The following is a 111,742-nucleotide window of genomic DNA, read 5'->3' on the forward strand; positions in this document are numbered from 1 at the left end:
GCTCAACCCGACAATGCGGGTTGCCGATCAGATCGCCGAGGGTCTGCGCGTCCACCGGGGAATGCCGAAGGCCGCCGCGCGCGAACGCGCCATCGATCTGATGAAGCGCACCGGTATCCCGGACGCGGAGCGGCGGGCGGCGGCGTTCCCCCACGAGTTGTCGGGCGGACTGCGTCAGCGGGTGATGATCGCCCTTGCCGTGTCGTGCTCACCGAAGGTGCTGCTGTGCGACGAGCCGACGACGGCGCTCGATGTGACCGTCCAGCACCAGGTGCTGAAACTGCTCGAGGACCTGTGCGATGAGTTCGGCACCTCGCTCGTGTTCGTCACGCACGATCTCGCTGTCGTCAACCAGACGTGCCAGCGCCTGGCCGTCATGTACGCAGGCCGCATCGTCGAGTCCGGCCTGGTCGGTGACGTCTTCCCGGCTCCCCGCCACCCGTACACGATCGGGTTGCTCAATTCGGCTCCCGACTTCGACAAGCCCGATCGGGAGCTCGTGCCGATTCCCGGCTTCCCGCCCAACCTCGCGGCCCGTGAGCCCGGCTGCGCCTTCCGGCCTCGGTGTCCGTTCGCCATCGAGGCGTGCGCGACCACGAACCCGCCGCTGGAGTGGGTCGAGGAGGGTCGCGCGGCGGCGTGCCTGCGAGCGGGAGACATCGCGAAGAGGGAGGTCTTGGCATGATGGAGGAGAACATCCTCTCGGCTGCCGGCGTGCGCCAGGAGTATCGCGTCGGCGGCAGGAAGAAGCTGCTGAAGGCCCTCGACGGCATCGACCTCGAGCTGCGCAAGGGCGAGACGCTCGCGCTGGTGGGTGAGAGCGGATCCGGCAAGTCCACGCTCGCGAAGATCCTCGTCGGCAGTCTCGCTCCGACCGCCGGCGAGGTGCAGATCGACGGCGCGCCCGTCGTCGGTCGCCGTTCGAAGCTCAACGCGCAGCGCATCCAGATGGTGTTCCAGGACCCGTACTCCTCGCTGAACCCGCGAATCACGATCGGCGGCATGCTCGCCGAGGTCCTGAGATTCCACAGGATCGTGCCGCCGAACGAGATCCGTGCGGAGAGCATCCGCCTGCTGAATCTCGTGGGCATGGAGGAGGACGTCCTCGACGCGTATCCGAGCCAGTTCTCCGGTGGACAGCGCCAGCGTCTGGCCATCGCTCGCGCGCTCGCCCCGCGCCCCGAGGTGCTCGTCGCCGACGAGCCGGTGTCCGCGCTGGACGTCTCGGTCCAGGCGACCATCCTCGACCTCTTCGCCTCGCTTCAGCGCGAACTGGGCCTGTCGATTCTGTTCATCGCGCACAACCTGGCGGTTGTCCAGCACCTCAGCCAGCGCGTGGCGGTGATGTATCTCGGGCGCATCGTCGAGGTCAGCACGACCCGCGAGCTGTTCGAGAACCCGAAGCATCCGTACACGCGTGCGCTGGTTGATTCGATCCCGCGCATGTCGGCGGGAAGCGTCAACGACCTGTTCGAGGTGCAGGGCGACCCGCCCAGCCCGATCGACCTGCCGCAGGGGTGCCGATTCGCCCCGCGGTGTCCCCTGGCGACCGACGAGTGCCGTTCTGTGGACCCCGCGCTTCTCGAAGTGGCCCCGGGCCGGTTCAGCGCGTGCATCCACACCGATCGACTCGCACCGTACGCGTTCGCCCCGAAGGCTGAGGAGGCCGCCCTGTGAAGATCTGGATCTCGTGCGATATGGAGGGCGTCGCGGGCGTCGTCAGCTGGGATCAGTGCCGCCCCACCACCCCCGTCGCCTACGCGCTCGGCTGCAAGCTGATGCTCGATGAGGTCAACGCGGCGATCGAGGGAGCGATCGAAGGAGGGGCGACCGAGATCATCGTTAACGACTCGCACGGAAAGATGGCCAACCTCGATCCGTCCGCGCTCGTCGGCGAGGCGAAGTACCTCGCGGGCAGCCACAAGCCGATGTACATGATGCAGGGGCTGGATGACTCCGTCGACGCGGCATTCTTCATCGGCTACCACGGCTCGATCTCGGGAGAGCCGTCCGCCATGTCGCACACGTACAACCCCGAGGTCTTCCAGGGGGCGCGCCTCAATGGCACCTGGGTCGGAGAGAGCGGAATCAATGCGCTCGTGACGGGCCACTATGGTGTGCCGATCGCGCTCGTCAGCGGCGACCAGGTGACGCAGGCCGAGACGAGCCTGATCGCGCCCGAGGCGGAGTACGTGCTCACGAAGGAATCGATCAGCCGGTTCTCGGCGCTCAACCTGCACCCCACGACCTCGCAGCGACTCATCCGCGAGGCAGCGAAGCGGGCCGTCGAGAAGGTGGCGGCGGGGCAGATCGCGGACCGCCCGATCGAGACGCCCGCCGCGCTCGAGCTGGACGTGCAGACGGCCGACATGGCCGACGTCGCGACATGGGTCGGCGGCGTGGAGCTGACCGGCTCGCGGCGCACCGTCAAGATCGAGGGCGACGATCTGCTCGACGTGTTCCGTCGCTTCGTCGCGGTGAACTACATCACGCGTCAGGCGGGCGGTCGGTGAGCCGCGAACTGCGCCTCACGTCCCACCGGACGCGAACCGAGCGCCCGTACGCGCTCGTCCTGCACGCCGGTGCCGGTGGACGCGTCGAGGAGCTCTCGCTCGAGGACCAGGCGAACTACGGTGCCGGCCTGCGCAGGGCGTACGAGGCAGGTGAGCGGGTGCTCGAATCCGGTGGAACGGCGGAGGAGGCGGTGTGCGCCACCGTGGCCGTGCTCGAAGACACGCCTCTGTTCAACGCCGGGCGCGGAGCGGCGCTGACGGCGAGTGGCCGGGCCGAGCTCGACGCGTCCGTCATGACGGGAGACGGCCGCGCGGGCGCCGTCGCCGTGACGACGCGGATCAAGAACCCCGTCTACGCGGCGCAGAAGGTCATGAGCGAGAGCGACCACGTGCTCCTCGTGGCACCTCCCGAGGAACTCGCCGTGTCGTGGGGTCTCGAGCTCGTCGAGCCCGAGTACTTCGTCACCGAAGCACGGCTGAAGCAGCTTGAGAACGTCCAGGCGCGACAGCTCGAGGCATCGCGCCACGGTACCGTCGGCGCGGTCGCACTGGACCGGGCCGGCAGGATCGCGGCCGCGACATCGACCGGCGGGATGGTGAACCAGGCGGACGGCCGGGTTGGCGACACGCCGATCATCGGGGCAGGCACGTATGCGCGCGACGGGATCGGCGGCGTGTCGTGCACGGGCGAGGGAGAGGCATTCATCAGAGGTGTGGTGGCCCACGACATCGTCAGCCGGATGAGGTACCTCGGGCAGTCGCTCGAGGGCGCCGTGTCCGCAACGTTCGACCACGAGCTGACGTCGCGCGACGCGTCGGGCGGGATCATAGCGATCGACCACGAGCGGAATGTGATCATCGCGCACAACTCGCCCGCGATGTTCGCCGCATATCGTGACGGCAACGACATCGTCACGCTGACATAGGGGGAACGGATGGAGACGATCCGGGAGCGCGTGTTCTCGAGCATCGAGCAGCTGAGTCCGGCCGAGAAGCGCGTCGCGCGCGCCATCCTTGCCGATTATCCGGGAGCGGGGCTCGGCAGTGCCTCGCGCCTGGCTCGGGATGCGGGGACGAGCACGCCGACCGTGCTGCGGCTGGTCGCGCGGCTCGGGCTGGAGTCCTGGGCAGAGCTGCAGGGCCTGTTGCGGCGCGAGGTCTCGCAGCGGGCGGGAAGCCCGGTGAGCCGCGCCGAGCGGACGATCGCGGACGACGGCTCCACGCCGTTCGACCGCGCGGTCGCCCTGCGGGCCGAGGCCGCGCGCTCGGTCGCCGAGACGGTTCCGCCGTCCGAGTTCGATGCGGCGATCGAGGCGATCGTGCGTGCGAACCGGGTGGTCATCACGGGCGGCTACTTCTCCCTGCACGTCGCCGAGATCATGCGTCTGCAGCTCGATCAGCTTCGAGGCGGCGTTCACGTGACCGGCGAGCCAACCGGGCGAGGGGCCGGCCGCTACTTCGATCTCGACCGCCACTCGCTCGCCATCATCATCGACATGCGCCGACATGAGGAGACCGCCCGACGAGCCGTCGACCTCGCGCGGGGTCGCGGTGCGCGCACCGTCGTGATCACCGACGTCGAGATGTCGCCCGCCGCAGAGCGCGCCGACATCGTGCTGCCCGTGCACGTCGATCACGCCCCGTTCGACACCTTCGTGGCGCTCATGTCACTCGTGGAATGTCTCGTCGACGGCGTCTTCGGACGCCTCGGCGGCGCCGCGCTCGAGCGCATGCGCCTGTGGGAGCAGTCGGTGCAGATCCCCCGATCCGACAATGAGGAGACTGTATGACCAGCGGCGCGCAGCGTCTGACCGAACTGGGTGACGCTTACTTCGAGACCCGTCACCGCTATGACCCCTTCAACGCGACCCTGTTGGGGCTCAGCGAGTACGACGGCCTCGTCGGCGATCCGTCTGCCGAGGCCTCGGCAACGGCCGCGGATGCGTTCGCTGCGATACGCGCGGAGCTGGCTGAGCTCGACACCGCGGGGTTCACCGAAGCGCAGCTCGTGGACGCCGAGGTGCTCGAGGCTCTGCTCCGCAACGCGGAGGACGACGCGCGCGACAGCATCTGGGCACGTGCGGCCTCCTCGGCCGGCTATGCGTCGCGCCAGGGAACGCTCTTCCAGGCGATCGCGGCGGTCAGTGTCGACGACGACCTGTCCGCGGAGCGCTACCTGCAGCGACTGGGCGGACTGGGTGACTACTTCCGCGGTCTCGCGGCGCGCTATCGTCACGAGCTGGCGGCGGGCTTCACGCCGACGCGGCTGGCCGTGACCAAGGCGCTCGGCCAGTTGCGCACCGAGCTCGGCGATCCGTCGCACGCCGTGCTGCTGCGGCCCGCCGCCGCTGCGACCGATCCGTCCGTGCGGCAGCGCGCCGAGCGATTCCTCGAGGACAGCGTTCGTCCGGGCATCGCGGCCCTGATCGAGGCCTTCGAGAACGACCTCCTGCCGGTGGCGCGCAACGACGACCACGTGGGCATCCGGGAGGTGCCGGGGGGCGACGAGATGTACGCGCGTGCCCTGCGGAACCACACGACCACCGATCTCACGCCCGAGCAGATCCACCAGCTCGGTCTCGACGTGCTTGCGCAGCTCGAGGCGCGCTGGGCCGACGTGGGACAGGCGGCATTCGGGGTGACCGACCGGAAGCACATCGTCGAGCGGCTGCGTACCGATCCCGACTTGCGCTTCCAGACCACGGACGAGATCGTCGAGGTCGCCACCGCTGCGCTGAAGCGCGCGGAAGAGGCACTGCCGCGCTACTTCCCTGCGGACTGGAGCGTCGGCCCGTGTGACACCGTCGAGCTGACCGCCGAGGAATCGGCGAACAGCGCGATGGCGTACTACCGTCCTCCGGCCGACGACGGCAGCCGCAACGGCGCCCAGTGCCTGGCGACGGCCGACCCCACGAGCAGGCACCGCTGGGAGTATGAGTCGCTCACCTTCCACGAATCGGTGCCGGGCCACCATCTGCAGCTGGCGACATCACAGCAGCTGGACATCCCGCGCTACCGTCGCCACCTGGATGTGGAGGTGTGCGGGTTCAATGAGGGCTGGGGCCTGTACTCCGAGGAGTTCGCCGACGAGCTGGGGCTCTACAGCAGCGACGTCGCGCGGTTCGGGATGCTGTCGTTCATGGCGCTGCGCGCCTGTCGTCTCGTCGTGGACACCGGGATCCACTATTACGGCTGGAGCCGCCAGCAGGCCGTCGACTTCATGTTCGAGAACACGGCGACCACCCTCGATCACGTCGAGCACGAGGTCGACCGCTATGTCTCGTGGCCCGGACAGGCCTGTGCCTACATGGTGGGCAAGACGGAGATCCAGCGCATGCGCCGGCGCGCCGAGGAGGCGCTGGGAGACGCCTTCGATCTGCCGTCGTTCCATGGGGCGATCATCGGCAACGGCGCGGTGCCGCTGTCCGTCGCCGACGCCGCCACCCGACGGTGGCAGGAGACCCGCACCGCTGCCTGACGCCGCGGCACACCGATTCGAGCCCGCCTCTTCGAAGGGAAGTCCATGAAGGCCGCCATCTACCAAGGCCCCGGTGCCGTCGAGATCCACGACGTTCCCGACGCCACACTCTCCCGACCGACCGACGCGGTGGTGCGGGTGGTTCGCGCCTGCGTGTGTGGATCGGATCTGTGGGGTTATCGCGGCGTGCTGCCGAACAAGCCATCCGGGTCGCGCCTCGGCCACGAGTTCATCGGCGTTGTCGAAGAGGTCGGCGCCGAGGTGCGCGAGGTGAAGGTGGGTGACCTTGTCGTCGCCCCGTTCCAGTGGTGCGACAACACCTGCGAGACCTGCCGCGATGGAATCCAGACCTCGTGCCCGAACACGGGTACCTTCGGCGCGGCGGGTGCCGACGGCGGCCAGGGCGAGGCGGTGCGCGTCCCGTTCGCCGACGGCACCTGCGTGGTGGTGCCCGGAGGGATGGCCGCGTGCGACGAGGCGACGCTTGCATCGCTGCTGGCGCTCACCGACGTCGCGGCGACCGGCCTGCACGGTGCGGTCCTCTCGGGTGTGGAGCGTGGCGACGAGGTGGTCGTGATCGGCGACGGCGCCGTCGGGCTGAACGCGGTGCTGGGCGCGAGCGCGGTGCTGGGCGCCGAGCGTGTCGTGCTCGTGAGCACCCACGACGACCGCGCCGCACTGGGGCGCGAGTTCGGCGCGACCGACATCGTGCCCGCGCGCGGGGATGAGGGTGTCGAGGCCGTGGCGGCGCTGCTGGGGCGCAAGCCGAAGCACGTGGTCGAGGCCGTGGGCAATCCGGATGCGTGGGACATGGCGATCGCCATGCTGCGCCCCGGTGGCACCGTGGGGTCGGTGGGCGTGCCGCACGTTCGCCCCGAGCTTCCCCTGTTCCCTGTCCTGCGGGGGAACCTCACCGTGCGGGCGGGACTGGCCCCTGCACGGCACTATCTGCCCGATCTCCTCCAGCGCGTGCTCGCGGGTGGCTACGACCCCGGCCGGGTGTTCGATCTGACGCTGCCGTTCGGCGAGGTTGCGGAGGCGTACCGCGCCATGGATGAGCGCCGTTCGATCAAGACCATGCTGGCGTTCTGACCGAGGGGATCGTCATGAAGTTCACTGTCATCGGATCGGGCGCGATCGGCGGGATGATCGGCGCTCACCTCGCGCGCAAGGGCAACGATGTCACCTTCGTCGACGTCGACGCCGCCCACGTGGCGGCGATCAACGAGAGCGGCCTGCGGATCACGGGGCCCGTCGAGGAGTTCACGGTACGGGCTCCGGCGATCCTGCCTGAGCAGCTTCCCGAGGTCATCGACGGCGTGGTGATCGTGGCGGTGAAGTCGCATCACACCTACGGGGTCGCGGATCAGCTCCGGGGCCGTCTTGCAGGCGACGCCTTCGTGCTGTCGATCCAGAACGGCCTCACCGCCGACATCCTCATCCCGGCGGTCGGCGCGGACCGACTCGTGGTCTGCTTCATCAACATCGGCGCGGACTACATGGCACCGGGTGAGGTGATGCAGGGCAACGTCGGCACGTTTCGCATCGGCGAGCTCGACGGCACGATCTCCGAGCGGGTCATCGCCCTCGCGGCGGAGCTTCCGTACGTGGAGATCACCGACAACATCGTCGGCTACCTCTGGGGCAAGGAGGCGTATGGATCGATGCTCTTCGCCGGTGCCGTCTCGGACCTCTCCATCGCCGACACGCTCGACCTGGCGGAGTACCGGCCGCTCATGCTCGCCATCGCGCGCGAGGTCCTCGCGCAATCGCCGGTCACGCCGATGGGCTTCGACGGTTTCGATCCGGATGATCTCGAGGGCTCCCTCGATCGTCTGGCCGCGTTCAATCGCGGGAGCGCCAAGTCCCACAGCGGCATCTACCGGGACCTCGCGGTGCGCAAGCGCCCGACGGAGGTCGCGGTGCAGATCGACCCGTTGGCGGGCCCTCTCACGAAGTATGTCGCCGATCTGATCCGGGCGATCGAGCGCGGAGAACGGGTCAATGAGGTCGCGAACCTCGATCTGCTCGCGGCATACGAGCGACTCGAGCGTCTCGGCCGACCGCTGAACGCGGTCGTCGCCCCGCTGTCGGCGCCGAAACGCGGGCTGAAGGGGCCGCTGGTCGGCACCGCTGTCGCCGTAAAGGACATCATCGATGTCGCCGGTTCTCCCCGCGGAAACGGCAACCCCATCGACATGCGGGGGGAGCCGGCGGTGACGGACGCTCCGGTGATCGCCGCGCTGCGCCAGGCGGGCGCGGATGTGTTCGCCCTCGCCAGCCTGCTTGAGTACGCCGCGGGGGCCCCGCACCCCGATCTGCCCGAGGCGCGCAACCCTCTGGACCCCGCCACGACTGCCGGGGGATCGTCGGGCGGATCGGCGGCGCTGGTGGCTGCCGGCGTGTGCTCCGTCGCGCTCGGCACCGATACCGGTGGGTCCATCCGCATCCCCGCCGCGTATGTGGGTGTCGTGGGCTTCAAGCCCAGCTGGGGACTCCTGAGCGTCGAGGGCGTGACGCCGTTGGCACCGAGCCTCGACCACGTCGGAGTGCTTGCTGCTGACGTGCACGAAGCCGAGCGGGTGATGGCGGCGATCTCGGATCTGCGACCCGTGGCCGCCCGCGAGCAACTGCGACTGGGAGTGCTGCGCGGTCAGCTGGACGACCCGCGGCTCGACCCCGAGATCGCGCGACTCACGCAGAAGGCCCTCGATTGTCTCGCCGCTGCGGGCGTTGTGCTCGAGGAGCGGGACTCGACACCGCTTTCCGCAACGGACGAGGTCTTCGGGCCGATCATCCACGCCGAAGCGGCAACCGTGCACGCGGAGCGACTGGCTGCCGATCCCGAGCACTATGGCGAGGCCACGCGTCGGCTGCTCACCGCCGCCGTGGCCCAGCCCCGAGAGGTCGGCGAGGGTGCGGCTGCTGCTCGCACCGCCATCGTGGCGGAGGCGCTCTCGCTCGCAGAGGGTGTCGACGCGCTCGTCGGGCCGGTCGTTCCGTACGCGGCACCGGCCCTCACGCCGCCGATGGACACCCCTGAGGGCGAGATCGAGGGCATCTTCACGGCGCCGTACAACGTCACGGGGCAGCCGTCCATCACGATCCCGTGCGGCGTCACGGCCGCGGGATTGCCGATCGCCATCCAGCTGGCCGCGCCTCTCGGTGCCGATGCCGAGCTGCTGGCTGTGGCGGCACGCATCGAAGCGCTGCTGGCTTGAGGAAGCGGAAGGGCGGGGCCGGATTCTTCCGGCCCCGCCCTTCCGCGTCATGGCGCGATCAGAACATCGATGACCCGCCGTCGATCGACAGCACCTGTCCGCTGACCCAGTCGGCGAGCTCCGAGGTGAAGAACCGCACGCCATTGGCGATGTCCCGGGAGGTTCCCGTACGGCGCAGGGCGATCTTCTGCACGAGCGCGCGCTGACCTTCCTCGCCATACGATGCCCACTGCTTCTCGGTGGTCGGGTTCGAGCGGACGAAACCGGGTGCCACGCAATTGACCGTGATGCCGAACTGTCCTAACTCGTGCGCCATCTGGCGCGTGAAGCCGATCTGTGCGGCCTTCGCGGACGTATACGCCTGGATGCCGGTGAGACTCACCGAGCGCCCCGCGCCGGAGGAGATGTTCACGATCCGGCCCCAGCCCGCCGCCTTCATTGCCGGTGTGACGGCGCGGGTCATGACGAATGTCGTCTGCAGATTGGCCTGCAGCACGCGCGCCCACTCCTCGTCGGTGACGTCCTCGATCGGCTTGTGCACCTGACCGGTCACACCACCGGCGCAGTTCACCAGCACGTCCACTCGGCCCCCGATCTGCTCGAGGTACGAGGCGACGGCGCGCGAGTCGCTGGCGTCCACCTGATCCCGATCGATGCCGTACACCGTGGCGCCTTCCTCCCTGAGCACCTCGGCGATGTCGGCGCCGATCCCCTGTGCGGTGCCCGTGACGAGCGCAACCTTTCCTTCGAGTCCTCTGCCGATCATCAGAATGCCCATCCCCTCGTCATCATGTCCCGCGTCTCTTCGACGCCGGTCTGCCAGATGTGCAGCATCTCGGCGTCGTCTCGTGCGTAGCTTCCCCCGAAGCTGCCGTCGACAGTTGCGGTGCGAAGGTCCGCCGGCCCCATCTGCAGGATGGAGTTCTTGTCGACGACGGGCTTTCCCTCGGCCGGCATCTCGACGCCGGCCAGGCGGTTCCAGGGGAAGTTCTCGAACCAGCCTCCGTGCGACGGGTTGGCCTCGTAGGAGTGCGCAACCGCCTGCACGCGTGGTCCCGCGTACCAGCTCGTGAACTGGACCTGCACGCGCTCGGGGCGCGGTCTCGACACCCACTCGCGGGCAGCCTCATGAACGGGCGTGTTGCCGCCGTGGCCGTTGACCACCAGGAGCCGGCGGAAGCCCTGATCCTCGAGACTGTCCAGGATGTCGCGCACCGCCGCGAGCATGGTGTCGAGCTTGAGCGTGATCGTGCCCGGAAAGGCCGTGTGGTAGGGCGTGATCCCGAAGGGCAGGACGGGCAGCACGGGGATGCCGAGCGGTTCCGCAGCCTCCACGGCGACCCGCTCGGCGAGCATCGCATCGGTGCCCAGGGAAAGGAATCCATGCTGTTCGGTGGATCCGATCGGGATCACAACGCGGTCGTCGTGGTGCAGATAGTCCTCGACCATCTGCCAGTTCATCTCCCAGAGTCGCATCGTCTACACCAGAGCCAATCCGAGCAGCAGGCCGTCTGCCTTCACGGCGGGGCTGCTCGTGACGAAGAGGGGAACGCCGGCCTTCGGCGCGCGGATCTCGTGGGCCTCGCCGCCGATGAGGGGCGAGACGCGGCCGAGCAGATCGCCCTCGGCGACGGTTTCGCCCGTGTCCACCGCTGCTTCCCACCAGCCCGGTGCCGGCGTGGTGAGCCAGAGCCACGAGTCGTGTTCGACCGGGGCATCGAACTGCTCCACATCGCCGGTGACCGAGCCGATGTGCCGCAGCGCATTGACCAGCCCGCGGAAGTGCAGATCTACCGCCTGCGGGTCGAGGATGCCGCACTCGCCGGACTCGGCAGTGATGCCAGGGATGCCCATGTCGGCAGCCTGCGCCGAGGTGCTGCCGCCCACGGTGCGGCCCGACCGGGCCTGACGCACGACATGCCGGAAGCCGTAGGCGAGCGCCATCTCCCGGGCGATGTCGGCCACGGGGGAGTCGTCGTACATCGCGAACGGCTCGAGCGCCTCGGGAAGGTCGCCGCAGTGCAGGTCGAAGAAGAAGTCGGACCCGCTGAGCAGATGCGTCACGACGGCCGCGGCGATGCGCTCGGCGGCGGTGCCGGCGGGATCTCCGGGAAAGCTGCGGTTGAGATTCTTGCCGTCGTGGGGCACGACGAAGGGAGTGCGCGCATAGAAGGCGGGCAGATTGATCACTGGAGCCACCCGGATCGTGCCGCGCACCTGCGCCGGGTCGGCCTCGGCGATGAGCCGGCGCGCCGTGGCGATCGACGAGTACTCGGTGCCATGGATGCCTGCGATCACGGTGACGATCGGGCCGGGGACGGCGCCGGTGATCTCGACGTAGGGAATGGTCAGTTCGCCGTGGTCGGCGAGGTCGACGGTGAAGGAACGCTCTGCCACGTCGGCTCCTCGATGCTCGGGCGGGTGTCTTTCCATTCCTACGCGGCGCAATCGCCGGAGACGTTCGCCGCGTGTGAAATGTACGTTACATATGTGCTCGCGATGACGGGCAATGTAAAGAATGGCTCGTCGCTTGTGCTCCCATGGAGTCATGCCGCTCACTCCCGCAGATGTCGAGTTCTCGGTCGATCAGTCGCGCATCGACCAGCTCTGGGTGCACGAGACCCTGCAGACGCACGCGTACTGGGTAGAGGGGCGCACGGCGGAGATGCAGCTGCGGGCGAACCAGCACTCCATCTGCTACGGCCTGTACCGCCGGAGGGATGGTCAGCAGGTGGCGTTCGCGCGGGTGCTGAGTGATCACGCGGGGCTGGGATGGCTGTGCGACGTGATCGTCGAGCCGTCCGAGCGCGGCGGCGGGCTCGGGAAGCTGCTGGTCGAGGGAATCGTGGCGGATCTGGACGGGCGCGGCATCAAGCGCACCATTCTCACCACCGTCGATGCGCACGGTCTTTACGCGAGGCACGGCTGGGCACCGCTGCGTAAACCGGAGTACATGATGGAGCGTCGCACCGGCCCGGTCCCCGCGCATTATGAGGTCGCGGAATCGCCCCTCGCCGACGAGCGCGACGGCACCTGAGCGCGCCCGACGAGGGCATCCCGGCTGCCGAGGAGGATCGGGCCGGGTTCGCCCTCGGGAACCGGGAACTCCTCGCGAACCGGCGCGCCAAAACCGGCGCGCCAAGACCGGCACGGCGAACCGGCGCGGCGACCCGGCGCGCGCCCCGCGAACCCTACGGCCGGAGCGAGAGCTCGCCGCGCAGGCCCGCGATCTCGGCCTGCGGCACGAACATGCGGGCGAAGGCGCGCGCGGACGGCGACGGGTCGGCGCGGGTGGCGAGGTGCACGTCCCACTCCGGCGCGTCCGCGAGGGGCGTGCGCACGAGGTGCTGCGCGGCCTGCTTTGCCGCGATCGACTCGGGCACCACGGCGACGCCGAAGCCCCGCGTGACGAGGTCGACGAGCATGTGCACGTCGCCCGCCTCGACCATGGTGCGCCGCGTCACCCCCGCCGCGGCGAACGCCGCATCGAGCACGCGGCGCGCCTCCCACGCCTCGCCGAAGTCCACGGTGCGCACGCCCTCGATGTCCGCCAGCGAGGCGTAGGGCACGTCGGCGTGCGAGAGCACCACGAACGGCTCCCGGCGCAGCAGCAGGCTGTGCGCCCGGGGAACGGAGCCCGCGGGGGCCGCGATGAGGGCGACGTCGAGGCGCCCCTCGTCGAGCAGCGGCACGAGCCGAGAGGTGACGTCCTGCACGAACTCCAGGTCGGCGGCGGGGTGCGCGCCCGCGAACGCCGTGAGCAGATCCACGATGTCGACCGAGCCGCCCAGGCACTGCTCCGCGCCGATGCGCAGCTCGGCGTGCTCCGGCTGCGCGCCGAGGACCGCCCGCTGCGCCTCGCGGACCTGCTCGAGGATGCGCTCGGCCCGGGGCCGGAAGGTCGCCCCGGCCGCCGTCAGCGCCGCGCCGTGGCGGCCGCGCGTGAACAGGGCGGTTCCGAGCTCGCGCTCGAGCGAGCGGATCGACGCCGACAGGCCGGGCTGCGAGACGAACGAGCGCTCGGCCGCGCGCGTGAAGCTGGCCTCCTCGACGACGGCCATGAAGAACTCCAGCTGGCGAACATCCATACCGGAACGTTAGCCGGGCGGGATCAGTACGGCTGGGTCTCCAGCTCGGTCGCGAACACCCGCAGTTGCGTGCGCTCGGTGTGCATCCGCCACAGCGTGTCGGCGATGACCGTGGGATCCTTGCGCTCGTCGCCCGGGATGATCGCGCCGGGGATGATGATCTGGCCGACGTAGATCGGCTCGTCCTTCAGCGCCTGGTTCAGCGCCTCGATGTACGCCGTCTCGCCGGCGAAGGCGATCGACGTGCCCGCGAAGTGCTGCACCGGCTGCACGGCGCTGCCGCCGTTGACGAACAGCAGCGAGCCGGTCTTCAGCACCCGCATGCCCTGCAGCACCTGGTGCACGGCGGCGACGGGGCCGTAGATCGAGAACTCCACGGCGGCGCGGATGTCGCCGACGGTCGACTCGAGCAGCGGGCGCAGGAACTCCTTCTGCGGCAGCGGGTTGTACGACATCACCTCGATGAGCCCGAGGTCCTGGCTGGCCTGATCGAGCGCGGCGACGAGGCTGTCGACGTTGCGCACGTTCGCGGCGTAGCCCTTGGCCGTGAACCCATCGGCCACGAGGTCGGCGGCCAGCTCGTCGACCCGCTCCTGGTTGCGGGCGATGAGGGCGAGGCTGTAGCCCTCCTTGCCGAAGCGGCGGGCGAGCGCCTCACCGAGGTTGCGTCCGGCTCCGATGATCGCGAAAGTCGTCATGTCACCACGCTAGGTCGGATCGCGCGAGGGCCGCGCCGCGATAGCGATCTTCTATGGAAGCGGCGAAATACCCCGCCGGTGTACGACGCTGAGGACTCGTGGCCGCGGGATCCCGTGGCCGACGCAGACGAAGGAGAAGTGCATGACGACCGTTCCGCAGATCCGCATCGCCGACGGCGTGACGATCCCGCAGCTGGGCTTCGGCGTGTACCAGGTGCCGCCGGAGGAGACCCGCGACGCGGTCTCGATGGCGCTCGAGGTCGGCTACCGCCACATCGACACCGCGCAGATGTACGGCAACGAGCAGGGTGTCGGCGACGCGCTGAAGGACTCCGGCCTGAGCCGCGACGAGGTGTTCGTCACGAGCAAGCTCAACAACGGCTTCCACCGTCGCGACGACGCGCTGCGCGCCGCCGAGGCCAGCGTGGAGCGCCTGGGTGGCCCGATGGACCTGTTCCTCATCCACTGGCCGCTGCCGACCATCGACGTCGACTACCTCGAGACGTGGCAGGCGATGATCGAGATCCGCGACGCGGGCCTGACCCGCGCGATCGGCGTCTCGAACTTCCAGGTGCCGCACCTGGAGCGCATCATCGCCGAGACGGGCGTGAAGCCGGCCGTGAACCAGATCGAGGTGCACCCGTACCTCACCAACGAGACGGTGCGGGCCTACAACGCGGCACAGGGCATCGCGACCGAGGCGTGGTCGCCGATCGCGCAGGGTCAGGTGCTCGGCGACCCGACGATCTCGGCCATCGCCGAGCGCGTCGGCCGCACCACCGCCCAGGTGACGCTGCGCTGGCACATCCAGCGCGGCGACATCGTGTTCCCGAAGTCGGTCACCCGCTCGCGCGTCGAGGAGAACTTCCGCCTGTTCGACTTCGAGCTGACCGACGACGACATCCAGGCCATCGCGGCGCTGAACAAGGATCACCGCACGGGCCCCGACCCCGACACGTTCGCCTACATCCCCGCCTGAACCCGGGGCCGGGATCGCCGTTTGCCCGCGTGCTCTAGAGTGTGAGCCCGATCGGAGGGGCGGATGGCGATGCTGGGGGCACCGGAGCTGAGCGTCGTGGCGCGCGTGCGCGCCGCCGCCGCGGCGCTCGGCCCCAGCGAGGGACGCGTGGCGGCCGTGGTGATCGCCCGGCCGCACGAGGTGGTCTCGTGGTCGACGGCCGACCTGGCGCAGGCCGCCGAGACCTCCACCGCCACCGTCATCCGCGCGTGCCAGAGCCTGGGCTTCCGCGGGTTCCAGCATCTGCGTCTCGAGCTCGCCCGCTCGGCGCCGCTGGCCCCGCGGGAGGGCGACGACATCGTCGCGAGCACGTTCCACGACGCCGCGGCGGCGCTGCGGCTCGCGCAGGAGCGAGTGGACCCCGGGCTCATCGAGCGGGCGGCCGACGCGATCCGCGGTGCGCGGCGCGTCGTGCTCGTCGGCAACGGCTTCTCCGGCCCGCCGCTGCAGGACTTCGCGATGCGGCTGAGCACCCTCGGGCGGCCGGTCGAGGCGCCGATCGACGCCCAGGCGCAGCAGTTCGTCGTACACGGCATGGGGGAGGGCGACCTCTGCGTGGCGCTGAGCTACTCGGGCGCCAACGTGCAGACGCTGCGCGCGTGCACCGCAGCCACCGATCGTCGCGTGCCCGTCGTGGCGATCACGAGCTTCGCGCGCTCGCCGCTGGGCCGCGTGGCGGACCTGCTCATCGCCACGGGCCCCGCGGGCGAGGCGCACGACGTCGATCCGTTCCTCGCGCGGCTCGGGCACACCGTCGTGCTGCACGCGCTGCACTCGGCCCTCTCGCGCTCGGCGCGGCCGGCGGAGGTCGCCGACATGCGGCATGTCGTGGCCGACGCGCTCGCCGACGACTGATCCGCCCGACCGTCGCGACAGCCGAACCGAACGTTCACCTCGCCGCCACCGGCGATCAACCGGTCCTCCACCGTGCCGTCGCCGCGCCTCGCTGAAATCTCGTTACGTACCCGGTGAAACGCACGTAACGGAGGTGGCGCGATGATCGAGCTCGACGTCGACGGCCTCTTCAACGTCCGCGCCGACGCCGACGCGCGCCCCTGGATCGTCCGCTCGGGCGCCCCAGATGCCGTCACCCCGCGCGGTGCCGAGCAGCTGCGCGCCCTCGGCGTGACGGCGATCGTCGATCTGCGCGAGCCGTCGGAGCGCCGGCCCGCCCGGCACGGCTTCCCGGTGGTCGCGGTGCCGCTGTACGGCGAGGCGCCGCCGATCGAGGGGCGGCTCGAGCACATCTACGAGGCGCTGCTGCGCGACCGGGGCGAGGCGCTCGCGAGCGCGGTCGCCGCCATCGCCGACGCCGAGGGGGCCGCCCTCGTGCACTGCACGGCGGGCAAGGATCGCACCGGCCTGGTCGTCGCCCTCGCCCAGCGCGCGGTGGGCCGCGGCGAGGACGAGGTCGTGGCCGACTACGCGCTGTCGGGCGCGCACGTGCGGCCGGTGCGCGAGGAGATCGCGCTCGCGCACGCCGCCGAGGGCGCCGAGGCCGACCGCGCCGAGACGCTGCGGCTGCACCTCGACAGCCCGCCCGAGGCGATCCGCCACGCCCTCGCCGTGATCGATGAGCTCGGCGGCGCCGCCGCGTACCTGCGCGCCCACGGGCTGGGCGAGGAGCAGCTCGAGGCGCTGCGGGCCAAGGCCTCGACCGTGGGGGCGATGCGCCGATGAGCAGGGCGACCGGGCGCCTCACGGTGCTCCACCTCAGCGACGTGCACATCACGCGCGACGGCCGTCTCTACGATCGCGTCGACGGCGTGGCACGCCTGCGCTCGGTGGCGGACTACGTGACCCGCACCGGCATCACCCCCGAGGCGATCGTCGTCACGGGCGACCTCATCGAGCGCGGCCACGGCGACGCCTACGAGCGGGTGCGCGCGGCGTTCGACGACCTCGAGCTCACGGCGGGCACGCCCGTGCTCAGCGTGCTGGGCAACCACGACGAGCCGGCCCGCGCGCACGTGCTGCGCGGCCACGAGCACGGCCATCATCGCGTGGCCCTCGTGGAGGATCTGCGCTTCCTGCTGCTGGACTCCTCGCGCGGCGAGCTCGGCGCCGAGCAGATCGCGTGGATCCGCGCGGTGCTGCGCGAGCCGCACGGCGTCGGCACCGTGGTCGCGCTGCACCACCCGCCGCTGGGCTCGCCCATGCCGGTCCTGGCCCGCGCGGGCCTGCGTGACGCCGAGGCCTTCCTCGACGCCATCGCCGGCACCGACGTGCGCACGGTGCTCGCCGGGCACTTCCATCACCCCATGTCGGCGACGCTGCGCGACATCCCCATCTCCGTCGGGCCCGCGCTGTCGTACCACCAGGTGATGGACGCCGGTCCCGATCACGTCAGCGGGCACGATCGCGCGATGTTCTCGCTCGTGCACCTCATGCCCGGGGGAGTGTCGGCCACCAGCATCGGCCTCGAGCACCCCGATCCGCTCTTCACCTCTCCGATCACCCGATGAACACCCGACCCGATAGAGGAATGACACCCATGTCCCACCTGCGCACGGCGACCCCCTTCGTCGCCCTCGGCCTCGCGGCCCTGACCCTCGCCGGCTGCACGTCGGCGCCCGCCCCCGCCGACACCCCCGAGGCCGCGGCCTCGGACGCGGCGGCCGAGCCGGCCACCATCACGCTGTACACCTCGGAGCCCGACGAGAAGGCGGCCGAGCTCGTCGCCGCCTTCAACGAGGTCCACCCGGAGATCACCGTCGAGGTGTTCCGCGCCGGCACCGGTGACCTCACCACGCGCGTGGCCGCCGAGCAGGAGGCGGGCGACATCCAGGCCGACGTCTTCCTCGCCGCCGACGCGCCCACGTTCGAGGGCTACGCCGCCGACGACCTGCTCCTGGAGTACACGCCGGCCCACATCGACGCAATCAACCCCGACGTGGTCGACCCCGAGGGCTTCTACGTGGGCACCCGCATCATCCCGACGATCATCGCCTACAACACGAGCATCATCAGCGAGGCGCCCGAGTCGTGGCAGTCGCTCACCGACCCGACCTACGCCGACCAGATCGTCATGCCCAACCCCGACGTGTCGGGCGCGGCCGCGTTCAACGCCTCGGTGTGGCTGAACACCCCCGAGCTGGGCGAGCAGTGGCTCGAGGACCTCGCCGCCAACAACCCGGTGATCGCCGACAGCAACGGCCCCGTGTCGCAGGCGGTCGCCACGGGCGCGCAGCCGGTCGGCATCGTCGTGGACTACCTGATCCGCGAGCTCGCCGAGCAGGGATCGCCGGTCGCGGTGGCCTACCCGAGCGAGGGCGTGCCCTACGTCTCCCAGCCCGTCGGCATCTTCGCCGACACCGACGAGCCCGAGGCGTCGAAGCTCTTCGTCGACTTCCTCGTGAGCGAGGAGGGCCAGAAGCTGGCCGTCGAGCAGTCGTACCTGCCCGTCCGCAACGACGTGGGCACCCCCGAGGGCGCCCCGTCGATGGACGACATCGCGATCCTGCCGCAGGACCTCGAGCAGATCGGCAGCACGCAGGACGCCGCCGTCGAGCTGTTCCGCAGCCTCTTCCTCTGAGTTGAGCGCTGCTCCCCGCGTCGCCGCGGGCTCGGTCACGCACCGGGCCCGCGGCCTCGCCGTGCGCCGCTTCGACGGCGTCGACGCCCTGACGATCGCGCTGTGGGCGGCGTGCGGCGCGTTCGTGCTCCTGCCGATCGCCGCGATCCTGCGCCTCGCGGGCGACGGCCGTCAGCTGGCCGTGCTGCTGCAGGGCGACGTGCTCGAGGCCGCCGGCAACAGCTTCGTCTCCGCGACCGTCTCGGCGCTGCTGTCGGTCGCCGTCGGCACGGTATTCTCGCTGCTGCTGGACCGCACCGATCTGCCCGGTCGCACGGCGCTGCGCTTGCTCGCGCTCAGCCCGATGCTCATGCCGCCGTTCGTCGGCGCCATCGCGTGGCTCGGGATCCTCGGCCCGACCAGCCCGATCAACCTCTGGTGGCGCGAGCGCTTCGGCACCCCGCTGTGGTCGCTCTACGGCGGCGATGGCGTGATCATGCTGCTCACGGTGCACAGCTACCCGATCGCGATGCTCATCGTCTCGGCGGCGCTGCGGCGCATCCCGTCCGACCTCGAGCAGGCCGCGCGGATCGGCGGCGCCGGACCGCTGCGGGCGGTCGGCGCCATCACGCTGCCGCTGCTGCGCCCGGCGCTGCTGTCGTCGTTCATCCTCGTCGCGGTGGGCAACCTCGCCGACTTCGGGATCCCGTCGATCATCGGGCTGCCGGAGCGCTACGTCACCGTGGCCACCCTCGTGTACCGCTACCTGCAGTCGGGCACGGTCGACGATCCGCTCGCGGTCGTGGCGACGATCGGCGTGGTGCTCCTCGTGATCGCGGTGCTCGCCCTCGTCGCCGACGCGCTGCTGGGACGCCGCGGCTGGGAGCTGGACGCCTCGGCCGCGGTGATCGAGCGGGTGCCGCTCGGCCCGGCCCGCGTGCCGGCGGCGGTCGTGATGTGGATCGTCGTGCTCGGGATCACGATGCTGCCGCTGGCGGCGCTGCTCGTGCAGACCCTGCTCAAGGCCCCCGGCGTGCCGCTCGTGTGGGAGAACCTCACGCTCGACAACCTCACCAGGGCGCTCACCTCGCAGACGGCGCTCACGGGCGCGGCCAACTCGGTTCTGCTCGCGGGCCTCGCCGCCCTCATCTGCGGCGTGCTCGGCCTGGGCATCGGCGTCGTCCTGGCGCGCACGCGCAGCCGGGCGGCGCGCGGCCTGGGCGCGGTGGCGACGGCGCCCACGGCGATCCCCGGCATCGTCATCGCGGTGGCGTGGCTCGTGCTGGCGCCGTCGCTCGGGCTGTTCAACACCCCGTGGCTGATCCTCGTGGCGTACGTCACGTCGTTCACGGCGCTCGTCGTGCAGGCGGTGGCGGCGCCGCTGTCGGCCACGCCCGCCGTCGCGGAGGAGGCCGCGCGCATCGCCGGCGCGGGTCGGCTGCGGGCGCTCATCGACATCTCGTGCCGGATGGCGCTGCCGGCCGCCGTGTCGGGCGCGGTGATCGTGGCCGTGACGGCGGTCCGCGAGCTCACGCTCTCGGTGCTCCTGCTCTCGCCCGGCTCGCAGACGCTGGGCGTGGCGATCTTCAACTTCCAGCAGGCGGGCGCCTTCAACACCGCCTCGGCGTGGTCCCTGATCGTCGCGGTGTTCGGCATCGCGTTCATCGGCCTGGCCACCCGCCGTACCCCCTGAAAGCGAGTCCCCGTGGCATCGGTCACCCTCGAATCCACCTCGGTCCAGTTCCGCGGCGGCGCGTACGGTCTGCGCGACGTCGACCTGCGCGTCGAGGACGGCGAGTTCCTGGCGCTCGTCGGCCCCTCCGGCTCGGGCAAGACGACGCTGCTGCGCAGCATCGCCGGCTTTCTCGCGCCCAGCGCCGGCCGCGTGCTGATCGGCGATCGCGTCGTCGCCGAGGGCCGGCGCATCCTGCCGCCCGAGCAGCGCGAGCTGGGGATGGTCTTCCAGCAGCACGCCGTGTGGCCGCACTGGAACGTCGGCGGCAACGTGGAGTACCCCCTGCGCCGGGCGCGCGTGGAGCGGGCGGAGCGGCGCCGGCGCGTGGCCGAGGCGCTCGAGCTCGTCGGGCTCGACGGGTACGCGCGCCGGGACCCCGCGACCCTGTCGGGCGGGCAGCGGCAGCGCGTGGCCCTGGCCCGCGCCCTCGTCTCGCGCCCGCGCGTGCTGCTGCTCGACGAGGCGCTGTCGGCCCTCGACGAGCCGCTGCGCGACCGCCTGCGTCTCGAGCTGCACGCCCTCACGCGCGAGCTGGGGCTCACGGTCATCCACGTCACGCACGACCGGGCCGAGGCGCTCGCGCTGGCCGACCGCGTCGCCGTGCTCGACGCCGGGCGCATCCAGCAGGTGGCGCGGCCCGAGGAGCTGCTGACCCGGCCCCGCACCCCGTTCGTGGCGCGGTTCCTCTCGGATGCCGCGATCGTCGGCGGCCGGGTGGAGGGCGGGGTCTTCCGCGCCACGCGCCACCCGCTGCAGGTCGCGGCGGCGCAGCCCGACGGCGACGCCGAGGCCGCGCTGCTGCCCGCGGCGGTCGAGATCCGCGCCGACGAGGCGGGGGACGGCATCGTGTGCTCGTCGCTCTTCACGCCCGACGGCAGCGATCTCGTCGTCGACTGGAGCGGGCTGACCCTGCGGGCGCGGACGATCGGCCCGCGCTTCCGTGACGGCGATCGCGTGCGGATCCACGTCGCGGGCGCCTGCGTCTTCCCGCGGGCGGACGCGGCGGTCGCCGCGTGACGCTGGCGCTGGTGCGGCACGGCCGGACGGAGTGGAACCGGCAGCGCCGCATGCAGGGCCGCGCCGACATCCCGCTCGACGACCACGGCCGCGCCCAGGCCGATGCCGCCGGGCGGCTGCTCGCGTCGGCCGTGTGGGAGCGGATCGTCACCTCGCCGCTGGAACGCGCGGCCGAGACCGCGCGCATCATCCGCTCACACCTCGGCGAGGCCGAGTGGCTGATCGACGAGGACCTCGTCGAGCGCGACTACGGCCGGGCCGAGGGCATGGCGGTGGCCGAGGCGGCCGAACGCTGGCCCGATCAGGACTATCCCGGCGCCGAGTCGCTCGCGCACGTGGCCCTGCGGGGAGCCGCCGCGCTCTCGGAGCTGCTCGACGCCGGGCGCGATGCCGTGGTCGTGGCGCACGGCACGCTGCTGCGGGTGTCGGTCGACGCGCTCACGGGACAGGTGTGCCCCCGCATCCTCAACGGCGAGGTCATCCTGCTCGACCGCGACACCACGGGCTGCCACGCGCGCCGCCTCACCGGGTGAGCGGACGCGGGGCGGGGAGCCGATCGAGAGGTCATCCCGACTCGCGAGGATGACGGCGAGGACGTCGGTCCTCGCGATCCGGGATCTCCTCGCGAGTGGGGTCCGCGCGCGAGCCGATCGGGCGGTCAGCTGGCCAGCGCGTAGCCGAAGGCGCTCGCGACGCCGGCGTTGGTGATCTGGCCGGCGCGCACGTTCAGGCCCTTCGCGAGCGCGGGGTCGGCGGCGGCGGCCGCGTCCCAGCCGCGATCGGCGATCGCCGTGATGTACGGCAGCGTGGCGTTGGTGAGCGCGCGCGTGGACGTCTCGGGCACCGCGCCCGGCATGTTCGCAACGCAGTAGTACAGGGTGTCGTGCACGGCGAAGGTCGGGGCGTCGTGGGTGGTCGCGTGCGAGCCCTCGAAGCAGCCGCCCTGATCGATCGCGATGTCCACGAGCACGGCGCCGGCCTTCATGCCGCGCACCATCTCGTCGGTGACGAGCTTGGGGGCCGCCGCGCCGGGGATGAGCACCGAGCCGATCACGAGATCGGCGTCGGCGAGGGCCCCGGCGATCGCGTAGCGCGTGGAGTAGGCGGTCTGCAGGCCGTTGCCGTAGCGGGCCTCGAGCTCGCGCAGCCGGGGCAGGCTCACATCGAGCACGGTGACCTGCGCGCCGAGCCCGAGCGCGTTGGCCGCCGCGTGCTCGCCGGCCACGCCGCCGCCGATCACGACGACCTTGCCGCGCGGCGTGCCGGCGACCCCGCCCAGCAGGGTGCCGCGCCCGCCCTGGGCGCGCATGAGGTGGTAGGAGCCGACGGCGATGGAGAGCCGGCCCGCGACCTCGCTCATCGGCGTGAGCAGGGGCAGCGATCGGTCGGGCAGCTGCACGGTCTCGTAGGCGACCGCGGTGGCGCCCGAGGCGACGAGCGCGTCGGTGAGCGGGCGAGCCGCGGCCAGGTGCAGGTAGGTGAACAGCGTGAGGTCGGGGCGGAGGTGGCCGTACTCGGCGGCGATCGGCTCCTTGACCTTCACGAGCAGCTCGGTCTCGCCCCACACATCGTCGGCGGCGGGCACGATGCGCGCCCCGGCCGCGGCGTAGTCCTCGTCGGCGATGCGGGACCCCAGGCCGGCGCCGGCCTGCACGAGCACCTCGTGGCCGCGGTGGACGAGAGCGTCGACCCCCGCGGGCGTGATGGCGACGCGATTCTCGTTGTTCTTGATCTCGGTGGGGATGCCGACGCGCATCGGGGACTCCTCGTCAGGGGGATGGTGCTGCGTTCGCGACGAGAATCGCAGATCGTTCGTTTCCGGCAGGTGACGGCCGAAGAAACTTCGTCTCATGCTCGCGAAACCCTACGATGGGCGTCATGAGCGATGCCAAGGCCGCGGCCGGCCCGAAGGATCTTCGCCCGATCGAGCTCGACGAGATCGATCAGCGGATCGTGGCGATCCTGCAGCGCGAGGGCCGCATCACGAACGCGGACCTGGCCGTCGCGCTCGACATCGCGCCGTCGACCGCCCACGCGCGCACCCGCTCGCTCGTCGAGCGCGGCGTCATCACCGGATTCCACGCGAGCGTCGACCACCGCCGCCTCGGCCGGGGCCTGCAGGCGATCATCGGGGTGACCCTGCGAGGCGGCACGCGCCACGACAGCATCGTGCGCTTCGCCGACGAGGTGCGGGTGCTGCCGCAGGTGGTGCAGCTGTTCTTCCTCGGCGGCACCGACGACTTCATGGTGCACATCGCCGTCGCCGACTCCAGCGAGGTGCGCCAGTTCGTCGTCGACAATCTCTCGACCCAGCCGTTCGTCGCCTCCACGCGCACGAGCCTCATCTTCGAGTACCACCGCAACGCGGTGGCAGCGGGCTTCAGCTGAGCACGCCTACACTGAGCCCATGGCTGACGAATCGAAGAACTCCCCGAGCGACGACGCGAAGGCGAAGTTCCGCGAGGCGCTCGAGCGGAAGAACGCCCAGAACGCCGCCAAGCACGGGGCCGCGGGCACGGCGGGCCGCCAGGCCGGCGCCATTCACGGCGTGCACGGTCCCGCGGGCGGCAAGCGGGAGTTCCGCCGCAAGTCGGGCTGACCTCGCGCCCGCCGACACCGCGCCGCCGATCACCCGGCGCCGCGCCTACGATGTCGGGATGGGCAAGAAGAAGCAGAAGGGCCCGAAGAAGACCTGCTGCAGGTCGAAGCCCCGCTGCAAGCGGTGCCCGATCCGCATGCTCGCCGAGGGTCGGCTCGACCCGGATCAGGCGCGAGAGCTCTTCGCGAAGAGCCGCAATCGCAAGCAGGCCAAGAAGGCGCACCTCGACCTGAGCGGGCTCTGAGCGATCAGCCCCGGTCGCGGTCGAGCCAGGTGCGCAGCCGCTCGAGCGGCCACGTCGTGACGATGCGATCGGCGGGCACCCCGGCGCGCTCGGCCCGCTCGGCGCCGTAGTCCAGCAGCGACAGCTGCCCCGGCGCGTGGGCGTCGCTGTCGATCGAGAACAGGCAGCCCTCCGCGAGGGCGATCGCGATGAGCTCGTCGGGCGGGTCCTGGCGCTCGGGGCGCGAGTTGATCTCGACGGCGACGCAGTGTTCGGCGCACGCGGCGAAGACGGCGCGGGCGTCGAACTCCGACGGCGGTCGCGTGCCGCGGGAGCCCTCCACGAGCCGCCCCGTGCAGTGGCCGAGCACGTCGGTGCGCGGGTTGCGCACGGCGGCGAGCATCCGCCGCGTCATGCCCGCCGCATCCATGCGCAGCTGCGAGTGCACGCTCGCGACCACGACGTCGAGCCGCGCCAGCAGCGCATCGTCCTGGTCCAGGCCGCCGTCTGCGAGGATGTCGACCTCGATCCCGGTGAGCAGCGTGAATCCCTCGCCCGCGAACCCGGGCACGATCTCGAGCTGCCGTTCCAGCCGCTCGGCGGACAGGCCGTTCGCGACCGTCAGCCGGGGGGAGTGGTCGGTGAGCGCGAGGTACTCGTGCCCGAGGCGCCGGGCGGCGGCCGCCATGGCGTCGATCGGCGTGAGGCCATCGGACCAGTCGGAGTGCGCGTGCAGATCGCCGCGCAGCCGCTCGCGCAGCGCGCTGCGGCCCGCCACGCCGGTCCGCTCGCGCAGGTCGGCGAGGTACGACGGCACGTCGCCCGCGAGCGCCTCCTGGATCACCCGGAACGTCGACTCGCCGATCCCGGGGCGCCGCCGCAGCGCCGCCGCATCGCGCAGCTCGTCGGCGCTGAGCCCGGCGACGACGTCGGCCGCCGCCCGGAACGCCTTCGACTTGTAGCGCGACGACCGCTCGCGCTCGAGGAGATACGCGATCTCGGTGAGCGCGTCCAACGGATCCATGTGCGCCAGTCTGCCGCGAGAGCGGGGTGCGCGTCAGCCCACGGGTTTCGCGCCTTGGTCTCGACTCCGCGCTTCGCGCTCCGCTCGACGAGCCGTAACCACGCACGGCTCGTCGAGCGACCGAAGGGAGCCGAGACGGCTCGAGCGGAGCGAAGCGGAGTCGAGAGCTCCGGGGCTGTGGCCTTGGTCTCGACTCCGCGCTTCGCGCTGCGCTCGACCCGTCTCCGCTTCGCGGCTGCGCCGCTCCGGTCGACGAGCCGTGGTGCTTGCGGCTCATCACGAGGGATAACCACCAGGGCCGGAGCGCAGCGGAGTCGAGAGCTCCGGGCCTGTGGCCTTGGTCTCGACTCCGCGCTTCGCGTTGCGCTCGACCCGTCTCCGCTCCGCGGCCGCGCCGCTCCGGTCGACGAGCCGTAACTCTCACGGCTCATCACGAGCGATAACCACCCGGGCTCGTCGAGCGAAGTGAGCGCAGCGAACGCAGCCGAGACGGCTCGAGCGAGCGGAGCGAGTCGAGAGCTCCGGGGCGAGTTACTCCGCGGAGCCGCCCTCGAGCATCCAGACGATGCCGAAGCGGTCGGTCAGCTGGCCGAACCAGCTGCCCCACGGCGCGGGCTCGAACGGCAGCGCCACCGTGCCGCCCTCGCCGAGCTTCTGGAACAGGCCCTCGAGCTCGGCCTGGTCGTCGCCGTAGAGGCAGATCTCGACGTTGCCGCTCGTGCGCGATTCGGGCCCGTCGGCCGCCATGAGCGTGATGCCGTTGTCGAGCTCGAGCTGCCCGTGCATCACCCAGTCGGGCTCGCCCGGGGCCTCCTCCATCGGCATCTCGCTGTAGCGCGTGATGTCGAGCTTGCCGCCGAAGACGCCCTGGTAGAACGCCAGCGCATCGGCCGCCTGGCCGTTGAACCCCATGTACGGTGCCGCCTTGAACCCCATCGTCCCGATCCTCTCGTCGCCTGGTGTGCGGGCCGGATCCCGCTCACGCGTGGATCATGGCACGGGCCGCCGACATCCGATAGACCGTGCGGTGAACGGTCGGAGGTGGAAGGATCGGTCGCATGTCGCTCCTGCGGAACAACGTCCTGATCTTCCAGCAGACGCGGAACTTTTCGAAGAACGACTTCGCGATCCTGGACGGTCAGGGGCAGCAGGTCGGGCACGTCGAGACCGGGGGCAGCACGATGGGCCGGATGTTCCTCGGCGCCCGCGAGCTCACCGTCTTCGACGGGCCCGCCAACCCGGTCATCCAGGTGAAGGACACCATGACGCTCGGGCGCGATCGCATGGAGATCCTCGACGGCCAGGGCAATCCGCTCGCCGGCCTCGTCAAGCGGATCACGCTGTTCAAGACCCGCGTCTCGGTCGACCTGATGGGCGAGGAGATCGAGCTCGAGGGCGACCTCTGGGGCTTCGACTTCCGGGTGGTCGGCCCGCTCGGCGTCATGGCCACCGTCTCGCGGCAGTGGTCGGGCATGGGCAACGCCCTGCTCGGCAAGTCGACCTACGTGGTGCAGCTGGCCGACGGCATGAGCGACGCGCAGCGCGCCGCCGTCATCGGATCCGTCATCGCGCTCGACCTCATCCGCGAGAAGCAGAGCCGCAACAGCTGACTCAGTCGGTGCCGGTGTCGAAGGCGGCCGACTCGCTCGCCTCGTCGACGGCCTCGGCCAGCTGCTCGCCCTCCGCGGTGAGCGGGACGGCGTGCTCGGTGATCTCGTCGGACTCGCCGCGCTCGAGCGCGCCGATCAGCTCGCCGGTGGTGCCGCCGATGAGGCCGCGGGCCACGTAGCCCTCCAGCCGCGCGCGCGAGTCGGCGATGTCGAGGTTGCGCATGGTCAGCTGGCCGATGCGGTCGGTCGGCCCGAAGGCGGCGTCGCCGACGCGCTCCATCGAGAGCTTCTCGGGCGCGTACGACAGTGAGGCGCCCTGGGTGTCGAGGATCGTGTAGTCCTCGCCGCGGCGCAGGCGGAGGGCGACGGTGCCGGAGATCGTGGACCCGACCCACTTCTGGATCGACTCGCGCAGCATGAGAGACTGCGGCTCGAGCCAGCGCCCCTCGTACATGAGCCGGCCGAGGCGGCGGCCCTGCTCGTGGTAGGTCGCGAGGGTATCCTCGTTGACGATCGCGTTGACGAGGCGCTCGTACGCGATGAAGAGCAGCGCCATGCCGGGGGCCTCGTAGATGCCGCGCGACTTGGCCTCGATGATGCGGTTCTCGATCTGGTCGCTCATGCCGAGACCGTGGCGGCCGCCGATTCGATTCGCCTCGAAGACGAGCGCGACGGGGTCGGTGTACTCCTGGCCGTTGAGGGCCACCGGGCGGCCGGCCTCGAACGTCACGGTGACGTCCTCGGTCTCGATCTCGACCGACGGGTCCCAGAACCGCACGCCCATGATCGGCTCGACGGTCTCGAGCGAGACGTCGAGCTCCTCGAGCGTCTTGGCCTCGTGGGTGGCGCCCCAGATGTTGGCGTCGGTGGAGTAGGCCTTCTCGGCGGAGTCGCGGTATGGGTAGCCGTGCGCGACGAGCCACTCGCTCATCTCGGTGCGGCCGCCGAGCTGCGAGACGAAGTCGGCGTCGAGCCACGGCTTGTAGATGCGCAGGCGGGGGTTGGCCAGCAGGCCGTAGCGATAGAACCGCTCGATGTCGTTGCCCTTGTAGGTGGAGCCGTCGCCCCAGATGTCGACGCCGTCCTCCTTCATGGCCCGCACGAGCAGGGTGCCGGTCACGGCCCGGCCGATCGGCGTGGTGTTGAAGTACGTCCGCCCCGCGGAGCGGATGTGGAACGCGCCGCAGGCCAGGGCCGACAGGCCCTCCTCGACGAGCAGCGGCTTGCAGTCGATGAGGCGCGACTGCTCCGCGCCGTACTGCAGCGCGCGGTCGGGGATCGACGCGATGTCGTCCTCGTCGGGCTGGCCCAGGTCGCCGGTGTAGGTGAACGGGATCGCGCCCGCGTCCTTCATCCACGCCACGGCGCAGGAGGTGTCGAGCCCCCCGGAGAAGGCGATGCCGACGCGCTCGCCGACGGGCAGGGACTGAAGGACCTTCGACATGGCGTCCAGCCTATCGTTCGGCGGCCACCCGCCCCGCGCCCCGGGCGGCGGCCGGATCGGGGATCAGCCGACCTCGTCGGGCAGCGCCAGGCGGGCGCCCGTCGGATCGTCCGGCAGCAGCGAGAGCCGGCGCGCGGTCACGATCGCCGCGGCCCGCGACGAGACGCCGAGCTTGCGATAGATGTTCTTCAGGTGCGTCTTGACGGTGTTGGGCGACAGGCGCAGGATCTCGGCGAGATCGCGCGTCGAGGCGGTGGCCACCAGCGCCGTCAGCACGCGCCGCTCCCGCTCGCTCAGGGTGAGCCGGGCCGCGCCCGCGCGGCGCAGCTCGTCGCGCACGGCGGCCAGCTGCTCGACGAAGTGCCGCGTCGACACGTCCAGCGGCAGGTCGGCGGCGCCGTCGATCGCCGCCGCGAGCGCGTCGACCCCCTGCAGCGCGAAGGGGAGCATCGCCCGCGATCGGGCCGCCGAGACGAAGCCGGCGGCGAGCGTGCGCGAGAACGCCTCCGGCTCGCCGCGTCGCCGGTGCACCTCCGCGCGGATCGCGTGCTCCCACACGCGCAGCACCCCCGAGGCGTGGCGCGGCTCGGGCCCGAGGGCCTCGGCCGCGCGGTCGGCGTCGCCGAGGGCGAGCAGGGCACGCGCCCGCAGCAGCGCGACGGGGATCGGCCCGTCGAAGGCGGCGGGCAGCGCGGCGAGCATTTCGTGCGCGTCGGCCGCGCGCCCGGTGTGGATGAGGCCCTCCGACCGGGCCCAGGCCAGCATGGCCTGGTGCAGGCCCGTCAGCCGGAAGCCCTGCATCTCGCTCTCGGTGTACTCCACCTCGCCGAGCGCGACGCCGCCGTGCTGCAGGACGCCGTGCGCGGCCGCGCGGGTGGCCAGCAGCACCATGCGGATCGACAGCGGATCGTCCACGAGCGCGCTCGGTTCGCCGAGCTCGCCCTGCATCGCGCCGATGTCGAGCGCGTACATCGCCGTCCACAGTCGCTGCAGCTCGTCGATCGGCCCGTTCACGGCCGATCCGCCGACGAGGTTGTCGACGAGCGTCTGGTACGAGGTGGCGTGCGGCTCGGCCTTCGCCGTGACCACGCGCAGCAGCTCGTGCGCGTACACCGCCAGGTGGGGGACCCCGGCCTGGTGGGCCACGCTGGCGGCGGCGGTGAGGTGCTGGGCGGCGACGTCGGGGGCCGAGGCGTCGAGCGCGCTGATGCCCGCGTGCACCTGGGCGACGCACGCGATCCGCCGCTCGGCCGGCGTGGTGGGGGCCGGCGGGATCGCCGTGCACACGCGCTCGTGATGGGCCATCGCCTCCTCGAACCGGCCGGCCAGCCGCAGCAGCACGCCGCGCAGCACGTCGATCGCGACCGTGGCCACGGCGTCGAGCTCGCCGCGCGCCGCCTCGTCCAGCAGCAGGGTCGCGTGGGCCCGATCGGCCGGCGGGATGCGGCCGTCGTGGTCGACGCTCGTGACGTCGACGAGCGCGCGGGCGAGCGCCAGGCGCGGGCGCGGATCGGCGCCGGTGCGGGTGGCGTGCTCGAGCCATTCCCGCGTCTCGCCGACCGGCAGGCCGTCGAGCAGCCACCAGCGCTCGGTCAGCACCCGGGTGCGCACGTGCAGCAGATCGCTCACGAGCGACCAGGCGTCGTCGGCGCGCCCCTGGTCGAGCAGCTGCAGCGCGAGCGCGCCGATCCGCTCGTCGACCTCGCCCATCGCCGCGTTGCCGGCGAGCATGCGCACGATGCTGTCGCGCAGGCCGGGAGGGGCGCCGACGAGGCCGAGCTCCGGCTTCTCGACGATGAGCCCGTTGGCCACGAGCCCCTCGGTCACCAGCGCGGTCAGCTCGCTGTGGCTCGAGAGGGCGTGCAGGGCCGACGGCGTGACGTCGCCGACGCGGCCGATCGCGGCGCACAGCTCCCAGGTGTCGGGCCCGATCACGCCGGAGGCCGCGGCCTCGGCGAAGAACGCCAGCGCGGCGTCGCAGCCCTCGCGCACGGCGACCTCGTCGAGCACGCCGCGGGCCGCCGCGGCCTGGATCACCGCGTCCGCGAAGCCCACCTGGCTGCTGGCCCGATCGATCAGCCACTGCGCCTCGTCGGTGTCGAGCGCCAGGCCGAGCTGGCCGGCGCGGTCGACGATCTCGGCGGGGGTGAAGCCGAACACGCGCCCGTGCAGCACGCTCTGCGGCTTCAGTCCCGCCTCGACCAGCTGCGGCGGCCAGCGCACGCCGGACTCGACGAGGAACGTCGCGTCGGGCCAGCGTCGCCGGCAGGCGATCACCGCGTCGGCGTCCTCGCACGTGACGTCGGCGAGGCGGACGACGACCACGTCCGCGTCGGGGGAGCCGGGGCCGGGCACGTCGTCGCGCGTCGAGCTCCACCACACCACGCTCAGCCCGCGGAGGTCGGCCCAGTGCCGCACCGCCGTCGCGATGCCGCCGCGGTGCTGGGTGCGCAGGAAGATGATCGACCCCTGCGGGATCCGGTCCAGCAGCGCCGTGATCCGCGGTCGTTCGATGCGGCCCGTCGCCTCACCCATGAAGTACCCCCGGGCACAGCCTAGGACGTGGCCGGCCCCGGGCCCGGTAGCGCGGTTCCGGAAGCGGTCCGGGTGAACCGTGTCCAGAACCGCGCCGCCCGGGTAGGGTGTCCCCTCCCCCGAGGGACACAGGGCCGAGCGTGGGGGCCGCGTCCTCCTCCCCCGAGGTGACGACTGGCCGCTCGACCTGTCTGAACGGTATGCCGCCGGATCGGCGCACGGCAACCGTCGGTGCCCGGGTGGATGATTCCGGGTGAAGCCGGGGTGAGCGGCGGGTGAGCGTCAGTCGATCGGGCTGTCGGCGATCGCCTGCTCGAACGCCTCGCGGTCGGCCTCGCTCAGCAGCTGGCGGCCGAGGAAGAACAGCTGCAGGCCCTCGAGCGGCGTGCCGTCGCTGGCGTTCTCGGCCTCCTGGCGCTGCCGGAAGACACCGGTGTCGTCGTGGGTGAGGTCGGTGATCGTGGCGTAGAAGAGGCTCGGGTCGGGCGCGCCGGACTCGTACATCAGGTCGGTCCCGCCGACCTCGGTGTACCACTCCCACACCACCTGGGTGGCGGGATCGGCGCTGCCGTAGAGCTTGTCGAGGCTGTCGTCGGTGATGCCGCTGTCCTCGTTGAGCGGGTAGAGCGGCCAGTACACGCCCTCGCGCAGCAGCACGTCGTCGATCGCGGCCATGACCTCGCGCTTCTGCGCCTCGGTGCGGATGGGCTGCTCGGTCGCCCACACCGGCGCGCTGTACTCGACGAGCATCGACTCGCCGCCGTAGCCGTTGCGCTCGGGGCGGGTGGAGCCCTCGCCGATCCGCACCCAGGTGAAGCCGAAGCGATCGGTCAGCTCGGTGCGGATCGCCTCGGAGAGCGAGTCGAACCGCGCCTGCATCTGCTCGAGCGACTCCGCCTGCAGCACGAGGTCGGGATCGACATCGCGGATGCCGGGGTACTCCTGCTCGGTCTTGTCGCGCACGGTCTCGCCGTCGTACGTGCCGGCCGCCGAGGACTGCAGCGCGCTGGCGGCGCCGATCGTGCCGACGTTGAGGATCACCGCGACGGTGAGCGCGATCGCCCCGAGGAAGCGCGCGTTCGGCACGAAGAGGGCGGCGATCACCACGGCCGCCACCACGAGCTGGAGCGCGATCATCGTGGTGCCGTAGATGGTGTCGGTGGCGCCCATCGCGAGCTGGATGAGCAGCACGAGCGCGAGGCCCGCCGCCGCTCCGAGCGCCGCCCAGCCGAACCAGTGCCGTCGCCGGGCCGGCTTCGGCTCCGGCTCGCGCGGGGCGAACGGCATCGTCAGTTCGGGCGCGAACGGCGACGAGGGGAACTGCCGGGCGCGCTGGTAGCCGCCCGGGGGAGGGGTCGGCGGGGCGCCGTCGTGCTTGGCGACGAATCGCGATCGGGTCACCATGGCTTGTCCGTTCCGCCGCCGGAGCTGTCGTCCTCGCCCTGCTCGCGCTCCTGGGCGCCGTTCTCGAGCTTGTCCTCGATCTGGCCGAGCTTGTCCTCCTGCTCCTGCTGCTCCTGCTCGGTGGGCTGGTCCTGCTCGTCCTCGCCGGTGTCCGGCTGCTGCTGCTCGTTCTGCTGCTGCTTCTGCTGCAGCCGATCCTGCTGGTCGTCCTGCGTCTCGGCGTTGTCGCGCTCGGGGTCGGGCGACTGCTCGTTCGCCTCGTCGCTGCGGCACTCCTCCGGCAGGGCCAGGTTGACCTCGAGCGCCTCGGCGTAGAACGCGCCGGCCTCCGCGGGGCTCTCGGCCGCGTCGCCCTGGCGCTCGATCACGAGCGCCAGGTTCAGCTGCACGGGGCACCGCTCGAGCCCCTCGGTCAGCGGCAGCGCGGCCTCGAACTGCGCGCGGGCCTCGGGCAGCCGCTCGAGGCCCGCCAGGCCCACGCCGAGGTTGTAGGGCGCCTTGTAGGGCTCGAACCAGTTCAGCGGGTGCTGCGCCTCGGCCGCGGTGACGGTTCCCTGGGGGTTGCCCTGCACGTGCGCCGTGATCGCCTGGTGCGCGAAGGCGTACATCCCGAGGATCTTCACGACGATCACGAGGCCCGCCAGCGCAATCGGGGCGAAGCCGATGAGCAGCCACATCCGCAGCCGTTTGCGGGTCATCGCCGGGCCTCCTTCGGCGATCGGGCCAGCCGCAGGGTGCGGCCGATGCGGGTGGCCGCGACGGCGACCTCGGCCAGCAGGAGACCGGCGACGACGATGCCGATGGCCCACGACAGCTCGGTGCGGGCGCCCGGGGTCTCCTGATCGGCGACGGCCGTCGTCTCGGCGGGCGCCTCGGGCAGCTCGGGCTCCGCATCCGCCGTGCGGTGCACGTAGGGCACGCCCAGCTGCTCGGCGATCGTGCCGAGCGCCTCCTCGTCGATGATCGACACGGCCCGCTCGCCCGTCGCCGGGTCCTCCAGGTAGTCGCCCGAGCCGTCCACGCCCGCGCCGACGCGCCTCATCGGGCCGCCCTCGGCGGTGCCGTAGCCCAGCACGGCGCCGCCGTCGACGAGCTCCGCGCTGCCGGCGAACGACTCGGGCTCCTCCGGCGCGGTCTGCTCGCCGTCGCCGAGGTAGAAGACCATGCGGGCGCGCCCCTGCTGCGACTCCTGCGCGCCGCGCAGCGTCTGCTCGAGCACGGGGGCGGCGATGCCGATCGAGCTGCCGGAGGAGCGATCGGTCGGCGGCGGCGCCATCACCTCGATCGAGGCCATGAGGGCGCTCGTGTCGGTCGTGAGGGGCAGGCGCAGCTGCGCGCTGTTGTCGAAGGCGATGAGCGCGTACCGCGCGCCCGGATAGGTCTCGATGATCGCGCGGATGTCGTCGGCGACGCCGTCGATCCGGCGCGCGCCGTCCTCGCCCTCCCAGTCCTCGGCGAGCATGCTCGTGGTGTTGTCGAGCACGATCACGATGTCGACGTTCGTGGCGACCGATCGCGCCGCGCCGTCGGGGATGCCCGGGCGGAACGCGAGGACCGTGCACGCCAGCACGAGCGCGACGCGCAGCGCCCAGCGTGCGCGCGCGCCGGGCTCGGCGGCCCGGATCAGCGTCCACACCGCCAGCGCGAGCACGGGCAGGCACAGCGCCAGGAGCAGCAGCGGGTGGAGCACGGGCAGGAAGGTCACAGCCGCACCCTCCATCCGATCACGACGAGCACGAGCGCGAGCATGAGCACCACCACGATCCACACGGTCGGCTCGTCGGTCCAGACCACCTCGATCTCGCCGCGCAGGGCCGTGGCCTCCTGCTCCTGCACGCGGTCGACGATGTCGCCCACCGTGGTCGTGCCCCGCAGGCCGTAGGCCGCGCCGCCCGTGGCCTCGGCGGCCGCGACCAGCTCCTGCGCCACCGCGCCGTCGTCCTGGATCGGGTTCAGCGCGAACACCCGCACGCCCACCGACGCGGAGTAGTCCGCGGCCTCCTGCAGCGTGAGCACGGAGGCGCCGGCGACCTCGTTGTCGGTGGCGAGGATGATCGATCGCGACCGCTCCTCGTCGGAGTGGTCGAAGCGCAGCGCGCAGGCGGCGAGGCCGTCGCCGATGAGCGAGGCGCCGGGGCCGTCGAGCGTGCCCTGCCAGTGCTCGGGCGTGACGTCGCCGTACTCGAAGCTCTCGCGCATCGAGCGCAGGTGCTCGCGCACGAACGCGTAGTCGTCGGTGAGCGGGAAGACCTGCACGGGCGAGGCGTTGAAGATCGTCAGCCCGATCCGCTCGCCCTCGAAGCCGTCGACGAGCTCGAGGAAGACGTCGAGCACCTCCTTGTCGACCTCGGTCATCGATCCCGACACGTCCAGGCACAGCATGATGTCGCGGCTGGTGTTCTCGGGCACGATCGTCTGCGACGCCATGGGCCGGGCGATCACGACGCTGCCGGCGAGGGCGGAGGCGCCCGCGAGCAGGGCGATGGCCCCCAGCCCCACCGCGCGGCGCCGCGTGGCGGCGCGCACGGCGGGCAGCTCGCGCAGCCGCTCGGCGCGCGCGACGAGGACGCCGTCGCCGCCCCGGTCGCGGCCGGAGCGGCGCAGGCCCCACGCGAGCCCCGCCGCGGCCGCGACGACGATGAGCGCCGCCACCGCGACGATCGGCCAGATGCTCGTCAGTGCCATGCATTCACCACCTCGCGTGCGGCGCTCGCGCCGGCGGCCGGGTCGATCACGGGGCCGCCGCGGAACAGGCTCGGGTAGTAGTGGCGCCTGAGCGCGTCGACGAGCGCCGGGTGCACGTCGTGCGCCTCGAGCTCGTCGAGCGACATCACGGGCGTCGCCAGGCCGGTGTAGTCGTTCACGAAGGCGCGGGTGAGGCGGCTGAGCTCCGCGTTGGCGCGGCGGGCGGTGATGTGCCCCTCGCCGTAGGCGCGCTCGACCGCGTCGATCCGCTGCAGGTAGTCGGAGCGCAGCCTCTGCAGCCGCTCGGCGGTGGGGCGCTCGGGCTCGGTGCGCTCGGCGCGCGGCTTCGGCGGCCGCGTGAGCAGCACGATCAGCGCGATCACGCCGACGATGACGATCAGGATGCCGGCCGCGAGCAGCAGCCACAGCCCGCCGTACTGGACGGGCGGGTACAGCTCATCGGTGGGCGTCAGGCCCATCCGCACCACCTCAGCGGGCGCCGACATTGACGGCCCTCCGATGCAGCATCGTGATGAGCGCGGGGACGACGTCGTCGTGCGTCGACACGGTCGCGTGGCTGATCTCCAGCCCGTTCAGCAGCTCGTCGCGCCGGCGGTCCTCGGCCGCGCGCGTGGCCGCAAGCTCCGCCACGACCGATGCGTCGCCGTGCAGGAACGCCGGCACGCCCCAACCGCTGTCCACGTCGCGCCGCTCCGCCCGCGAGCGGCGGTCGAGCACGGGATCGGCGTCGCGCACCGTGATCCACAGCACGTCGTGCTGCACGCGCAGGCGGCGCAGGGCGGCCTCGTGCTCCTCGGTGATCGGCTCCTCGTCGGTGATCACCACGACGATCATCCGCCGCTGCACGGTGCGGGCGATCGTGCGCAGCAGCTCGTTGCGGTCGCTCGCCGCGCTCGCCGGGGTGCAGGCCGCGTCGATCGCCCGCAGCGCGTGCTCGAGCGCGCCCTCGGAGCGGCGCGGCGGGGTGCGGCGCACATCGGCGGCGTCGCCGTAGAGCACGGTCACGTCGTCGCCGTGGCGCAGGCTCAGCAGGCCCAGCGCGCCGACGGCCATGATCGCGATCTCCTTCTTGGCCGTCTCGTCGGGCGCGAGCGCCGCCATGCGCCGGCCCGTGTCGACGGCGAAGAGGATCGTGTGCATGCGCGTGGCGCGCGAGCGCTTCACGAGCAGCGTGGACAGCCGCGCGGTGGCGCGCCAGTCGATGTCGCGGATGTCGTCGCCGTGCTCGTAGCGGCGCAGATCCTCGAAGTCGAGGCTCCGCCCGTGCAGCAGCGAGGCGTACGCGCCGTCGAGCGCGTGCACCGACTTGCGCCGCGAGGGGATGAAGAGCTTGCCCTTCACCCGCGTGAGCAGGGTGGCCATGGGAGTTACGGGGTGGGGACCGACTGGAAGATCGCGTCGATGAGGTCCTCGCTGCGGATGCCGTCGGCCTCGCCCTCGAACGTGAGCAGCACGCGATGGCGCAGCACGAGGTGGCGCAGCGTCCGGACGTCCTCGGGGAGCACGTGGGTGCGGCCGTTGATGAGCGCGAGCGCGCGCGAGCACTGCAGGAACGCGATGCTCGCCCGGGGGCTGGCGCCGTACTTGATGTACCGCGCCTTCTCCTCGCCGATGTAGGGAGCCGGATTGCGGGTGACGTAGCTCAGCCCGACGATGTAGTTGCGCACGGCGGGCGAGACGTGGATGCGGCTCGCGACGTCCTGCATCATCAGCACGTCCTGCACGGTGGCCGTGCTCTCGAGGTGGCGCTCCGGATCGAGCACGCCGGTGTCGATGCGCTGCAGCACCTCGAACTCCTCGGCGGGGCTCGGGTACTCCACGATCTCCTTCATGAGAAAGCGGTCCAGCTGGGCCTCGGGCAGCTCGTAGGTGCCCTCCTGCTCGATGGGGTTCTGCGTGGCGATGACGAGGAACGGCTTGGGCAGGTGGTGCACCTCGCCGCCGATCGTCGTCTGGCGCTCCTGCATCGCCTCGAGCATGGCGCTCTGGGTCTTGGCGCTGGACCGGTTGATCTCGTCGAGCAGCACGAAGTTGGCGTGCACGGGGCCGAGCACCGTCCGGAAGGACCCCGTGGAGGCGTCGTAGACCTGGTTGCCGGTGATGTCGCTGGGCAGCAGGTCGGGGGTGCACTGGATGCGCTTGAAGTCGGCCGCGATCGTGTCGGCCAGGGTGCTCGCCGCCGTCGTCTTGGCCAGGCCGGGCACCGACTCGAGCAGGATGTGCCCGTTGGCGATCAGCGCGATCAGCAGGCTCGTGCGCAGCCGCTCCTGGCCGACCACCTTGCGCGAATACGACGTCGCGATGTGGTCGAGCACCTCGCGTGCGCGGGCCAGCTCCTGATCGGTCGGTGCAGTGCTCATCGGTTCCCCTCCGTGTGCCTCCGGCCAGCCTACGGTGGCCGCGCGACGGGGGCGGCGGGGAGTTGTGCCCTGTGGAGCGGAGCTACCGTGCGGTCACGTGCGAGAAGCCGCGCGAGCCGTGCCGCTCAGCGAGCGTTCTCCCGCCTTCAGGACTCGGTCAGCGGGTCCCGGCGGCGGCCGACCGCGACGATGCCCCAGGCCACGAGGGCGAAGGCGGCCGCGATCCCCACGATGTAGAGCGCGACGCCGCCGTAGCCGCCCTGCACGTGAGGGTTGAGGAACGGGTACGGGTACCACCACGGATCGCCGGTGGTCTGGTTCGTGATCAGGTTCGCGCGGACGAGCGTGTAGACCGCCCAGACGATCGGATACATCACGACGATCCCGATCGTGGCCCACGGCAGCCCGCGCCGCCGCGGGGCGAAGAGCACGTCGAGCAGCAGGAACAGCGGCCCCACCACGTGCAGCACCTCGTTCGACCACGCCACCGTCTGGCCCTGGGGCAGTTCGATGCCGCGCAGCAGCAGGTTGTAGACGATGCCGGTGATGATCATGAACGTGCTCACGGCCGCCAGGGCGATCGAGAGCCACGCCGGGTCGCGGTCCTCGCGGCGGGTCCAGCCGCGCACGGCGGCGATGACGAGCACGATCGCGGCGAAGAGGTTCGACTCGATCGTGAAGAAGCTGAAGAAGTTCGCGATCGAGGTGGGCAGGTGGAAGTCGTTGTCCACGGCGTTGCGCAGGGTGCGCGCCAGCTGCGCGAACGCCGCGGCGAGGATGAGCGCCGCCGCGGCGATCCGCAGCACGCTCCACGTCGTCGTCCGCACCGGGGTCCTCGTCGTGCTCGTCAGCGTCGCCACGCGGTCAGCGTAGCGGCGCGGGGCGCCTCCACGCGCGGTTTCCCCGGGGCGGACCGCGGCGGCGCGTCGTGCCCGGGCCCGGCCGCTGTCGGAAGCCGCACGTAAGCTCGATCCGTGATCACGGGTGAACTCAAGAGCAGGATCGATCGGGTCTGGGACGCGTTCTGGTCGGGCGGCATCTCGAACCCGCTCGAGGTGATCGAGCAGATCACCTATCTGCTGTTCCTCCGCCGTCTCGACGATCAGCAGACGGACGCCGAACGCGAGCTGCGGCTGACCGGCTCGACGTCGCGCCCGATGCCGTTCGGCGAGGGTCAGGACCACCTGCGCTGGTCGCGGCTGCGGGCGAATGGCGACAGCGCCGCGGTGTACGAGGTCATGTCGGAGCAGGTGTTTCCGTTCCTGCGTGGTCTCGGATCGGAGATCGCGGGCGTCGAGACCACCTACGGTGGCCACATGCGCGACGCGCGCTTCACGATCCCGAGCGCGGCGCTGCTCGGCAAGGTCATGGATCAGCTCGACGAGATCCCGATGAAGGATCGCGACACGAACGGCGACCTCTACGAATACCTGCTGTCGAAGATCGCCTCGGCCGGCGTCAACGGGCAGTTCCGCACCCCGCGGCACATCATTCAGCTGATGGTCGACATGATGGCGCCGACGCCCGGCATGGAGATCGTCGATCCCGCCTGCGGCACGGCGGGTTTCCTGATGGCCGCTGCGGAGTACATCCGCGCGGAGCACCCCGATGCGCTCGTCGACCAGGTGCAATCGAAGCACTTCCACCACTCGGCGTTCCACGGCTTCGACTTCGACTCCACGATGCTGCGGATCGGCTCGATGAACATGCTCATGCACGGTGTGAACGCACCCGACATCCGCTACCGCGACTCGCTCGCGGAGGGATCGGCGGATGACGCCGAGTCGTACGACATGGTGCTCGCCAACCCCCCGTTCGCCGGTTCTCTGGACTACGAGGCGACGAGCAAGGAGCTGCAGCGCGTCGTCAAGACCAAGAAGACCGAGCTGCTGTTCCTCGCGCTCTTCCTGCGTCTGCTGAGGACAGGCGGTCGCGCCGCGGTGATTGTGCCCGACGGTGTGCTGTTCGGATCGAGCAAGGCCCACAAGGACCTGCGCCGCATGCTCGTCGACGAGCACAAGCTCGACGCCGTCGTGAAGCTGCCGTCGGGCGTCTTCAAGCCCTACGCCGGGGTGTCGACGGCGATCCTGTTCTTCACGAAGACCGGCGCTGGCGGCACCGATGACGTCTGGTTCTACGACGTGCGCAGCGACGGCTTCTCGCTCGATGACAAGCGCACGAAGCTCGAGACGTCGGACCTTCCCGATGTGCTGACCCGCTGGCGGAACCGCCCTGGGGAGAAGGAGCGCGCCCGCACGGATCAGTCGTTCCTCGTACCCGCCGACGAGATCCGCGAGCAGGGGTACGACCTCTCCATCAACCGCTACAAGGAGGTCGAGTACGAGGAGGTCGAGCACCGCCCGGTGGCCGACATCCTCGCCGACGTCGAGCGTCTGAACGCGGAGATCGCTGACGGAGTGAAGGAACTGCGGGGGCTGCTGGCGTGAGGCGCCTCGGTGACGTCATCGCGCCGGCCTCCGGCCGCGCGGGGTCGGGCCATTCACTGCCGGTCTACTCCGTGACCAAGCATGCTGGATTCGTCCCGCAGCGCGACTACTTCAAGAAGCAGGTCGCGTCGGTCGACACGTCGTCGTACAAGGTCGTGCGCGCGGGGCAATTTGCCTATGCGACGATCCACCTCGATGAGGGTGCAATTGGTTTCGCGCCGGAGGATTGCATCGTGAGTCCGATGTACACGGTATTCTCCGTGGACAGCGAGAAAGTCGACATCACATACCTGTTGAGACTGCTGCGCTCGCCTCAGGCGATTGCGCGCTACGGTTCGCTCGGGCGCGGTTCGGCGGAACGTCGCAAGTCAATCTCGCTCAAGGCGCTCGGGAGCCTTCTGGTTCCGATTCCGGACCTCCAGAAGCAGCGGCGGATCGCGGCGATCCTCGACGCGGCCGACGCGATCCGCGCGAAGCGCCGCGCCCAGCTCACCCACCTCGACGAGCTCCCCCAGGCCCTCTTCCGTGAGATGTTCGGGGGCGGCTTCGACACGGTGAGGCTGGGAGACGTGGCTTCCTTTGTGCGCGGTGTCACGTACAAGCCAGCCGAGGTGTCGGCAAGAGGTGTCGGGGTGATGCGCACGAAGAATGTGCAGAAGCGCCTATATCTCGGCGATGTCGTGCGGATCACGCCAAGCGAGCCCATCAAGGATGAGAAGTTCCTCCGCCAAGGTGACACCCTCATCTCCAGCGCCAATAGCTGGAACCTTGTCGGGAGGTGCTGCTTCGTGGACGACCTCCCGGAAAGGTTCGTCATCGGAGGTTTCGTTGTAGCTCTGCGACCGAGCAGTCGCATCGATCCGCTGTTCCTACATCAGTGGTTCAGCGGCCCCGAGGTCCAGGCGACAGTTCGTAGCTTCGGTAATCGGACCACGAACATCTCGAACCTCGACATTAGCCGCACCAAATCATTGCTTCTCCCTCTCCCGCCACTTCGCCTGCAGCAGGAGTTCGCCGACAAGGTCGAGGCGATTCATGCCGAGCGCGCCCGCGTCGCTCGTGCGCTCGAAGCCGACGACGAGCTCTTCGCTGCCCTCCAGCACCGAGCCTTCCGCGGGGAGCTGTGATGGCAGAGTCGTCGGCGCGGCCGACTGCGGCCCTATACGTCGACGGCTTCAACCTGTACCGGCGTCTTCTGGAGGGCCAGCCGCAGGACAAGTGGCTCGACCTCGAAGCGCTCGCCGAGCGGTTGCTTCCCGAGTTCGAGGTCGTGGCCGTTCGGTACTTCACGGCGGTGATCAAGCCGCTGCCCGGCAAGGATCGAAACGCTCCCCAGCGTCAGCAGGCGTACTTGCGAGCACTGCGCACTCTGCCGCGCACGAGCATCTTCGAGGGCAAGTTCCGCGTGGACACACGTGTGATGCCGGTGCACCCGGTCGAGCTGCTCGCAGATGGTTCGGCGAAGACCGTGCGGGTCAAGAAGACGGAGGAGAAGGGGTCCGACGTCGCGCTCGCCAGCATGCTCCTCGTCGATGCCATGCGCGGGCTTGCCGACTGCTTCGTGGTGCTGAGCAACGACTCCGATCTCGTGATGCCGATCCGCATGGTGAAGGAGGAACTGGGGCGGCAGGTCGGGATCCTGTCACCGGTCGACGAGAAGCGCTCGAGCAACGAACTGCGCCAGCTCGATCTCGACCTCTTCCGGCGAGTGCCGGTCTCGGCGCTCGCCGAGTGCCAGCTCCCTGACGAGCTCAGCGATGAGCACGGCACGGTGAGGCGCCCCGAGAAGTGGAGCATAAATTCCGAAGGCCCCGCCGAAGCGAGGCCTTCTAACCAGTAGCCGAAGCATCTGGGGGTGTACGTATCAGCGTAGCCGATACCGGCAGGTGCGGTAACCGGTTATCCGCGAGGAACGCATCCCTGGGCGTCTTTCCCGGTCACCCGCGTTGAACAACCTCTCACCCGCCACCGACATTCCCGTCACGGGCCGGATCTGCCGACCACACGCGATGTCGCACGGCGCCGATACGCTGATCCTGACTTCTGTGTGATCGGGGGATCGGTGAGCAACTTCGGGTTCATCCGCGACGAGTGGCCGGAGCTGTATGAGGCGTGTCAGCGGGCGGAGTCGTACGTTCTCTCCGACGCGCAGGCGGCGGGCAAGTACGCGCGCAGCGCGGTGGAGGCGGTCGTCGAGTACCTGTTCGTCGAGGTCTTCGGTCTGCCCGAGCCGTACCGGAGCGATCTCAACGCGCGGATGAACGACAACCAGTTCAAGCTGCGCACGTCCGTCGTGAACGCGAAGATGAACATCATCCGCCGAGTCGGCAATGACGCCGTCCACGAGAAGCGCAAGCTCTCGTCGCGGGAGGCGCTCGAGCTGCTGCGGCACCTCTTCGACGTCGTGGTCTGGACCGTCAAGCACTACTCGACGTTCCCCGAGGCGGCGCCGCTCGGATCGCGGTTCGATGTCGAGATCGTGAAGCGCCGCGCGCCCCTCACGGCCGAGCAGCAGATCGCGCTCGCAAAGCGGATCAAGGCGGATCAGGAGGCCGCGGAACGGGCGCTCGCGGAGCGCGATGCGACTCTCGCCGAGCGCGACGCCGAGATCGCGCGGCTGCGGCAGCAGATCGCGGCGGCGCAGGCGGCGGACACGACTGCGGACAGTCACGACTATCGCGAGGACGACACTCGTCGTCAGCTCATCGACCTCCTCCTCCACGAGGCCGGATGGCCGCTCGATCAGCCCCGCGACCGCGAGTACAGGGTCGAGGGCATGCCGGTCATCCCCGGCGTGAACGAGTCGGGCGTCGGGTACGTCGACTACGTGCTGTGGGGCGCCGACGGGCTTCCGCTCGCGCTCGTCGAGGCGAAGCGCACGATCAAAGATCCGGCTGCCGGCGGCCCGCAGGCGAAGCTCTACGCGGACCGGCTGGAGGCGGTCACGGGGCGGCGACCCGTCATCTTCCTGTCCAACGGTGATCGGCACCAGATCTGGGACGACGCCGCCGGCTATCCGCCGCGCGCCGTCGCCGGTTTCTACACGCGCGACGAGCTGGAGCTGATGGTCCGGCGCCGCGCGCTCCGGCGGCCGCTCACGGCCGCGCCCGTCGACACGGCCATCGCTGGGCGTCCGTACCAGCTCCGCGCGATCGCGAAGGTCGGGGAGCATTTCGATGCGCTCCAGCGCAGGGCGCTGCTGGTCATGGCGACCGGCACCGGGAAGACGCGCACCACTGTCGCGCTCGTCAAGCAGCTCATGGCGCAGGGCTGGGTCAAGCGCGTGCTGTTCCTCGCCGACCGGACCGCGCTCGTCAGTCAGGCCGGGCGGGCGTTCTCCGAGCACCTTCCCGACGTCGCCACCGCGAATCTCACGTCTGACAGGGTCACCAAGGGCCGCGTCTACCTCTCCACCTATCCGACGATGATGAATCTCGTCGAGGGCGACCGGGGCCCGCGCGGCGAACGGCGGTTCGGGCCGGGGTTCTTCGATCTCATCGTCATCGACGAGGCGCATCGCTCGGTGTACCAGAAGTACGGCGCGCTGTTCGACTGGTTCGACGGGCTGCTGCTCGGTCTGACCGCCACGCCCGTGGACGACATCGCGCGGAGCACGTACCGGCTGTTCGGCCTCGAGCCCGGCGTGCCCACAGACTCGTACCCGCTCGATGAGGCGATCGCGGACGGTTACCTCGTCGGGCCGGAGGGCTACTCATATGACCTCGGCTTCCACCGCCGTGGCGTGCGCTACGACGACCTCTCTGAGGAGGAGCGGGAGGAGTGGGACACCCTGGATTGGGACGAGGAGAGCGACCACGACGACCCGCCGATCGAGGTCGAGGCGGCCCGGGTCTTCCGCACGCTCTTCAACGCCGACACGGTCGACAAGGCGCTTGCCGAGCTCATGACCCATGGCCACCGGGTGGCGGGAGGTGACCGACTCGGCAAGACGATCGTCTTCGCGAAGAATCAGCGCCACGCGGATTTCATCAAGGAGCGGTTCGATGCGCAGTACCCCCACCTCGGTGGGGACTTCGCGCAGGTGATCACACACGCGTCCTCGTACGCGCAGCGCCTCATCGACGACTTCTCACAGCCGGCAAAGGCCCCGCACATCGCGATCAGCGTCGACATGCTCGACACCGGCATCGACGTGCCCGAGGTGCTCAATCTCGTGCTGTTCAAGGAGGTGCACTCGAAGACCAAATTCTGGCAGATGATCGGGCGCGGAACGCGGCTGGCACCGGGGGTGTTCGGCGACACGGGCGACCCATCGACGGACGACAAGTCGGGCTTCCGGGTCTTCGACTTCTGCGGCAACCTCGACTTCTTCCGGATGGAGCCCGCCGATCGCGCTGCTTCGGTGCCGGCATCACTGGGCAGCCGACTCTTCGCGACGCGCGCGGCGCTCGTCAGCAGGATCGCCCCGGGTACGGACGACGCGGAGGCCCGCGCCTCTGCCGCCGCGTGGCTGAGCGAGTTCGTCGCCGGGATTCCCGCGGAGTCGTTCGTTGCGCGCCCGCACCGGGAGCTCATCGAGCGATACCGGGACATCGCGGCGTGGCAGGCGCCGATCGGCGCGGTCGAGGCGGGAGACGTCGCCGCCGCGCTGGGCGGCATGCCGACGGCGGTTGCCGACGACGACGAGCAGGCGAAGAGGTTCGACCTGCTCCTGCTGCGCCGTGAGCTAGGTGTGATGTCCAGGTAGGTTGTTTTCGATCCTGCTGATAGGCGGGCCTCCGATCGCGGAGTGGTGCCTGTGATGATTGTAGAAGTGCAACCAACCCGGAAGCGCCGCGCGGCGCTCGGCTTCTGATCCGTAGAACCGGGCATATGCCCAACCATCGGCGAGGGTGCGGTGGAACCGCTCGATCTTCCCATTCGTCTGCGGCCGGTAGGGGCGGGTCTTCTTCGCCGTGATTCCGAGCTGGGTGCAGGTATCGCGCCAGGCATATGACTTGTAGGCGGAGCCGTTGTCCGAGAGGACACGCTTGACGCGGACGCCACGGTCGGCGAACCAGGCGACGGCGCGGCGCAGGACACCGATCGCGGTGTCCGCTTTCTCGTCCGAGCAGATCTCGGCGTAGGCGACGCGGGAGTGGTCGTCGATGACGGTGTGAACGAACGCGGTGCCCAGGCGCGGCTCATAGCGGTGGTTCCGGCTCTGCAGACGGGTAGCGGTGGCCTCGCGGTTGCGCTCGCCCTGGACTCGGCCGACGTAACGGTGCCCGCCGCCATCGGGGATGTTGCCGAACTTGGTGACGTCGACGTGGAGCAGCGAGCCGGGATGATCATGCTCGTACCGGCGGATCGGCTCACCGCTGACCCGGTCGATATGGCTGAGTCTGTTGATCCGGCATCGCACCAGGACTGCGTGGACGGTCGAGGCGGGCAGACCGAGCTCGCCAGCGATCTGGACCGGGCCGAGACGGCGTCGCCACCTCGCTTTCACGATCTTCTTGACCACGGGCAGCGGTGTCCTCGCCGGCATCGACCGTGGGCGGCTCGATCGGTCCGTCATCCCGGTCGGCCCCTCGGCTCGGAACCGGGCAGCCCACTTCCTGGCTGTGACGGGCGAGACCATGAACATCTTCGCCGCCAGGGACGGCGGCCAGCCGTCCTCGACGATCAGGCGCGCCAGCCGAAGACGAGCGCGTGGTGTCAGGGCAGCGTTAGCGTGGGACATGAGGGCCTCCTGGTTCGTGAAGCGGTTGAACTCAACAGCTCCACTTCATAACCGGAGGCCCTCGCCCATCAGCTCCTCACAGCCGTGTCGCCGAAACAACGTCCCTGGACATCACAGCTAGGGCGTGTTGATCAAGAAGGTGCGGGGTGGCCAGCCGCCGTGAGTTGCGCGGGAGAATGGGCGTGTGAAGATCCAGGTGCTGCATATCGAGGATTGCCCGAATTGGCAGGAGGCGGGCGATCGAGTACGGCTGGTGCTCGACTCGATCGGACGGGGCGATGTTCCGGTGGAGTTCGTGTTGATCCGCACCGAGGCTGAGGCGGTGAGCTCTGGTTTCGCGGGCTCGCCCACGATTCTTCTGGACGGTCAGGACTTGTTCCCGTCCCAGGGGAACACTGCCGACTTGGCGTGCAGGGTCTATCTGACCGAGCGCGGCTTTGCGGGTGCGCCGACGGTGGGACAGCTTGAGCGCACGCTGCAGGAGCGCGAAGCGCTCAGCGGAGATCGGTCTTGATCCAGATCAGCGCCGCGGCGAGGCTGACGGCGGCTCGGTAGTTGCGGGCGAGTTTGTCCGAGCGCATCGCGATGCCGCGCCACTGCTTGAGACGGTTGAAGCAGCGTTCTACGACGTTGCGTCCCTTGTAGCGTTCCTTCTGCTTGTCGCCGAAAGCGATCGGCCGGCCCGGCTTCTTGCGGCGGTGCGCGATCTGGTCGTCCCGCTCGGGGATGGTCGCCGCGATCCTCCGGTCGCGGAGCCAGGCGCGGTTCGCCCTTGAGGGGTACCCCTTGTCGGCGAGCACCCGGTCGGGGCGGGTGCGGGGGCGGCCCTTCCCGTCGCGGGGAACGCGGATGTTCTCCAGCACCGCGCTCATCATCGTGGTGTCGTTGATGTTCCCGGCGGTGATCATCATGCTCAGCGGCCGGCCGCGCCCGTCGCAGACCAGGTGCAGTTTGGTCGTCAGCCCGCCGCGGGAGCGTCCGATCCCGTGATCAGGCGGCTCGGACCACGGATTCTTGTGATTCGGCACAGCCCCCTGTGTCCCGGGCGAGGGTCGCGCCGTGCTGATGCACGCGCGCGATCGTGGAGTCGATCGAGACGACCCAGTCGATTTCCCCAGCGGCGTCGGCCTGCTTCTGCACCTCGGTGAGCAGCTTCTGCCAGGTGCCGTCCCCGGCCCACCGGTTGAACCGCTTGTAGATCGAGTTCCACTTCCCGAACCGTTCCGGAACGTCACGCCACGGCGCACCGGTCCGGTACTTCCACGCCATCCCCTCGATAGCGAGCCGGTGATCCGTCCACGGCCGCGACCGACCGGTCACCGTCGGCATCAACGGCTCCATCACGGCCCACACCTCGTCAGAGATCTCCTGTCGCGTCACCGTTCAAGACTCACCCACCGAGGAGCGGAACCTCTTGATCAACACGCCCTAGCTGTGATGTCCAGGTAGGTTGTTTTCGATCCTGCTGATAGGCGGGCCTCCGATCGCGGAGTGGTGCCTGTGATGATTGTAGAAGTGCAACCAACCCGGAAGCGCCGCGCGGCGCTCGGCTTCTGATCCGTAGAACCGGGCATATGCCCAACCATCGGCGAGGGTGCGGTGGAACCGCTCGATCTTCCCATTCGTCTGCGGCCGGTAGGGGCGGGTCTTCTTCGCCGTGATTCCGAGCTGGGTGCAGGTATCGCGCCAGGCATATGACTTGTAGGCGGAGCCGTTGTCCGAGAGGACACGCTTGACGCGGACGCCACGGTCGGCGAACCAGGCGACGGCGCGGCGCAGGACACCGATCGCGGTGTCCGCTTTCTCGTCCGAGCAGATCTCGGCGTAGGCGACGCGGGAGTGGTCGTCGATGACGGTGTGAACGAACGCGGTGCCCAGGCGCGGCTCATAGCGGTGGTTCCGGCTCTGCAGACGGGTAGCGGTGGCCTCGCGGTTGCGCTCGCCCTGGACTCGGCCGACGTAACGGTGCCCGCCGCCATCGGGGATGTTGCCGAACTTGGTGACGTCGACGTGGAGCAGCGAGCCGGGATGATCATGCTCGTACCGGCGGATCGGCTCACCGCTGACCCGGTCGATATGGCTGAGTCTGTTGATCCGGCATCGCACCAGGACTGCGTGGACGGTCGAGGCGGGCAGACCGAGCTCGCCAGCGATCTGGACCGGGCCGAGACGGCGTCGCCACCTCGCTTTCACGATCTTCTTGACCACGGGCAGCGGTGTCCTCGCCGGCATCGACCGTGGGCGGCTCGATCGGTCCGTCATCCCGGTCGGCCCCTCGGCTCGGAACCGGGCAGCCCACTTCCTGGCTGTGACGGGCGAGACCATGAACATCTTCGCCGCCAGGGACGGCGGCCAGCCGTCCTCGACGATCAGGCGCGCCAGCCGAAGACGAGCGCGTGGTGTCAGGGCAGCGTTAGCGTGGGACATGAGGGCCTCCTGGTTCGTGAAGCGGTTGAACTCAACAGCTCCACTTCATAACCGGAGGCCCTCGCCCATCAGCTCCTCACAGCCGTGTCGCCGAAACAACGTCCCTGGACATCACACCTAGCGCAACTCGAGGGGGACGAGGCGACCGCGCGTCGCATGCGCGACAACGTGCAGCAGGTGGCGAGGCTGCTGCTCGAGAAGCTCGCGGTCCCCCAGGTCGCGGACCAGGCAGAGCTTCTCGAGGCGCTCACGAGCGACGAATGGTGGGAGGGCGTCACGCTGGCGATGCTCGAGCACGCGCGACGCGCGATCCGAGGCCTCGTGCAGTTCCTCGACAGGAAGAAGCGCAAGGTCGTGGTCGTGGACTGGGCAGACGATCTGGGCGAGCGGCGCGGCGTCGACCTCCCGATCGTCGCCGTCGGGGTCGACCAGGCTCGCTTCCGCGAGAAGGTCACGGCATACATCCGCGCGCACCGCGATCACCTCGCTATCCAGAGACTGCGCCGCAATCTGCCGCTGACCGAGACGGACCTCGGCGAACTCGAGCGCATCCTCATCGAGCAGGGGGAGGGCACGCCGGAGGCTCTCGCCAGGGTGACGGGCGATCGAGGACTCGGCATCTTCGTCCGCTCGCTGGTCGGTCTCGACCGCTCGGCGGCCGAAGCCGCGTTCTCCGCCCGACTGGCATTCGGCGGCCTGACCTCGGGTCAGATGGAGTTCCTGCGCATGGTGGTGGACGAGCTCACCAGCAGAGGCGAGATGGACCCGAGGCGCCTCTTCGACAGCCCCTACACGGATCGCGAGTCCACGCGCATCGACGTCGTCTTCCCTGACGAGGAACACCAGCGGATTGTCGTGGACGTTCTCCGCGAGATCGAGGCGTCCGCCACGCCCGCCGCCTGACGCGGGCGGGCGCGTCAGGGGCGCTCGGTAGGATCGACGGGTAACGCACCCGATCAGAGGGGGAACCGTGCCGGGCATCGTCATCGTGGGCGTCCAGTGGGGAGACGAGGGCAAGGGCAAGGCGACCGACCTGCTCGGCGATCGCACCGACTGGGTCGTCAAGTTCAACGGCGGCAACAACGCCGGCCACACCGTCGTCATCGGCGACGAGAAGTACGCCCTGCACCTGCTGCCCTCAGGCATCCTCTCGCCGGGCGTGAACGCGGTCATCGGCAACGGCGTGGTCATCGACCTCGAGGTGCTCTTCGCGGAGCTCGACGCGCTGTCGGCCCGCGGCGTCGACATCTCGAAGCTCAAGGTGAGCGCCAGCGCGCACCTCATCACGCACTACCACCGCACGCTCGACAAGGTCACCGAGCGCTTCCTCGGCAAGAAGCAGATCGGCACGACCGGCCGCGGCATCGGGCCCGCGTACGCCGACAAGATCAGCCGCGTCGGCATCCGGGTGCAGGACCTCTTCGACGAGTCGATCCTGCGCCAGAAGGTGGAGGGCGCGCTCGACCAGAAGAACCACCTGCTCGTGAAGGTCTTCAACCGCCGCGCGATCACGGTCGACGAGATCGTCGACGACCTGCTGTCGTACGCCGAGCGGCTGCGCCCCATGGTGGCCGACACGGGCTACCTGCTCGACGAGGCCCTCAAGCGCGGCGAGGTCGTGGTGTTCGAGGGCGGCCAGGCCACCATGCTCGACGTCGACCATGGCACGTACCCGTACGTGACGTCGTCGTCGGCCACGGCCGGCGGCGCCGCGACGGGATCGGGGGTGGGCCCGAACCGGCTCGACCGGATCGTCGGCATCGTCAAGGCCTACACGACGCGCGTGGGCGCCGGTCCCTTCCCGACCGAGCTGTTCGACGAGCAGGGCGACTGGCTGCGCGCGAAGGGCTTCGAGTTCGGCACCACGACGGGCCGCCCGCGCCGCGTGGGCTGGTACGACGCGCCCATCACGCGCTACGCGACCCGGATCAACGGCATCACCGACCTGGTGATGACCAAGCTCGACGTGCTCACCGGGCTCGAGCAGATCCCCGTCTGCGTGGCGTACGACGTGGACGGCGAGATCTTCGACGAGGTGCCGGTCAACCAGTCCGACTTCCACCACGCCAAGCCCGTGCTGCAGCACTTCCCGGGCTGGAGCGAGGACATCTCGGGCTGCCGCACCTTCGAGGAGCTGCCGCAGACGGCCCAGGACTACGTGCTCGCGCTCGAGGCGATGAGCGGCACGCGCATCTCGGTGATCGGCGTCGGCCCCTCGCGCGACGCCGTCATCGTGCGCCACGACCTCGTGGACTGAGCAGCCGCCGGGTCGAGACCACGCCCGCGGCGGGGCAGGATGGGCGCATGAGGTTCTTCATCGGCGGGCGCGGATCGGACATGGGCGGCGAGGGCGTCGGGATCGGCGTGGTGACCGCGGGCGAGGCCGACTCGCCGCTCGCGTCGGGCGCGCTGGCGCACCGCGGCGACGCCGTCGAGGCCCTCTCGCCCACGTGGCTCACCCGCCACCCCTCGGCGCCGGTGGTGTACGCGGCGCTCGAGGGCGAGCAGCGGGTAGCGGCCTTCCGGCGCACGGGCGAGGCGACGCTGGAGCCGATCGGATCGGTGGAGGCCGGCGAGGCGGTCTGCCACGTCGCCGTTGCGCCCGACGGCTCGCGGCTCGTCGCCTCGTGCTGGGGCGACGGCCGCGTGGTGCACGTGCCTCTCGCGCGCGACGGCCGCCTCGGCGAGCCCGCCCTCGCCCCCGCGGCGCGCGATCCGTACCGCCCCGCCGATCCGGTCTCGTCGGTCCCGGGGGACGACGCCGCCGATCCCGTCGCGGCGGGCGAGGACCCGGCGGACATCGCCGCGCGGCTGCTGCGGCAGGCCTCGGGCGAGGACGAGCCCTCGCTGCCCGACTGGTCGGGCGCCGTCGACCTGGGCGCGCTCGTGTCGGGCGGCGGCGATCCGTCGCGCATCGCGGCGATGCTGGCCGGCACCGACGACGGCTCCGACCCGGCGGCCGAGCTGCGGGCGCTGCTCGGCGGCAGGACCGGCCCCTTCGATGATCCGGCCGTGCGGGGGCTCCTCGCCGCGCGCGCCGGCACGGCGCCCGACGCCCCGGACCCGTCCGAGCCGCGCCCCTCGCGCGCCCACGCGGCGCTGTTCCTGCCGGACGGGCGCATCGCGACCACCGACCTCGGATACGACCTCGTGCGCTTCTGGCGGGTCGGGCCGCGCGGCCTCGTACCCGACCACGAGGTCGTGCTGCCCTTCGGCTCCGGGCCGCGTCACATGGTGCTGCACCCGAGCGGCTTCCTGCACGTGGTCACCGAGCTCTCGTGCGAGGTGTTCGTGCTCGCGCAGGGCCCCGACGGGCGCTGGAGCCTGCGCGCCGGAGCGCAGACCGGCGCCGCCGAGGGCGACGCGGCCGCGGAGCTCGCCGCCTCGCGCGACGGCCGGTACCTGTACGCGGGCCTGCGCGGCAGCGACACGATCTCGGTGCTGCGCGTGGGCGGTGACGGCGATCGGCTCGAGCGGGTCGCGCTCGCCGAGTCGGGGATCGTCAAGCCGCGGCACCACGTGCTCGTGCGCGACACCCTGCTGGTCGCGGGACAGGGATCGGACGAGATCGTGTCGCTTCCCGTCGACGAGCGCACCGGCTTCCCGGGCCGGGTCCGCCAGCGCCTGGCCTACCCCGCGCCGACCTGCCTCCTGCCCGTCGCCTGATCCGAGGCCGGAGACCGGCCCGACGTCGGTACGCTCGGAGCATGACGGCTGCCGGTGAGGACCCCCGCGAGACCCTGCTGCGCCTGCGCGCCAGCATCGACAACATCGACGCGGCGCTGATCTATCTGCTGGCCGAGCGGTTCCGCGCCACGCAGCAGGTGGGCCACCTCAAGGCCGCGCACAACATGCCCGCGTCCGACCCGGGCCGCGAGGAGCGCCAGGTCGCGCGCCTGCGCGAGCTCGCCGAGGCCGCGCACCTCGACCCGGAGTTCGCGGAGAAGTGGTTCAAGTTCGTGGTGGCCGAGGTCATCCGCCACCACGTCGCCGCGGGCGCCGAGGAGAACGAGCGGCCGTAGGCTCGACGCCGTACCGAGCAAGGGAGCAGCATGACGGACGACATCAAGAAGGGGCTCGCGGGGGTCGTCGTCGACCACACCGCGATCTCGAAGGTCAACCCCGAGACGAACAGCCTGCTGTACCGCGGCTACCCGGTGCAGGAGCTGGCGGCGACGCAGCCGTTCGAGGCCGTGGCGCACCTGCTGTGGCACGGCGAGCTGCCGACCGACGAGGAGCTGGCCGCCTTCCGCGCCGCCGAGCGGCAGCACCGCGCGCTGACCCCCGAGGTCCGTGCGGTGATCGATCTGCTGCCGCTCGAGGCGCACCCGATGGACGAGGTGCGCACGGCCGTCAGCGTGATCGGCGCCGGCGACACCGCCGGGGCGTCCGCCCTGAAGGCCGTGGGCACGCCGGAGGAGAACCTCGAGCGCAGCAAGCGCCTGTTCGCGATGCAGCCGGCGATCGTCGCCTACGGGCAGCGCCGGCGCCGCGGCCAGGAGCTGATCGAGCCCCGCGACGACCTCGACTATGCCGCGAACTTCCTCTGGATGACGTTCGGCGAGGAGGCCCACCCGACCGTCGTCGACGCGTTCAACCGCTCGATGATCCTGTACGGCGAGCACTCGTTCAACGCCTCGACCTTCACCGCCCGCGTCATCACCTCGACGCTGAGCGATCTGTACTCCGCCGTCGTCGGCGCGATCGGCGCCCTCAAGGGCCCGCTCCACGGCGGCGCCAACGAGGCCGTGCTCGACATCTTCGACGAGATCGGCGAGGCGTCGAACGTGGTCCCGTGGCTCGAGAGGGCGCTCGCCGAGAAGCGCAAAATCATGGGCTTCGGCCACCGCGTGTACAAGCGCGGCGACTCGCGCGTTCCCACGATGCAGGCCGCGCTCGAGAGCCTCGCGGAGCACTACGACCGGCCCGACGTGCTCGAGCTGTATCGCACCCTCGAGCGCGAATTCGTCGAGCGCAAGGGCATCTACCCCAACCTCGACTACCCGTCGGGCCCGGCCTACAGCCTGATGGGCTTCGACACGCTCACGTTCACGCCGCTGTTCATCGCCGCCCGCATCACGGGCTGGACCGCGCACGTCATGGAGCAGCAGGCGTCCAATGCGCTGATCCGCCCCCTCGCCGCCTATAACGGCCCCGACGAGCGGCACATCGAGGGCTACGTGCCCACCGAGGCCGAGCTCGAGGCGCTGCAGCGCGAGGCCGAGTCGGCCTGAGCCGCGCGCACACGCACAGATCTCGCGACATCTCCCAGGATCCGGTCGGATTCCTGTGACGAAGCGCGAGATCTGTGCGTGAAGGCGCGCCCGCCGGCGCAACGCGCTAGACCGTGGCCTTGCGCAGTGTGAGGTAGGCGCCGACGGCGATCACGGCGGTGAGCGCCAGCCCGTAGAGCGTGAACGCGAGCGGGCCGAGGCCGGCGAAGAACTCGATGATCGGCGGCCACGATCCGGTGCGCGTGATGATGAAGATGGCGATCACCAGCGCCAGCGCGAGGGCCGTCATCACGATGCTCAGCACGAGGGTGCCGAACCGCTTGTAGAGCGTCGCGATCCAGAACCCGATCACGAACAGGAACAGCGTGATCGTGAAGTACGACAGCCACGCCGACGCCCATCCGGGCTCGAACAGCCACGGCAGGTAGGCGAACATGCCGTTCATCCCGTAGCCTCCGGTCGCCTGTTCGATGAGCGCGAGCACGAGGAACAGCGACGCCATCAGGGCAGAGCCGATCGCACCGAACATCACCGTGCCGACGAAGAACTCCCGGCGCGTGACGCTCATCGCCTGCGAGAACGGGAACGACAGGGTCATCGCCTGGATCCCCAGCGCGGCGAAGTACCACAGCGGCGCGTTCGCGGCGCCCGTCGGCTTCACCCCGTCCCCGGGGATCATCGCGAAGATGAACAGGCAGATCACGAGCGTCCCGGCCAGGATCAGCAGGGGCACCCAGATCAGCGACTGGGAGTTGATCAGCTGCAGGCGCACGACGTTGAGCGTGCGGCTTCGGGTCCCGCTGCGGGCGGGCGCGGCGACGGCGGTCATCGCAGGGCTCCTTCGGTCTCGGTGGGGATCTCGTTCAGGTCGCCGGAGGGGGATGCCGATCCGGATCCCCGCTGCGTCATCCGGACGATTAGCTGCTGCAGCGGCACGGGGGCGAGGTCGAGGCCCGCCTCGCGGACCTCCTGCTTCTCGGTCGGCGAGAGCTGCCCGAGGAAGGTGACCGAGGCGACGCGTCCGAGCGCGTCGCGGTGCAGCACCTCGCGACCGCGGATGAAGCCCTCGACGAGCGACGCCTCGCCGACGATGTTCGTCGCCTGATCGCGCGCGTCGTCGACCGACTGATCCATCAGGATCCGCCCGTCGTCGATCACGAGCACCCGCTCGATGAGGTTGGAGATCTCGTCGATGAGGTGGCTGGAGAGGATGACCGTGCGCGGGTGCTCCGCGTAGTCCTGCAGCAGGCGGTCGTAGAAGATCTGCCGGGCGACGGCGTCCAGGCCGAGGTACGGCTCGTCGAAGAAGGTGATCTCGGCGCGCGAGGCGAGCCCGATGATCACGCCGACGGCGGAGAGCTGGCCGCGCGAGAGCTTCTTCACGACGGTCTTCATCGGAAGCTGGAACTCGTCGACGAGCTCGTCCGCGAGGGCCTGATCCCAGTTGGGGAAGAACAGCCGGGCCGAGGCCAGCGCGGTCTTCGCGTTCGCCTCGTCCGGATACTTCTGGCTCTCGCGCACGAAGCACATCCGGCTCAGCACGCGGGCGTTCTCGTAGGGGTTCTCTCCGAACACCGCCACCGAGCCGCTCGTGGGGAAGTTCTGTGCCGTGAGGATCGACATCGCCGTCGTCTTCCCGGCGCCGTTGCGGCCGAGGAAGCCGTAGATCGTGTTGCGCTCGATCCGGAAGCTCACGTTGTCGAGCGCGAGCTTGTCCTTGTACCGCTTGGTGAGGTTGTGCACCTCGATGACGGGATCCATCATGGTCCTTCCGTGTCAGGGGGTGGTCTGGGCTGCGTGCTCGCGGATGAGCGCGCGGACGTCGTCGGGGGAGAGGCCGATGCGGTGGGCCTCGGTGAGCAGGGGGCGGACGAATCCGTCCGCGAACGCGGCGCGGCGCTCGGCCAGGAGCAGGTCGCGGGCGCCGGGCGCGACGAACATGCCGATGCCGCGGCGCTTGTAGAGCACGCCCTTCTCGACGAGCATGTTCATTCCCTTCGCGGCCGTGGCCGGGTTGATGCGGTGGAAGGCGGCGAGCTCGTTGGTCGACGGGGCCTGGGACTCCTCGGCGAGGGTGCCGTCCACGATCTCGTCCTCCACCCGCTCGGCGATCTGGAGGAAGAGGGGCTTGCCGTCATCGATCAACGCGACTCCCGGTGGTCTATCGGTTACTTACTCGACTAACTAACCATCGAACCGGGCGGGTGTCAACCGCCTCCGTGATGAATCGATCCGTCACGACGGGAGTAACCTCGGGAACGTGTCCAGAATCCCGTCGATCTCCGATGTCGCCGGCGAGGCCAGCAGATTCACGGACTACAGCGTTCCCGATGCGGGGATCCGAGCGATCTACACGCAGGAGAGCATCTGGCAGGCCTGGCTCGACGTCGAGGTCGCGCTCGCGCAGGCCGAGGCGGAGCTCGGCATCGTGCCGGCCGACGCGGCGCGGCGCATCACCGAGGTCGCCAGGCTCGAGAATCTCGACCTCGACCGCGTCGTCGCCGACATGCGCATCCAGGGCCACCCCCTCATGCCGCTCATCGAGGAGCTCGTGCGGGTGGCGGGCGATCACGCCGGCGGCTGGGTGCACTGGGGCGCCACGACCCAGAACATCACCCAGTCCGGCAACGCGATCCTCATCAAGCGGGCCCACCGGATCATCAACCAGCTCGTGCTCGACTGCCTCGGGGCGATGGCCGACCTCGCCGAGCGCTCCGCGACGATGATCATGCCGGGCCGCACCCACGGCCAGCACGCCGTGCCGATCACCTTCGGCGTGAAGGTGGCCACGTGGATCGACGACTTCCTGCGCGGCCACGATCGCATCCGCCGCGGCGTGCAGCCGTGCCTGCGCGTGATGACGGCCGGCGCCGTCGGCACCTACGCCTCGCTCGGCGCGCTGGGCCCCAAGGTGCAGCAGCGCGTGGCCGAGAAGCTGCGCCTCGAGCCGATGCCCGTGCCCTCGCGCGCGCTACTGTCGCCGCAGTCGGCCTACATCACCGATCTCGCGCTGCTCGCCTCGTGCGCCGGGCGCATCGCGATCGAGATCGAGACGGGCATGCAGACGGAGTTCGGCGAGGTGTCGGAGCCGGTGCCCGAGGGATCGGTCGGCAGCTCGACCATGCCGCACAAGCGCAACCCCAAGCTGTGCGCCGATGTGCTCGACCTCTCCGCGCAGGTGCGGGGCCTCGCGCCCGAGGCCATGGGCGCGATCGTGCACCCGCACGAGGCCGACGGCGGCGCCACCGCGAAGCTCGAGGCGATCATGGCGGCCGCCCTCATCGCGATGGGCGACATGCTCATGCGCCTGAAGATCGTGCTCGAGGGCCTGGAGCTCTTCCCCGACCGCATGAAGCGCAACCTCGAGCTCAGCGGCAACATGATCGGCTCCGAGGCCGTGATGCTGGCCCTCGGCGAGGAGATCGGGCGCGACGAGGCGCACCGCATCGTCTACGAGATCGCGATGCAGGCGATCAAGACCGAGGAGGACGACTTCGAGGAGCTCCTCATCGACGACGAGCGCGTCGCCGGCGCGCTCTCGGCGCCGCAGATCCGCGAGTTGCTCGATCCCACCAAGCACGTCGGCCTCTCGCCGGAGATCGCCCGGCAGGCCGCGTGGCGGGCCCGCGAGGCCGTCGCCGGTCGCTGACCCGGGGCGTGCGAGCGCAGCGCCCGCATGCGCCGAGACAGCACGCCTGCGCCGAAACAGCAGGTGGTGCACGCTGTCTCGGCGCGAACATGCAGTCTCGGCGAGAAGGGACCACCGCAGACCGATCCGAACATGCGAGCGCGCCGCGACCGCCTACGCTGAGCGCGTGGGCAAGAAGCGAGTGACGCTGCGCGACGTGGCGCAGGCGGCGGGGGTGTCGCGCACGACGGCGTCCAACGTGATCGCCGAGACCGGCCGCGTCTCGGACGAGACGCGCGAGCGGGTGCGGGCGGTCATGGCCGAGCTCGGCTACGTGTACCACCAGGCGGCCGGGTCGCTGCGGCGCCAGTCATCGCGCAGCGTGGGCGTGGTGGTCACGAACATCCATCGCCCCCACTACGGCGAGATGCTCGTCGGGCTGGAGTCCACCTTCACCGACGCCGGCTACACGCTGCTGATGGTCTCGACCATGGACCGCGTCGACCGGCAGCGCCGGGCGCTCGAGACGCTGCGCGAACACGACGTCGCGGGCGTGGCGATCATCCCGGCCACGGGGAGCGATGCGGGGCTCATCGACGAGCTGCGGGCGTGGGGCGTGCCGAGCGCGTTCGTGAGCCGCCACGTGCTCGGCGCCGAGCACCCGTACATCGGCGTCGACAACGCGCGCGGCGCGTACCTCGCGGCCCGGCACCTGCTCGACCACGGCTGCCGGCGGATCGCCTACATCGGCAGCGTCGACGGCGTCTCGTCGCGCGTGGAGCGGATCGAGGGCGCCCGACGCGCGATCGCCGACAGCGGGCTGGACGTCGCGTTCGCCGAGGTCGAGGGCGAGCCGACGGCCGAGGGCGGTCAGGTGGCGGCACTGCGGCTGCTGGCCGAGGACGAGCTGCCCGACGGCGTGATCTGCCACGGCGATCTCGTGGCGCTGGGCTTCGGGCGCGCGCTGCAGGACGCCGGCCTCGACGGCCGCGTGCGCGTGATCGGCTACGACGGCCTCGGGCAGACGGCGTTCTGGGCGCCGGCGCTGACGACCGTCGACCAGCACGCCGGCGAGCTCGGCGCCCAGGCGGCGCGCGCGCTCATCGAGGCGATCGAGCGCGGCGGCCCCGTGGCGTCGCACCTGCTCGAGCCGCGCCTGATCGTGCGGGAGTCGTGCGGCGCGCACCCCGTGTCCGGATCGTGACTGGTGGATCGATCCAGCAGCCGGTAGGGTCACGTGGTGGATCGATCCATCATGGGGTCGACGACACCGCAGGACCCAGGATCGACGACCGATCCGCACTCACCTCGCGCCAAAGGGGGCACCAGGACATGAACCGCAAGATCCTTGCTGCGACGGCAACGACCGTCGCCCTCGGGCTCGCTCTCACCGGCTGCGGGCTGCAGCCCGCCGGCGGCGGCGACGCCCCGAGCGGCGACAGCTCGGCCGAGCCGAAGGGCACCGTCACCATCTACTCGCCGCGCCCGGCGGCGATCACCGACGAGATCATCCCGATGTTCGAGGAGGCCTCCGGCTACGACGTGCAGCTGGTCACGCTCGGTGCCGCCGAGGTCGCCGACCGCGTGCGCGCCGAGGCGAGCAACCCGCAGGCCGACGTGTGGTGGGGCGGCACGCCCTCGCTGTTCACCCCGGCCGCCAACGAGGACCTCATCGAGCCGTGGGGCGAGCCCGTGCTCGAGGCCGTGAAGGACGAGTACCAGTTCGACGACGACAAGTGGGTGGCCGAGATGCTGCAGCTGCAGCTGATCGCCTACAACACCGAGATGATGGACGAGGCCGACGCGCCCCACGACTGGGACGACCTGATCGACCCGACGTACAAGGATCAGATCATCATCCGCGACGTCGCCGCTTCGGGCACGATGCGCGCCATCTACGCGGCCATGATCGCCCGGTTCTACGAGGAGGACGGCTCGCCCGACCGCGGCTACGAGTGGCTCAAGGCGCTCGATGCCAACACCAAGGCGTACGCGGCCAACCCCGAGGACCTGTACCTGCGCCTGGAGCGCCAGGAGGCTCCGATCACCCTCTGGAACCACCAGGACATCATGGCCCAGGCCGCCCAGGGTGCCGCGTTCGACATCATCGAGCCGGAATCGGGATCGCCGATCAACACCGACGGCATCGCGAAGATCGCCGGCGGCCCGAACCCGGAGGGCGCCGAGGCGTTCGCGGAGTTCATCTTCAGCCAGGAGACGCAGGAGTGGCTGATCAACAACGCGTTCCAGATCCCCACGGTCGACGTCGAGTCGGAGCCCGAGTGGCTCTCGGAGCTCACCCGCAACGAGCTCGAGTACGACAAGGCGCTCGTGGCCGAGCACGAGACCGAGTGGATCGAGTACTGGGCCGAGAACATCAAGGACCAGGGCTGATCCGATGATCCCCGCCCCGGCCGGAGCGATCCGGCCGGGGCACCCTTTCCCGAGCATCCAGAGACGAGGCAGCACGTGATCCCGATCCACCTCGACGGCGTCAGCAAGACCTACGGCGAGCAGGCCGGGGCGCGCCCGACCGTCACCGTCGACATCACCGTGGAGGCGGGCGAGTTCTTCACGCTCCTGGGCCCGTCGGGCTGCGGCAAGTCGACGCTGCTGCGCATGATCGCGGGGTTCGTGGCACCCACCGCCGGGGCGATCCGCTTCGGCGACAAGGACGTCACCCGCACGCCCGCCCACAAGCGCGGCATCGGCATGGTGTTCCAGAACTACGCGCTGTTCCCGCACATGACCGTCGCCGACAACGTGGCGTACGGCCTGCGGCTGCGCAACGTGGCCAAGGCCGAGCGCACCGCCAAGGTCGACAAGGCGCTCGAGCGCGTGGGGCTGGCCGGCTACGGCAAGCGGCGCATCGACCAGCTCTCCGGCGGCCAGCAGCAGCGGGTCGCGCTCGCCCGCGCCATCGTGATCGAGCCCGAGGTGCTGCTGCTCGACGAGCCGCTGTCGAACCTCGACGCCAAGCTGCGCGAAGAGACGCGCATGCAGATCCGCGAGGTGCAGAAGGCCGCCGCCACCACGGCCATCTACGTCACGCACGACCAGTCCGAGGCGATGGCCATGAGCGACCGGATCGCCGTGCTCGCCGACGGCCGCGCGCACCAGGTCGACACGCCCCGCAAGATCTACGCCGAGCCCGCCACGGCGTTCGTGGCCCGCTTCATCGGCCGCAGCAACGTGGTGCCGGCCACCGTCGTCTCCGCCGAGGCCGACACCGCCACGGTGCGGATCGCCGACAGCGACGTGATCGTGCGCCGCCACCCCGACGTGCCCGTCGGGCCGGGGCAGGCGGTGGAGATCTCGCTGCGGCCCGAGGCGCTGCGCGTGGTGGGCGAGGCCGAGGCCACGCTGCACGGCGTCGTGTCGACGCTGGAGTTCCTCGGTTCCACGGCGATGCTCGACGTCGACCTGGCCGGCTCCACCGTGGCCGTCTCGACGCCCGACATCGACGTGGCGCAGGGCTCGCGCATCGGGCTCGCCGTCGATCCGCGGGCCGGCTGGCTCATCCCCGAATCGGCGGACGTCTGATGAGCGGCACCGTGCAGACCGAGACCGAGGTCGTCGCGCTCGAGCACGTCGGCCCGGCCCGCCGCGGCCGCAAGCGCCTGACCCCGGGCGAGCGCTTTATCGTGTTCCTCGCGCTGCCGATCTTCGCCGTCGTGCTGTTCTTCGTCGTGCTGCCCATGCTGCAGACGGCCGTCAACAGCACCGGCGGCGCGGGCTTCCTCGACAACTACGCGTCGTTCCTGTCTGGCTCGACCAGCCGATCGCTGTGGACCTCGGTGTGGATCTCGCTGGCCACCGTCGCGATCTGCGCCGTCGTGGGCACGGCACTGGCCGTGCTGCTGACGCGCTTCGACTTCCCCGGGCGCCGCCTGCTCGACGTCATCTCGGTGCTGCCGCTCGCGCTGCCGTCGCTGATCGGCGCGCTGGCCTTCACGCTGCTTTACAACGAGACGGGCATCTTCCCGCGGGCGCTCGAGCAGCTCACGGGCATCGACGCCGGCGTCGTGTCGGTCACGGGCGTGAGCGGCGTGCTGCTCGTGCACGTGCTCACGATGTACCCGTACTTCTACCTCTCGGTCTCGGCCGGCCTGGCGGGCATGGACACCTCGCTCGAGGAGGCCGCCGCGGGGCTCGGGGCGCCGAAGTGGAAGGTGTGGCTCACGGTCGTGCTGCCGATGCTGACTCCGGCGATGGTGGCCGGCGCGCTGCTGACGTTCATGACGTCGATGGCCTCGTTCACCGCGCCGCAGCTGTACGGCGTCTCCATGCTCACCAACCGGATCGTCGAGACCCGCGTGAGCGGCAACTACGAGCTGGCGTCGGCGCAGGCCACGGTGCTCGCCGTCGTCTCGATCGTCTTCCTCTTCCTGATGCGCTGGTACCAGGGCCGCCAGACCTACCGCAGCCTGTCGAAGGGCATCCAGCGGGGCCGCACCAAGACCAGGGGCTGGCGATCCGTGCTGGCGGGGCTCGTGAGCCTCGTGCTCGCGGCCGTGCTCGTCGCGCCCGTGGCGGTGATCATCCTCGTGTCGTTCTCGAAGAACCGCACGTGGACCACGCAGGTGCTGCCGCCCGAGTACACGCTCGAGAACTACCTGTCGATCTTCACCGACCCGGATGCCTTCCTGCCGATCAACGTGTCGCTGCAGATGGCGTTCTTCGCGACGATCGCGGCGGTGGTCATCGGCGGGGCCGCGGCGTGGATCATCTCGCGCTGGCCGCTGCGGCGCGGCAAGGGCGTGCTCGACGCCATGGTGATGCTGCCGTGGGCCCTGCCCGGCACGGTCATCGGCGTGAACATCGCCACGGCGTTCGCCTCGCCGACGCCCACGAACTTCGGGCTCGTGCTCATCGGCACGCTGTTCATCCTCCCGGTGGCGTACTTCGTGCGGTACATCCCGCTCGTCTTCCGCGAGACGACCGCATCGATCGACACGATCGATCCGTCGGTCGACGAGGCGGCGCAGTCGCTCGGCGCCTCGCCGCTGCGCTCGATCGTGACGGTCATCATGCCGCTCGTGTGGAAGGGCCTGCTGGCGGGTGCGCTGCTGGCGTTCATCGACGGCGTCGGGGAGTACGTGGCCTCGGCGGTGGTGTACCCCGCCGGGTTCCCGCCGATGTCGATCGAGATCTACAACCGCATCTACTCGAGCGACTTCGGCTCGGCGGCGGCGTACGGCTCGCTGCAGATCGCGATCATCTTCGTCGTGCTGCTCGTCATGAACCTGCTCGAGCGCGGGCCGAAGGGCGACGACTCGACGCCGGTCGTCGCCGCGGCCGCCGGGGTGCGATGAGCGCGCTGGAGGCGCCGCTCGACCGCACGATCGCCGAGATCGTCGGGGAGACCGCGCGGTTCACCGATCACCGCGTGCCCGACGCCGGCATCCGCGCGCTGTTCTCGGAGCGCAGCGTGTGGCAGGCGCGGCTCGATGTCGAGGCCGCGCTCGCGCGCGCGGAGGCGCGCCTCGGGATCATCCCGGAGGCCGCCGCCGCGCGGATCGCGGCGTGCGCGCGGGTCGAGGCGCTCGACGCCGATCGCATCGCCGCCGCCACCCGCGTGCAGGCGCACGCCCTCGTGCCGCTCGTGGAGGAGCTCACCCGCGTGGTGGGCGGGGACGCCGCCGGCTGGGTGCACTGGGGCGCGACGACGCAGAACATCATGCAGACGGGCATGGCGCTGCTCATCCGCGACGCGCACGCGATCGTCGTCGCGCTGATACGCGACTGCCTGCGTGCCCTGGCCGATCTCGCCGATCGCTCGGCCGAGATGATCATGCCCGGCCGCACCCACGGCCAGCACGCCGTGCCGATCACGTTCGGCCTCAAGGCCGCCACCTGGATCGACGACCTGCTGCGCGCGCTGGACCGGCTGGACCGCGGCGTCGAGCCCTGCCTGCGCGTGATGATGGGCGGCGCCGTGGGCAGCTTCGCCTCGCTCGGCGATCGCGGCCCCGAGGTGCAGGCCCTCGTGGCCGAGGACCTCGGGCTGGGCGCGATGCCGATCCCGTCGCGCGCCGTGCTCTCGCCGCAGTCCGGGTACGTGGTCGACCTGGCGCTGCTCGCGGCCGTCTGCGCGCGCGTGGCGGTGGAGGTCGAGACCCTCATGGGCACGGAGTTCGGCGAGGTGTCGGAGCCCGTGCCGCCGGGCTCGGTGGGCAGCTCCACCATGCCGCACAAGCGCAACCCCAAGCTCGCGCCCGACATGATCGAGCTCTCCGCGCAGATCCGCGCCCTCGCGCCCGAGGCGGTGCAGGCCCTCATCCACCCGCACGAGGCCGACAGCGGCGCCACGGCCGCGCTCGACGGCGCGATCGAGGAGGCGCTCGTGAAGACGGGCGACCTGCTCGTGCGGCTGCGCATCGTGGTCACGGGCCTGGAGCTCTTCCCGGCCCGCATGCGCCGCAACCTGCAGCTGAGCGGATCAATGCTGGGCTCCGAGTCGGTGATGCTGGCCCTGGGCGAGCGGATCGGACGCGAGGAGGCGCACCGCATCGTCTACGAGCACGCCATGCGCGCCGCGACCGAGGGCCTGCCGTTCCAGGAGCTGCTCGTGGCCGATCCGCGCGTGACCGGGCACCTCGGCGCCGAGCGGGTGGCGGCGCTGCTGGATCCCTCGGCCCACATCGGCCTCTCGCCGCGGCTGGCGCGCGAGGCGGCCGAGCGGGCCCGGGCCGCCGCGGGCTGAACGTCCATCGGCTTGCGCGACCACCGCAACCCCCTTCGCGTCACGCGGCGTCATCCCCGCGCCGCACCCAGCCGCGGGCTTGAGAGGATGGACGGCATGAACGCGATCCGACCCGATGCCGCCGCCGCGCGCGCCGTCTACGTGCTGCACGACAACCCGGAGTGGATCCCGCCGCTGCGCGAGGCCTTCGACGAGCTGGGCGTGCCGCTGGTGGAGTGGGTGCTGGAGGACGGATCGATCGATCTGACGGGCGTTCCGCCGCAGGGCGTGTTCTGGTCGCGGCTGTCGGCCTCGAGCCACACGCGCGAGCGGGCCCACGCCAAGGAGTACGCGCGCGCGGTGCTGCGCTGGCTCGAGGCGCACGGACGCCGCACGGTGAACGGCTCGTCGGTCGTGGAGATCGAGGTGTCGAAGGTGGTGCAGTACGCGCTGCTGCGCGCGGCCGGGTTCACGGTGCCGCAGACGATCGCGGTGTTCGGCCGCGCCGACCTCAAGGCCCGCGCGCGCGAGCTCGCCGTGCCGTTCATCACGAAGCACAACCAGGGCGGCAAGGGCCTCGGCGTGCGCAAGTTCGCCGACTACGACGAGTTCGACCGCTACGTCGACTCGGCGGAGTTCGAGGAGGCCTCGGACGGCATCACCCTGCTGCAGGAGTTCGTCGAATCGGCGGATCAGTCGATCACCCGCGCCGAGTTCGCGGGCGGGAAGTTCGTCTACGCGGTGCGGGTCGACACGTCGGCCGGGTCGTTCGAGCTGTGCCCGGCAGACGCCTGCCAGGTGGACTTCTCGGCGCTCGCCGTGTGCGCGGTGCCCGGAGCCGAGACCACCGAGGACGCCCAGGCCGCCGCCGACGCGGGGACCGCGCCGTTCCGCGAGCGCTTCGACATCGACGCCGACGATCCGCTCATCGTGCAGCTGGAGGCCTTCCTCGCGGCCCACCGGATCGAGATCGCCGGGGTCGAGTTCATCGAGAAGGCCGACGGCACCCGCGTGGTCTACGACGTCAACACGAACACGAACTACAACAGCGACGTCGAGGCGCTCACGAAGCGCTCCGCCCGCCTCGCGCTCGCCCGCTTCCTGGGCGCCGAGCTGGAGAAGGTGGCCGAGCCCGCGCTCGCCTGACCCGCGCGGGCGGCGGTCGCGGCGCCGTACCGCCGCCGTCCGGCGGAGGATCCGCGCCGTGCGGAGGAGATCCGCGCTGCGGCGGTGGGAATCCTCCCGGCTTGGCCGCCGGAGCGCGGATGTCCGCTCGGGCGCGCGAAGGCTCCGACCGGCCGCTGGGCGCAGCGGGCCAGGCGTGGATCTCCCCGCAGGGCCTAGGCGGGGTAGATGAGGCGGAAGCGCTCGCAGACCACGGGCATCCGCGCGTCGAAGCCGCGATCGTGGCTCGCGTGCTCGGTGAAGAAGCGCTCGTGGATGGCGCGCCACGAGGCCAGGCTGCGATCGTCCTCGCCCTCGGCGAAGGCGTGCTCGGCGGTCACCTCGTCGAACGGCACGGTCTCGACGGCGACGGTCTGGATCACGGCACGCGGGGCGCCCGACCCGTCCAGGATCACGTCGTACTCGCCGACGCGCGTCACCTCCTCGCCCTCGGCCTCGTAGTCCCACAGCGAGCCGGACGTGCCGGTCTTCACGCCGGCGAGCACGAGCGCGAGCAGGCCGTCGGCGTGCTCGGGCGTGGCGCCGAAGCCCCACACGCGATCGGCGGCGGGCGGATCGGCGGGCAGCTCGGGCGCGGCGGCGCGCGCCTCGCGCCAGAAGCGGTCGACGGTCTCGGCGGAGGGGGTGGGGATCACCCGATCGAGTCTGTCACGACCGGGCGATCCGCCCCCGCGCCTCAGCCGACGACGGCGACGCCGCGCGGCGGCAGGTCGGGGCCGCCCACGAGGTACTCGCCCTCGATGCCGTCCAGGCGCACCGCGTCGTCGGTGCGGTTGATGAGGAAGCGGATGCGGCGATCGCCCGCCCGCCGCACGGCGAGCTCGACGGTGCCGCGCAGCGGCTCGGGCAGCTCCGACGCCACGCCGGCCCGCTCGAGCAGCGTCGGCAGCACCGCGCCGAGGCCGTCGGCACCGAGCCGCGTCGAGACGTAGGCGGCCGCGCCGGCGCCGACCGGGCGCCACGTGACCGCCGGACCGCCGGCCAGGTCGTCGTCGGTGTAGGCGGCCAGCACCTCCACGTCGTCGGCCACGAGATCGACCGGCTCGCTCCACAGGTCGCCGCGCACGCCGATCGACAGGCCGATCGTCTCGCCGTCCCACAGCGGCCGGAACTCCTCCACGCGGATGCCGAGCAGCTCGCGGAACGCGCCGGGGTAGCCGCCGAGCCAGACGCGGTCGTCCTCGTCGACGATGCCCGAGAAGTACGTCGCGACGAGGTGGCCGCCGCCGCGCACGTAGTCCTCGAGGCGGGCGCGCAGCCCCTGCGGCACCGCGTAGAGCACGGGCGCGATCACGAGGCGGTAGCCCGACAGGTCCGCGTCGGTGGGCAGCACGTCGGCGCGGACCCCGGCGTTCAGCAGCGCCGTCCACCAGTCCAGGGCCTCGCGGCGGTAGCGCAGCCGGTCGGTGGGGTGCGAGTCCAGCTCGCTGGCCCACCACGAGTCCCAGTCGAACAGGATCGCGACGGGCGAGCGATCGCGGTCCGATCCCGCCACCGGGTCGAGCCGCCGCAGCAGGCCGCCGAGGCGCTCGACCTCGCGGTAGACCCGGGTGTCCTCGCCGCCGTGGGGGACCATCGACGAGTGGTACTTCTCGGCGCCGGCCGCGGACTGGCGCCACTGGAAGTAGCAGACGGCGTCGGCGCCGTGGGCGACGTGGGTGAGCGAGTCGCGCACGAGCTCGTTCGTGCGCTTGGGCCGGTTGATGGGCTGCCAGTTCACCGCGCTCGTGGAGTGCTCCATGAGGAACCACGGGCGGTGGCGGGCCACGCCGCTGGTGAGCGCCGCCGAGAACGCCAGCTCATCGCGCCCCTCGGTGACGTAGTGGTCGTTCGAGACGAAATCGATCTCGTGGGCCCAGTCGGCGTAGTCCGCGTGGCGGGTCTCGCCCATGATCATGAAGTTCGTCGTCACGGGGATGTCGGGGGTGATCCGGTTCAGGATCTCGCGCTCGGCGATCAGGTGGTCCTTGAGCGCGTCGGACGAGAACCGCGCGAAGTCCAGCTGCTGCGTCGGGTTGGGGAACGCGTAGGAGCGGCGCGGGGGCCGGATCTCGTCGAAGGATCCGTACCGCTGCGACCAGAACGCCGTGCCCCACGCGTGGTTGAGCCGGTCGATGGTGCCGTAGCGCGCCTGGAGCCAGGCGCGGAAGGCGCGCGCGGCGTCGTCGGAGTAGTCGTAGGCGTTGTGGCAGCCGAGCTCGTTGCTCACGTGCCACGCCACGATGCCGGGGTGATCGGCGTAGCGCTCCGCGAGCTTCTCGACGAGCGCGAGCGCGTGGCGGCGGAACACCGGCGAGGTGGGGCGCCAGTGCTGGCGGCCGCCCGGCCAGACGGTGGCCCCGTCGGCCGTCTGCGGCAGCACCTCGGGGTGCGCGGTGGTCAGCCACGGCGGGGGAGAGGCGGTGGCGGTGGCGAGATCCACGCCGATGCCGTTGGCGTGCAGCAGGTCGATGACCTCGTCGAGCCAGGCGAAGTCCCACCGATCCTCGGCCGGCTGCAGCGCGGCCCACGAGAAGATCGCCACCGAGACGACGTCGACCCCGGCCTGCTTCATGAGGCGGATGTCCTCGTCCCACACCTCCCGCGGCCACTGCTCCGGGTTGTAGTCGGCGCCGTAGGAGATGCGTCGGGGGGTGCCGTGCGGGGTGCGCAGCCAGCGGTGGTTCTGCATGCGGGAGGGACGTCCTTCGAGTCGTGAGGGGGAAGCGGGGGCGGGATCGGTCGACCCCGCCCCCACGGGGATCATTCGACGGTGAAGCCCTGCTCGGTGCCGTAGTCCTCGAGCGTGGACTGCCAGGCGGCCAGGCCGTCGGCGATCGTCGTCCCGCCCAGGAACGCCTGGCCGACCGAGTCGCCGAACACCGTGTTGGCGTAGACCTGGAACGGCAGGTACTGCCAGCCCTCGACCACCGCGGCCGACGACTCCGAGAACACCTGGTTGGCCTGCTGGCCGCCGAAGTACTCGAACTCCTCGCTCAGGAACTCCTCCGACTCGAGGTCGGCGACGGTGGCCGGGAAGGCGCCGCCGTCGAGGCGGGTCTGCACGCCGTCGCCGGCGTTGGCGTACTCGATGAACTCGTAGGCAAGCTCCTTGTTCTCGGCGTCGGCGGGGATCGCCAGCGAGCTGCCGCCGTTCTCCGACGAGGTCACCTCGCCCTCCTCCCACTGCGGCATGGGGGCCACGCGCCAGGCGCCGGCGCCGTCGGGGGCGCTGCCCTCGAGGTTGGCGGGCATCCACGCACCGATCGGCAGGGTCGCGATCGTGCCGTCGGACAGGCCGGCGAACCACTCGTCCGACCAGCCGGCGATCGGCGAGACGAGGCCCTCGTCGAGCATCGTCTGCCACACCTCGGCGTAGCGCTGGGCGCCCTCGTCGCCCGTGAGGTCGAAGCCGACCGTGGTCTCGTCGACCGTCCACGGGGTGCCGCCGGCCTGCCACATGATCGACGCGGCCAGGCCGGCGTCGCCCGAGTCGTTGGTGATGTAGACGTCCGGGTTGGCGGCGTGCAGGTCGCGCGCGGCCTGCAGGTACTCGTCCCAGGTGGTCGGCACCTCGATGCCGTACTGGTCGAACACCTCCTTGTTGTAGAACAGCGCCATGGGGCCGGAGTCCATCGGCAGGCCGATGATCTGGTCGCCCGAGGTCACCGACGACCACGGGCCGGGGGCGTAGGTGCCCTCGTACTCGTCGGCGCCGTACTCGGTGAGGTCCTGCAGCGCGCCCTGCAGCGCGTACTGCGGCAGCGCGTAGTACTCGACCTGGGCGACGTCGGGCAGGCCGGTGCCGGCCGTGATCGCGTTGGACAGTGCCGTGTACGAGTCGATGCCGGTGCCGACGTTGACGAGGTCGACGGTGACCCCGGGGTTCTCGGCCTCGAAGTCGGCGACGACCTGCTCGAGCGTGGGCTCCCACGCCCAGACCGTGATCGTGCCGCCCTCCTCCAGGGCGTCGTCGGTGTCGGTGGCGCCGGCCGAGCAGGCGGCGAGGGAGAGCGAGGCCACGCCGGCGACGGCGGTGCCGATGAGGACGCGGCGCGTCCGTGGGGTGATCCGGGTCATGCGATTCTCACTTCTTTGTGTGGGTGGTGGGGGTCATTCCTTGACGGATCCGGCCGCGAGGCCGGACTGCCAGTACCGCTGCAGGAAGAGGAAGGCGATGATCAGCGGCACGATCGTGAGCAGCGATCCGGTCAGCACGAGATCGAAGATCGCGGTGCCGCCGGCCGTCGCCGCCTGCGCGTTCCACTGGTTCAGGCCGATGATGAGCGGGTACCAGTCGGGGTCGCGCAGCATGATGAGGGGCAGGAAGTAGTTGTTCCATGTGGCGACCATCGTGAACAGCAGCACGGTGACCATGCCGGGCGCGAGCAGCCGCAGCGCCACCTGCCAGAAGATGCGGAACTCGCCGGCGCCGTCGATCCGCGCCGCCTCCATCAGCTCGGTCGGCACGGCCTCGCTCGCGAACGTCCACATCAGGTAGAGGCCGAAGGGCGAGATGAGCGAGGGGATGATCACCGACCAGGGCGTGTTGGTGAGGCCCATCGAGCTGAACATGAGGAACGTCGGCACCGCCAGCGCCGTGCCGGGCACCGCGACGGCGCCGATGACGACGGCGAACACCGCGCGCTTGCCCGCGAACTCGTACTTGGCCAGTGCGTAGCCGCCGAGCACGGCCAGCAGCGTGGCCCCGCCCGCGCCCACCACGACGTAGAGCAGCGTGTTGCCGAACCAGCGCAGGAAGATGCCGTCGTCGTAGGTCAGGGCGCGCGCGATGTTGTCGAACAGCGCGAACTCGTCGCCGAACCAGAGGCCGAAGGTCGAGAACAGATCGCTCTGGGTCTTGGAGGCGTTGATGAACAGCCAGATCAGCGGGATCAGCGAGTACACCAGCACGATCGCGGTGAGCACGGTGAGCGTGACGCTGCGGCGCGGGCGGTCGGTGGTGCCCAGGCGACGGCGGCGCGTGACCGACGGGGCGACGGTGAGCAGGCGGGTGGTCGTCATGATCAGTCGGCCCTCCGCATGCCGCGCAGCTGCACGACGTAGGCGATGACCATCGTGATCACGCCCATGATGATCGCCACGGTCGCCGAGTAGTTGAGCTGCTGGCCGGCGAACGCGAGGTTGTAGGCGTACAGGTTGGGCGTGAACGACGTCGTGATCGCGTTGGGCGCGAGCGACTGCATGATGCTCGGCTCGTTGAACAGCTGGAAGCTGCCGATGATCGAGAAGATCGTGGCGACGACGAGGGATCCGCGGATGGCCGGCAGCTTGATGGCCCGGATGATGCGGAACTGGCTGGCCCCGTCGATCGCGGCGGCCTCGTACAGCGAGGTGGGGATCACGCGCAGCGCCGAGTAGAAGATGAGCATGTTGTAGCCCAGGAACTCCCAGGTCACGATGTTGCCGATCGAGGCGAGCACCAGGCTCGGCGACAGCAGATCGGGCAGCTGGATGCCGAGCAGGTCGTTGAGGTTGCCGACGAGGCCGAAGCGGGTGCCGTACATGAACCCCCACATGAGGGCCGCGACCACGGCGGGCACCGCGTAGGGCAGGAAGATCGACAGGCGGAAGAACCCGGTGCCGTACAGGCGGCCGCTGTCGAGCGCGAGGGCCACGAGCAGCGACAGGAACAGCATGATCGGCACCTGGATGAGCAGGAACAGGGCCACCCGCACCACGCCGGCCCAGAACGCGCCGTCGCCGAAGGCCGCGACGTAGTTCTCGAGGCCCACGAAGGCGTTGCCGCCCACGAGCTGGTTGCGGAACAGGCTCAGCCAGAGCGCGTAGACGATCGGCGCGATGAACACGAGGGCGAACACGACCGCGAAGGGCGCCAGGAAGGCCCAGCCGGTCCAGCGGCCGCCCGCGGCCCGCGCGCTCGAGGCGCGCCGCCCGGGCCGTGCCGGCCGGGGGATCGCGATCGGTGGTGACGTCGTCGTCATCGCTGCAGCTCGCCTCCTTGCGTGGATGCCGCGGATGTTTACGCAAACATCACCACATTTCCGGAGCCGCCGCAACCTCCCGCGACGCGGTACGGTGATGCCACCATGACTGAGAACCGCCCGGCGTCGCGCGAGAGCCGCCGCGTCTCGATGGCCGACGTCGCCGCGCGCGCGGGGGTCTCGATGCAGACCGTCTCGCGCGTCGCCAACGGCACGGCGGCCGTCGTCCCCGCGACGCGGCAGCGCGTGATCCGGGCGATGAACGAGCTGGGCTACCGGCCCAACAGTGCGGCGCGCGCGCTCAAGCTGGGCTCGTTCCGCACGCTCGGCGTGCTCTCGCACACCCTGTCTACGCTCGGCGACGTCCGCACGATCGAGGCGATCGCGCTGTCGGCCGCCGCCGAGGGCTACGCGACGACGCTCATTCCCGTGCACGCCACGAGCCAGGCCGGCGTGGACCGGGTGTTCTCGCGGCTGCAGGAGCTCACGGTCGACGCGCTCATCCTCAACATGGAGGCGCCGATGCTCGCGCACGCGGCCGAAATGCTGCCGCCCGGGGTGCCCGTCGTGTACATGGATCCCGACGTGGCCGAGGCGCAGGTGATCGTCGACACGGATCAGGCCGGCGGCGGCCGCCTGGCGACCGAGCACCTGCTCGGGCTCGGGCACCGCACCGTGCACCACCTCGCCGGCCCCGAGACCTCCCGCCCGGCCGCGCGCCGCATCGAGGGGTGGCGCGCCGCGCTGCGCGACGCCGGCCGCGAGATCCCGCCGCTCGTGCGGGGCGACTGGAGCGTGGAGTCGGGCTATCTCGCCGGGCGGGAGCTGGCCCGCGACCCCGGGTGCACGGCCGTGTTCTGCGCGAACGACCAGATGGCCCTGGGCCTATACCGCGCCCTCGCCGAGGCGGGACGCCGCGTGCCGCACGACGTGAGCGTGGTCGGCTTCGACGACACCGCCGACGGCCGCGGCTACGCCCCGCCGCTGACCTCGGTGCACCAGGACTTCGCCGACGTCGGCCACCGGTGCGTGGCCTCCGCGCTCGAGCTGGTGCGATCGGGGCCGCCGCCGGAGCCGCGCATCACGATCGTGCCCACGCAGCTCGTCGTGCGCGAGAGCACCGGCCCCGCTCCCGCCGAGACCTCGCGCCCCGCGCCGGCCTGAGGGCCGGCGGCCCGCCACGCGGGCGCGCTCGGTCGGACGTCCTGCCGCAGGGGCGCGCTCGGTCGGACGTGCTGCGCGCTGCGGAGGAGATCCGCGCCGCGGCGGCCGGATTCCGCGCGAGTCGGCCGCCGGAGCGCGGATCTCCTCCCCGAGGCGCGAAAGCTCCGACCGGGGGCCGCGCCACGTCGGACGAACCGCGGGGGTCCGGGCCTCCGGCGGGAGCGGGTCAGAGGTCGCGGCCCGCGCCGGCCGACGGGGTGACGGGGAAGATCCGCGGCTCGGCGAACCCGGCGGCGGCGAACGCCTCGGTCACCGCCGCGGTGACGCGATCCTGCGCGGCGGACTCGACGAGCGCGATCGCCGCGCCGCCGAAGCCGCCGCCGGTCATCCGCGCGCCGATCGCCCCCGCCGACATCGCGGCGTCCACCGCGGTGTCGAGCTCGGGGACCGAGATCTCGAAGTCGTCGCGCATCGAGGCGTGCGAGGCCAACAGCAGCTCGCCGATCGCGCGCGGGCCGCGCTCGCGCAGCGTGCGCACGGTGTCGAGCACCCGCTGGTTCTCGGTCACAATGTGCCGCACGCGGCGGAAGGTGACCTCGTCCATCACGGTGCGGGCGCGGTCGAGGTCGGCCACGGCGACGTCGCGCAGGGCGGGCACGCCGAGCAGGGCCGCGCCGCGCTCGCAGGCCTCGCGCCGGTCGCGGTATCCGCCCGTGGAGTGGGCGTGCTGCACCTGGGTGTCGATGACGAGCAGGGCCAGGTCCTCGGCGGCGAGCCCGAGCTCCACGGTCTCGTGCTCGAGCGATCGGCAGTCGAGGAACGTGGCCGCGTCGGCCCGGCCGAGCATCGACGAGACCTGGTCCATGATGCCGGTCGGGGCGCCGACCGCCTCGTTCTCGGCCGTGCGCCCGATCCGGGCGAGCTGGATGCCCTCGAGGCCCAGCTGCCACAGCTCGTCGAGCGCGAACGCCGTGGCGCCCTCGATCGCCGCCGACGACGACAGCCCTGCCCCGACGGGCACGTCGGAGGCGAAGGCGATGTCGAGGCCGAGCACCGTGTGCGGGGCGCGGCCCGAGGCCTCGAGCGCCGCCCACGCGACGCCGAGCGGGTACGCGGCCCACTCGGGCACGTCGCCGCGGCGCACGGCCGCGCCGGGCTCGCCCGCGAAGGTGTCGGCCAGGCGCGCGATCGGCAGCTCGACCGGGTCGGGGTCGAAGGTCGACGCCACACGGATCGCGTCGTCGGCCCGCGGCGACACGGCCGCGTAGGTGCGCCGATCGATCGCGAAGGGCAGCACGTAGCCCTCGTTGTAGTCGGTGTGCTCGCCGATGAGGTTGGCGCGGCCCGCCGACGACCACACCCCGGCGAGGGGCGCGTCGGTCAGCGACGCGAGCAGGCCGCGGGCGTCGTCCAGCGCGGTCACGCGATCTCCCCCACCTCGGCCACGGCGGCGCGCAGCCGCTCGGCGGCCTGCTCGGGCGGCACGTCGCCGATCCACGCGCCCATGGCGGCCTCGGAGCCGGCCAGGTACTTGAGCTTGTCGGCCGCGCGGCGCGGCGAGGTCAGCTGCAGGTGCAGGCGGGCGCCGTCGCGCCCGACGTGCACGGGGGCCTGGTGCCAGGCGGCGATGTACGGGGTCGGGCTGGGGTAGAGCCGGTCGACGCCCCGCAGCAGCCGCAGGTACACTCGCGCGAGCTCGTCGCGCTCGGCCGCGGTCAGCTCGGCGAAGTCGGCGGCGTGGCGGCGCGGCGCGAGGTGGACCTCGATTGGCCACCGCGCGGCGAACGGCACGTAGGCGAGCCAGTGCTCGGCCTCGAGCACCACGCGCGGACCGGCCTGCTCGAAGTCGAGGATGCGCGCGAACAGGTCGGTGCCCTCGCGCTCGAGCGCCTGCAGGAGCAGCCGCGTGCGCGGGGTCACGTACGGGTAGGCGTAGATCTGGCCGTGCGGGTGGTGCAGCGTGACGCCGATCGCCTCGCCACGGTTCTCGAACGGGAACACCTGCTGCACGCCCGGCAGCGCCGACAGCACGCTGGTGCGATCGGCCCACGCCTCGATCACCGTGCGGGCGCGGGCCACGGTCTGCGTGCCGAAGGACCCCTCCCGTTCGGGGCTGAAGCACACGACCTCGCAGCGGCCCACCGAGGTGAAGGTGCGGCCCAGGCCCGGTGCGTCGAGGTCGCCGGGTGGGTTCTCGCCCGCGGGGGCGTCGCCGATCGCCTCGGCCAGCGCGGGGCCGAACGAGGGCGAGCGGTTCTCGAACACCACGACGTCGTACCGGTCGGGGACCTCCGAGGGGTTGGTCGGGGTCTGCGGCGCCAGCGGATCCAGGTCGGCCGGGGGCAGGTGCGCGCGGTTCTGGCGCGCGGCGGCGACCGAGATCCAGTCGCCCGTCAGCACGTCGCGCCGCATCGTCGCGGTCGCCGGCCGGGGATCGAGGGTGCGCTCGTCGACGCGGCGCTCGTCGGAGAGCGTGGTGCCCGCGTCGTCGTAGTAGATCAGCTCGCGGCCGTCGGGCATCCGCGTGGGGCGCTTGACGACGCCGGCGCCGAGCGGGATGGGGGCGGGGATCACGACGCTGGGAGTCACGCGGCGATCCTATCGAGGCGCCGCGCCCCGGTCGCGCGTCACCCCTCGATCTCGGGCGCGACCTTCTTCTCGAGCACCTCGATCGCGCCGTCGGAGAGCGCGATCAGCCCGTCGAGCTCCTCGCGCACCCGCTTGTACGCCACCTGCCGCTCGGCCGCCGTGGCGGAGGTGTCGACGGCGGTGCGCAGCAGCTGCTGTGCCCGCTCGAGCCGGCGGCGCTCCGCATCGGTGAAGCCGGTGTCGCGCACGCGGCGGGCGTTCTGCTCGGCGATGTCGAACGCGACCTCGAAGTCGTGCACGGCGTCGCGGTACTCGGCGAGCGTCTCGGCATCGATCCGCTCCTCGGCCGACGCCGGGCGCAGCCCGTCGGCGACCTTCTTGGCGCGCAGGAAGGCCGCCGTCAGCTCCTCGCGGCCGTCGCTCATGGTGGGGAAGGCGATGAGCTTGGCCACGTCGAGCTCGTAGTCGAGCCAGCGGCGGGTGACCTCGTCGTGGGTCTCCATGAGGCGCTCCAGGCGCTGGGTCCGGCCGGCGCTGTCGGAGCGCTCGATGGCCTCGGGCGAGACGTCGGAGCCCGCCGCGATCGCCTTCGCGCGCGCCTTGGCTTCGATCGTCTCGAGCTTGCGGCGATGCTCCTGCTCGGCCTGCCGCTCGAACAGGCCGGTGACCGTGCCGATCACGCCGAAGGCCGCCCCGCCGACGGGGAACACGAGCCACCAGTAATCGCCGAGCCACGCCAGGATCTCGCCCATTCGCTCAGGCTAGTGGGCGGGCGCCGCGCGGCGCAGGCTCCGGAGCGCGGAAGCCGGGCGGCCGGGATCAGCCGAACAGCAGGGCGAAGGCGCTCGCGCCGCCTCCGGTCACGAGCAGGGCGACGATCACGACCCACGCGACCGTGCGCACGCGACGGTTGCGGCGGTCGAGCGAGACCGAGGGCTCGTCGTCGTCGGGCTCGAGCTCGGAGTGGTTGATGAGCGTCACACGGGCTCCGCGACCGTCTCGCCGAAGTAGCGGGGCAGGGTCGAGGTCGACAGCTCGCGCAGCTCGGCGGCCGAGAACGTGAAGTAGTCCTGGATCTCCAGGTCGGGGACCGTGTCGGTCACGCCGATCCGCAGCACCGGGTAGTCGCGGCCGGCGCACAGGCCGCGGAACTTCACGTCGTCCTCGCGCGGCACCGACACGAGCACGCGGCCCGTCGACTCCGAGAACAGCGCGGCCGCGGCGTCGACGCCGTCGCGCTCCATGAGCTCGGACAGCCACACCCGGGCGCCCACGCCGAAGCGCGTCACGCACTCCGCGAGCGCCTGGGCGAGGCCGCCCTCGGACAGGTCGTGGGCGCTCGAGATGAGCCACTCGTCGTTCGCGGCGCGCAGCAGCCCGGCCAGGCGCTTCTCGGCGTCGAGGTCGACGGCCGGCGGGCGCCCGCCGAGGTGACCGTGGATCACGTCGGCCCAGGCCGATCCGCTCAGCTCGGTGGCGGTCACGCCCAGCAGGTAGATGTTCTGGCCCGGGTCCTGCCAGCCGCTCGGCACGCGGCGCGAGACGTCGTCGATCACGCCGAGCACGCCGACGACGGGCGTCGGGTGGATCGGGGTGTCGCCGGTCTGGTTGTAGAACGACACGTTGCCGCCCGTGACGGGCACGCCGAGGGTGAGGCAGGCGTCGGAGAGGCCCTCGACGGCCTGCGAGAACTGCCACATGACCTCGGGGTTCTCGGGCGAGCCGAAGTTGAGGCAGTCGGTCACCGCGGCGGGGGTCGCGCCGGTGACGGCGACGTTGCGGTAGGCCTCGGCGAGGGCCAGCTGCGCGCCCTGGTACGGGTCGAGCTGACAGTAGCGGCCGTTGGCGTCGGTGGCGATCGCGAAGCCCAGGCCGGACTCCTCGTCGACGCGGATCATGCCGGCGTCGTCGGGGAAGGACAGGGCCGTGTTGCCGAGCACGTAGTAGTCGTACTGGTTGGTGATCCAGCTCGTGTCGGCCAGGTTCGGCGAGGCGACGAGCTTCGCGAACTGGTCCTTGAGGTCGGCGGGGTCGGTCGAGCGGGGCAGGGCCGAGGCGCTGTCCTCGCGCAGGGCGTCGATCCACGTCGGGTACGCGACGGGCCGCTCGTAGACGGGGCCGTCGACGGCGACGGTGGAGGGGTCGACGTCGACGATCGTCTCGCCGTTCCACGTGATCACGAGGCGGCCGTCGCCGGTGACCTCGCCGAGCACGCTCGTCTCGACGTCCCACTTGCGCACGACCGCGAGGAACGCGTCGAGCTTCTCGGGCGCGACGATCGCCATCATGCGCTCCTGCGACTCGCTCATGAGGATCTCCTCGGCGGTGAGCGAGGGGTCGCGCAGCAGCACGTTGGTGAGCTCGACGTTCATGCCCGATCCGCCGTTGGCGGCCAGCTCGCTTGTGGCGCACGAGATGCCGGCGGCGCCGAGGTCCTGGATCGCCTCGACGAGGTCGTTCTGGTACAGCTCCATGCAGCACTCGATGAGCACCTTCTCGGCGAACGGATCGCCCACCTGCACCGCGGGGCGCTTGGTGGGGCCGCCGTCGCTGAACGAGTCGGAGGCCAGGATCGACGCGCCGCCGATGCCGTCGCCGCCCGTGCGGGCGCCGAAGAGCACGACCTTGTTGCCGGCGCCGGTGGCGTTGGCGAGGCGGATGTCCTCGTGGCGCATGACGCCCACCGCGAGCGCGTTGACGAGCGGGTTGGCCTGGTAGGTGGCGTCGAACACCGTCTCGCCGCCGATGTTGGGCAGGCCCAGGCAGTTGCCGTAGCTCGAGATCCCCGAGACCACGCCGTGGACCACGCGCGCGGTGTCGGGGTGATCGATCGCGCCGAAGCGCAGCTGGTCCATGACCGCCACGGGCCGGGCGCCCATCGAGATGATGTCGCGGACGATGCCGCCCACGCCGGTCGCGGCGCCCTGGAACGGCTCGATGTAGCTGGGGTGGTTGTGCGACTCGACCTTGAAGGTCACCGCCCAGCCCTCGCCCACGTCGACCACGCCGGCGTTCTGGCCCATGCCGACCATGAGCTTCTCGGTCATCTCGGGCGAGACCTTCTTGCCGAACTGGCGCAGGTAGATCTTGCTCGACTTGTAGGAGCAGTGCTCCGACCACATCACCGAGTACATCGCCAGCTCGCCGCTGGTGGGGCGGCGGCCGAGGATCTCGCGGATTTTCGCGTACTCGTCCGGCTTGAGTCCGAGCGCCTCGAACGGCTGCTCCTTCTCCGGGGTGGCTGCGGCGTTGGCCACGGTGTCGACGACGTGTTCGGTGCTCACGCGGAGGCGCTCCAGACTCGCGGAATGGCGGGATCACTCGATTCTAGTTCGGCGGGCTGACGGGCCGGACGCATCGGTGCGTCAGCGAATCTGGCGGATGCCCCGGCCGTCACCCCAGGCGCGGTCGGCGGTGAGGGCGTCGACTCCCAGCCGGTGAGACAGGGCGATGCACAGTCGATCGGCCAAGGAGAGTCCGCGCCCGGGCGCCCAGAGTCCGGCGGCGTGCTCGGCGTCGACGAGGGTGACCGGCTCGACCTTCAGGTCGTAGCTGAGCAGCAGGGCGCGGGCCGTGCCCCAGTCGCCGCCGCGAGCCCGTACCTTCTGCGCGACCTCGGACCAGTTCACGGCGCTGATCGCGCTGCCCGCCAGCGCGGCCTCGACGGTGTCCGCGCCCTCTTCACCCTGCAGGAATGCCAGGATCGCGGAGGCGTCGACGACGGTCACGCGGCGTCTTCCGCGGCCGCGGCGCGGCGTCGCTCGGCGAGCAGCTCGTCCGCAAGGCTTCCGCCCGCGAGCTGCCGGCGGACGGCGGCTTTCGCCTGCTCGCGCGAGAGCAGGACGACGCCCGTGGGCGTCTCGATCGCCACGAGCGGGGTGCCCTGATCCCACTGCTGACGGGCGCGCAGCTCAGCGGGGATGACGAGGCGCCCGCGATCCCCCAGCACGATGCTGTATGTCCCATCCATGGTGGGAATGTACCACCACAGGGTCTTGAGTGGGATGCGATCGCGGACGCGGCGGCGCCGCGATATCTATTCAGGCGTATGGTTCTGAACGGAGGGAATTCGCCGCCCGCCCACGATGCGACGGGGAGACGTTTCCGCAGATCGATACATCAGGAGGATGGGATGAACGTCAAGGCAGCTGTCTACGAGAAGACGGGGGAGCCGCTCCAGATCCGGTCGCTCGAGCTCGATGAGCCGCGGGCGAACGAGGTGCAGGTGCGCATCACGGCGACGGGCGTGTGCCACACGGACGCGGTGGTGCGCGACGGCTGGATGCCCACGGAGCCGCCGATGGTGCTCGGGCACGAGGGTGCCGGCGTGGTGGAGAAGGTCGGCCCGGGCGTGAGCCATCTGGCGCCCGGCGATCACGTCGTGCTGAGCGTGAACAGCTGCGGCACGTGTGAGCAGTGCCTCAACGGGCACCCCGCCTACTGCCTGAACATCTTCGTCCACAACTTCGCGGGCGGCCGTCCCGACGGCAGCACGGCATTCACCGACGCCGACGGCGCACCGGTCAAGTCGCACTTCTTCGGGCAGTCGTCGTTCGCCGAGGTCGTCAACGCGTCGGTGCGCAGCGTCGTCAAGATCCCCGACGACTTCCCGCTCGAGCTGGCGGGCCCGCTCGGCTGCGGCATCCAGACGGGCGCCGGCGCCGTGCTGAACGTGCTGCGTCCCGTCGCCGGCGGCAGCTTCGTCGTGTTCGGCGCGGGAGCGGTCGGCCTGTCCGCCCTCATGGGTGCCGTGGCCAACCGCGTGGGAACGATCATCGCGGTCGACATGGTCGACAGCCGGCTCGAGCTCGCGAAGGAGCTGGGTGCGACCCACGTCATCAACGGCGGGACGGAGGACGCCGTCGAGCGCATCCTCGAGATCACCGGCGGCGGAGTGCAGACCGCCCTCGACACCACGGGCAACGCGCGCGTCTTCCAGCAGATGATCAACTCGCTCGCCGTGGCCGGCCACGCCGGCGCACTCGGCGCAGCGAAGGCGGGCAGCGAGGGTGTCATCGACCTCCCTGCCGCCCTCGCGCGGGGGATTCGCGTCACCTGGATCGTCGAGGGCGATGCCGTGCCGCAGCTGTTCATCCCGGAGCTGATCGCGCTGCACCGGGCCGGTCACTTCCCCTTCGACAAGCTCATCCGCACCTACGCGTTCGACGAGATCAACACCGCCTTCGCCGACTCCGAATCGGGCGAGGTGCTCAAGCCCATCGTCGTGTTCTGACCGCGGGCTTGGGGGGCGGCGCCCGTGCGCGCCGCCCCCGGCACGGCCGTCAAGGCCCGCCCGGAGCGGGCCGGGATGCGCTATCCAGGAGGGATGAGCGAGCACGCGACCGCGATCGTCGTCATGGGCGTATCGGGCGTCGGCAAGACCACCGTCGCCCGCGCGCTGGCCGAGCGGCTGGGCGGCGTGTTCGTCGAGGCCGACGATCTGCATTCGCCGCAGGCGCGGGCGAGCATGGCCGCGGGCACCCCGCTCAGCGACGCCGATCGCCTGCCGTGGCTGCGCCGCGTGGGCCGGCGGATCGCGCAGGTGCAGGCGGCGGGGGACCTGCCCGTCGTGGCCTGCTCGGCCCTGCGCCGGCGCTACCGCGAGGCGCTCGCGGCGCACGGCGGCGAGGTCGCGTTCGTGCACCTCTCGGCCGGTCCGGAGCTGCTCGGCGCGCGCCTCGCGACGCGCACCGGTCACTTCATGCCGGCCTCGCTGCTCGGGACGCAGCTGGCGACCCTCGAGCCGTTGGGTGCGGACGAGCGGGGCGCGGTCGTGCCCGCCACCGGCTCCGTCGCCGAGGTGACCGACGCCGCCGAGGCCGCCGCCCGCTCCCTGCTGGCGCCGCAGCGCTGAGCCCTCAGGCCCGCATCCTCTCCTTCGCGGCGGCCGATCCCATGCCGCGCGAGATCGCGCGGGCCGTCATCGACAGGGCGGGCAGCACGGACTGCGGGGGACAGCTGCCGCGCTTGATCGTGACGCCCACCGCCGCCACCACGCGCTCGCCGGCGGCGCGCACGGGCACGGCGATGGCGATCGCGCCCGCGGTGATCGACTCGTCGACGACCGCGTAGCCGCGCGTGCGGACGTCGGCGAGCGTGCGGCGCATCTCGTCGGGGTCGGTCACCGTCTTCGGCGTGAAGCGCTTGAGCGGGCGCGACAGCACCCGGTCCTGCACCTCCGGCGCCGCGTGCGCGAGCAGCACCTGCCCCGTGCCGGTGGCGTGCAGCGGCCAGCGCCCGCCGAGGCGGGTGAGGACGGGCGCGCCGCGGCGCGAGCGCAGCGACTCGACGTAGACGACGTCGTCGCCGTCGCGCACCGAGAGGTTGACGTCGGCGGCGATGGCGCCGTGCAGGTCGCTCAGGTAGGGCAGCGCCACGGCGCGCAGCCGCAGCCCCTGCGGCTCGAGCGAGCCGAGCTCGAGCACGCGCATGCCGATCGCATAGCGGCCGTCGTCGCTGCGCTCGAGGGCGCCCCACGCGCGCAGCTCGCCGACCAGGCGGTGGGTGGTGGACAGGCTCAGGCCGGAGCGGCGGGAGATCTCGCTGAGCGTGAGCAGGATGTGGTCGTGGTCGAAGGTCTCGAGGATGGCGAGGACGCGCTGAGCGGCGGTCAGGCGCGCCTCGGGGCGCGGCCCCGGCGCGGGCTCGGAGGCGAGCAGCGCGGGGATCGTGTCGGCAGCGGGGAACGTGTCGGTGATGGTCATCGTCGACCAACCTCCTGGGGGTCAGAGGCACAGCGTCGTGCGCTCGGGGGACAGGATCGGTGCGCCAAGGCGCGGGGACACGGGGCCGCCCTCAGGCGGCGGCGGGCATCACCGCCTCTCCGCGCATCGCGCCGGCGATGATCTCGCCGATCAGCACCGCGCTTGCGGCGGGCCCCCGGGTGGGGGCGACGGGCAGGATCGAGGTGTCGGCCACGCGCAGGCCGGTGACGCCGTGCACGCGGCCGGCGCCGTCGGTCACGGCGCCGGGATCGTCGGCCCGGCCCATGCGGGCGCTGCCGCACAGGTGGATCGCCGTGCCGAGGTGCGCGAGCGCCCACGCGTCGAGCGCGCGGTCGGAGCGCAGGGTGTCGTCGTCGAGCTCGGCCAGGCCGGCGAAGACGCCGGCGAACTCCGGGCGCCGCAGCAGATCGGCGCCGACGCGCAGGCCCTCGCGGGCCAGGGCGCGATCGTGCGCCGTGGACAGGTAGTGGTGCGCGATGACCGGCGCCGCGGCGGGGTCGGCCGAGGCGAGCGCGAGGCGGCCGCGGGCGTGCTCGGACTGCAGCCCGAGGATCACGGGCATGTGCCGCGGCATGCCGAGGCCGGGCAGCAGCTCGTCGAGCGGGCGCAGCCCGACGAGCAGCTCCAGGTCGCCCGACACGCCCTGATCGGCCGACAGGTTCAGCGCGACCGCGAACGCGCCGCCGTCGAGCGGCGCGCCGGGCAGGGCCTCCTCGCGCGCGTGCCAGGCGATCGTGAGGTCGGGGTGATCGGTGAAGTCCCGGCCGACGCCCGGCAGATCGGCGACGGGCCGGATGCCGTGGCGGGCCAGCTCGTCGGCCGGACCGATGCCGGAGAGGAGGAGCAGGTGCGGGCTCGCGATCGACCCCGCGCACAGCACGATCTCGTCGCCCCAGGCGACCTCTCCGCCGGCCAGCTCCACCCCGATCGCACGCGTGCCGGCGAAGCGGATGCGCTGCGCCACGGCCCCGCCGCGGATCTCGAGGTTCGGGCGATCGAGCACCGGCAGCAGGTACTGCATGGCGGCGTTGCGGCGCACGCCGGCGATGACGTTCTGCGGAACGGGGCCGACGCCGGCGGGGCCGGGGGCGTTCTTGTCGGGCTCGGCCGGATACCCCGTGCCGAGCGCCGCCGCCGTGAACGCCCGCGCGACGGGGTGATCGCCGCCCGCGCGGCGCACCGGCATCGGGCCGGAGCCGCCGTGGATCGCCGTGGCGCCGTGGTCGAGGTCGGTCTCCAGCGCGCGCAGGGCGGGCAGCGCCCGCTCGTACGACCAGGCGTCCCCGCCCGCCTCGGCCCAGCGCGCGAGGTCGGTGGGTCGGGGGCGCACGAAGTAGCCGCCGTTGACGGCGCTCGAGCCGCCGAGGATCCGGCCCCGCACGAGGTCGTAGTCGCGGCCGGGCGCGAGCTCGGTGCGGAACGTCCAGCTCGCCTCGTGTCCGGGCACGGACCCCGCCACGGTCGCGCCGTCGCGGGTGACGGCGGGGAAGTCGGCCACGCGCCGGGGCGCGGCGCCGGCCTCGAGCAGGAGCACCCGGCGGTCGGGCTGCTCGCTCAGGCGCGCGGCGAGGACCGAGCCGGCGGATCCGCCGCCGACGATCACCACGTCCCACGCGCCGCCGGGCCTCATCTCTCGGCGCCCCCATACTCCGGGGCGCCGAACACGCGCGCCAGCTCGACGAACCCCTCGCGGATGAGGTCGGTGAGCACCGCGTCCTCGTCGCGCAGCCAGTGCTCGTAGGCCGCCAGGGTGATCGCCAGGCACGCGCGGCCGGTGGCGTTGGCGACGAGCGACGTGGGCGCGATGCCCAGCCGATCGGCCGCGAACTCGGCCACCACGCGCCGCCACTCCTCGTAGCGCAGCGCGGAGTGGGCCACGAGCGTGGGCGTCTCGAGCAGCACCGCCATGCGCTTGCGGTGCTGCGGCATCTCGTCGTCGGGGAAGCGGTTGAACTCGACGACGGCGTCGCGCAGCGCCTCGGCGAGCGGGACGCTGCGGGGCACCTCGGCGAGGTGGGCCCGCATCCGGGTCAGCAGGGCGTTGAAGTCGCCCCACGGCAGGTCGTTCTTGGACGAGAAGTAGCGGAAGAAGGTGCGCCGCCCGATGCCGGCGGCGGCCGCGATGTCGTCGACGGTGACGGCATCGAAGCCCCGATCGAGGATGAGCTCGAGGCCGACCCGACCGAGCTCGGCGGCGCTCGTCACGGGCGCGCGTCCGGGCCGGGCAGCGACCGCGACGTCCGGCGTCATGAAAGACCCTCTTCCCTTACGGCACCGAGTGCCATTAGCATCGCCGTCACAGTAACCGTCGTCATCGACGGACGCAATGGATCCCGCCGACGAGGGCGAAGACCAGCCGCCAATGGAGGCGGCGGAAGAGGAGAACCATGATGACTGTATCCATCCCGGCCCGCCAGACGCCCCGCGACGACGAGCAGCTCGCGTCGCCGATCGAGAGCGACTCCCTCGTGGAAGAGGTCTCGATCGACGGCATGTGCGGCGTCTACTGATCCATGACCGACTTCGACGCCGACCGGGCCTGGCGTCTGCATCCGCAGGTCGCCGTGCGCCCGGAGCCCTTCGGGGCGCTGCTGTACCACTTCGGCACGCGCAAGCTGTCGTTCCTCAAGGACCGCACGCTGCTCGACGTGGTCCGCTCGCTGGGTGATCACACCAGCGCGCGGGCAGCGATCGCGGCCGCCGGCGTCCCGGCCGCCTCCGCCGAGCCGTACGTCGGCGCGGTGCGCACGCTGGCGGCCTCGCACATGATCGTGGAGCGTGACGCATGACCCTCATCGACGCACCGACAGCCTTCGTGCCGCCGCGGCCGAAGCGCTTGGTCGATCACTTCGAGTTGGGGCTGGACGCCCCCATCTGCCTGACCTGGGAACTCACCTACGCGTGCAACCTCTCGTGCGTGCACTGCCTGTCGAGCTCCGGCCGGCGTGACCCGCGCGAGCTCACGACCGAGGAGTGCAAGGAGATCATCGACGAGCTCGAGCGCATGCAGGTGTTCTACGTGAACATCGGCGGCGGCGAGCCGACGGTGCGCAGCGACTTCTGGGAGCTCGTCGACTACGCCACCGCCCACCACGTGGGCGTGAAGTTCTCGACGAACGGCGTCAAGATCACTCCGGAGGTGGCCGCGAAGCTCGCGGCCAACGACTACGTCGACGTGCAGATCTCGCTCGACGGCGCCACCGCGGAGGTCAACGACTGGATCCGCGGGCCCCGCTCCTACGAGATGGCGCTGCAGGCGATGGCCAACCTGCAGGCCGCCGGCATGAAGAACTTCAAGCTCTCGGTGGTGTGCACCCGCCAGAACATCCCGCAGCTCGACGAGTTCAAGGCGATCGCCGACCGCTACGGCGCCCAGCTGCGGCTCACGCGGCTGCGGCCGTCGGGCCGCGCCGTCGACGTGTGGGACGAGCTGCACCCGCTGCCCGAGCAGCAGCGCGAGCTGTACGACTGGCTCGTGGCGCACGACGGCGAGGTGCTCACGGGCGACTCGTTCTTCCACCTCTCCGCCTTCGGGCAGCAGCTCGAGGGGCTCAACCTGTGCGGCGCGGGCCGCGTGGTCTGCCTCATCGACCCGGTCGGCGACGTCTACGCCTGCCCGTTCGCGATCCACGACGAGTTCCTGGCCGGGAACGTGCGCGCCCCCGGCGGATTCCAGGGCGTGTGGCAGACCTCGGAGCTGTTCCAGCGGCTCCGGGCGCCGCAGTCGGGCGGGGCGTGCTCGTCGTGCCAGTTCTTCGACTCCTGCAAGGGCGGCTGCATGGCGGCGAAGTTCTTCACCGGGCTGCCGCTCGACGGGCCCGACCCGGAGTGCGTGCAGGGCTACGGCGCCGCGGCGCTCGAGGAGCGCAAGGGCGACAAGCCCAAGCCCAGCGGCGACCACTCGCATCGCACGGCGCCGCCGGCGCGGGGCACCGCCCCGAGCGGGATGGGGCCGGTGCGCGTCACGCTGTCGCGGCGCCGGGAGGACGTCGCCGCGCCGCCCGTGTCGGCGTGCAACGAGAGCCCGATCGCGGGGTTCGCCCCCGCGCGCTTGACGGGACGGGTCGCGCGGGTCGCCGCCGACCCGGACGCCGGAAGGAGCGACGGCCGGACGGAGGGACCGAGCCGATGACGAAAGGGCGCCGCCTGTGCGGCGCCCTTTCGCGTTTCCGAGCGACGCCGCATCGCCGCGGCGCGCATCGAGTCACACGAGAAGGGAGACACCCCGATGGGGCAGCTGGAGGGCAAGGTCGCGCTGATCACCGGAGCCGCGCGCGGGCAGGGACGCTCGCACGCGGTGCGACTGGCGCAGGAGGGCGCCGACATCATCGCCGTGGACTTCGTGCAGGGCGTGGAGTCGGTGGCGCCGTTCTATCCGCCCGCCACCGAGGAGGACTTCGCCGAGACGGTGCGCCACGTCGAGGCGCTGGATCGGCGGATCGTCGCGTCGCGCGCCGACGTGCGCGACATCGACGCGCTCACGCGGGCCGTGGACGACGGCGTGGCGCAGCTGGGCCGGCTCAACGTGGTCGTGGCCAACGCGGGCATCTTCACGTTCGGCGACGAGACGCACCGGGTGTCGGAGCAGGCGTGGCAGGAGCTCATGGACATCAACGTCACCGGCGTGTGGCACACGTACAAGGCGTCGGCCGAGCACCTCATCGCGGCCGGCGCGGGCGGCTCGGTGATCATCATCTCGTCGCTGGCCGGCTTCAAGGGCCTGGCCAACGTCGCCGCCTACACGACGACCAAGCACGCCGTCGTCGGGCTCATGAAGGTGCTCGCCAACGAACTCGGCCCGCACGGGATCCGCGTCAACACCATCCACCCGAACTCGATCGACACCCCCATGGTGAAGAACGAGGCGACGTACCGGCTGTTCCGGCCCGATCTGGCCGAGCCGACGGCCGAGGACGCGGAGCCCGCCTTCGCCGGCCTCAACCCGTTCGGCAAGGCCTGGATCGAGCCGATCCACGTCTCCAACGCGGTCGCCTGGCTCGCCTCGGACCAGGCGTACTACGTCTCGGGCGGGCAGATCCCCGTGGACGGCGCGGCGGCGGTGCACTGAAACGACGCGCACCGCGACCGCGGTGCGGAAGGGCGCGACCGCCGATCGGCGGCCGCGGGAACGAAAGGAGCACGCAATGGGGCGTGTCGAAGGAAAGGTCGCGCTGATCAGCGGCGCGGCGCGCGGGCAGGGGCGGTCGCATGCGATCCGGCTCGCGCAGGAGGGCGCGGACATCATCGCGTTCGACATCTGCGAGGCCATCCCCGAGGTGCCGTACGACCCGGCCACCGAGGAGGACCTCGCCGAGACGGTGCGCCAGGTCGAGGCGCTGGATCGGCGGATCGTGGCCGAGAAGGCCGACGTGCGCGACTTCGCGCAGGTGCAGGCGGTGGTCGAGAAGGGCGTCGCCGAGCTGGGGCGCCTGGACATCGTGTCGGCCAACGCGGGCATCTCCGGGGCTCCGAACCGCAGCGAGGACATCCCGGACGAGCAGTTCGTCAACATGCAGGAGATCAACCTCACGGGCGTGTGGCGCACGTGCAAGGCCGCGATCCCGCACATCCGGGCGGGAGGCCGGGGCGGGTCGATGATCCTCACGAGCTCCGACGCGGGCCTGTTCCCGTACGAGAACATCTCGCACTACGTCGCCGCCAAGCACGGCGTCGTCGGGCTCATGCGCACCCTCGCGCTCGAGCTGGCGCCCGAGCACATCCGGGTCAACAGCATCCACCCCACCACGGTCGACACCGACATGGTGCAGAACGACGCGATCTACCGCCTGTTCCGCCCGGACCTCGACCACCCGACCAAGGACGACTTCGCGGAGGCCGCCACGCGGATGAACGCGCTGCCGATCCCGTGGGTCGAGGCGGTGGACATCTCGAATGCGCTGCTGTTCCTCGCCTCGGACGAGGCGCGGTACATCACGGGGGTCACGCTGCCGGTGGATGCGGGGGCGGCCATCAAGTGACCGCGCTGCAGGGGGAGACGGAACGAGCGCTGGCGGACGCCCGCGAGCGGATCGCCTCTCACCTCGTCGGCCGCGAGCGCGAGCTGGAGCTCACGCTCGCGGCCGTCGCGGCGGGGCGCGACATCGTGCTGGAGGGGCCGCCCGGCACGAGCAAGACGACGATCCTCACGGCGATCACCGCGGAGTGGGGCGTGCCGCTGCTGTTCGTCGAGGGCAACGCCGACCTCACGCCCGCCAAGCTCGTGGGGCACCACAATCCGGCGCGGGTGCTGCGTGAGGACTACAGCGCCGACAACTTCGTCGCCGGCCCGCTCGTGGAGGCGATGCGCGTGGGCGGCTTCCTCTACATCGAGGAGTTCAACCGCGCGCCCGACGACACCCTCAACACGCTGCTGACCGCCATGGCCGATCGCGCGATCACCGTGCCGCGGGTCGGACGGATCGAGGCGCGGCCGACCTTCCGCGTCATCGCGTCGATGAACCCGTACGACAACGTGGGCACCACGCGCCTGTCGACGAGCGTGCACGACCGGCTCAACCGGCTCGCGATCGGCTACCAGGACGCCGACGCCGAGGAGCGCATCGTGGCGCTGCGCTCGGGGGAGCGCGGGCCGCTCGGCGAGAGGATGACGGCCGATGCGGTGGCCGTCACGCGCGCGACGCGCCGGCACCCGGACGTGCGGCAGGGATCGAGCGTGCGCGGCGCGATCGACTGCGTCCTCGTCGCCGCGCAGCTCGCGCGGCTGCGGGGCGTGGCGGAGCCCGACGACGAGCGCTACCCCGGGCTGATGCTCGACGCGATGATCGTGTCGCTGTCGGGGCGCATCCACGTGGACGAGGCCGCCGAGACCACGCCGGAGGCCGTGCTGCGCGAGATCTGGGAGGACCGCTTCGTGCTCGAGCCGCGCGCGGCGGCGCCCGGCTGAAGGGACATCGAGGCCGACACGCCCCTGCGGCGCGAGGGGCGGCGCCCGCTGCGGCGGCGGCCCAAGCAGCTCGACGAGGCGCCGCGCCTCTACCAGGCCGGCGGCAGCGGCGGGGGCGTCGTGCTGCGCATCGCGGGCGGCCGATCCGGGGCCGGCGGTCCGCAGCGGCCGGGCCGCGGGGGCCGCGAGTTCACCGACGATGCGGCCGAGCTCGTGGCGCCCGACGCCGACGCCGAGGCCGAGTCGGCCGTGCGGGAGCGGGCGGCGCGGATCGCCGCGCGCCTGGCGCTGCCGCGGCCGCGCGCCGACCCGACCGGGCGCCGCGGGGCCGGGCGCCTCGCCAGCGCGCCGTACCGAGGGGGATCCGACGAGATCGACCTGGACCGGACCCTCGAGATCCTGGCCGAGCGGCCCGTGCCGGAGGACGAGGACATCGTCGTGCGCGAGCGGACGCGCACGCGCCGCTCGGTCGCGCTGCTGCTGGACGTGTCGGGGTCGATGCGCGGGGAGCGCGTGCGCACGGCCGCCGCCGCCGTGGGCGCGCTCGCCGCCGAGCTCGCCGACGACGCGCTCACGGTGATCGCGTTCTGGTCGGACGCGGCCATCGTCCATCCGCTCGGCGAGCCGGTGCGCCCCGGCGAGGTGCTGGACCGCGTGCTGCGGATCCCGGCGCGCGGCCTGACGAACATCGCCTTCCCGCTCGAGGTCGCCGCGCGCGAGCTCGCCCGCGTGCCGGTGCGCGACGCGCGCGTGCTGCTGCTGTCGGACTGCGTGCACAACGCGGGGCCGGACCCGCGACCGGTGGCCGCGCGGCTGCCGCGCCTGGACGTGCTGCTCGACGCGGACGGCGAGAAGGATGTCGACCTCGGACGCGAGCTGGCCGCGCTCGGCCGCGGCCGGCTGCGCGTCGTGCGCGGGCACCGCGACGTGGCGCCGGCGCTCGCGGCGCTGTTCGGCCGGTGAGCCGTGCCGCGGCGCGGAAGACCCCTGGTTATTGGCACCCAGTGCCACTAGCATCGCGAAGAAATCGATCGGCAACGACGCCGAGAGGAGAAGGCATATGGCTGGCGGATGGTTCGAGACGGTGGCCGAGGCGCAGCGGCGCGCCCGGCGCAGGCTGCCGAAGTCCGTGTACGGGGCGCTCATCGCGGGCAGCGAGAAGGGCGTGACGATCGAGCAGAATCAGGACGCGTTCGCGCAGCTCGGCGTCGCGCCCCACATCGCCGGGCACCAGGCTGAGCGCGATCTGTCCACCACGGTGATGGGCATCCCGATCTCGTTCCCCGTGCTCATCTCGCCCACGGGCGTGCAGGCCGTGCATCCGGAGGGCGAGGTGGCGGTGGCGCGCGCGGCCGCGAACCGCGGCACGATCATGGGGCTCAGCTCGTTCGCGTCCAAGCCCGTCGAAGAGGTCGCCGCGGCCAACCCGAACACGCTGTTCCAGATGTACTGGTCGGGATCGCGCGACGCCATGCTGCAGCGCATGGAGCGGGCGCGGGCGGCGGGCGCGAAGGGGCTCATCTCCACGCTGGACTGGTCGTTCTCGAACGGACGCGACTGGGGCAGCCCGTGGATCCCCGAGCGGCTCACGCTGAAGGCCGCGCTGCGCTTCGCGCCGCAGGCCCTGACGCGGCCCGGGTGGCTCGCCGACTACCTCAAGACGCTGAGCGTGCCCGACCTGTCGGCGCCCAACCTGCAGCCCCCCGGCGGCGAGGCCCCGACGTTCTTCGGCGCCTACTACGAGTGGATGACCACGCCTCCGCCCACGTGGGAGGACATCGCGTGGCTGCGCGAGCAGTGGGGCGGCCCGTTCATGCTCAAGGGCATCACGCGGATCGACGACGCCAAGCGCGCGGTCGACGCGGGGGTCACGGCGATCTCGGTGTCCAACCACGGCGGCAACAACCTCGACACGACGCCCGCGACGATCCGGGTGCTCCCCGGCATCGCCGACGCCGTCGGGTCGCAGGTGGAGGTCGTGCTCGACGGCGGTGTGCGCCGCGGCAGCGACGTGGCCAAGGCGCTCGCGTTCGGCGCGAAGGCGGTCATGATCGGGCGCGCCTACCTGTGGGGCCTGGCCGCGAACGGGCAGGCGGGCGTGGAGAACGTGCTCGACATCCTGCGCGGCGGGCTCGACTCCGCCGTGCTCGGCCTCGGCAAGGCGTCGATCCGCGAGCTCGACCGCGCCGACTTCGTCGTGCCGGAGGGCTTCTTCCTCACCCTCGGCGAGGGCGGCCCGTCACGCCCGCGGCGGTCGCCGCGCAAGCCCCCGCGCCCCGTGGCCGCCGAGCAGCAGCCCGACGACGTCACCGCCGCCGCGGCGCAGGGAGCCTGAGCACCCCGCACCTTCCGCGTCGTGGAATCGGGCTCGGCGCGTGAGCCGGGCCCGCCCATCCTGGGAGGACGAGTCAACGGTGACGGGGGTGTGATGAGCACGCAGGACGATTGGGCGGCGCAGACCACGGCGGATGCGCTGTCGGATGCCGCGGGGCCGGACATGGGCGGCAAGGTGGCGCTCGTGGCGGGCGGCGGGCTGAGCGGACCGCTCGGCGGCGTCGGGTTCTCGATCGCCTGGCTGTGCGCGCTCGCCGGAGCGCGCGTCGCGGTGGTCGATCGGGATCGCGAGGCGGGGGAGCGGGCCGTCGCGGCGATCCGCGACGCCGGCGGCGAGGCCGAGTGGTTTCCGGCCGACGTCACCGACTCCCCGTCGGTGCAGGCCTGCGTCGACGCCGTCGTCGAGCGCTTCGGCGGCCTCGACCTCGTGGCCGACTCGATCGGCGGCGGGGGAGCGGTGCCGGCGTTCGAGGTCGACGACGACGAGTTCGATCGGGTGATGCAGCTCAACTTCCTGTCGGCCTGGCGCATCATCAAGTTCGCGCAGCCGCACCTGCGCCCCGGCGGGTCGATCGTGACCATCTCGTCGGGCGCGACGGAGGGGCGCGGGCCGGCGATGCCGTACACGATCGCCAAGACGGCGCTCGAGAAGCTCACCGTCACCGCCGCCGCCACGTTCGCGCCCCGCGGCGTGCGCGTCAACGGCGTGCGGGTGGGCATGATCTGGGGCGCGTTCGCCGCGCGCGGCATGAGCGAGGAACAGCGCGAGGTGCGCCGGCGCAACGTGGCGCTGCAGACCGAGGGCACCGTGTGGGACATCGCGCAGGCCGCGTTCTTCCTGCTCTCCGATCGGGCGCGCTGGGTCTCGGGCCAGGTGCTCGCGGTGGACGGCGGCGGGTTCGCGATGAAGGGCAACAGCGGCGCCGCCGGCTCGACCCCGGCGAAGGAGGAGTCATGAGCAAGGTCTACGCGTCGGCGGACGAGGCGGTCGCCGACATCCCCGACGGCGCCAGCGTGGCGATCTCCGGCTTCGGGATCTCGCACTCCTTCCCGTCGACCCTCATCGTGGCGCTGCGCGACCACGGCGCGCGGGGCCTGACCGTCTACTGCAACGGCCTCGGCGCGTCGGGGCACCCCACCGCGCAGCTGCTGGCCGAGAACCACCAGATCTCGCGCCTCGTGGCGAGCTTCTCGGCCCGGCCCGGCCCCATCACGGCGGCCGAGGAGCAGATCATGGCCGGCGAGATCGAGTTCGAGGTGGTGCCGCAGGGCACGCTCGTGGAGCGGATGCGGGCCGGCGGTGCCGGGATCCCTGCGTTCTACACCCCCGTCGGCGTGGGCACGGCCGTGGCCGAGGGCAAGCCCGCCGGCGAGTTCGACGGGCACACCTTCGTGCTCGAGCGGGGCATCACCACCGACTTCGCCCTGCTGCGCGCCTACCGCGCCGACACGGCCGGCAACGTGCAGTTCCGCGGCGGCAGCCGCAACTTCAACGACAGCTTCGCCAAGGCCGCGCGGGTGGCGATCGTCGAGGTGGAGGAGATCGTCGAGGTGGGCGAGCTCGCCCCCGACGACATCGACCTGCCGGGCCTGTGGATCTCGCGCGTGGTGCGCTCGACCATCCGCGTCGACCCCAAGAAGACGCCCAGTCGCTCGGCGCGGGGCGGCGACAGCCGGCGCGAGTACGGCGGCAAGCCGGCGCTGAGCCGATCCGAGATCGGGCGGCGCGCCGCCGCGCTGCTGCCCGACGGCGCGATCGTGAACCTCGGCGCCGGCCTTCCCAACCACATCGCGGAGTGGATCGCCGACCGGGGCGTCACGCTGCACGCCGAGAACGGCATCCTCGGCTACGGCGGCCTCGTGCCGCTCGAGGACGCCGACCCCGACATGCACGACGCGGGCGGCAACTTCATCGACCTGGCGCCTGGCGCGAGCTTCTTCGACTCGGTGACGTCGTTCGAGATCGCGCGCGGCCATCGCCTCGACGCCGTCGTGCTGGGCGCCTACCAGGTGGACGCGGCGGGAGACCTGGCCAACTGGGCGCAACCGGGCCGCCCCGGCGGCGGGATCGGTGGGGCGATGGACCTCGCCGTCGGGGCCCGTTCCGTCATCGTCACGATGGAGCACGTCGACAGCAAGGGCCGGCCCAAGCTCGTCGAGCGGGCCGAGTACCCGATCACGGCGCCCGGGTGCGTCGACGCCGTCGTCACCGACCTCGCCCTGCTGCGGCGCGATCGCGAGGCGGCGCAGCCCGGCTTCGTGCTCGAGGAGATCGCGGCCGGGTTCACGGTCGACGAGGTGCTCGCCCTCACGCCGATGACGGTGCACGTGCCGCGCGCGCCGCGCATCATGCAGGAGTCGTGGTGACGCCCGCGCGGGCCGGCGGGGGACGCCGCGCGCGCCCGTGACGTGACATGCTCGAGGGCATGACGACGACGTCTGCGATGCTCGCCGAGCGCTCGTGGCCCGAGGTCGATCGGCCGCTGCTGCTCGTGCCCGTCGGGTCGCTCGAGCAGCACGGCCCGCACCTGCCGCTCGACACCGACACCCGCATCGCGCGCGCCGTGGCCGAGGGGCTCGCGCGAGCCCTGCCGGGCGGGGCGGTCGTCGCCCCGGCCGTGGCGTACGGCGCGTCGGGCGAGCACCAGGACTTCGCCGGCACCGTCTCGATCGGCACCGACGCGCTGCGCGCGCTGCTCGTGGAGTACGGACGGTCGGCCTCGTCGTGGGCCGGGGCGATCGTGTTCGTCAACGGGCACGGCGGCAACCTCGAGGCGGTGACGGCCGCGGTCGCCACCCTGCGCGACGAGGCCCGCGCGGTCGCGTGGACGCCCTGCGCCCCGGCCGCCGAGTCGGCGCCCGACGCCCACGCCGGCCGCACGGAGACCTCGATCCTGCTCCACCTCGCGCCCGAGCACGTGCGCCTTGATCGGGCGGTGGCGGGCGCGAGCGAGCCGATCGGCGAGCTGCTGCCGCGGCTGCGCGCGGGCGGCGTCGCCGCGGTCTCGCGCTCGGGCGTGCTGGGCGATCCCGCCGGGGCCACGGCCGAGGAGGGCGCCCGCCTGCTGGGCGAGATGATCGCCCGCGCGCGGGAGCGGGTCGCGGCCGAGGCGGCCGCCCGATGACGGCGCCCGTCGACGACGCGCGCCGCGCGCTGCCCGACGGCGCGATCGTGCGCCTCGCGCGCCGCACCCGGATCACCGACGGCGGCGCCGTGCTCGTCGGCGGATCGCCCGCCCGGGTCTCGCGGCTGGCCCCCGCGGCCCGCGAGCTGCTCGTCGGGCGCGCGGTGACCGTGCGCGACGACCGCACGCGCGCGTTCGCCGCCCGGCTCGTCGAGGCCGGGCAGGCCGATCCCGACCCGCGCTCGCTGCCGCCCGGCGACGCGCGCGAGGTGACGGTGGTCGTGCCCGCCTTCGGCCGCTCGCGCCAGCTGGGCCGCCTGCTCGACAGCGTGCGCGCCGACCTCGGCGACGTGCCGGTGATCGTCGTCGACGACGGCTCCGTGCCCGCCGACGCGGCCGCGATCCGCGCGGCGGCCGACGCTCGCGGCGCCGAGATCGTGGTGCTGCCGCGCAACCGCGGCCCCGCCGACGCCCGCAACGCCGGGCTGGCGCGCGTGCGCACGCCGTTCGTGCTCTTCGCCGACAGCGACGTGGTGCTGCGGCCCGGGGCCGTGCGCCTGCTGCTGGCGCACTTCGCCGACCCGCGCCTCGCGCTCGCCGCGCCGCGCGTGGTGGGGCTGCCGCGGCCGCGGCCGAACGCCGTGCTGCGCTACGAGCAGGCGCGCTCGTCGCTGGATCACGGCGGCGACGGCGGCCTGGTGCGGCCGCACTCCCCGCTGTCGTGGGTGTCGACGACGTGCGTGCTGGCGCGGGTCTCGGCCATCGGTGACGGCTTCGGGCGGGGGATGCGCGTGGCCGAGGACGTCGACCTCGTGTGGCGCCTCGCCGAACGCGGGTGGCGCGTCCGCTACGAGCCGCTCGCCGAGGTCGCCCACGAGCACCGCGCCGCGGCCCGGGCCTGGCTCGGCCGCAAGTTCGTCTACGGCACGGGAGCGGCCGACCTGGAGCGTCGGCACGGGCCGCTCGCGGCGCCGGCGGTGCTCGCGCCCTGGGCGGCCGTGCTGCTGGCGGCGGTGGCGGCGCAGCGCCGGTGGTCGCTGCCGGTGGCGGCCGCCGCGGCGGCGTGGGCGGGCGTGCGCACGGCCCGGCGGGTCGGCGCGACCGCGCGGCCCGGGCCGCTCGCCGCCCGGCTCACCGCGCAGGGCGCCTCGGCGGCGCTGACGCAGGGGTCGGCCCTCGTGGTGCGCCACTGGTGGCCCGCGTTCGCGGTCGCGGCGCTGGTGTCGCGCCGGGCGCGACGGCTCGTGGCGGTGGCGGCGGTGGCGGACGCGGCGGTCGAGTACGCGCGGTTGCGTCCGCGGCTCGATCCGCTGCGCTTCCTCGTGCTGCGGCGCCTCGACGATCTCGCGTACGGCGCCGGGGTGTGGTGGGGCGCGATCCGCAGCGGATCGCTTCGCGCGCTCGCCCCCTACGTCCGTGCGGCCGCATTCCGCCCCACGGAAGCGGCCGCCCGCCGCGGCGCCCGGGCGGACTAGCCTCGCCACACGCGCGGCCACCGCGCGGAGCGACCCGAAGGAGGGGCCATGCCGATCGACGAGACGCAGCTGGCGGATCTGCAGAAGACCCTGGCGGCCGACGACTATCACCTGAGCGTGGAGCGCGACGCCGACGCGGCGGTCGTGACGATCACCGCCGGCCCCGAGGCCTGCGCCGAGTGCCTCGTACCCAAGGACCTCATGAAGCGCATGCTCGCGCCCATGGTCGGCGTCGACCCCGAGCGCATCCAGATGAACTACCCCGTCGACGTCCCCACCCTCGCAGAGAAACAGGCCCGATCCGGCCACTGATCGAGGCTTGGGCCCGGAGCTCTCGACTCGCTGCGCTCGCTCGAGCCGTCTCGGCTCCCTTCGGTCGCTCGACGAGCCCGTGGGGTTCTCGCTCGTGATGAGCCGCAGGCATCACGGCTCGTCGACCGGAGCGGCGCAGCCGCGGAGCGGAGACGGGTCGAGCGCAGCGCCGAAGGCGCGGAGTCGAGACCAAGAGGTTCAGGCGCGCTCTCGACTCGTCGCTTTGCTCCTCGCTCGAGCCGTCTCCGCTCGCTTCGCTCGGTCGACGAGCCCGTGGGGCTCTCGCTCGTGATGAGCCGTAGGCATCACGGCTCGTCGACCGGAGCGGCGCCGCCGCGGAGCGGAGACGGGTCGAGCGCAGCGCGAAGCGCGGAGTCGAGACCAAGGGGGTGAGGCCCCCGCTCTCGACTCGTCGCTTCGCTCCTCGCTCGAGCCGTCTCCGCTCGCTTCGCTCGGTCGACGAGCCCGGGTGGTCATCGCTCGTGATGAGCCGTAGGCATCACGGCTCACCGGCCGAGACCCCCGGACTCAGGCGCGCCAGGTCGGGGGTGGGTTGCGGTGGCGCTCCTCGTAGACCGGCGAGGCCGTGAGGAAGGGGATCGCGGCGGCGCGGCGCTCGTCGATCGGCTCGTCGGGGAACGCCTGCTCGATGGTGCGGTGACGATCGATCAGCCCGGCCTTGAACTCGGGGTGCGTGAGGATGAACATGTCCCCGCGCCGCACGCCCTCCACCACGCGCTCGCCCGCCTCCTCGGCCGACTGGTAGGGCTGCTCGCGGTCGAAGCCCGGGCGCGAGGGATCGGGCGCGGGGTAGCCGGACGCGCCGTACTTCTCCGGCCGATGGGCCGCGCCGGCGCCGATGTTGCTGTGCACGGGGCCGGGGCAGTAGGCCGAGACCCCGATGCCGTCGGGGGCGAGCTCGATGTGCATCGCCTCGCTCAGCGCGATCACGGCCGCCTTGGTCATGGAGTACAGCCCCGCCACGATCGGCATGAGCCCGCCCATCGACGCCGTGTTGACGATGTGGCCGCCCTCGCCGTGCGCGCGGATCTTCGGCAGGAACGCGAGGATGCCGTTGCCCACCCCGCGGATGTTCACATCGATGAGCCAGTCCCAGTCGGCGGGGGTCGCCGTGGCCACGGGCCCGGTGAGCCCGAGGCCGGCGTTGTTGACGAGCACGTCCACGCGGCCGTGCGCGCGCTCGACGTCGTCGGCCAGGGCGAGCATGGCGTCGCGGTCGGTCACGTCCACCTGGCGGGCGTCGACGGCGAGCCCCGCGTCGGCGAACTCCCGCCGGGTCTCGTCGAGATGCTCCGCGCGGCGGCCCGTGACGACGACGTCGGCGCCGCGCCGCGCGAAGGCCCGCGCGATCCCGCGGCCGATGCCGCTCGTTCCCCCGGTGATGACGACGACGCTCGATGCCAGATCTCTCATGAGGGCATGAGACCGTGCGCCGGCGGGGCCGCCCAACTTGTCTTCCGGGAGGCAGAAGACGCGTGTGCGGCCGCCGGATCCGGTCGCACCGTAGACACAGCACGCGACGGAGCAGCCGCGGACGAGGTCGTCCGCGAGAGCGCCCGTCGCCGAGGTCGACGGGAGACATCACATGAGCATCACCGCAGAAGCCCTCGAAACCGCCGCGCCGCCGGTGACGGCGATCACCACGCGCGCCGCCGTGTGCCGGGGGCCGGGTGAGCCGTGGGAGGTGACCGAGCTCGAGCTCGACCCGCCGGGCCCGAACGAGATCCGCGTGAAGGTGATCGCCGCCGGCATGTGCCACTCCGACGATCACATCCAGAAGGGCGACGCGCCCATGCGCATGCCCGTCGTCGGCGGACACGAGGGCGCCGGCATCGTCGACGCGGTGGGTCCGGGCGTCACGCGCGCCAAGCTCGGCGACCACGTCGTGTTCTCATTCATCCCGGCCTGCGGCAAGTGCCGCTACTGCTCCACGGGCCACCAGAACCTCTGCGACGCCGGCAAGAACGCCGCCACGGGCGAGTTCCCCGACGGCACCTTCCGCTTCCACAAGGACGGCGAGGACTTCGGCGGGCTGTGCGTGCTCGGCACCTTCTCGCAGTACACGGTCGTCTCGGAGTACTCGGTGGTCCCGATCCCCGACGACATCCCCTTCGAGGTCGCCTGCCTCGTCGGCTGCGCCGTGCCGACCGGCTGGGGCACCGCGGTGCACGCCGCGGGCGTGCGGGCCGGCGAGACCGTCGTCATCTACGGCGCCGGCGGCGTCGGCAGCAACGCCGTGCAGGGCGCGTCGCTGGCCGGGGCGCAGCGCGTCGTGGTCGTCGACCCCGTGGAGTTCAAGCGCACGATGGCGCTCGAGCACTTCGGCGCCACCCACGCGTTCGCGACGGCCGAGGAGGCGCACGCGTTCATCGTCGACGCCACGTGGGGCGAGCTGGCCGACCACGCGATCATCACCGTCTCCGCGCTGCACGACGAGGTGATCCACAACGCGATCAACATCGTCGGCAAGTGCGGTCAGGTCACGATCACCGCCGTCGGCAACGGCTGGATCGAGGAGAACCCGGGCATGCTGATCGGCTTCCAGCGCCGCATCCAGGGCGCGATCTTCGGCGGCTGCAACCCGCTGTTCGACGTGCCGCGGCTGCTGAGCATGTACAAGAACGGCCACCTCAAGCTCGACGAGCTCGTCACGAACACCTACCGGCTCGAGACCGTCAACGAGGGCTACCAGGACATGTTGGACGGCAAGAACATCCGCGGCGTCGTCCTGCTCGAGCACTGACACCGATCAACCAGCGAAGGACGTTGTCGAAATGACCATCATCAGCGAGTCCGCCCCCGCGGACGTCCAGAGCCTCGTCGTCGACGGCTCGCAGCTCATCGGCGGCGAATGGGTGCCGTCGCACACCGGCGAGACCATCGAGGTCCGCAACCCCGCCAACCGTGAGATCATCGCCCGCGTCCCCCGCAGCGACGCCGCCGACGTCGAGGCCGCCGTCCAGGCCGGCGAGCGCGCGTTCCCCGCGTGGCGCGACCTCAACGCCACCGCCCGCGCCGGCCTGCTGTTCCGCTGGGCCGACCTCATCGACGCCAACGGCGTCGCGCTCGACAGCCTCGAGTCGCAGGAGGTGGGCCGCCCCAGCTGGGGGCCCTACGGCGTCGGCGGCCAGGTGCGCTTCATCGCCGGCCAGGCCGACAAGGTGCAGGGCGTGTCGCTGCCCACCTACTCGCCCGACACCGTCGGCTACACGCTGCGCGAGCCGTACGGCGTGGTCGGCGCGATCATCCCGTGGAACGCCCCGGGGCCGATGTTCGCCACCGAGGTGGCCGCGGCGATCGCGGCGGGAAACACCATCGTGATCAAGCCCGCCGAGGACGCCCCGCTCACGCCGCTGGCGCTGGCGAAGCTGGCGCTCGAGGCGGGCATCCCCGCCGGCGTCATCAACGTCGTCACCGGCTACGGCGGCGAGGCGGGCGCGGCCATCCCGGAGCACCCGCGCATCCGCCGGATCGGCTTCACGGGATCGCCGCAGACCGGCCGTACCATCATGGCGGCCTGTGCGCGCAACCTCACGCCGCTGCACCTGGAGTTGGGCGGCAAGTCGCCGCAGGTGATCTTCGCCGACGCCGACCTCGACACCGCGATCCCGGCGATCGCCGCCGGCATCACCCTCAACACGGGTCAGATCTGCGCGGCCGGCTCGCGCGTGGTCGTGGAGCGCAGCGTCCACCAGGAGGTGGTGGAGCGCCTCGCCGCGGCGATGCAGAAGGTCACCGTCGGCCCGTGGCACCAGCGCGTGAACATGGGCCCGCTCATCAACGAGAAGCAGCACGAGCGGGTGTGCGGCTACATCGACATCGGCAAGGAGCAGGGCGCGACGCTCGTCACGGGCGGCGGCCGCCCGCAGGGCGCCGAGTTCGCCGACGGCTGGTTCGTGGAGCCGACGCTGTTCGACAACGTCTCGCCCGACATGCGCATCGCGCAGGAGGAGATCTTCGGCCCCGTGCTCTCGGTGATCCCGGTCGACGACGAGCAGCAGGCGATCGAGGTCGCCAACGGCGTCGAGTACGGCCTCGTCGCCTCGGTGTGGACCCAGAGCGTCGGCCGGGCGGTGCGGATGTCGCGCGCCCTGCAGGCCGGGCAGGTGGGCGTCAACAACGCCCTCGGCGCCGGCGTCATCGGCGGCCCCTTCGGCGGCTACAAGAACAGCGGGTTCGGTCGCACCATGGGGGCCGACTCGGTCCTCGACTGGACCCAGATCAAGACCGTTTCGATGCGCGAAGCTCCGCTTCCGCGGTTCTGAGGAGACTTTCGATGGCGACGATCACGACGCGCGCGGCAGTGGCGCATCAGGCGCACACGGGCTGGGAGATCACGGAGCTCCAGCTCGACGACCCGAAGGAGCACGAGGTCCGCATCAAGTTCGCCGCGAGCGGCCTGTGCCACTCCGACGATCACATCACCCACGGCGACGCCCCCGTCCGCATGCCCATCGTGGGCGGGCACGAGGGCGCCGGCTGGGTGGAGTCGGTGGGCCCGAACGTCACCCGGGTCAAGCCGGGCGACCGGGTGGTGTGCTCGTACATCCCGGCGTGCGGCGCCTGCCGGCCCTGCTCGCTCGGGCACCAGAACATGTGCGTGAAGGGCCTCAACGCCGGCACGGGCATGTTCCTCGACGGCACGTACCGCTTCCACAAGGACGGCGAGGACTACGGCGGCTTCTGCTCGCTCGGCACGTTCTCGGAGTACGCCGTCGTCTCGGAATGGGCCGTCGTGCCGATCCCCGACGACATCCCGTTCGAGGTCGCCTCGCTGGTGGGCTGCGGCGTGCCGACGGGCTGGGGCTCGGCGGTGTACGCGGCGGGCGTGAAGCCGGGCGACACGGTCGTGATCTTCGGCGCCGGCGGCGTCGGCAGCAACGCCGTGCAGGGCGCCCGCTACGCGGGGGCGAAGAACGTCGTGGTCATCGACCCCGTGGAGTTCAAGCGCGACAACGCCCTCTCGCTCGGCGCGACGCACGCCTTCGCCGACCCGGAGGAGGCGCACGAGTTCATCGTCGAGGAGACCTGGGGTCAGTTGGCCGACCACGCGATCATGACCCCCGACGCCGTGACCGAGGAGATGGTCAACCGCGCCGTGCTCATGACGGGCAAGGGCGGCAAGACCACGATCACCGCCGTCGGCCACCTCACCGAGAAGGCCGTGCACGTGCACGCGGGCCTGCTCATCAGCTACCAGCGGCAGATCCGCGGGGCGCTGTTCGGCGACTGCAACCCGCTCTACGACATCCCCAAGCTCCTGGGCCTGTACCGCCGGGGCGACCTGAAGATCAAGGAGCTGATCACCAACACGTACACGCTCGATCAGGTCAACGACGCCTACGACGACCTGCACGCCGGGAAGAACATCCGCAGCGTGATCCTGCACGAGGGCTGACCCATGGTGAACCCGATCCTCGATCCGACGGGCACCGTCAAGGCGAAGACGGCCGGCGGCCTCGCGCCGCGGCGCTCGCTCGAGGGGGCGCGCGTCGGACTGCTCGACAACACCAAGCACAACGCGATGCTCTTCCTGCAGGAGGTGGGCCGGCTGCTCGTCGACGAGGCGGGGGCCCGCGAGGTGAGCATCGTCGAGACGAAGCAGAGCTTCTCGGTGCCCGTCGACGACGAGATCGTTGCGCGCTACCGCGAGGCCGCCGACGTCGTGATCACCGGGGTGGGCGACTGCGGATCGTGCAGCGCGGCCGCCGTGGCCGACGGCATCGCCTTCGAGAAGGCCGGGCTGCCGGCGGCGGTGGTCCTCACCGACGCGTTCACGACCACCGGCCGCATGATGGCCGGGGTGCAGGGCGACCCCGACTACGAGTGGATCACCACCGAGCACCCGATGGCGGCCCTCGGCGAGGACGAGGTGCGGGAGCGGGCGCGGCGGCTGCTGCCCGAGATCGTGCACACGCTGACGGAGCAGGCCTCGTGAGCGCGCCGGATCCCGACGTCGCCCAGGAGGCGATCGAGTACGCCTACGCCCAGGGCTGGTCGGACGGGCTGCCGCTCGTTCCCGTCAGCGAGCCGCTGCTCGACCGGTTCCTGGCGCAGACGGCTCGGCGGCCCGACGACGTCATCGGCCACATGCCGCAGGTCGACCGCGAGGTCACCGTGCGCACGGCGGCGATCAACGCCGCGATGGCCGGCTGCCTGCCCGAGTACTTCCCGGTCGTGCTCGCCGCCTGGGACGCGCTCATGCGCGAGCGGGCCGCGAAGGGCGGCGGCTGGCAGTCGACGAGCGGGCCGGCGCCGCTGATCATCGTGAACGGGCCGGTGCGCGAGCGCCTCGGCCTCAACAGCACGGGCGGCATCTTCGGCCCCGGCTTCCGCGCCAACGCCACCATCCCGCGCGCGATCGGCCTCATCGTGCGCAACGCGTTCGGGGTGCGGCCGCACGAACTCGAGCAGGCGACGCAGGGCATCCCGGGCCGCTGGGCGATCTGCTTCGGCGAGAACGAGGAGGACAGCCCCTGGGCGCCGCTGGCGGAGGAGCTCGGCACCCCGGGTGATGCCGTCACCACCACACTGCTGCGCACGAGCGAGTATGTGGACAACCGGCACACCCAGGACGCCGAGCAGCTGCTGGGCGACTTCGCCGACACCATCGGCCGCTCCGGATCGTGGATCTTCCGCCACGCGCAGGTCGGGCTCGTGCTGTGCCCCGAGCACGCCGAGCGGCTCGCCGTCGCCGGCTTCGACCGCCGCGGCATCGCCGAGTGGCTGGCCGAGCGCTCGGGTCGCACCACCGCGCAGCTCGCGCGGGCCGGCAAGGACCACGCCGACGAGCGCGGGGTGCGCTTCCCGCGCGGCGACGGCGACCCCGAGGCGTTCCAGCGCACGATCGCCGATCCGGCGGGGATGCTCATCGCGGTCGCGGGCGCCCGCACGGCGGCGATCTCGATGGTTGTGCGCTACTTCGCCGACTGGTCGGGATCGGCGGTGCCGATCGAGGCGCCCGTCGCCGCGGCCGTCGGCGCACGGTGAGCCCGACGCGCGCCCCCGGTCGTCGGCCGGCGTGAGCGCCCAGACCACACACGCAACGAAGGAGACCCCATGCCCCAGATGGTGCGAGCGGCCGTGCAGACCGGCCCGCGCAAGATCGAGATGCGCGAGTACCCGCGCCCGCAGATCGGGCCCGACGACGGCCTGCTCCGCGTGGAGGCCAACGGCATCTGCGGCAGCGACGTCGAGATCTTCGCCGGGCACATCGGCGCCCCCGACCGCGGGCCGTTCATCCCCGGCCACGAGCCCATGGGCATCGTGGAGGAGGTCGGCGAGCGCGCGGCCGAGCGCTGGGGCGTGCAGCCCGGCGACCGCGTCGCGCTCGAGGTGATCGTGCCGTGCCGCGCCTGCAGCGACTGCCTCACGGGCCGGTACCAGGCGTGCCGGTTCCGCAAGTACGGCCACGGCGTCACGGGCATCGAGGTGGCGCCCACGCTCTGGGGCGGGTTCGCCGAGTACATGTACCTGTCGCCGACCTCGGTGCTGCACCGCGTCTCGAACGACCTGCCGGTCGAGGTCGCCGCCATGTACAACCCCCTCGGCGCCGGCGTGCGCTGGGCGGCGCAGCTGGGCGAGATCGGCCTGGGCGACACCGTCGTGGTGCTCGGCTCGGGCCAGCGGGGCATCGCCGCCGTCGCCGCCGCCAAGGCCGCGGGCGCCGGCACCGTGATCATCACGGGCCTTGCCAGCGACGGCCACAAGCTCGAGCTGGCGCGGGAGTTCGGCGCCGACCACACCGTGGTCGTCGACGGCGCCGACGGCCGCGACGTCGTCGAGGTGGTGCGCGAGCTCACGAACGGCGAGATGGCCGACGTGGCGCTCGACCTCACGCCGATGGCCGCCGGCCCCGTCACCGACGCGCTGCACGCCGTGCGCCACGGCGGCATCGTGGTGCTCGCCGGGCTCAAGGGCGGGCGCGAGATCCCGCTCGTGACCGACTTCATCATCAACCGCGGGCTGACCGTCAAGGGCGCGTTCGGGGTGGACGCCGACGCGAACAAGGCCGCCATCGCGCTGCTGGAGTCGGGCCGCTTCCCGTTCGAGAAGCTGCACACGCACACGTTCGGGCTGGACGAGGTGGGTCTCGCGATCGACACCCTCTCCGGCAAGGCGGGGGACGGCTCCGCGGTGCACGTGTCGGTGCACCCGAACGGCTGACCCCGCCCCCGAGTCGAAGGAGACCCCGTGATCGTCGACGCCCACGCCCACTTCCTGCCGGGTTCGTACCCGCACGACGCGCCCGAGTGCTTCCCGCGCATGGAGCCGATCGCCGACTCGAGCGACCTGCTGCTCGTGTTCGGCCAGATGCGCTTCCCCGCCAAGCAGGTCTTCTTCGAGGCCGAGAAGCGCATCGAGGCGCAGGAGGCCTCGGGGGTGGCGGCCGAGGTGATCAGCCCCATGCCGCCGCTGCTGCGCTACGACCTGCCGGCCGCCGACGGCCTGGCGCTCGCGCAGCACGTCAACGACGTCGCGGCCGAGCTGAGCGCGCACGACCCCGAGCGGATCATCGCCCTGGGCATGGTGCCGATGCAGGACCCGGACGCGGCCGCCGGCGAGTTGCAGGCCATCAAGGACCGCGGCCTGGCGGGCGTCGAGATCGCCTCGAACATCCTCGGCCGATCGATCGGCGACGAGACCTTCCTGCCCTTCTTCCAGGAGGTCGAGCGCCTCGGCCTGGCGGTGTTCGTGCACGCGATGCCCGCCCCGATCGACCGGCTGCCGATGAGCGCGATGGGCACCTACGTCGTCGGCATCGAGGGCATGTACTCGGCCGCCTCGCTGATCCTCGGCGGCACGGCGGCGGCCTGCCCCGACCTGCGGGTGTCGTTCAGCCACGCGGCCGGCGGGTTCGCGATGTCGCTGCCCCGCGCCAACTACTTCTGGGGCGGATCGTGGAACGAGGAGCCCCGCGACCCGGAACGGGCCGTCATGCCCGACGACGGGCCCAGCCCGCTCGAGTACGCGCGCCGCTTCTACTACGACTCGATGGTGTTCGATCGCCGCGCGATCCGGTATCTCGTCGACCTGCTCGGCGCCGACCGCCTGCTCGTGGGCAGCGACTTCCCCGCGATGCTGCGCGAGGACCCGATCGCGCGGACGCTGCGGTCGATGGACCTGCCCGACGACCAGTGGCAGGACATCGCGCACCGCAACGCGTACCGCTGGCTCGGGCGCTGACGGACGTTCCCGCCGGGCGGAAGGCCTGTGGTCGCTCGATCCGCGAGCGGTGAGACTTCCCCCAAGTTGTCATCCATCGGCATCGGCTCAAAGGAGAGCACGTCATGAGCAACTCATCACACGCGTCCCGGTGGCGCGGGCGGCGGGCAGGACTGCTGGCCCTCGCCGCCACCATCGGGATGGTCCTGACCGCCTGCAGCGGCGGCGGACCGGCGCCGTCCGACAGCGGCGGCGAGGTGGGCGAGCCGCAGCGCGGCGGCGAGATCACCGTGCTGCTCGATGCCGGCTACTCCGGAGGGTGGGCCACGGGGCTCGACCCCGCCACGAGCAACGGCACCGGCGCCAACCTGCCGCAGAACGCCGCGATCTTCGGCGGCCTGTTCACGCTCGAGGCCGACGACGACGGCTCCAACGCCCGCATCGAGCCGAACCAGGCCGAGAGCTACGAGTGGCAGGACGACGGCCTCAAGCTCGTCGTCACGCTGCGCGAGGGCATCGAGTTCAGCGACGGCACGCCGTTCAACGCCGAGGCGGTGCTGTGGAACTGGATCCGCGAGCTCAGCTCCGGCTCCACCGGCGCGCCCGTGCTCGACCTCAACACGAGCCTGGAGCCGCCGGAGCTCAGCCAGGAGTTCATGGACAGCCTGTGGGCGGCGCTGCCGGCCGACGTCGACCGCGACGCCGTGATGGGCCGGCTCGGCGCGATCCGCGTGGTCGACGACCTCACGATCGAGATGAACTTCAACTCGGTCAACGGCGCCTTCGTCAACGGCCTGCCCACGGCGAACCTCAACCTCATCGCCTCGCCCACCGCCTACGCCGAGCTCGGCGCCGACCAGTTCAAGGTCACCCCGATCGGCGCCGGCCCATTCGTCGTGGAGCTGAACCGACAGAGCGAGCGGCTCGAGCTCGTGCGCAACGAGAACTACTTCAAGGACGGCCTGCCGTACCTCGACGCGCTGAACTTCCAGTCGGTGGCCGGCGACCAGGTCATGTACCAGACGCTGCTGTCGGGTCAGGGCGATGTCGTCGAGGGCCTGTCGGCCGTGACGCTCATCAACGAGGCCCGCAACAACCCGCAGGTGGAGGTGCACCTCGGCGCCCCCACGTCGCCGTACGTGGTGCAGCTGAACACCCGCAAGGAGCCGTTCGACGACATCCGCGCGCGCCAGGCGATCTACCACGCCACCGACTTCGCGGCCATCCAGGAGGGCCTCTTCGGCGGCGAGGGCGACCTCAGCCAGTCGTTCACGGCCTCCGGCGGCCTCTTCTACACGCCCGAGATCGAGGGGTACCCCGAGTACGACCTCGACAAGGCCAAGGCCCTCGTCGAGGAGCTCGGCGGCCTCGAGGTCGAGCTGGGCACCACCGACATCGTCACGGCCCGTTCGGTGACGACGGCGCTGCAGACGCAGTGGGAGAAGGCCGGCATCGACGTGACGATCGACTCGAAGCCGCTCGGCGATGTGATCACGAAGTTCACCTCGGGCGACTGGGAGTCGATGCTGCAGACGGCCGGCGCCTGGGACCCCGCCGCGGGCATCGGTGTGCAGGTGCGCTTCGGCTCGACCTCGCCGTTCAGCGGCACGCCGCTGCCGGAGGGCGCCACGAGCACCGCCGACGCCATCGCGAAGGGGCTGCGCTCGCCGCTGGACGAGCTGCTCGTGCAGGCCGTCGCCACCGTGGACGAGGCCGAGCGCAAGGCCGCCTACACCGAGGTCGCCGAGGTGATCGCGAAGGAGGCGTACGGGCCGTTCGGCGTCGCGTTCTCTCCCGCCCAGGTGGTGCGCAAGGGCGTGCACGGGCCGGGCCTGACCACGCCCATCCCGGCGCTGGCCGTGAACACCGGGGTGCTCTACGACAGGGTGTGGGTGGAGCAGTGACCTCCGCCTCCGTCGAGCGAGCCCCCGCGCCGCCGGGGGAGGTCCGGGAGCGGGCCGAGCAGCGCGAGAGCGTGCTCGGCCGGCTCACCGGCTCCCCGCTGCTGCGGCTGATCGCCCGCCGCGTGCTCGTCGCGATCCCGCTGCTGCTGGCCATCAGCGTGCTCGTGTTCGTGCTCCTCGAGGCGATGCCCGGCGACCCGGCCCGCAACCAGGCCGGCATGGACGCCACCGAGGAGGAGGTCGAGGCGGTCCGCCGGTCGATGGGCCTGGATCGCCCCGCCTACGAGCGCTACTTCTCGTGGCTGTTCGGCGCGCTCACCGGCGATCTCGGGCGCTCGTCGGTGAGCGGCCTGCCCGTCGCGCAGCTGCTCGCGGAGCGGTCGCCCGTGACGTTCGAGCTCGTCTTCCTCGCCTTCGTCATCTCGCTCGGCATCGCGCTGCCGGTGGCGATGCTCGCGGCGCGCAAGCCGGGCGGCGTCTTCGACCGCATCGTCATGGTCGGCGCGATGACGCTCCTCGCGGTGCCCAACTACGTGCTCGCGCTGCTGCTCGTCATCGTGTTCGCGGTGACGCTGCGCATGCTGCCGTCGATCGGCTTCACCCCGATCGAGATGGGGCTGTGGCTCAACCTGCAGTCGGTGATCCTGCCGACGCTCGCCATGGCGATCCCGCTCGGCTGCTTCTACGCCCGCTTCCTCCGCGGCGACCTCGTCGAGCAGATGAACTCGGCCGACTACGTCGACACGGCCCGCGCGAAGGGCCTCGGGCCCTGGCGGATCCTGTGGCAGCACGCGTTCCGCAACTCGTCGTTCGGCCTGCTCACGATCGTCGGCCTCAACGTGGGGGCGCTCGTGGGCGGCACCGTCATCATCGAGCAGATCTTCGCCATGCCGGGCCTCGGCCAGCTCATGCTGCAGGGCGTGGGCGCCCGCGACACCGCCGTCGTGCAGATCTGCGTGTTCATCTTCGCGGCGGTCGCCGTGTTCGCCAACCTGTTCGTCGACGTCATGTACGCCGTACTCGACCCGAGGATCCGCTATGGCGGTCGCTGACACCACCACCCGTGCCCTGCTCTCCCCGGCGGTCGGCATCGACCGCTCCATCCGCTGGGCGCGCATCCGCAAGCGGCTCGTGATCGGGGTGCCCGCCGCGATCGTCGTGCTGCTGTTCGCCGCGTGCTTCCTGGGGCCGTACGTGCTGCCGCTGCCGTCGCCCACGGGCGGCGACGTGCTCAACAGCTCGCGCCCGCCGGGAACGCCCGGCCATCCGCTCGGCACCGACGTGAACGGCAACGACGTGCTCTCGCGCCTGCTGCACGGCGGCCAGGCCTCGCTCATCGTGGCGATCGCCGTCAACGCGGTCGGGCTGTTCATCGGCGGCGTGATCGGGGCGCTGTCGGCGTACCTCGGCGGCAAGGCCGACACGATCATCATGCGCGGGCTCGACGTGCTCATCGCGTTCCCGTCGCTCGTGCTGACGATCGCGATCGCGCAGGTGCTCGGCCCCAGCCTGCCCAACACGATCCTCGCGCTGTCGGCGTTCTCCATCCCGGGCGTCGCGCGCGTGGCGCGCTCGTCCACGCTGCGCGTGACGAGCATGCCGTTCGTGCAGGCGGCCGCCCTGGGCGGCAGCCCGTGGTGGCGCACGCTGCTGTTCCACATCGCGCCCAACGTGCTGCCGCAGCTGCTGAACTTCGCGATGCTCGGCATGGGCATCGTGATCGTCACCGAGGGGGCGCTGAGCTTCCTCGGACTCGGGATCCCCGCCCCCGCGCCGAGCTGGGGGAACATGATCTACGAGGGGCAGCAGTCGCTCTCGGCCACGCCGCTGCTGGTGCTGTGGCCCAGCCTCGCGCTGCTGCTGGCGGTGCTGTCGTTCAACCTGCTCGGCGAGAACGTGCGAGACGAGATGAGTGGCCGATGACGACAGTCGACGCGTACCCGAGCGAGACCGTGACCGGCGTGGGCGAGGAGCCGCCCGTCGTGCTGCGGGTGGACGACCTCCGGGTGACGTTCACCCGGGGCGGCCGCGAGATCCACGCCGTGAACGGCCTGTCGTACACCGTGCGGCGCGGCCGGATGCTGGCGATCATCGGTGAGTCCGGCTCGGGCAAGTCGGTGAGCGTGCGCGCCCTCATGGGGCTGCTGCCGCCCAGCGCCGTCGTGGAGGGCTCGGCGGTGCTCGGCGAGGAGCAGCTCGTGGGCCGCACCGACAAGGCGATGCGGGCGATCCGCGGCCGCGACGTCTCGATGGTGTTCCAGGATCCGGCCCGCTCGCTGAACCCGACCATGAGCGTCGGCGCGCAGATCGTCGAGGCCGTGCGCGCGCACCGGCCGCTCCCCAAGCGCGAGGCCGCGGCCCGCGCCGTGGAGCTGCTCAAGCTCGTGCGGCTCTCGGCGCCCGAGCGACGGTTCCACGAGTACCCGCACCAGCTGTCGGGCGGCATGCGACAGCGCGTCATGATCGCGATCGCGCTCGCCGCCGATCCGAAGGTGCTCATCGCCGACGAGGCGACCACGGCGCTGGATGTGACCACGCAGGCGCAGATCATGGAGCTGCTCGTCGACCTGCAGGAGCGGCTCGGCACGGCGATCATCATGATCAGCCACGACCTGGGTCTCGCCGCGAGCTACGCCGACGAGGTGCTCGTGATGTACGCCGGCCGCGCCGTCGAGCACGCGCCGACGTCGACGCTGTTCGGCAACGTGCGCATGCCCTACACGGCGGCGCTGCTCGGCGCCATCCCGCAGCTGACCACGCCCTCGCATTCGCAGCTCACGGTGATCGGCGGGCACCCGCCCGACCTCGGCGCGCTGCCGGAGGGGTGCGCGTTCCGCGAGCGCTGCCCGCGCGCGACCGAGAAGTGCATCGAGCGACCGCCGCTCGAGGAGCACGAGCCGCAGCACGCCTACGCATGCTGGCACCCCGTCGATCAACGGGCCGGCGATGTGCTCAGCCCGCTGTCCACCGGCGACGAGGCCGTGAAGGAGGAGGTCCGATGACCGATTCGGGTACCCCGCTGCTGAAGGTGTCGGGTCTGGTGCAGGAGTACGTCACGCGCGGCGCCGGCGGCCAGAAGGCCGGGGTCGTGCACGCGGTCTCCGACGTCTCGTTCGAGCTGCGCGAGGGAGAGACGCTCGGGATCGTCGGCGAGACGGGGTCGGGCAAGTCCACGCTCGCCCGCGCGATCATCCAGGTGGAGCGCGCCAAGGCGGGATCGGTCCAGTTCCAGGGCCGCGAGCTGACGACGATGTCCCCCCGCGAGCTGGTGAGCGTGCACCGCGACATGCAGATGGTCTACCAGGACCCGTTCGGCTCGCTGAACCCGCGCTGGCGCATCGAGGACGTCGTCGCCGAGCCGCTGCGCGGCCACACCGACATGACGAAGGCCGAGCGCGTCGCCCGCGTCGCGGAGCTGCTGGACCTCGTGGGCCTCGACGCGGCCCGCTACCGCGACCGGCGCCCGATGGAGCTCTCGGGCGGGCAGGCGCAGCGCGTCGCGATCGCCCGGGCGATCGCCCTGAACCCGAAGCTGATCATCTGCGACGAGGCGATCTCGTCGCTCGACGTGCTCATCCAGGCGCAGGTGCTCAACCTCTTCGAGAAGCTGCGCGACGAGCTCGGGGTGGCCTACCTGTTCATCGCCCACGACCTCGCCACGGTCAAGCAGGTGAGCGACCGCGTGGCCGTGATGCACCTCGGGCAGCTGGCCGAGTTCTCGCCCGCCGACGCGCTGTACGCGCACCCGCGGCATCCCTACACACGGGCGCTGCTCGACTCGGTGCCGGTGCTCGACGTCGTCACCGGGGCGGTGCGCCGGCCGCGGCCGCTGCAGGGCGAGCCGCCCTCGCCGCTGCACCCGCCGTCGGGGTGCCGGTTCCGCACCCGCTGCCCGATCGCGCAGGACGTGTGTGCCTCGGTCGAGCCGGCGCTGCGCGACACCGGCGACGGTCAGCTGGCCTCGTGCCACTTCCCGCTCGGGGTGGAGGCGCCGCGGCCCGCGGCAGTCGGCGCGGCGGCGTGAGGCGCCCGCGGCTCACCAGGTGAAGCAGTTCCCGTCGTCGAAGCAGATCTCCTCGTCGAGCGGGTGCATCGTCCAGTTCACGTGGGTGAGCTCGATCGCGTCGGGGGTGATGATCGAGGTGAGCACGCGGCTGCGCACGGGGACGTCGACCGTGACCGGGCCGCCGCCGGTCGCGTACCGCGCGCGCACCGTGGCGTCGGCCACGTCGACGAACGTCTCCACCGGGTCGCGCTGCAGGGTCGGCGCCTCCACGAGCGACCATTCGACCGGCCCGGTGGCGTCGGTCACGGCGATGTCGCACGCGGTCTGCGCCGCGTCGGTGGCGAGGCACTGCCGCAGCATCCGCTCGAGCGTCTCGACCGTGCCCGAGCCCACGCGCTCGCCGAGGTCGTAGACGAGCGGGTACGTCGTGCCGATCTCCTCGACCGTCACCGACTGCACCTGTGCGCTCAGGTACGGGCCGCTCGCGGGATCGATCGGGTAGAGCGGGGTAGACGGCGAGCAGGTCGGAGTCGCCCCGGTAGCCGAAGAACCCGTAGGTGATCTCCTCATCCCCGAGCGCGAGGGAGAGGTGCTCGCGCTCGTCCTCACCGTTGAAGGAGCCGTGTGCGTCCTCGGCGAGCCGCGGGCTGAAGGCGATCAGCTTCGTCAGGCCGGCGGCGAGGACGTACTCCCGTGAGCTGCCTTCGGCCTCGGCCATCGTGACCCGGTCGCGATGCTCCTCGCCGCCGAGCGTGTAGTGGACGGTGAAGGTGTAGGTCCCGTCCTCGTAGTCCCCGTTGTCGAGGCGGACGTCGCCGATCAGCTCCGCTCCCCGCGCGGCGTCGTCGGTGCGCGCCTCGACGATCTCGCCGTCCCTGTTGTCGGCCGGGTCGGCTGCCTCCAGGGTCTCGGCCGACTCGAACGCCGCGGCATCCGCGAAGCGGCCGTCGGCGATCGCGTCGAGGTACATCATCGCGGCGTCGTGGGCGGCGTCATCGAGGAAGCAGCCGCTCAGCAACGCCGGCACGAGCGCGAGCGACGCGATCCCCAGCCTCCGCCGCACGGTGCGCCCCATGGCTCCCATTGTGGCGGTCGCGGGCCGATGCCCTCGAGATCGAACGGCGGCCGACCTACTCTGGGGTGACGGCTCGCTCAACGACGAACGGAGCACGACATGCGCACACTGCACGTGGGGCTGCGGGTGAGCGACCTCGAGCGATCGCTGCGGTTCTATGGGGCGCTCGGCTACGACGAGGTCGGCCGCGTGCCCGAGACCGAGTTCGGCACCCTGTCGATGCTGCAGCTGCCCGGCGACGAGTTCGTGGCGATCGAGCTCGTGCACGACCCCGCCGGCGCCCCGGTGGCGCCGAGCGGCATCAACCACCTCGTGGTGCAGGTGGAGTCGGTGGCCGAGGCGGCGCAGCGGCTGGCGGCGCACGGCGTGGAGGCCGAGGAGCCGCGGTGCCTCGACCCGGAGGCGGACTTCTGGACCCTGTGGCTGACCGATCCCGACGGCTATCGCCTCGAACTCGTGCAGTGGCCGAGCGGCCACGCCCCCGGGATGACCGCGGCGGACTTCGCCGACGAGTGACGG

The 111,742-nt window shown here is 71.6% G+C and carries 108 protein-coding genes (1 of these 108 running past the window's edge); 67 read left to right on the forward strand and 41 right to left on the reverse strand.

Annotated features, from left to right (window positions below):
- The 8 genes in view from E3O41_RS00285 to E3O41_RS14045 are tightly spaced (at most 45 nt apart) and all read left to right on the forward strand, a layout consistent with a single transcriptional unit that may run on beyond the window.
- Positions 1-685 carry the 3' portion of an ABC transporter ATP-binding protein gene (locus E3O41_RS00285; protein WP_205631771.1) on the forward strand. Its footprint begins 290 nt before the window's first position, so only the last 685 of its 975 coding nucleotides appear in the window; the start codon falls outside the window, past its left edge; it ends in the stop codon at positions 683-685.
- Complete coding sequence (locus E3O41_RS00290; RefSeq protein WP_135011741.1) at positions 682-1,677, forward strand: ABC transporter ATP-binding protein; 996 nt, start codon at positions 682-684, stop codon at positions 1,675-1,677. Before E3O41_RS00285 ends, E3O41_RS00290 begins: the two co-directional genes overlap by 4 nt.
- A complete protein-coding gene (locus tag E3O41_RS14345; protein WP_067028217.1) occupies positions 1,674-2,513 on the forward strand; it encodes a M55 family metallopeptidase in 840 nt (279 codons plus the stop codon). The genes E3O41_RS00290 and E3O41_RS14345 overlap by 4 nt, the downstream gene beginning before the upstream one ends.
- Positions 2,510-3,439 carry an isoaspartyl peptidase/L-asparaginase family protein gene (locus tag E3O41_RS00300; RefSeq protein WP_135011743.1) on the forward strand — a complete coding sequence of 310 codons (930 nt, stop codon included), beginning with the start codon at positions 2,510-2,512 and terminating at the stop codon, positions 3,437-3,439. The genes E3O41_RS14345 and E3O41_RS00300 overlap by 4 nt, the downstream gene beginning before the upstream one ends.
- A gap of 9 nt (positions 3,440-3,448) precedes the next feature.
- Positions 3,449-4,303, forward strand: coding sequence for a MurR/RpiR family transcriptional regulator (locus tag E3O41_RS00305; RefSeq protein WP_067028219.1), 855 nt, complete (start codon positions 3,449-3,451; stop codon positions 4,301-4,303).
- Complete coding sequence (locus E3O41_RS00310; RefSeq protein ID WP_067028221.1) at positions 4,300-5,991, forward strand: DUF885 domain-containing protein; 1,692 nt, start codon at positions 4,300-4,302, stop codon at positions 5,989-5,991. Before E3O41_RS00305 ends, E3O41_RS00310 begins: the two co-directional genes overlap by 4 nt.
- Before the next feature lie 45 nt (positions 5,992-6,036).
- Positions 6,037-7,083, forward strand: coding sequence for a zinc-binding dehydrogenase (locus tag E3O41_RS00315; protein WP_067028223.1), 1,047 nt, complete (start codon positions 6,037-6,039; stop codon positions 7,081-7,083).
- 14 nt (positions 7,084-7,097) lie between these two features.
- On the forward strand, positions 7,098-9,212 hold the full coding sequence (locus E3O41_RS14045) for an amidase family protein (RefSeq protein ID WP_162303954.1): 2,115 nt from the start codon (positions 7,098-7,100) through the stop codon (positions 9,210-9,212).
- A 58-nt stretch (positions 9,213-9,270) separates the two neighbouring features.
- Here the strand turns inward: E3O41_RS14045 and E3O41_RS00325 are convergent, their stop codons facing one another.
- Genes E3O41_RS00325 through E3O41_RS00335 form a run of 3 tightly spaced genes read right to left on the reverse strand, consistent with a single transcriptional unit; the run spans position 9,271 to position 11,645 of the window.
- The gene (locus tag E3O41_RS00325; RefSeq protein WP_205631773.1) at positions 9,271-9,990 is read right to left on the reverse strand and encodes an SDR family NAD(P)-dependent oxidoreductase; all 720 of its coding nucleotides are present in this window, start codon (positions 9,988-9,990) and stop codon (positions 9,271-9,273) included.
- The gene (locus E3O41_RS00330; RefSeq protein WP_067028230.1) at positions 9,978-10,688 is read right to left on the reverse strand and encodes a creatininase family protein; all 711 of its coding nucleotides are present in this window, start codon (positions 10,686-10,688) and stop codon (positions 9,978-9,980) included. The genes E3O41_RS00325 and E3O41_RS00330 overlap by 13 nt, the downstream gene beginning before the upstream one ends.
- Positions 10,689-10,691: 3 nt before the next feature.
- Positions 10,692-11,645: a M14 family metallopeptidase gene (locus E3O41_RS00335; RefSeq protein ID WP_162303955.1), complete on the reverse strand. Its 954-nt coding sequence runs from the start codon at positions 11,643-11,645 to the stop codon at positions 10,692-10,694.
- Positions 11,646-11,760: 115 nt separating this feature from the next.
- On the opposite strand from E3O41_RS00335, the gene E3O41_RS00340 reads away from it, so the two are divergent.
- Entirely contained in the window at positions 11,761-12,249 is a 489-nt protein-coding gene (locus tag E3O41_RS00340) for a GNAT family N-acetyltransferase (RefSeq protein WP_067028234.1), read from the forward strand.
- A 154-nt stretch (positions 12,250-12,403) separates the two neighbouring features.
- Here the strand turns inward: E3O41_RS00340 and E3O41_RS00345 are convergent, their stop codons facing one another.
- Together E3O41_RS00345 and E3O41_RS00350 are read right to left on the reverse strand one after the other, a co-directional pair.
- Positions 12,404-13,300, reverse strand: coding sequence for a LysR family transcriptional regulator (locus E3O41_RS00345; protein ID WP_067028236.1), 897 nt, complete (start codon positions 13,298-13,300; stop codon positions 12,404-12,406).
- 23 nt (positions 13,301-13,323) lie between these two features.
- Positions 13,324-13,998, reverse strand: a complete 675-nt coding sequence (locus E3O41_RS00350; protein WP_067028237.1) for an SDR family NAD(P)-dependent oxidoreductase — start codon at positions 13,996-13,998, stop codon at positions 13,324-13,326.
- 142 nt (positions 13,999-14,140) lie between these two features.
- On the opposite strand from E3O41_RS00350, the gene E3O41_RS00355 reads away from it, so the two are divergent.
- The 8 genes from E3O41_RS00355 to E3O41_RS00390 all read left to right on the forward strand — a co-directional run bounded on the left by E3O41_RS00355 (position 14,141) and on the right by E3O41_RS00390 (position 21,815).
- The gene (locus tag E3O41_RS00355; RefSeq protein ID WP_067028239.1) at positions 14,141-14,977 is read left to right on the forward strand and encodes an aldo/keto reductase; all 837 of its coding nucleotides are present in this window, start codon (positions 14,141-14,143) and stop codon (positions 14,975-14,977) included.
- 63 nt (positions 14,978-15,040) lie between these two features.
- Positions 15,041-15,871, forward strand: a complete 831-nt coding sequence (locus tag E3O41_RS00360; RefSeq protein ID WP_244927252.1) for a MurR/RpiR family transcriptional regulator — start codon at positions 15,041-15,043, stop codon at positions 15,869-15,871.
- 141 nt (positions 15,872-16,012) lie between these two features.
- A complete protein-coding gene (locus E3O41_RS00365) occupies positions 16,013-16,696 on the forward strand; it encodes a tyrosine-protein phosphatase (protein ID WP_067028241.1) in 684 nt (227 codons plus the stop codon).
- Positions 16,693-17,481 (forward strand): metallophosphoesterase family protein, encoded by a 789-nt coding sequence (locus tag E3O41_RS00370; RefSeq protein ID WP_135011747.1) that lies wholly within the window; start codon positions 16,693-16,695, stop codon positions 17,479-17,481. The genes E3O41_RS00365 and E3O41_RS00370 overlap by 4 nt, the downstream gene beginning before the upstream one ends.
- Positions 17,482-17,510: 29 nt before the next feature.
- Entirely contained in the window at positions 17,511-18,551 is a 1,041-nt protein-coding gene (locus E3O41_RS00375; RefSeq protein WP_067028244.1) for an ABC transporter substrate-binding protein, read from the forward strand.
- A gap of 1 nt (position 18,552) precedes the next feature.
- Positions 18,553-20,223, forward strand: a complete 1,671-nt coding sequence (locus tag E3O41_RS00380) for an ABC transporter permease (protein ID WP_240482491.1) — start codon at positions 18,553-18,555, stop codon at positions 20,221-20,223.
- A 12-nt stretch (positions 20,224-20,235) separates the two neighbouring features.
- Positions 20,236-21,282, forward strand: a complete 1,047-nt coding sequence (locus tag E3O41_RS00385; RefSeq protein ID WP_067028247.1) for an ABC transporter ATP-binding protein — start codon at positions 20,236-20,238, stop codon at positions 21,280-21,282.
- A complete protein-coding gene (locus E3O41_RS00390) occupies positions 21,279-21,815 on the forward strand; it encodes a histidine phosphatase family protein (RefSeq protein ID WP_158231536.1) in 537 nt (178 codons plus the stop codon). Before E3O41_RS00385 ends, E3O41_RS00390 begins: the two co-directional genes overlap by 4 nt.
- Positions 21,816-21,940: 125 nt before the next feature.
- On the opposite strand, the gene ald is transcribed toward E3O41_RS00390, so the two are convergent.
- Positions 21,941-23,038: an alanine dehydrogenase gene (ald, locus tag E3O41_RS00395; protein ID WP_067028249.1), complete on the reverse strand. Its 1,098-nt coding sequence runs from the start codon at positions 23,036-23,038 to the stop codon at positions 21,941-21,943.
- A gap of 122 nt (positions 23,039-23,160) precedes the next feature.
- Between ald and E3O41_RS00400 the strand changes: the two genes are divergently transcribed.
- Genes E3O41_RS00400 through E3O41_RS00410 form a run of 3 tightly spaced genes read left to right on the forward strand, consistent with a single transcriptional unit; the run spans position 23,161 to position 24,125 of the window.
- On the forward strand, positions 23,161-23,670 hold the full coding sequence (locus E3O41_RS00400; protein WP_067028251.1) for an Lrp/AsnC family transcriptional regulator: 510 nt from the start codon (positions 23,161-23,163) through the stop codon (positions 23,668-23,670).
- 19 nt (positions 23,671-23,689) lie between these two features.
- Positions 23,690-23,881, forward strand: a complete 192-nt coding sequence (locus E3O41_RS00405) for a DUF5302 domain-containing protein (RefSeq protein ID WP_067028253.1) — start codon at positions 23,690-23,692, stop codon at positions 23,879-23,881.
- 58 nt (positions 23,882-23,939) lie between these two features.
- Positions 23,940-24,125 carry a hypothetical protein gene (locus E3O41_RS00410; protein WP_067028255.1) on the forward strand — a complete coding sequence of 62 codons (186 nt, stop codon included), beginning with the start codon at positions 23,940-23,942 and terminating at the stop codon, positions 24,123-24,125.
- 4 nt (positions 24,126-24,129) lie between these two features.
- On the opposite strand, the gene E3O41_RS00415 is transcribed toward E3O41_RS00410, so the two are convergent.
- Complete coding sequence (locus E3O41_RS00415) at positions 24,130-25,128, reverse strand: PHP domain-containing protein (RefSeq protein WP_135011749.1); 999 nt, start codon at positions 25,126-25,128, stop codon at positions 24,130-24,132.
- Positions 25,129-25,659: 531 nt separating this feature from the next.
- Positions 25,660-26,064 (reverse strand): VOC family protein, encoded by a 405-nt coding sequence (locus E3O41_RS00420; protein ID WP_135011751.1) that lies wholly within the window; start codon positions 26,062-26,064, stop codon positions 25,660-25,662.
- Positions 26,065-26,186: 122 nt separating this feature from the next.
- Here E3O41_RS00420 and E3O41_RS00425 point away from each other — a divergent pair, with 122 nt between their 5' ends.
- A complete protein-coding gene (locus E3O41_RS00425; RefSeq protein WP_067028262.1) occupies positions 26,187-26,738 on the forward strand; it encodes an LURP-one-related/scramblase family protein in 552 nt (183 codons plus the stop codon).
- A gap of 1 nt (position 26,739) precedes the next feature.
- Here E3O41_RS00425 and argG read toward each other — a convergent pair whose 3' ends face one another.
- The 10 genes from argG to E3O41_RS00475 all read right to left on the reverse strand — a co-directional run bounded on the left by argG (position 26,740) and on the right by E3O41_RS00475 (position 38,047).
- Entirely contained in the window at positions 26,740-28,182 is a 1,443-nt protein-coding gene (gene argG / locus E3O41_RS00430) for an argininosuccinate synthase (protein WP_135011753.1), read from the reverse strand.
- Between the two features lie 63 nt (positions 28,183-28,245).
- Complete coding sequence (locus E3O41_RS00435) at positions 28,246-30,717, reverse strand: helix-turn-helix transcriptional regulator (RefSeq protein WP_135011755.1); 2,472 nt, start codon at positions 30,715-30,717, stop codon at positions 28,246-28,248.
- Positions 30,718-30,999: 282 nt separating this feature from the next.
- Entirely contained in the window at positions 31,000-32,121 is a 1,122-nt protein-coding gene (locus E3O41_RS00440; protein ID WP_135011757.1) for a hypothetical protein, read from the reverse strand.
- Positions 32,115-32,819, reverse strand: coding sequence for a hypothetical protein (locus tag E3O41_RS00445; protein WP_067028272.1), 705 nt, complete (start codon positions 32,817-32,819; stop codon positions 32,115-32,117). The genes E3O41_RS00440 and E3O41_RS00445 overlap by 7 nt, the downstream gene beginning before the upstream one ends.
- Positions 32,816-33,826, reverse strand: coding sequence for a VWA domain-containing protein (locus tag E3O41_RS00450; protein ID WP_067028274.1), 1,011 nt, complete (start codon positions 33,824-33,826; stop codon positions 32,816-32,818). Before E3O41_RS00450 ends, E3O41_RS00445 begins: the two co-directional genes overlap by 4 nt.
- Complete coding sequence (locus E3O41_RS00455; protein WP_067028276.1) at positions 33,823-34,806, reverse strand: VWA domain-containing protein; 984 nt, start codon at positions 34,804-34,806, stop codon at positions 33,823-33,825. Before E3O41_RS00455 ends, E3O41_RS00450 begins: the two co-directional genes overlap by 4 nt.
- Entirely contained in the window at positions 34,797-35,312 is a 516-nt protein-coding gene (locus E3O41_RS00460) for a hypothetical protein (RefSeq protein ID WP_240482492.1), read from the reverse strand. The genes E3O41_RS00455 and E3O41_RS00460 overlap by 10 nt, the downstream gene beginning before the upstream one ends.
- Entirely contained in the window at positions 35,296-36,189 is an 894-nt protein-coding gene (locus E3O41_RS00465; protein WP_135011759.1) for a DUF58 domain-containing protein, read from the reverse strand. Before E3O41_RS00465 ends, E3O41_RS00460 begins: the two co-directional genes overlap by 17 nt.
- A gap of 5 nt (positions 36,190-36,194) precedes the next feature.
- Positions 36,195-37,187 carry an AAA family ATPase gene (locus E3O41_RS00470; protein ID WP_067028280.1) on the reverse strand — a complete coding sequence of 331 codons (993 nt, stop codon included), beginning with the start codon at positions 37,185-37,187 and terminating at the stop codon, positions 36,195-36,197.
- 146 nt (positions 37,188-37,333) lie between these two features.
- Entirely contained in the window at positions 37,334-38,047 is a 714-nt protein-coding gene (locus E3O41_RS00475; RefSeq protein ID WP_240482493.1) for a Pr6Pr family membrane protein, read from the reverse strand.
- Between the two features lie 114 nt (positions 38,048-38,161).
- Here E3O41_RS00475 and E3O41_RS00480 point away from each other — a divergent pair, with 114 nt between their 5' ends.
- The 4 genes from E3O41_RS00480 to E3O41_RS00495 all read left to right on the forward strand — a co-directional run bounded on the left by E3O41_RS00480 (position 38,162) and on the right by E3O41_RS00495 (position 44,342).
- Positions 38,162-39,634 (forward strand): type I restriction-modification system subunit M, encoded by a 1,473-nt coding sequence (locus E3O41_RS00480; protein ID WP_067028282.1) that lies wholly within the window; start codon positions 38,162-38,164, stop codon positions 39,632-39,634.
- The gene (locus tag E3O41_RS00485) at positions 39,631-40,761 is read left to right on the forward strand and encodes a restriction endonuclease subunit S (protein WP_067028284.1); all 1,131 of its coding nucleotides are present in this window, start codon (positions 39,631-39,633) and stop codon (positions 40,759-40,761) included. The genes E3O41_RS00480 and E3O41_RS00485 overlap by 4 nt, the downstream gene beginning before the upstream one ends.
- Positions 40,761-41,474: an NYN domain-containing protein gene (locus tag E3O41_RS00490; protein WP_067028286.1), complete on the forward strand. Its 714-nt coding sequence runs from the start codon at positions 40,761-40,763 to the stop codon at positions 41,472-41,474. The genes E3O41_RS00485 and E3O41_RS00490 overlap by 1 nt, the downstream gene beginning before the upstream one ends.
- Positions 41,475-41,696: 222 nt before the next feature.
- Positions 41,697-44,342, forward strand: a complete 2,646-nt coding sequence (locus E3O41_RS00495; RefSeq protein ID WP_135011761.1) for a DEAD/DEAH box helicase family protein — start codon at positions 41,697-41,699, stop codon at positions 44,340-44,342.
- On the opposite strand, the gene E3O41_RS00500 is transcribed toward E3O41_RS00495, so the two are convergent.
- The gene (locus tag E3O41_RS00500) at positions 44,322-45,320 is read right to left on the reverse strand and encodes an IS481 family transposase (protein ID WP_135011763.1); all 999 of its coding nucleotides are present in this window, start codon (positions 45,318-45,320) and stop codon (positions 44,322-44,324) included. The genes E3O41_RS00495 and E3O41_RS00500 overlap by 21 nt on opposite strands.
- A gap of 184 nt (positions 45,321-45,504) precedes the next feature.
- Here E3O41_RS00500 and E3O41_RS00505 point away from each other — a divergent pair, with 184 nt between their 5' ends.
- Complete coding sequence (locus E3O41_RS00505) at positions 45,505-45,834, forward strand: hypothetical protein (RefSeq protein WP_026095586.1); 330 nt, start codon at positions 45,505-45,507, stop codon at positions 45,832-45,834.
- On the opposite strand, the gene E3O41_RS00510 is transcribed toward E3O41_RS00505, so the two are convergent.
- Both E3O41_RS00510 and E3O41_RS00515 read right to left on the reverse strand, forming a co-directional pair.
- Positions 45,815-46,661, reverse strand: a protein-coding gene (locus tag E3O41_RS00510; RefSeq protein ID WP_233449959.1) for an IS5 family transposase whose coding sequence is annotated in 2 segments (ribosomal slippage) — positions 45,815-46,354 and positions 46,356-46,661 — 846 coding nt in all. Because the reading frame shifts where the segments join, the coding sequence is not laid out codon by codon here. The genes E3O41_RS00505 and E3O41_RS00510 overlap by 20 nt on opposite strands.
- An 87-nt stretch (positions 46,662-46,748) precedes the next feature.
- Positions 46,749-47,747: an IS481 family transposase gene (locus E3O41_RS00515; protein WP_135011766.1), complete on the reverse strand. Its 999-nt coding sequence runs from the start codon at positions 47,745-47,747 to the stop codon at positions 46,749-46,751.
- Between the two features lie 156 nt (positions 47,748-47,903).
- Between E3O41_RS00515 and E3O41_RS00520 the strand changes: the two genes are divergently transcribed.
- From E3O41_RS00520 to E3O41_RS00540, 5 genes are all read left to right on the forward strand, one after another.
- Entirely contained in the window at positions 47,904-48,650 is a 747-nt protein-coding gene (locus tag E3O41_RS00520) for a type I restriction-modification enzyme R subunit C-terminal domain-containing protein (RefSeq protein WP_135011768.1), read from the forward strand.
- Positions 48,651-48,717: 67 nt separating this feature from the next.
- Positions 48,718-50,004, forward strand: a complete 1,287-nt coding sequence (locus tag E3O41_RS00525) for an adenylosuccinate synthase (RefSeq protein WP_067028414.1) — start codon at positions 48,718-48,720, stop codon at positions 50,002-50,004.
- 47 nt (positions 50,005-50,051) lie between these two features.
- Entirely contained in the window at positions 50,052-51,413 is a 1,362-nt protein-coding gene (locus E3O41_RS00530; protein WP_067028412.1) for a lactonase family protein, read from the forward strand.
- 41 nt (positions 51,414-51,454) lie between these two features.
- Entirely contained in the window at positions 51,455-51,769 is a 315-nt protein-coding gene (locus E3O41_RS00535; protein WP_135011770.1) for a chorismate mutase, read from the forward strand.
- Positions 51,770-51,799: 30 nt separating this feature from the next.
- On the forward strand, positions 51,800-52,981 hold the full coding sequence (locus E3O41_RS00540; RefSeq protein WP_067028408.1) for a bifunctional 2-methylcitrate synthase/citrate synthase: 1,182 nt from the start codon (positions 51,800-51,802) through the stop codon (positions 52,979-52,981).
- 106 nt (positions 52,982-53,087) lie between these two features.
- Here E3O41_RS00540 and E3O41_RS00545 read toward each other — a convergent pair whose 3' ends face one another.
- From E3O41_RS00545 to E3O41_RS00555, 3 genes are read right to left on the reverse strand one after another with little or no spacing between them, the layout of a single operon-like run.
- Positions 53,088-53,810 (reverse strand): hypothetical protein, encoded by a 723-nt coding sequence (locus tag E3O41_RS00545; RefSeq protein ID WP_067028406.1) that lies wholly within the window; start codon positions 53,808-53,810, stop codon positions 53,088-53,090.
- Positions 53,807-54,742 carry an ABC transporter ATP-binding protein gene (locus E3O41_RS00550; RefSeq protein WP_135012623.1) on the reverse strand — a complete coding sequence of 312 codons (936 nt, stop codon included), beginning with the start codon at positions 54,740-54,742 and terminating at the stop codon, positions 53,807-53,809. Before E3O41_RS00550 ends, E3O41_RS00545 begins: the two co-directional genes overlap by 4 nt.
- 15 nt (positions 54,743-54,757) lie before the next feature.
- Entirely contained in the window at positions 54,758-55,126 is a 369-nt protein-coding gene (locus E3O41_RS00555) for a GntR family transcriptional regulator (protein ID WP_067028402.1), read from the reverse strand.
- Positions 55,127-55,241: 115 nt separating this feature from the next.
- Between E3O41_RS00555 and E3O41_RS00560 the strand changes: the two genes are divergently transcribed.
- The 7 genes from E3O41_RS00560 (at position 55,242) to E3O41_RS00590 (ending at position 64,440) form a co-directional block, all read left to right on the forward strand.
- Complete coding sequence (locus tag E3O41_RS00560) at positions 55,242-56,630, forward strand: class-II fumarase/aspartase family protein (RefSeq protein WP_218939250.1); 1,389 nt, start codon at positions 55,242-55,244, stop codon at positions 56,628-56,630.
- Between the two features lie 166 nt (positions 56,631-56,796).
- Positions 56,797-57,813, forward strand: coding sequence for a LacI family DNA-binding transcriptional regulator (locus tag E3O41_RS00565; protein ID WP_067028400.1), 1,017 nt, complete (start codon positions 56,797-56,799; stop codon positions 57,811-57,813).
- A gap of 128 nt (positions 57,814-57,941) precedes the next feature.
- Positions 57,942-59,003, forward strand: coding sequence for an extracellular solute-binding protein (locus E3O41_RS00570; RefSeq protein WP_067028398.1), 1,062 nt, complete (start codon positions 57,942-57,944; stop codon positions 59,001-59,003).
- 75 nt (positions 59,004-59,078) lie between these two features.
- Complete coding sequence (locus tag E3O41_RS00575) at positions 59,079-60,152, forward strand: ABC transporter ATP-binding protein (protein ID WP_135011771.1); 1,074 nt, start codon at positions 59,079-59,081, stop codon at positions 60,150-60,152.
- Positions 60,152-61,924 (forward strand): ABC transporter permease, encoded by a 1,773-nt coding sequence (locus E3O41_RS00580; protein ID WP_083991073.1) that lies wholly within the window; start codon positions 60,152-60,154, stop codon positions 61,922-61,924. Before E3O41_RS00575 ends, E3O41_RS00580 begins: the two co-directional genes overlap by 1 nt.
- Positions 61,921-63,315, forward strand: a complete 1,395-nt coding sequence (locus tag E3O41_RS00585; protein WP_135011773.1) for a lyase family protein — start codon at positions 61,921-61,923, stop codon at positions 63,313-63,315. Before E3O41_RS00580 ends, E3O41_RS00585 begins: the two co-directional genes overlap by 4 nt.
- Positions 63,316-63,411: 96 nt before the next feature.
- On the forward strand, positions 63,412-64,440 hold the full coding sequence (locus tag E3O41_RS00590) for an ATP-grasp domain-containing protein (RefSeq protein ID WP_067028394.1): 1,029 nt from the start codon (positions 63,412-63,414) through the stop codon (positions 64,438-64,440).
- Positions 64,441-64,634: 194 nt separating this feature from the next.
- Here E3O41_RS00590 and E3O41_RS00595 read toward each other — a convergent pair whose 3' ends face one another.
- The 5 genes from E3O41_RS00595 to E3O41_RS00615 form a co-directional block, all read right to left on the reverse strand.
- Complete coding sequence (locus tag E3O41_RS00595; protein ID WP_420845473.1) at positions 64,635-65,114, reverse strand: ASCH domain-containing protein; 480 nt, start codon at positions 65,112-65,114, stop codon at positions 64,635-64,637.
- Between the two features lie 41 nt (positions 65,115-65,155).
- Complete coding sequence (locus E3O41_RS00600; RefSeq protein ID WP_135011775.1) at positions 65,156-67,150, reverse strand: beta-galactosidase; 1,995 nt, start codon at positions 67,148-67,150, stop codon at positions 65,156-65,158.
- A 71-nt stretch (positions 67,151-67,221) separates the two neighbouring features.
- Positions 67,222-68,538, reverse strand: coding sequence for an ABC transporter substrate-binding protein (locus E3O41_RS00605; RefSeq protein WP_067028390.1), 1,317 nt, complete (start codon positions 68,536-68,538; stop codon positions 67,222-67,224).
- A 33-nt stretch (positions 68,539-68,571) separates the two neighbouring features.
- A complete protein-coding gene (locus E3O41_RS00610; protein ID WP_067028388.1) occupies positions 68,572-69,483 on the reverse strand; it encodes a carbohydrate ABC transporter permease in 912 nt (303 codons plus the stop codon).
- Positions 69,484-69,485: 2 nt separating this feature from the next.
- Positions 69,486-70,424 carry a carbohydrate ABC transporter permease gene (locus tag E3O41_RS00615; RefSeq protein WP_135011777.1) on the reverse strand — a complete coding sequence of 313 codons (939 nt, stop codon included), beginning with the start codon at positions 70,422-70,424 and terminating at the stop codon, positions 69,486-69,488.
- Between the two features lie 105 nt (positions 70,425-70,529).
- Here E3O41_RS00615 and E3O41_RS00620 point away from each other — a divergent pair, with 105 nt between their 5' ends.
- Positions 70,530-71,588, forward strand: a complete 1,059-nt coding sequence (locus tag E3O41_RS00620; RefSeq protein WP_067028384.1) for a LacI family DNA-binding transcriptional regulator — start codon at positions 70,530-70,532, stop codon at positions 71,586-71,588.
- Positions 71,589-71,814: 226 nt separating this feature from the next.
- Here the strand turns inward: E3O41_RS00620 and galK are convergent, their stop codons facing one another.
- The 7 genes from galK to E3O41_RS00650 form a co-directional block, all read right to left on the reverse strand.
- Entirely contained in the window at positions 71,815-73,011 is a 1,197-nt protein-coding gene (gene galK, locus E3O41_RS00625) for a galactokinase (protein WP_067028382.1), read from the reverse strand.
- Positions 73,008-74,108 (reverse strand): galactose-1-phosphate uridylyltransferase, encoded by a 1,101-nt coding sequence (gene galT / locus E3O41_RS00630; protein WP_083991075.1) that lies wholly within the window; start codon positions 74,106-74,108, stop codon positions 73,008-73,010. The genes galK and galT overlap by 4 nt, the downstream gene beginning before the upstream one ends.
- 107 nt (positions 74,109-74,215) lie before the next feature.
- Positions 74,216-74,929: a hypothetical protein gene (locus tag E3O41_RS00635; protein ID WP_067028379.1), complete on the reverse strand. Its 714-nt coding sequence runs from the start codon at positions 74,927-74,929 to the stop codon at positions 74,216-74,218.
- A gap of 67 nt (positions 74,930-74,996) precedes the next feature.
- A complete protein-coding gene (locus E3O41_RS14050) occupies positions 74,997-75,158 on the reverse strand; it encodes a hypothetical protein (protein ID WP_158231537.1) in 162 nt (53 codons plus the stop codon).
- Complete coding sequence (purL, locus tag E3O41_RS00640) at positions 75,155-77,461, reverse strand: phosphoribosylformylglycinamidine synthase subunit PurL (RefSeq protein ID WP_067028376.1); 2,307 nt, start codon at positions 77,459-77,461, stop codon at positions 75,155-75,157. Before purL ends, E3O41_RS14050 begins: the two co-directional genes overlap by 4 nt.
- A gap of 81 nt (positions 77,462-77,542) precedes the next feature.
- Positions 77,543-77,905, reverse strand: a complete 363-nt coding sequence (locus E3O41_RS00645; RefSeq protein ID WP_067028374.1) for a type II toxin-antitoxin system VapC family toxin — start codon at positions 77,903-77,905, stop codon at positions 77,543-77,545.
- Positions 77,902-78,147, reverse strand: coding sequence for an AbrB/MazE/SpoVT family DNA-binding domain-containing protein (locus tag E3O41_RS00650; RefSeq protein WP_067028372.1), 246 nt, complete (start codon positions 78,145-78,147; stop codon positions 77,902-77,904). The genes E3O41_RS00645 and E3O41_RS00650 overlap by 4 nt, the downstream gene beginning before the upstream one ends.
- A gap of 162 nt (positions 78,148-78,309) precedes the next feature.
- Between E3O41_RS00650 and E3O41_RS00655 the strand changes: the two genes are divergently transcribed.
- Together E3O41_RS00655 and E3O41_RS00660 are read left to right on the forward strand one after the other, a co-directional pair.
- Positions 78,310-79,410, forward strand: coding sequence for an NAD(P)-dependent alcohol dehydrogenase (locus tag E3O41_RS00655; protein WP_067028370.1), 1,101 nt, complete (start codon positions 78,310-78,312; stop codon positions 79,408-79,410).
- Positions 79,411-79,503: 93 nt separating this feature from the next.
- Positions 79,504-80,031: a gluconokinase gene (locus E3O41_RS00660; protein ID WP_067028368.1), complete on the forward strand. Its 528-nt coding sequence runs from the start codon at positions 79,504-79,506 to the stop codon at positions 80,029-80,031.
- A gap of 4 nt (positions 80,032-80,035) precedes the next feature.
- Here the strand turns inward: E3O41_RS00660 and E3O41_RS00665 are convergent, their stop codons facing one another.
- The 3 genes from E3O41_RS00665 to mftR form a co-directional block, all read right to left on the reverse strand.
- Complete coding sequence (locus E3O41_RS00665; RefSeq protein WP_173849919.1) at positions 80,036-80,881, reverse strand: IclR family transcriptional regulator; 846 nt, start codon at positions 80,879-80,881, stop codon at positions 80,036-80,038.
- A 91-nt stretch (positions 80,882-80,972) separates the two neighbouring features.
- On the reverse strand, positions 80,973-82,532 hold the full coding sequence (mftG, locus tag E3O41_RS00670) for a mycofactocin dehydrogenase MftG (protein WP_067028367.1): 1,560 nt from the start codon (positions 82,530-82,532) through the stop codon (positions 80,973-80,975).
- Positions 82,529-83,152, reverse strand: coding sequence for a mycofactocin system transcriptional regulator (gene mftR, locus E3O41_RS00675; protein WP_135011779.1), 624 nt, complete (start codon positions 83,150-83,152; stop codon positions 82,529-82,531). Before mftR ends, mftG begins: the two co-directional genes overlap by 4 nt.
- Before the next feature lie 137 nt (positions 83,153-83,289).
- Between mftR and mftA the strand changes: the two genes are divergently transcribed.
- From mftA to E3O41_RS00740, 13 genes are all read left to right on the forward strand, one after another.
- Positions 83,290-83,412: a mycofactocin precursor MftA gene (gene mftA, locus E3O41_RS00680; RefSeq protein WP_083991072.1), complete on the forward strand. Its 123-nt coding sequence runs from the start codon at positions 83,290-83,292 to the stop codon at positions 83,410-83,412.
- A 3-nt stretch (positions 83,413-83,415) separates the two neighbouring features.
- Positions 83,416-83,691 (forward strand): mycofactocin biosynthesis chaperone MftB, encoded by a 276-nt coding sequence (mftB, locus tag E3O41_RS00685; RefSeq protein WP_067028361.1) that lies wholly within the window; start codon positions 83,416-83,418, stop codon positions 83,689-83,691.
- The gene (mftC, locus tag E3O41_RS00690; RefSeq protein WP_135011781.1) at positions 83,688-85,034 is read left to right on the forward strand and encodes a mycofactocin radical SAM maturase; all 1,347 of its coding nucleotides are present in this window, start codon (positions 83,688-83,690) and stop codon (positions 85,032-85,034) included. Before mftB ends, mftC begins: the two co-directional genes overlap by 4 nt.
- Before the next feature lie 96 nt (positions 85,035-85,130).
- Positions 85,131-85,970, forward strand: coding sequence for a mycofactocin-coupled SDR family oxidoreductase (locus tag E3O41_RS00695; RefSeq protein WP_067028359.1), 840 nt, complete (start codon positions 85,131-85,133; stop codon positions 85,968-85,970).
- A gap of 76 nt (positions 85,971-86,046) precedes the next feature.
- Complete coding sequence (locus E3O41_RS00700) at positions 86,047-86,880, forward strand: mycofactocin-coupled SDR family oxidoreductase (RefSeq protein WP_135011783.1); 834 nt, start codon at positions 86,047-86,049, stop codon at positions 86,878-86,880.
- On the forward strand, positions 86,877-87,806 hold the full coding sequence (locus E3O41_RS00705; RefSeq protein WP_218939251.1) for an AAA family ATPase: 930 nt from the start codon (positions 86,877-86,879) through the stop codon (positions 87,804-87,806). The genes E3O41_RS00700 and E3O41_RS00705 overlap by 4 nt, the downstream gene beginning before the upstream one ends.
- A 120-nt stretch (positions 87,807-87,926) precedes the next feature.
- On the forward strand, positions 87,927-88,769 hold the full coding sequence (locus E3O41_RS00710) for a VWA domain-containing protein (protein ID WP_205631776.1): 843 nt from the start codon (positions 87,927-87,929) through the stop codon (positions 88,767-88,769).
- 97 nt (positions 88,770-88,866) lie between these two features.
- A complete protein-coding gene (mftD, locus tag E3O41_RS00715; protein WP_135011785.1) occupies positions 88,867-90,141 on the forward strand; it encodes a pre-mycofactocin synthase MftD in 1,275 nt (424 codons plus the stop codon).
- 93 nt (positions 90,142-90,234) lie between these two features.
- Positions 90,235-91,098, forward strand: coding sequence for an SDR family NAD(P)-dependent oxidoreductase (locus E3O41_RS00720; protein ID WP_218939252.1), 864 nt, complete (start codon positions 90,235-90,237; stop codon positions 91,096-91,098).
- Positions 91,095-92,507 carry a 3-oxoacid CoA-transferase gene (locus E3O41_RS14350; RefSeq protein ID WP_135011787.1) on the forward strand — a complete coding sequence of 471 codons (1,413 nt, stop codon included), beginning with the start codon at positions 91,095-91,097 and terminating at the stop codon, positions 92,505-92,507. The genes E3O41_RS00720 and E3O41_RS14350 overlap by 4 nt, the downstream gene beginning before the upstream one ends.
- Before the next feature lie 59 nt (positions 92,508-92,566).
- Positions 92,567-93,265, forward strand: a complete 699-nt coding sequence (mftE, locus tag E3O41_RS00730) for a mycofactocin biosynthesis peptidyl-dipeptidase MftE (RefSeq protein ID WP_083991069.1) — start codon at positions 92,567-92,569, stop codon at positions 93,263-93,265.
- Positions 93,262-94,740 carry a mycofactocin biosynthesis glycosyltransferase MftF gene (gene mftF / locus E3O41_RS00735; RefSeq protein WP_067028349.1) on the forward strand — a complete coding sequence of 493 codons (1,479 nt, stop codon included), beginning with the start codon at positions 93,262-93,264 and terminating at the stop codon, positions 94,738-94,740. The genes mftE and mftF overlap by 4 nt, the downstream gene beginning before the upstream one ends.
- 48 nt (positions 94,741-94,788) lie before the next feature.
- Entirely contained in the window at positions 94,789-95,052 is a 264-nt protein-coding gene (locus tag E3O41_RS00740) for a hypothetical protein (protein ID WP_067028347.1), read from the forward strand.
- Between the two features lie 528 nt (positions 95,053-95,580).
- Here E3O41_RS00740 and E3O41_RS00745 read toward each other — a convergent pair.
- Positions 95,581-96,486: an SDR family NAD(P)-dependent oxidoreductase gene (locus E3O41_RS00745; RefSeq protein WP_135011789.1), complete on the reverse strand. Its 906-nt coding sequence runs from the start codon at positions 96,484-96,486 to the stop codon at positions 95,581-95,583.
- A gap of 172 nt (positions 96,487-96,658) precedes the next feature.
- Here E3O41_RS00745 and E3O41_RS00750 point away from each other — a divergent pair, with 172 nt between their 5' ends.
- From E3O41_RS00750 to E3O41_RS00805, 12 genes are all read left to right on the forward strand, one after another.
- Complete coding sequence (locus E3O41_RS00750) at positions 96,659-97,816, forward strand: NDMA-dependent alcohol dehydrogenase (protein WP_067028343.1); 1,158 nt, start codon at positions 96,659-96,661, stop codon at positions 97,814-97,816.
- A gap of 31 nt (positions 97,817-97,847) precedes the next feature.
- Positions 97,848-99,338 (forward strand): aldehyde dehydrogenase family protein, encoded by a 1,491-nt coding sequence (locus tag E3O41_RS00755; RefSeq protein ID WP_067028342.1) that lies wholly within the window; start codon positions 97,848-97,850, stop codon positions 99,336-99,338.
- An 11-nt stretch (positions 99,339-99,349) separates the two neighbouring features.
- The gene (locus tag E3O41_RS00760) at positions 99,350-100,471 is read left to right on the forward strand and encodes an NDMA-dependent alcohol dehydrogenase (protein ID WP_067028340.1); all 1,122 of its coding nucleotides are present in this window, start codon (positions 99,350-99,352) and stop codon (positions 100,469-100,471) included.
- 3 nt (positions 100,472-100,474) lie between these two features.
- On the forward strand, positions 100,475-101,011 hold the full coding sequence (locus E3O41_RS00765) for a UGSC family (seleno)protein (RefSeq protein ID WP_067028338.1): 537 nt from the start codon (positions 100,475-100,477) through the stop codon (positions 101,009-101,011).
- Positions 101,008-102,063 (forward strand): hypothetical protein, encoded by a 1,056-nt coding sequence (locus E3O41_RS00770; protein WP_067028336.1) that lies wholly within the window; start codon positions 101,008-101,010, stop codon positions 102,061-102,063. Before E3O41_RS00765 ends, E3O41_RS00770 begins: the two co-directional genes overlap by 4 nt.
- A 69-nt stretch (positions 102,064-102,132) precedes the next feature.
- Positions 102,133-103,239, forward strand: a complete 1,107-nt coding sequence (locus E3O41_RS00775; protein ID WP_135011791.1) for a zinc-dependent alcohol dehydrogenase — start codon at positions 102,133-102,135, stop codon at positions 103,237-103,239.
- A 27-nt stretch (positions 103,240-103,266) separates the two neighbouring features.
- The gene (locus E3O41_RS00780) at positions 103,267-104,259 is read left to right on the forward strand and encodes an amidohydrolase family protein (RefSeq protein WP_135011793.1); all 993 of its coding nucleotides are present in this window, start codon (positions 103,267-103,269) and stop codon (positions 104,257-104,259) included.
- 104 nt (positions 104,260-104,363) lie between these two features.
- Positions 104,364-106,142, forward strand: a complete 1,779-nt coding sequence (locus E3O41_RS00785; RefSeq protein WP_218939253.1) for an ABC transporter substrate-binding protein — start codon at positions 104,364-104,366, stop codon at positions 106,140-106,142.
- Complete coding sequence (locus tag E3O41_RS00790) at positions 106,139-107,194, forward strand: ABC transporter permease (RefSeq protein WP_218939254.1); 1,056 nt, start codon at positions 106,139-106,141, stop codon at positions 107,192-107,194. Before E3O41_RS00785 ends, E3O41_RS00790 begins: the two co-directional genes overlap by 4 nt.
- Positions 107,181-108,065, forward strand: coding sequence for an ABC transporter permease (locus E3O41_RS00795; RefSeq protein ID WP_067028328.1), 885 nt, complete (start codon positions 107,181-107,183; stop codon positions 108,063-108,065). Before E3O41_RS00790 ends, E3O41_RS00795 begins: the two co-directional genes overlap by 14 nt.
- Positions 108,062-109,144 carry an ABC transporter ATP-binding protein gene (locus E3O41_RS00800; RefSeq protein WP_083991067.1) on the forward strand — a complete coding sequence of 361 codons (1,083 nt, stop codon included), beginning with the start codon at positions 108,062-108,064 and terminating at the stop codon, positions 109,142-109,144. Before E3O41_RS00795 ends, E3O41_RS00800 begins: the two co-directional genes overlap by 4 nt.
- Positions 109,141-110,166 (forward strand): ABC transporter ATP-binding protein, encoded by a 1,026-nt coding sequence (locus E3O41_RS00805; protein WP_067028326.1) that lies wholly within the window; start codon positions 109,141-109,143, stop codon positions 110,164-110,166. The genes E3O41_RS00800 and E3O41_RS00805 overlap by 4 nt, the downstream gene beginning before the upstream one ends.
- Positions 110,167-110,178: 12 nt before the next feature.
- Here the strand turns inward: E3O41_RS00805 and E3O41_RS00810 are convergent, their stop codons facing one another.
- Complete coding sequence (locus E3O41_RS00810; protein WP_135011795.1) at positions 110,179-110,598, reverse strand: hypothetical protein; 420 nt, start codon at positions 110,596-110,598, stop codon at positions 110,179-110,181.
- Between the two features lie 724 nt (positions 110,599-111,322).
- On the opposite strand from E3O41_RS00810, the gene E3O41_RS00815 reads away from it, so the two are divergent.
- Positions 111,323-111,739, forward strand: coding sequence for a VOC family protein (locus E3O41_RS00815; protein ID WP_067028323.1), 417 nt, complete (start codon positions 111,323-111,325; stop codon positions 111,737-111,739).
- Positions 111,740-111,742: the final 3 nt, after the last annotated feature.

Source organism: Microbacterium sediminis, assembly GCF_004564075.1.
GTDB lineage: Bacteria > Actinomycetota > Actinomycetes > Actinomycetales > Microbacteriaceae > Microbacterium > Microbacterium sediminis.

What these genes read in the sequence shown, in the direction of transcription:
- E3O41_RS00600 (WP_135011775.1), bottom strand. Translation starts at nt 67,150, where the DNA reads ATGCAGAACCACCGCTGGCTGCGCACCCCGCACGGCACCCCCCGACGC.
- E3O41_RS00520 (WP_135011768.1), top strand. Translation starts at nt 47,904, where the DNA reads ATGCGCGACAACGTGCAGCAGGTGGCGAGGCTGCTGCTCGAGAAGCTC.
- E3O41_RS00785 (WP_218939253.1), top strand. Translation starts at nt 104,364, where the DNA reads ATGAGCAACTCATCACACGCGTCCCGGTGGCGCGGGCGGCGGGCAGGA.
- E3O41_RS00605 (WP_067028390.1), bottom strand. Translation starts at nt 68,538, where the DNA reads ATGACCCGGATCACCCCACGGACGCGCCGCGTCCTCATCGGCACCGCC.
- mftF (WP_067028349.1), top strand. Translation starts at nt 93,262, where the DNA reads ATGACGGCGCCCGTCGACGACGCGCGCCGCGCGCTGCCCGACGGCGCG.
- E3O41_RS00765 (WP_067028338.1), top strand. Translation starts at nt 100,475, where the DNA reads ATGGTGAACCCGATCCTCGATCCGACGGGCACCGTCAAGGCGAAGACG.
- mftG (WP_067028367.1), bottom strand. Translation starts at nt 82,532, where the DNA reads ATGAGGCCCGGCGGCGCGTGGGACGTGGTGATCGTCGGCGGCGGATCC.
- E3O41_RS00365 (WP_067028241.1), top strand. Translation starts at nt 16,013, where the DNA reads ATGATCGAGCTCGACGTCGACGGCCTCTTCAACGTCCGCGCCGACGCC.
- E3O41_RS00580 (WP_083991073.1), top strand. Translation starts at nt 60,152, where the DNA reads ATGAGCGGCACCGTGCAGACCGAGACCGAGGTCGTCGCGCTCGAGCAC.
- E3O41_RS00610 (WP_067028388.1), bottom strand. Translation starts at nt 69,483, where the DNA reads ATGACGACCACCCGCCTGCTCACCGTCGCCCCGTCGGTCACGCGCCGC.
- E3O41_RS00290 (WP_135011741.1), top strand. Translation starts at nt 682, where the DNA reads ATGATGGAGGAGAACATCCTCTCGGCTGCCGGCGTGCGCCAGGAGTAT.
- E3O41_RS00660 (WP_067028368.1), top strand. Translation starts at nt 79,504, where the DNA reads ATGAGCGAGCACGCGACCGCGATCGTCGTCATGGGCGTATCGGGCGTC.
- E3O41_RS00545 (WP_067028406.1), bottom strand. Translation starts at nt 53,810, where the DNA reads ATGACCGCCGTCGCCGCGCCCGCCCGCAGCGGGACCCGAAGCCGCACG.
- E3O41_RS00415 (WP_135011749.1), bottom strand. Translation starts at nt 25,128, where the DNA reads ATGGATCCGTTGGACGCGCTCACCGAGATCGCGTATCTCCTCGAGCGC.
- E3O41_RS00585 (WP_135011773.1), top strand. Translation starts at nt 61,921, where the DNA reads ATGAGCGCGCTGGAGGCGCCGCTCGACCGCACGATCGCCGAGATCGTC.
- E3O41_RS00440 (WP_135011757.1), bottom strand. Translation starts at nt 32,121, where the DNA reads ATGGTGACCCGATCGCGATTCGTCGCCAAGCACGACGGCGCCCCGCCG.
- E3O41_RS00445 (WP_067028272.1), bottom strand. Translation starts at nt 32,819, where the DNA reads ATGACCCGCAAACGGCTGCGGATGTGGCTGCTCATCGGCTTCGCCCCG.
- E3O41_RS00305 (WP_067028219.1), top strand. Translation starts at nt 3,449, where the DNA reads ATGGAGACGATCCGGGAGCGCGTGTTCTCGAGCATCGAGCAGCTGAGT.
- E3O41_RS00515 (WP_135011766.1), bottom strand. Translation starts at nt 47,747, where the DNA reads ATGTCCCACGCTAACGCTGCCCTGACACCACGCGCTCGTCTTCGGCTG.
- E3O41_RS00650 (WP_067028372.1), bottom strand. Translation starts at nt 78,147, where the DNA reads ATGGATGGGACATACAGCATCGTGCTGGGGGATCGCGGGCGCCTCGTC.
- E3O41_RS00615 (WP_135011777.1), bottom strand. Translation starts at nt 70,424, where the DNA reads ATGACGACGACGTCACCACCGATCGCGATCCCCCGGCCGGCACGGCCC.
- E3O41_RS00400 (WP_067028251.1), top strand. Translation starts at nt 23,161, where the DNA reads ATGAGCGATGCCAAGGCCGCGGCCGGCCCGAAGGATCTTCGCCCGATC.
- E3O41_RS00315 (WP_067028223.1), top strand. Translation starts at nt 6,037, where the DNA reads ATGAAGGCCGCCATCTACCAAGGCCCCGGTGCCGTCGAGATCCACGAC.
- E3O41_RS00755 (WP_067028342.1), top strand. Translation starts at nt 97,848, where the DNA reads ATGACCATCATCAGCGAGTCCGCCCCCGCGGACGTCCAGAGCCTCGTC.
- E3O41_RS00760 (WP_067028340.1), top strand. Translation starts at nt 99,350, where the DNA reads ATGGCGACGATCACGACGCGCGCGGCAGTGGCGCATCAGGCGCACACG.
- mftA (WP_083991072.1), top strand. Translation starts at nt 83,290, where the DNA reads ATGATGACTGTATCCATCCCGGCCCGCCAGACGCCCCGCGACGACGAG.
- E3O41_RS00540 (WP_067028408.1), top strand. Translation starts at nt 51,800, where the DNA reads ATGACGGACGACATCAAGAAGGGGCTCGCGGGGGTCGTCGTCGACCAC.
- E3O41_RS00465 (WP_135011759.1), bottom strand. Translation starts at nt 36,189, where the DNA reads ATGGCCACCCTGCTCACGCGGGTGAAGGGCAAGCTCTTCATCCCCTCG.
- E3O41_RS00815 (WP_067028323.1), top strand. Translation starts at nt 111,323, where the DNA reads ATGCGCACACTGCACGTGGGGCTGCGGGTGAGCGACCTCGAGCGATCG.
- E3O41_RS14350 (WP_135011787.1), top strand. Translation starts at nt 91,095, where the DNA reads ATGAGCAAGGTCTACGCGTCGGCGGACGAGGCGGTCGCCGACATCCCC.
- E3O41_RS00695 (WP_067028359.1), top strand. Translation starts at nt 85,131, where the DNA reads ATGGGGCAGCTGGAGGGCAAGGTCGCGCTGATCACCGGAGCCGCGCGC.
- E3O41_RS00745 (WP_135011789.1), bottom strand. Translation starts at nt 96,486, where the DNA reads ATGAGAGATCTGGCATCGAGCGTCGTCGTCATCACCGGGGGAACGAGC.
- mftE (WP_083991069.1), top strand. Translation starts at nt 92,567, where the DNA reads ATGACGACGACGTCTGCGATGCTCGCCGAGCGCTCGTGGCCCGAGGTC.
- E3O41_RS00405 (WP_067028253.1), top strand. Translation starts at nt 23,690, where the DNA reads ATGGCTGACGAATCGAAGAACTCCCCGAGCGACGACGCGAAGGCGAAG.
- mftD (WP_135011785.1), top strand. Translation starts at nt 88,867, where the DNA reads ATGGCTGGCGGATGGTTCGAGACGGTGGCCGAGGCGCAGCGGCGCGCC.
- mftC (WP_135011781.1), top strand. Translation starts at nt 83,688, where the DNA reads ATGACCCTCATCGACGCACCGACAGCCTTCGTGCCGCCGCGGCCGAAG.
- E3O41_RS00720 (WP_218939252.1), top strand. Translation starts at nt 90,235, where the DNA reads ATGAGCACGCAGGACGATTGGGCGGCGCAGACCACGGCGGATGCGCTG.
- E3O41_RS00420 (WP_135011751.1), bottom strand. Translation starts at nt 26,064, where the DNA reads ATGGGGTTCAAGGCGGCACCGTACATGGGGTTCAACGGCCAGGCGGCC.
- E3O41_RS00355 (WP_067028239.1), top strand. Translation starts at nt 14,141, where the DNA reads ATGACGACCGTTCCGCAGATCCGCATCGCCGACGGCGTGACGATCCCG.
- E3O41_RS00750 (WP_067028343.1), top strand. Translation starts at nt 96,659, where the DNA reads ATGAGCATCACCGCAGAAGCCCTCGAAACCGCCGCGCCGCCGGTGACG.
- argG (WP_135011753.1), bottom strand. Translation starts at nt 28,182, where the DNA reads ATGTCGAAGGTCCTTCAGTCCCTGCCCGTCGGCGAGCGCGTCGGCATC.
- E3O41_RS00535 (WP_135011770.1), top strand. Translation starts at nt 51,455, where the DNA reads ATGACGGCTGCCGGTGAGGACCCCCGCGAGACCCTGCTGCGCCTGCGC.
- E3O41_RS00620 (WP_067028384.1), top strand. Translation starts at nt 70,530, where the DNA reads ATGACTGAGAACCGCCCGGCGTCGCGCGAGAGCCGCCGCGTCTCGATG.
- E3O41_RS00345 (WP_067028236.1), bottom strand. Translation starts at nt 13,300, where the DNA reads ATGGATGTTCGCCAGCTGGAGTTCTTCATGGCCGTCGTCGAGGAGGCC.
- E3O41_RS00310 (WP_067028221.1), top strand. Translation starts at nt 4,300, where the DNA reads ATGACCAGCGGCGCGCAGCGTCTGACCGAACTGGGTGACGCTTACTTC.
- E3O41_RS00370 (WP_135011747.1), top strand. Translation starts at nt 16,693, where the DNA reads ATGAGCAGGGCGACCGGGCGCCTCACGGTGCTCCACCTCAGCGACGTG.
- E3O41_RS00775 (WP_135011791.1), top strand. Translation starts at nt 102,133, where the DNA reads ATGCCCCAGATGGTGCGAGCGGCCGTGCAGACCGGCCCGCGCAAGATC.
- E3O41_RS00795 (WP_067028328.1), top strand. Translation starts at nt 107,181, where the DNA reads ATGGCGGTCGCTGACACCACCACCCGTGCCCTGCTCTCCCCGGCGGTC.
- E3O41_RS00805 (WP_067028326.1), top strand. Translation starts at nt 109,141, where the DNA reads ATGACCGATTCGGGTACCCCGCTGCTGAAGGTGTCGGGTCTGGTGCAG.
- E3O41_RS00425 (WP_067028262.1), top strand. Translation starts at nt 26,187, where the DNA reads ATGTCGCTCCTGCGGAACAACGTCCTGATCTTCCAGCAGACGCGGAAC.
- ald (WP_067028249.1), bottom strand. Translation starts at nt 23,038, where the DNA reads ATGCGCGTCGGCATCCCCACCGAGATCAAGAACAACGAGAATCGCGTC.
- E3O41_RS00335 (WP_162303955.1), bottom strand. Translation starts at nt 11,645, where the DNA reads ATGGAAAGACACCCGCCCGAGCATCGAGGAGCCGACGTGGCAGAGCGT.
- E3O41_RS00435 (WP_135011755.1), bottom strand. Translation starts at nt 30,717, where the DNA reads ATGGGTGAGGCGACGGGCCGCATCGAACGACCGCGGATCACGGCGCTG.
- E3O41_RS00590 (WP_067028394.1), top strand. Translation starts at nt 63,412, where the DNA reads ATGAACGCGATCCGACCCGATGCCGCCGCCGCGCGCGCCGTCTACGTG.
- E3O41_RS00410 (WP_067028255.1), top strand. Translation starts at nt 23,940, where the DNA reads ATGGGCAAGAAGAAGCAGAAGGGCCCGAAGAAGACCTGCTGCAGGTCG.
- E3O41_RS00570 (WP_067028398.1), top strand. Translation starts at nt 57,942, where the DNA reads ATGAACCGCAAGATCCTTGCTGCGACGGCAACGACCGTCGCCCTCGGG.
- E3O41_RS00550 (WP_135012623.1), bottom strand. Translation starts at nt 54,742, where the DNA reads ATGGATCCCGTCATCGAGGTGCACAACCTCACCAAGCGGTACAAGGAC.
- mftR (WP_135011779.1), bottom strand. Translation starts at nt 83,152, where the DNA reads ATGACGCCGGACGTCGCGGTCGCTGCCCGGCCCGGACGCGCGCCCGTG.
- E3O41_RS00635 (WP_067028379.1), bottom strand. Translation starts at nt 74,929, where the DNA reads ATGGGCGAGATCCTGGCGTGGCTCGGCGATTACTGGTGGCTCGTGTTC.
- E3O41_RS14045 (WP_162303954.1), top strand. Translation starts at nt 7,098, where the DNA reads ATGAAGTTCACTGTCATCGGATCGGGCGCGATCGGCGGGATGATCGGC.
- E3O41_RS00500 (WP_135011763.1), bottom strand. Translation starts at nt 45,320, where the DNA reads ATGTCCCACGCTAACGCTGCCCTGACACCACGCGCTCGTCTTCGGCTG.
- E3O41_RS00665 (WP_173849919.1), bottom strand. Translation starts at nt 80,881, where the DNA reads ATGACCATCACCGACACGTTCCCCGCTGCCGACACGATCCCCGCGCTG.
- E3O41_RS00340 (WP_067028234.1), top strand. Translation starts at nt 11,761, where the DNA reads ATGCCGCTCACTCCCGCAGATGTCGAGTTCTCGGTCGATCAGTCGCGC.
- E3O41_RS00740 (WP_067028347.1), top strand. Translation starts at nt 94,789, where the DNA reads ATGCCGATCGACGAGACGCAGCTGGCGGATCTGCAGAAGACCCTGGCG.
- E3O41_RS00700 (WP_135011783.1), top strand. Translation starts at nt 86,047, where the DNA reads ATGGGGCGTGTCGAAGGAAAGGTCGCGCTGATCAGCGGCGCGGCGCGC.
- E3O41_RS00455 (WP_067028276.1), bottom strand. Translation starts at nt 34,806, where the DNA reads ATGGCACTGACGAGCATCTGGCCGATCGTCGCGGTGGCGGCGCTCATC.
- E3O41_RS00530 (WP_067028412.1), top strand. Translation starts at nt 50,052, where the DNA reads ATGAGGTTCTTCATCGGCGGGCGCGGATCGGACATGGGCGGCGAGGGC.
- E3O41_RS00490 (WP_067028286.1), top strand. Translation starts at nt 40,761, where the DNA reads ATGGCAGAGTCGTCGGCGCGGCCGACTGCGGCCCTATACGTCGACGGC.
- E3O41_RS00350 (WP_067028237.1), bottom strand. Translation starts at nt 13,998, where the DNA reads ATGACGACTTTCGCGATCATCGGAGCCGGACGCAACCTCGGTGAGGCG.
- E3O41_RS00330 (WP_067028230.1), bottom strand. Translation starts at nt 10,688, where the DNA reads ATGCGACTCTGGGAGATGAACTGGCAGATGGTCGAGGACTATCTGCAC.
- E3O41_RS00325 (WP_205631773.1), bottom strand. Translation starts at nt 9,990, where the DNA reads ATGGGCATTCTGATGATCGGCAGAGGACTCGAAGGAAAGGTTGCGCTC.
- galT (WP_083991075.1), bottom strand. Translation starts at nt 74,108, where the DNA reads ATGCCCGACGGCCGCGAGCTGATCTACTACGACGACGCGGGCACCACG.
- E3O41_RS00375 (WP_067028244.1), top strand. Translation starts at nt 17,511, where the DNA reads ATGTCCCACCTGCGCACGGCGACCCCCTTCGTCGCCCTCGGCCTCGCG.
- E3O41_RS00655 (WP_067028370.1), top strand. Translation starts at nt 78,310, where the DNA reads ATGAACGTCAAGGCAGCTGTCTACGAGAAGACGGGGGAGCCGCTCCAG.
- E3O41_RS00800 (WP_083991067.1), top strand. Translation starts at nt 108,062, where the DNA reads ATGACGACAGTCGACGCGTACCCGAGCGAGACCGTGACCGGCGTGGGC.
- E3O41_RS00360 (WP_244927252.1), top strand. Translation starts at nt 15,041, where the DNA reads ATGGCGATGCTGGGGGCACCGGAGCTGAGCGTCGTGGCGCGCGTGCGC.
- mftB (WP_067028361.1), top strand. Translation starts at nt 83,416, where the DNA reads ATGACCGACTTCGACGCCGACCGGGCCTGGCGTCTGCATCCGCAGGTC.
- E3O41_RS00470 (WP_067028280.1), bottom strand. Translation starts at nt 37,187, where the DNA reads ATGAGCACTGCACCGACCGATCAGGAGCTGGCCCGCGCACGCGAGGTG.
- E3O41_RS00460 (WP_240482492.1), bottom strand. Translation starts at nt 35,312, where the DNA reads ATGTCGGCGCCCGCTGAGGTGGTGCGGATGGGCCTGACGCCCACCGAT.